Annotated in this window: 99 protein-coding genes, 1 other RNA gene and 4 pseudogenes (2 of these 104 cut by a window edge); 44 read left to right on the forward strand and 60 right to left on the reverse strand. The window is 54.1% G+C overall.

Features of this window, described 5'->3' with window-relative positions; all coding sequences use genetic code 11:
* Positions 1–156: the final stretch of a trans-sulfuration enzyme family protein gene (locus JMJ04_RS02780; protein ID WP_201369041.1), read on the forward strand. It extends 1,065 nt beyond the left edge of the window; the window shows 156 of its 1,221 coding nt (coding positions 1,066–1,221); its start codon lies beyond the left edge, outside the window; it ends in the stop codon at positions 154–156.
* Between the two features lie 70 nt (positions 157–226).
* On the opposite strand, the gene JMJ04_RS02785 is transcribed toward JMJ04_RS02780, so the two are convergent.
* From JMJ04_RS02785 to JMJ04_RS02815, 7 genes are all read right to left on the reverse strand, one after another.
* Positions 227–1,228: a BON domain-containing protein gene (locus JMJ04_RS02785; protein ID WP_201369042.1), complete on the reverse strand. Its 1,002-nt coding sequence runs from the start codon at positions 1,226–1,228 to the stop codon at positions 227–229.
* A gap of 348 nt (positions 1,229–1,576) precedes the next feature.
* Positions 1,577–2,173: a DUF4126 domain-containing protein gene (locus JMJ04_RS02790; RefSeq protein ID WP_201369043.1), complete on the reverse strand. Its 597-nt coding sequence runs from the start codon at positions 2,171–2,173 to the stop codon at positions 1,577–1,579.
* Between the two features lie 119 nt (positions 2,174–2,292).
* Complete coding sequence (locus JMJ04_RS02795; RefSeq protein ID WP_201369044.1) at positions 2,293–3,675, reverse strand: glycoside hydrolase family 1 protein; 1,383 nt, start codon at positions 3,673–3,675, stop codon at positions 2,293–2,295.
* Positions 3,676–3,955: 280 nt separating this feature from the next.
* Complete coding sequence (locus JMJ04_RS02800) at positions 3,956–6,361, reverse strand: FAD-dependent oxidoreductase (RefSeq protein WP_201369045.1); 2,406 nt, start codon at positions 6,359–6,361, stop codon at positions 3,956–3,958.
* Between the two features lie 27 nt (positions 6,362–6,388).
* Complete coding sequence (locus JMJ04_RS02805) at positions 6,389–7,720, reverse strand: complex I 51 kDa subunit family protein (RefSeq protein WP_201369046.1); 1,332 nt, start codon at positions 7,718–7,720, stop codon at positions 6,389–6,391.
* On the reverse strand, positions 7,713–8,453 hold the full coding sequence (locus JMJ04_RS02810; RefSeq protein WP_201369047.1) for a hypothetical protein: 741 nt from the start codon (positions 8,451–8,453) through the stop codon (positions 7,713–7,715). Before JMJ04_RS02810 ends, JMJ04_RS02805 begins: the two co-directional genes overlap by 8 nt.
* 3 nt (positions 8,454–8,456) lie before the next feature.
* Entirely contained in the window at positions 8,457–8,918 is a 462-nt protein-coding gene (locus tag JMJ04_RS02815; protein WP_201372311.1) for an NADH-quinone oxidoreductase subunit B, read from the reverse strand.
* 559 nt (positions 8,919–9,477) lie between these two features.
* Between JMJ04_RS02815 and leuB the strand changes: the two genes are divergently transcribed.
* Positions 9,478–10,617: a 3-isopropylmalate dehydrogenase gene (leuB, locus tag JMJ04_RS02820; RefSeq protein ID WP_201369048.1), complete on the forward strand. Its 1,140-nt coding sequence runs from the start codon at positions 9,478–9,480 to the stop codon at positions 10,615–10,617.
* Here leuB and JMJ04_RS02825 read toward each other — a convergent pair.
* From JMJ04_RS02825 to JMJ04_RS02865, 9 genes and pseudogenes are all read right to left on the reverse strand, one after another.
* Positions 10,614–10,838 (reverse strand): hypothetical protein, encoded by a 225-nt coding sequence (locus JMJ04_RS02825; RefSeq protein WP_201369049.1) that lies wholly within the window; start codon positions 10,836–10,838, stop codon positions 10,614–10,616. The two genes, leuB and JMJ04_RS02825, sit on opposite strands and share 4 nt — an antisense overlap.
* A gap of 215 nt (positions 10,839–11,053) precedes the next feature.
* The gene (locus JMJ04_RS02830; protein WP_201369050.1) at positions 11,054–15,730 is read right to left on the reverse strand and encodes a hybrid sensor histidine kinase/response regulator; all 4,677 of its coding nucleotides are present in this window, start codon (positions 15,728–15,730) and stop codon (positions 11,054–11,056) included.
* A 108-nt stretch (positions 15,731–15,838) separates the two neighbouring features.
* Entirely contained in the window at positions 15,839–17,965 is a 2,127-nt protein-coding gene (locus tag JMJ04_RS02835) for a methyl-accepting chemotaxis protein (RefSeq protein ID WP_201369051.1), read from the reverse strand.
* A 55-nt stretch (positions 17,966–18,020) separates the two neighbouring features.
* Positions 18,021–18,614, reverse strand: coding sequence for a chemotaxis protein CheW (locus tag JMJ04_RS02840; RefSeq protein WP_201369052.1), 594 nt, complete (start codon positions 18,612–18,614; stop codon positions 18,021–18,023).
* Between the two features lie 97 nt (positions 18,615–18,711).
* On the reverse strand, positions 18,712–19,077 hold the full coding sequence (locus JMJ04_RS02845; protein WP_201369053.1) for a response regulator transcription factor: 366 nt from the start codon (positions 19,075–19,077) through the stop codon (positions 18,712–18,714).
* A gap of 208 nt (positions 19,078–19,285) precedes the next feature.
* Positions 19,286–19,654, reverse strand: a pseudogene (locus tag JMJ04_RS02850) (response regulator); the annotation flags it as partial.
* Entirely contained in the window at positions 19,654–21,063 is a 1,410-nt protein-coding gene (locus tag JMJ04_RS02855; protein WP_201369054.1) for a DUF4388 domain-containing protein, read from the reverse strand. The pseudogene JMJ04_RS02850 and the gene JMJ04_RS02855, both read right to left, overlap by 1 nt.
* Positions 21,064–21,568: 505 nt before the next feature.
* Positions 21,569–22,306 (reverse strand): response regulator transcription factor, encoded by a 738-nt coding sequence (locus tag JMJ04_RS02860; protein ID WP_007910455.1) that lies wholly within the window; start codon positions 22,304–22,306, stop codon positions 21,569–21,571.
* An 81-nt stretch (positions 22,307–22,387) separates the two neighbouring features.
* On the reverse strand, positions 22,388–25,129 hold the full coding sequence (locus JMJ04_RS02865; protein WP_201369055.1) for a sensor histidine kinase: 2,742 nt from the start codon (positions 25,127–25,129) through the stop codon (positions 22,388–22,390).
* A gap of 694 nt (positions 25,130–25,823) precedes the next feature.
* On the opposite strand from JMJ04_RS02865, the gene JMJ04_RS02870 reads away from it, so the two are divergent.
* A complete protein-coding gene (locus tag JMJ04_RS02870; protein ID WP_201369056.1) occupies positions 25,824–27,551 on the forward strand; it encodes an alkaline phosphatase D family protein in 1,728 nt (575 codons plus the stop codon).
* Positions 27,552–27,648: 97 nt separating this feature from the next.
* On the opposite strand, the gene JMJ04_RS02875 is transcribed toward JMJ04_RS02870, so the two are convergent.
* Entirely contained in the window at positions 27,649–28,749 is a 1,101-nt protein-coding gene (locus JMJ04_RS02875) for a lipocalin-like domain-containing protein (RefSeq protein WP_201369057.1), read from the reverse strand.
* Entirely contained in the window at positions 28,749–31,082 is a 2,334-nt protein-coding gene (locus JMJ04_RS02880) for an MMPL family transporter (RefSeq protein WP_201369058.1), read from the reverse strand. Before JMJ04_RS02880 ends, JMJ04_RS02875 begins: the two co-directional genes overlap by 1 nt.
* A gap of 808 nt (positions 31,083–31,890) precedes the next feature.
* On the opposite strand from JMJ04_RS02880, the gene JMJ04_RS02885 reads away from it, so the two are divergent.
* Positions 31,891–32,484, forward strand: coding sequence for a hypothetical protein (locus JMJ04_RS02885; RefSeq protein WP_201369059.1), 594 nt, complete (start codon positions 31,891–31,893; stop codon positions 32,482–32,484).
* Positions 32,485–32,629: 145 nt separating this feature from the next.
* On the opposite strand, the pseudogene JMJ04_RS48565 reads toward JMJ04_RS02885, so the two are convergent.
* A pseudogene (locus tag JMJ04_RS48565) lies at positions 32,630–32,824 on the reverse strand (tyrosine-type recombinase/integrase); the annotation flags it as partial.
* Between the two features lie 229 nt (positions 32,825–33,053).
* On the opposite strand from JMJ04_RS48565, the gene smpB reads away from it, so the two are divergent.
* Together smpB and JMJ04_RS02900 are read left to right on the forward strand one after the other, a co-directional pair.
* Complete coding sequence (smpB, locus tag JMJ04_RS02895) at positions 33,054–33,548, forward strand: SsrA-binding protein SmpB (protein WP_201369060.1); 495 nt, start codon at positions 33,054–33,056, stop codon at positions 33,546–33,548.
* Positions 33,549–33,587: 39 nt separating this feature from the next.
* The gene (locus JMJ04_RS02900; RefSeq protein WP_201369061.1) at positions 33,588–33,956 is read left to right on the forward strand and encodes a VOC family protein; all 369 of its coding nucleotides are present in this window, start codon (positions 33,588–33,590) and stop codon (positions 33,954–33,956) included.
* A gap of 76 nt (positions 33,957–34,032) precedes the next feature.
* Here the strand turns inward: JMJ04_RS02900 and JMJ04_RS02905 are convergent, their stop codons facing one another.
* Positions 34,033–34,188, reverse strand: coding sequence for a hypothetical protein (locus tag JMJ04_RS02905; protein WP_201369062.1), 156 nt, complete (start codon positions 34,186–34,188; stop codon positions 34,033–34,035).
* A 712-nt stretch (positions 34,189–34,900) separates the two neighbouring features.
* Between JMJ04_RS02905 and JMJ04_RS02910 the strand changes: the two genes are divergently transcribed.
* Positions 34,901–37,543 carry a protein kinase domain-containing protein gene (locus tag JMJ04_RS02910; RefSeq protein WP_201369063.1) on the forward strand — a complete coding sequence of 881 codons (2,643 nt, stop codon included), beginning with the start codon at positions 34,901–34,903 and terminating at the stop codon, positions 37,541–37,543.
* Between the two features lie 106 nt (positions 37,544–37,649).
* On the opposite strand, the gene JMJ04_RS02915 is transcribed toward JMJ04_RS02910, so the two are convergent.
* From JMJ04_RS02915 to JMJ04_RS02965, 11 genes are all read right to left on the reverse strand, one after another.
* Positions 37,650–38,288 carry a GNAT family N-acetyltransferase gene (locus JMJ04_RS02915; protein WP_201369064.1) on the reverse strand — a complete coding sequence of 213 codons (639 nt, stop codon included), beginning with the start codon at positions 38,286–38,288 and terminating at the stop codon, positions 37,650–37,652.
* A 186-nt stretch (positions 38,289–38,474) separates the two neighbouring features.
* A complete protein-coding gene (locus tag JMJ04_RS02920; protein WP_201369065.1) occupies positions 38,475–39,458 on the reverse strand; it encodes a GNAT family N-acetyltransferase in 984 nt (327 codons plus the stop codon).
* A gap of 73 nt (positions 39,459–39,531) precedes the next feature.
* Complete coding sequence (locus JMJ04_RS02925) at positions 39,532–40,515, reverse strand: GNAT family N-acetyltransferase (RefSeq protein ID WP_201369066.1); 984 nt, start codon at positions 40,513–40,515, stop codon at positions 39,532–39,534.
* 27 nt (positions 40,516–40,542) lie between these two features.
* Positions 40,543–41,556, reverse strand: coding sequence for a GNAT family N-acetyltransferase (locus JMJ04_RS02930; protein WP_201369067.1), 1,014 nt, complete (start codon positions 41,554–41,556; stop codon positions 40,543–40,545).
* Positions 41,557–41,648: 92 nt separating this feature from the next.
* Positions 41,649–42,473 carry an ABC transporter permease gene (locus JMJ04_RS02935; protein WP_201369068.1) on the reverse strand — a complete coding sequence of 275 codons (825 nt, stop codon included), beginning with the start codon at positions 42,471–42,473 and terminating at the stop codon, positions 41,649–41,651.
* A gap of 21 nt (positions 42,474–42,494) precedes the next feature.
* Complete coding sequence (locus JMJ04_RS02940; RefSeq protein WP_201369069.1) at positions 42,495–43,448, reverse strand: ABC transporter ATP-binding protein; 954 nt, start codon at positions 43,446–43,448, stop codon at positions 42,495–42,497.
* Positions 43,449–43,653: 205 nt separating this feature from the next.
* The gene (locus JMJ04_RS02945) at positions 43,654–43,875 is read right to left on the reverse strand and encodes a hypothetical protein (protein ID WP_201369070.1); all 222 of its coding nucleotides are present in this window, start codon (positions 43,873–43,875) and stop codon (positions 43,654–43,656) included.
* A 198-nt stretch (positions 43,876–44,073) separates the two neighbouring features.
* Positions 44,074–44,439, reverse strand: a complete 366-nt coding sequence (locus JMJ04_RS02950) for a hypothetical protein (protein WP_201369071.1) — start codon at positions 44,437–44,439, stop codon at positions 44,074–44,076.
* A gap of 131 nt (positions 44,440–44,570) precedes the next feature.
* Positions 44,571–47,039, reverse strand: coding sequence for a transglutaminase TgpA family protein (locus JMJ04_RS02955; RefSeq protein ID WP_201369072.1), 2,469 nt, complete (start codon positions 47,037–47,039; stop codon positions 44,571–44,573).
* 5 nt (positions 47,040–47,044) lie between these two features.
* Positions 47,045–48,259, reverse strand: coding sequence for a DUF58 domain-containing protein (locus JMJ04_RS02960; protein WP_201369073.1), 1,215 nt, complete (start codon positions 48,257–48,259; stop codon positions 47,045–47,047).
* 3 nt (positions 48,260–48,262) lie between these two features.
* Positions 48,263–49,234: an AAA family ATPase gene (locus JMJ04_RS02965; protein ID WP_201369074.1), complete on the reverse strand. Its 972-nt coding sequence runs from the start codon at positions 49,232–49,234 to the stop codon at positions 48,263–48,265.
* Between the two features lie 539 nt (positions 49,235–49,773).
* Between JMJ04_RS02965 and JMJ04_RS02970 the strand changes: the two genes are divergently transcribed.
* The 7 genes and pseudogenes from JMJ04_RS02970 (at position 49,774) to JMJ04_RS03000 (ending at position 57,024) form a co-directional block, all read left to right on the forward strand.
* On the forward strand, positions 49,774–50,082 hold the full coding sequence (locus JMJ04_RS02970) for an acylphosphatase (protein ID WP_201369075.1): 309 nt from the start codon (positions 49,774–49,776) through the stop codon (positions 50,080–50,082).
* Between the two features lie 113 nt (positions 50,083–50,195).
* A pseudogene (gene gatC / locus JMJ04_RS02975) lies at positions 50,196–50,432 on the forward strand (Asp-tRNA(Asn)/Glu-tRNA(Gln) amidotransferase subunit GatC); the annotation flags it as partial.
* 6 nt (positions 50,433–50,438) lie between these two features.
* Positions 50,439–51,899 carry an Asp-tRNA(Asn)/Glu-tRNA(Gln) amidotransferase subunit GatA gene (gene gatA / locus JMJ04_RS02980; protein ID WP_201369076.1) on the forward strand — a complete coding sequence of 487 codons (1,461 nt, stop codon included), beginning with the start codon at positions 50,439–50,441 and terminating at the stop codon, positions 51,897–51,899.
* Between the two features lie 135 nt (positions 51,900–52,034).
* On the forward strand, positions 52,035–53,006 hold the full coding sequence (locus JMJ04_RS02985) for a D-alanyl-D-alanine carboxypeptidase family protein (RefSeq protein ID WP_201369077.1): 972 nt from the start codon (positions 52,035–52,037) through the stop codon (positions 53,004–53,006).
* 220 nt (positions 53,007–53,226) lie between these two features.
* Positions 53,227–54,492 carry a metallophosphoesterase family protein gene (locus JMJ04_RS02990; protein ID WP_201369078.1) on the forward strand — a complete coding sequence of 422 codons (1,266 nt, stop codon included), beginning with the start codon at positions 53,227–53,229 and terminating at the stop codon, positions 54,490–54,492.
* 83 nt (positions 54,493–54,575) lie between these two features.
* Complete coding sequence (gene pth, locus JMJ04_RS02995) at positions 54,576–55,259, forward strand: aminoacyl-tRNA hydrolase (RefSeq protein ID WP_201369079.1); 684 nt, start codon at positions 54,576–54,578, stop codon at positions 55,257–55,259.
* A 169-nt stretch (positions 55,260–55,428) separates the two neighbouring features.
* Positions 55,429–57,024, forward strand: coding sequence for a S41 family peptidase (locus tag JMJ04_RS03000; protein ID WP_201369080.1), 1,596 nt, complete (start codon positions 55,429–55,431; stop codon positions 57,022–57,024).
* Positions 57,025–57,162: 138 nt separating this feature from the next.
* Here the strand turns inward: JMJ04_RS03000 and JMJ04_RS03005 are convergent, their stop codons facing one another.
* The 3 genes from JMJ04_RS03005 to JMJ04_RS03015 all read right to left on the reverse strand — a co-directional run bounded on the left by JMJ04_RS03005 (position 57,163) and on the right by JMJ04_RS03015 (position 59,222).
* On the reverse strand, positions 57,163–57,882 hold the full coding sequence (locus tag JMJ04_RS03005) for an SdpI family protein (protein ID WP_201369081.1): 720 nt from the start codon (positions 57,880–57,882) through the stop codon (positions 57,163–57,165).
* 40 nt (positions 57,883–57,922) lie between these two features.
* Entirely contained in the window at positions 57,923–58,261 is a 339-nt protein-coding gene (locus JMJ04_RS03010) for a metalloregulator ArsR/SmtB family transcription factor (protein WP_201369082.1), read from the reverse strand.
* Between the two features lie 115 nt (positions 58,262–58,376).
* Positions 58,377–59,222, reverse strand: coding sequence for a YhfC family glutamic-type intramembrane protease (locus JMJ04_RS03015; RefSeq protein ID WP_201369083.1), 846 nt, complete (start codon positions 59,220–59,222; stop codon positions 58,377–58,379).
* A gap of 501 nt (positions 59,223–59,723) precedes the next feature.
* Here JMJ04_RS03015 and mfd point away from each other — a divergent pair.
* Entirely contained in the window at positions 59,724–63,233 is a 3,510-nt protein-coding gene (mfd, locus tag JMJ04_RS03020) for a transcription-repair coupling factor (protein ID WP_201369084.1), read from the forward strand.
* A gap of 87 nt (positions 63,234–63,320) precedes the next feature.
* On the opposite strand, the gene JMJ04_RS03025 is transcribed toward mfd, so the two are convergent.
* From JMJ04_RS03025 to JMJ04_RS03040, 4 genes are all read right to left on the reverse strand, one after another.
* Positions 63,321–64,958 (reverse strand): hypothetical protein, encoded by a 1,638-nt coding sequence (locus tag JMJ04_RS03025; RefSeq protein WP_201369085.1) that lies wholly within the window; start codon positions 64,956–64,958, stop codon positions 63,321–63,323.
* Positions 64,959–65,025: 67 nt separating this feature from the next.
* Positions 65,026–67,260, reverse strand: coding sequence for a DUF2079 domain-containing protein (locus JMJ04_RS03030; RefSeq protein ID WP_201369086.1), 2,235 nt, complete (start codon positions 67,258–67,260; stop codon positions 65,026–65,028).
* A 170-nt stretch (positions 67,261–67,430) separates the two neighbouring features.
* On the reverse strand, positions 67,431–68,435 hold the full coding sequence (locus JMJ04_RS03035) for a glycosyltransferase family 2 protein (RefSeq protein ID WP_201369087.1): 1,005 nt from the start codon (positions 68,433–68,435) through the stop codon (positions 67,431–67,433).
* A gap of 346 nt (positions 68,436–68,781) precedes the next feature.
* Positions 68,782–69,564 (reverse strand): glycerophosphodiester phosphodiesterase, encoded by a 783-nt coding sequence (locus tag JMJ04_RS03040; RefSeq protein WP_201369088.1) that lies wholly within the window; start codon positions 69,562–69,564, stop codon positions 68,782–68,784.
* Positions 69,565–69,880: 316 nt separating this feature from the next.
* Here JMJ04_RS03040 and JMJ04_RS03045 point away from each other — a divergent pair, with 316 nt between their 5' ends.
* From JMJ04_RS03045 to ssrA, 4 genes are all read left to right on the forward strand, one after another.
* The gene (locus JMJ04_RS03045) at positions 69,881–70,276 is read left to right on the forward strand and encodes a Fur family transcriptional regulator (RefSeq protein ID WP_201369089.1); all 396 of its coding nucleotides are present in this window, start codon (positions 69,881–69,883) and stop codon (positions 70,274–70,276) included.
* Positions 70,277–70,337: 61 nt separating this feature from the next.
* Positions 70,338–70,922, forward strand: a complete 585-nt coding sequence (locus JMJ04_RS03050; RefSeq protein ID WP_201369090.1) for a VIT1/CCC1 transporter family protein — start codon at positions 70,338–70,340, stop codon at positions 70,920–70,922.
* Between the two features lie 105 nt (positions 70,923–71,027).
* Complete coding sequence (locus JMJ04_RS03055) at positions 71,028–71,408, forward strand: thioesterase family protein (RefSeq protein ID WP_201369091.1); 381 nt, start codon at positions 71,028–71,030, stop codon at positions 71,406–71,408.
* A 156-nt stretch (positions 71,409–71,564) separates the two neighbouring features.
* Positions 71,565–71,937: a transfer-messenger RNA gene (ssrA, locus tag JMJ04_RS03060) on the forward strand.
* Positions 71,938–72,061: 124 nt separating this feature from the next.
* Here the strand turns inward: ssrA and JMJ04_RS03065 are convergent.
* From JMJ04_RS03065 to JMJ04_RS03075, 3 genes are all read right to left on the reverse strand, one after another.
* Complete coding sequence (locus tag JMJ04_RS03065) at positions 72,062–73,204, reverse strand: tyrosine-type recombinase/integrase (RefSeq protein WP_201369092.1); 1,143 nt, start codon at positions 73,202–73,204, stop codon at positions 72,062–72,064.
* A 68-nt stretch (positions 73,205–73,272) separates the two neighbouring features.
* Positions 73,273–73,473 carry a MerR family transcriptional regulator gene (locus JMJ04_RS03070; RefSeq protein ID WP_201369093.1) on the reverse strand — a complete coding sequence of 67 codons (201 nt, stop codon included), beginning with the start codon at positions 73,471–73,473 and terminating at the stop codon, positions 73,273–73,275.
* The gene (locus tag JMJ04_RS03075; protein WP_201369094.1) at positions 73,451–74,104 is read right to left on the reverse strand and encodes a tyrosine-type recombinase/integrase; all 654 of its coding nucleotides are present in this window, start codon (positions 74,102–74,104) and stop codon (positions 73,451–73,453) included. Before JMJ04_RS03075 ends, JMJ04_RS03070 begins: the two co-directional genes overlap by 23 nt.
* A gap of 161 nt (positions 74,105–74,265) precedes the next feature.
* Between JMJ04_RS03075 and JMJ04_RS03080 the strand changes: the two genes are divergently transcribed.
* Complete coding sequence (locus JMJ04_RS03080; protein WP_201369095.1) at positions 74,266–74,682, forward strand: response regulator; 417 nt, start codon at positions 74,266–74,268, stop codon at positions 74,680–74,682.
* On the opposite strand, the gene JMJ04_RS03085 is transcribed toward JMJ04_RS03080, so the two are convergent.
* From JMJ04_RS03085 to JMJ04_RS03100, 4 genes are all read right to left on the reverse strand, one after another.
* Positions 74,679–75,830, reverse strand: coding sequence for a hypothetical protein (locus tag JMJ04_RS03085; protein ID WP_201369096.1), 1,152 nt, complete (start codon positions 75,828–75,830; stop codon positions 74,679–74,681). The genes JMJ04_RS03080 and JMJ04_RS03085 overlap by 4 nt on opposite strands.
* A 613-nt stretch (positions 75,831–76,443) precedes the next feature.
* Positions 76,444–77,742 (reverse strand): RNA-guided endonuclease InsQ/TnpB family protein, encoded by a 1,299-nt coding sequence (locus tag JMJ04_RS03090; RefSeq protein ID WP_201369097.1) that lies wholly within the window; start codon positions 77,740–77,742, stop codon positions 76,444–76,446.
* Entirely contained in the window at positions 77,729–78,316 is a 588-nt protein-coding gene (locus JMJ04_RS03095) for an IS607 family transposase (protein WP_201369098.1), read from the reverse strand. Before JMJ04_RS03095 ends, JMJ04_RS03090 begins: the two co-directional genes overlap by 14 nt.
* A 90-nt stretch (positions 78,317–78,406) precedes the next feature.
* Complete coding sequence (locus JMJ04_RS03100; RefSeq protein WP_201369099.1) at positions 78,407–79,276, reverse strand: phosphoadenosine phosphosulfate reductase domain-containing protein; 870 nt, start codon at positions 79,274–79,276, stop codon at positions 78,407–78,409.
* 444 nt (positions 79,277–79,720) lie between these two features.
* On the opposite strand from JMJ04_RS03100, the gene JMJ04_RS03105 reads away from it, so the two are divergent.
* Positions 79,721–79,993 (forward strand): CPCC family cysteine-rich protein, encoded by a 273-nt coding sequence (locus JMJ04_RS03105; protein ID WP_201369100.1) that lies wholly within the window; start codon positions 79,721–79,723, stop codon positions 79,991–79,993.
* A gap of 133 nt (positions 79,994–80,126) precedes the next feature.
* Here JMJ04_RS03105 and JMJ04_RS03110 read toward each other — a convergent pair.
* Positions 80,127–80,663 (reverse strand): annotated as a pseudogene (locus tag JMJ04_RS03110) (GrpB family protein).
* Between the two features lie 410 nt (positions 80,664–81,073).
* On the opposite strand from JMJ04_RS03110, the gene JMJ04_RS03120 reads away from it, so the two are divergent.
* On the forward strand, positions 81,074–81,715 hold the full coding sequence (locus JMJ04_RS03120) for a hypothetical protein (protein WP_201369102.1): 642 nt from the start codon (positions 81,074–81,076) through the stop codon (positions 81,713–81,715).
* A 1,089-nt stretch (positions 81,716–82,804) separates the two neighbouring features.
* Here the strand turns inward: JMJ04_RS03120 and JMJ04_RS03125 are convergent.
* Positions 82,805–83,320, reverse strand: a complete 516-nt coding sequence (locus JMJ04_RS03125; RefSeq protein ID WP_201369103.1) for a GtrA family protein — start codon at positions 83,318–83,320, stop codon at positions 82,805–82,807.
* 267 nt (positions 83,321–83,587) lie between these two features.
* Here JMJ04_RS03125 and JMJ04_RS03130 point away from each other — a divergent pair, with 267 nt between their 5' ends.
* Entirely contained in the window at positions 83,588–84,775 is a 1,188-nt protein-coding gene (locus JMJ04_RS03130; RefSeq protein WP_201369104.1) for a lysylphosphatidylglycerol synthase transmembrane domain-containing protein, read from the forward strand.
* 113 nt (positions 84,776–84,888) lie between these two features.
* Here JMJ04_RS03130 and JMJ04_RS03135 read toward each other — a convergent pair whose 3' ends face one another.
* The 4 genes from JMJ04_RS03135 to lexA all read right to left on the reverse strand — a co-directional run bounded on the left by JMJ04_RS03135 (position 84,889) and on the right by lexA (position 87,952).
* Positions 84,889–85,665, reverse strand: a complete 777-nt coding sequence (locus tag JMJ04_RS03135) for a DedA family protein (protein ID WP_236037898.1) — start codon at positions 85,663–85,665, stop codon at positions 84,889–84,891.
* A gap of 113 nt (positions 85,666–85,778) precedes the next feature.
* Positions 85,779–86,315, reverse strand: coding sequence for a hypothetical protein (locus tag JMJ04_RS03140; RefSeq protein ID WP_201369105.1), 537 nt, complete (start codon positions 86,313–86,315; stop codon positions 85,779–85,781).
* 41 nt (positions 86,316–86,356) lie between these two features.
* Complete coding sequence (locus JMJ04_RS03145) at positions 86,357–86,947, reverse strand: hypothetical protein (protein ID WP_201369106.1); 591 nt, start codon at positions 86,945–86,947, stop codon at positions 86,357–86,359.
* Positions 86,948–87,298: 351 nt separating this feature from the next.
* Complete coding sequence (lexA, locus tag JMJ04_RS03150) at positions 87,299–87,952, reverse strand: transcriptional repressor LexA (protein WP_007910586.1); 654 nt, start codon at positions 87,950–87,952, stop codon at positions 87,299–87,301.
* A 472-nt stretch (positions 87,953–88,424) separates the two neighbouring features.
* Between lexA and JMJ04_RS03155 the strand changes: the two genes are divergently transcribed.
* Entirely contained in the window at positions 88,425–88,949 is a 525-nt protein-coding gene (locus JMJ04_RS03155) for a bifunctional nuclease family protein (RefSeq protein WP_201369107.1), read from the forward strand.
* An 81-nt stretch (positions 88,950–89,030) separates the two neighbouring features.
* On the opposite strand, the gene JMJ04_RS03160 is transcribed toward JMJ04_RS03155, so the two are convergent.
* The gene (locus tag JMJ04_RS03160; RefSeq protein WP_201369108.1) at positions 89,031–89,678 is read right to left on the reverse strand and encodes a hypothetical protein; all 648 of its coding nucleotides are present in this window, start codon (positions 89,676–89,678) and stop codon (positions 89,031–89,033) included.
* A 72-nt stretch (positions 89,679–89,750) separates the two neighbouring features.
* The gene (gene lysA, locus JMJ04_RS03165) at positions 89,751–91,094 is read right to left on the reverse strand and encodes a diaminopimelate decarboxylase (protein WP_201369109.1); all 1,344 of its coding nucleotides are present in this window, start codon (positions 91,092–91,094) and stop codon (positions 89,751–89,753) included.
* Between the two features lie 396 nt (positions 91,095–91,490).
* Between lysA and gltX the strand changes: the two genes are divergently transcribed.
* The 3 genes from gltX (at position 91,491) to JMJ04_RS03180 (ending at position 93,779) form a co-directional block, all read left to right on the forward strand.
* A complete protein-coding gene (gltX, locus tag JMJ04_RS03170; protein WP_201369110.1) occupies positions 91,491–92,615 on the forward strand; it encodes a glutamate--tRNA ligase in 1,125 nt (374 codons plus the stop codon).
* A 20-nt stretch (positions 92,616–92,635) separates the two neighbouring features.
* The gene (locus JMJ04_RS03175; protein ID WP_201369111.1) at positions 92,636–93,013 is read left to right on the forward strand and encodes a hypothetical protein; all 378 of its coding nucleotides are present in this window, start codon (positions 92,636–92,638) and stop codon (positions 93,011–93,013) included.
* Positions 93,014–93,119: 106 nt separating this feature from the next.
* Positions 93,120–93,779: a DUF6483 family protein gene (locus tag JMJ04_RS03180; protein ID WP_201369112.1), complete on the forward strand. Its 660-nt coding sequence runs from the start codon at positions 93,120–93,122 to the stop codon at positions 93,777–93,779.
* Positions 93,780–94,113: 334 nt separating this feature from the next.
* Here the strand turns inward: JMJ04_RS03180 and JMJ04_RS03185 are convergent, their stop codons facing one another.
* Positions 94,114–94,902, reverse strand: coding sequence for a helix-turn-helix domain-containing protein (locus JMJ04_RS03185; RefSeq protein WP_201369113.1), 789 nt, complete (start codon positions 94,900–94,902; stop codon positions 94,114–94,116).
* Between the two features lie 203 nt (positions 94,903–95,105).
* Between JMJ04_RS03185 and JMJ04_RS03190 the strand changes: the two genes are divergently transcribed.
* The 17 genes from JMJ04_RS03190 (at position 95,106) to JMJ04_RS03270 (ending at position 110,657) form a co-directional block, all read left to right on the forward strand.
* Positions 95,106–95,255 carry a hypothetical protein gene (locus JMJ04_RS03190; protein ID WP_201369114.1) on the forward strand — a complete coding sequence of 50 codons (150 nt, stop codon included), beginning with the start codon at positions 95,106–95,108 and terminating at the stop codon, positions 95,253–95,255.
* A 284-nt stretch (positions 95,256–95,539) separates the two neighbouring features.
* Positions 95,540–96,142 (forward strand): glucosaminidase domain-containing protein, encoded by a 603-nt coding sequence (locus tag JMJ04_RS03195; protein WP_201369115.1) that lies wholly within the window; start codon positions 95,540–95,542, stop codon positions 96,140–96,142.
* A 190-nt stretch (positions 96,143–96,332) separates the two neighbouring features.
* The gene (locus tag JMJ04_RS03200; RefSeq protein ID WP_201369116.1) at positions 96,333–96,530 is read left to right on the forward strand and encodes a hypothetical protein; all 198 of its coding nucleotides are present in this window, start codon (positions 96,333–96,335) and stop codon (positions 96,528–96,530) included.
* Between the two features lie 21 nt (positions 96,531–96,551).
* Entirely contained in the window at positions 96,552–96,884 is a 333-nt protein-coding gene (locus tag JMJ04_RS03205) for a hypothetical protein (RefSeq protein ID WP_201369117.1), read from the forward strand.
* 70 nt (positions 96,885–96,954) lie between these two features.
* On the forward strand, positions 96,955–97,530 hold the full coding sequence (locus JMJ04_RS03210; protein ID WP_201369118.1) for a hypothetical protein: 576 nt from the start codon (positions 96,955–96,957) through the stop codon (positions 97,528–97,530).
* On the forward strand, positions 97,523–98,590 hold the full coding sequence (locus tag JMJ04_RS03215; protein WP_201369119.1) for a hypothetical protein: 1,068 nt from the start codon (positions 97,523–97,525) through the stop codon (positions 98,588–98,590). Before JMJ04_RS03210 ends, JMJ04_RS03215 begins: the two co-directional genes overlap by 8 nt.
* Before the next feature lie 385 nt (positions 98,591–98,975).
* The gene (locus tag JMJ04_RS03220) at positions 98,976–99,956 is read left to right on the forward strand and encodes a TOTE conflict system archaeo-eukaryotic primase domain-containing protein (protein WP_236037899.1); all 981 of its coding nucleotides are present in this window, start codon (positions 98,976–98,978) and stop codon (positions 99,954–99,956) included.
* A complete protein-coding gene (locus JMJ04_RS03225) occupies positions 99,953–100,651 on the forward strand; it encodes a DUF488 domain-containing protein (protein WP_201369120.1) in 699 nt (232 codons plus the stop codon). Before JMJ04_RS03220 ends, JMJ04_RS03225 begins: the two co-directional genes overlap by 4 nt.
* 94 nt (positions 100,652–100,745) lie before the next feature.
* Complete coding sequence (locus JMJ04_RS03230) at positions 100,746–102,494, forward strand: hypothetical protein (RefSeq protein WP_201369121.1); 1,749 nt, start codon at positions 100,746–100,748, stop codon at positions 102,492–102,494.
* Positions 102,495–102,505: 11 nt separating this feature from the next.
* Entirely contained in the window at positions 102,506–103,615 is a 1,110-nt protein-coding gene (locus JMJ04_RS03235) for a tyrosine-type recombinase/integrase (protein ID WP_201369122.1), read from the forward strand.
* Between the two features lie 246 nt (positions 103,616–103,861).
* Entirely contained in the window at positions 103,862–104,509 is a 648-nt protein-coding gene (locus tag JMJ04_RS03240; protein WP_201369123.1) for a CPBP family intramembrane glutamic endopeptidase, read from the forward strand.
* An 835-nt stretch (positions 104,510–105,344) separates the two neighbouring features.
* On the forward strand, positions 105,345–106,295 hold the full coding sequence (locus tag JMJ04_RS03245; RefSeq protein WP_201369124.1) for a UDP-glucuronic acid decarboxylase family protein: 951 nt from the start codon (positions 105,345–105,347) through the stop codon (positions 106,293–106,295).
* A gap of 55 nt (positions 106,296–106,350) precedes the next feature.
* Positions 106,351–107,955 (forward strand): O-antigen ligase family protein, encoded by a 1,605-nt coding sequence (locus JMJ04_RS03250; RefSeq protein WP_201369125.1) that lies wholly within the window; start codon positions 106,351–106,353, stop codon positions 107,953–107,955.
* Positions 107,956–107,966: 11 nt separating this feature from the next.
* Complete coding sequence (locus JMJ04_RS03255) at positions 107,967–109,154, forward strand: lysylphosphatidylglycerol synthase transmembrane domain-containing protein (protein WP_201369126.1); 1,188 nt, start codon at positions 107,967–107,969, stop codon at positions 109,152–109,154.
* Positions 109,155–109,258: 104 nt separating this feature from the next.
* Entirely contained in the window at positions 109,259–109,441 is a 183-nt protein-coding gene (gene rpsU, locus JMJ04_RS03260) for a 30S ribosomal protein S21 (RefSeq protein WP_007910606.1), read from the forward strand.
* Between the two features lie 214 nt (positions 109,442–109,655).
* Complete coding sequence (gene ybeY / locus JMJ04_RS03265; protein WP_201369127.1) at positions 109,656–110,213, forward strand: rRNA maturation RNase YbeY; 558 nt, start codon at positions 109,656–109,658, stop codon at positions 110,211–110,213.
* A 9-nt stretch (positions 110,214–110,222) separates the two neighbouring features.
* Entirely contained in the window at positions 110,223–110,657 is a 435-nt protein-coding gene (locus tag JMJ04_RS03270) for a diacylglycerol kinase family protein (RefSeq protein WP_201369128.1), read from the forward strand.
* Between the two features lie 102 nt (positions 110,658–110,759).
* Here the strand turns inward: JMJ04_RS03270 and efp are convergent, their stop codons facing one another.
* The 6 genes from efp to JMJ04_RS03300 all read right to left on the reverse strand — a co-directional run.
* Complete coding sequence (gene efp / locus JMJ04_RS03275; RefSeq protein ID WP_201369129.1) at positions 110,760–111,329, reverse strand: elongation factor P; 570 nt, start codon at positions 111,327–111,329, stop codon at positions 110,760–110,762.
* Between the two features lie 63 nt (positions 111,330–111,392).
* On the reverse strand, positions 111,393–112,448 hold the full coding sequence (locus tag JMJ04_RS03280; RefSeq protein WP_201369130.1) for a methyltransferase domain-containing protein: 1,056 nt from the start codon (positions 112,446–112,448) through the stop codon (positions 111,393–111,395).
* Positions 112,449–112,634: 186 nt separating this feature from the next.
* Positions 112,635–113,432 (reverse strand): hypothetical protein, encoded by a 798-nt coding sequence (locus JMJ04_RS03285; protein ID WP_201369131.1) that lies wholly within the window; start codon positions 113,430–113,432, stop codon positions 112,635–112,637.
* Between the two features lie 350 nt (positions 113,433–113,782).
* Positions 113,783–114,511: an MBL fold metallo-hydrolase gene (locus tag JMJ04_RS03290; protein ID WP_201369132.1), complete on the reverse strand. Its 729-nt coding sequence runs from the start codon at positions 114,509–114,511 to the stop codon at positions 113,783–113,785.
* Positions 114,512–114,623: 112 nt separating this feature from the next.
* Positions 114,624–114,842, reverse strand: coding sequence for a hypothetical protein (locus JMJ04_RS03295; RefSeq protein WP_420799456.1), 219 nt, complete (start codon positions 114,840–114,842; stop codon positions 114,624–114,626).
* A gap of 138 nt (positions 114,843–114,980) precedes the next feature.
* Positions 114,981–115,343 carry the 3' end of a winged helix-turn-helix domain-containing protein gene (locus JMJ04_RS03300; RefSeq protein ID WP_201369133.1) on the reverse strand. 2,076 nt of this gene lie beyond the right edge of the window, so the window shows 363 of its 2,439 coding nt (coding positions 2,077–2,439); its start codon lies beyond the right edge, outside the window; it ends in the stop codon at positions 114,981–114,983.

Raw genomic sequence — 115,343 nt, forward strand, 5'->3', positions numbered from 1 at the left:
TCGCTCGTCAGCTACCCGCCCATGTCCTCGCACCGCACGCTCAGCGACAAGGAGCGCCGCAACCTGGGCATCAACCCCGGCTGCATCCGCCTCTCCGTTGGCATCGAGCACATCGACGACATCCTGAGTGATCTAGACCAGGCGTTGAGAGGGTAAAAGTGTACAAAAAGAAGAAAAGGAGCGTAGGGCGTGCCCTACGCTCCTTTTCTTCTTTTTGTACTGATAGTTATTTGGTGTGGCGAATATATTTGCCGGGGATCTGGTCCTGGGTCTCCTGGCTTTCGGTGCTGGAGAGGACATAGAGCATGGAGGTGGCGGGATTGACCCGCAACTCGTTCTCTACGGAGCGCACGCCGGGGAACTTGCTGGCAATCTCTTCAGCGGACTGCTTCTGTGCCTCGTTGTGGACGCTACCGCTCAGGCGGACGTTGCCCAGGCGTGGATAGACGCCAATCGGCAACTCCTGCGTGCGGGGATCATGCGCCATGGCCATCGCAAGCTGGCTGGCCAGCGTATCATCAGCCACCAGGCGATTCTTGATCTCCAGCAGGCCAGGGACACCTAGGGCCTGGTTGGTGACAACATCGGAGCGCAGCGAGCTAGAGATGTTGCCCTCCAGGTAGAGCACGCTATCGAGCACAAGGATATCCATGCCCTTGAAGTCTATATGGAGCGGCCCCAGCTCGAAGAGAATCTCTTCAACCTCGTTCTGAAGCTCGCCATCGGGGCGATAGTTCGGTAGGCTCTGCAAGGTAGCCTCGGGCAGCGAGGCCTCGATGCGACCGCTCTCCAGGCGCGAGAGATAGCGTCTCGCCAGCAGTACGTCCTGCCCCTTCAGGCTCTTGGCGACCACGTAGGCCAGTTCGCCACTGCCAGGATGCACGGCGATCAGGTAGAGTGCGCCCGTCGAACCCGATTCGCTATGATGCACCTGCGAACGGCTATCGAACATAGCGGCGCCGGGGGCCTCTTTGCGCGCCTGCTCCAGCTCATCACGCGAAATAGTCAGGTTGACGCCATTGCTGGAGGCGCTCGCGACCGTGTTGAAGGGCACATAGACGGTGCGGCCCATAAAGCGACCTAAGCGCACACCCAGCACAATGGCCCGCCAATCTCGGGCATCAAAGCCTATATGGGTCAGCGTCCCACTCTCACCATCGGAGCAATAGACCTTGCTGCCAAAAATAAATTTCTGCATCTCAGAGATTGATGTCGTCGTCGTTTCCATAAAACATTATTCCTGCTTTATTATGTAAGATACTCTCAGCGCCTGCGACGCTTCTCAGGGGGTATGGTATGTGGTGAGCAAAGACCAGTGGCCTTTGCTCACCACATACCATACCCCGCGAGCCACATAGTGATGAGAAACCTTGAGGTAGATACACTTTTCTAAAGTATACAACAAACAATGTCAGTGAACATTAGTAATTGCTCACTGACACATTCATCAGATCTACTATCTAGTACACGTTTCTCAGCTACATTTGGGTGAATGATGTGGAGAGCCCCTGGCGGCCTATGACCGCCAGGGGCTCTCCACATCATTTACTCAAGCGAGCGCCGCTGGCGCGAGAAGTCACACCGACGACATGGTTTTGGCCTGCTGGCGACGCTGGCGGCGCGCTCGCAGCCGCTTCACGATCTTCGTGCCTACAAAGATGAAGAGCGCAAGACAGAGCACAACAATCACGACCATCACCGTAGGCGCCAGCAGCGAGAGTATGACCGAGATGACCATCCCTATGTCTTCCAGGATACTGATCCCGATGTTGAGAAAACCCGCCGTTCCCACGGTTGAGGCAGCACGTGTGGTGGCCTTGGTCGCGTGCGTCACGCCCGCGATACTCCCCCCCACGATCAGTGGGATCGCCAGGGCAGCCCCGGAAGTATGACCAGAGGCGGCCGCGGCCACCAGCGCGCCCGCGATGGGACGCACTATGGTATGAATGATATCCCAGACATGATCCACACCAGGGATTTTATCCGCGAAGAGATCGGCCAGAGCCAGGATGGCCAGCGCGATCATAAACCAGTCGCTTGTGATATACGCAAAGTCAGGATTAACTCTGTACAGATGAAAGAAACGCGCCGCGATCGCGTACGACAGGAGTGGCATATAGGCGTTAATGCCCGATGAGAAGGCCAGGCCAATGCCAGACGCTGTAATATCCATGCATTCCTCTTGATGAATCAGTTATGAAAGCTTGATGCAAAAACCACAACACCCGAATAAAGATTCTATGTATAAGGACGCACAAATGTTCCATGGATCAAATCTGACAGCTTAAGCAACTACACATGCAAATGCTGTAGCGCTTCACGAGGGCCAAAAATGCTCTCCAGGGCTTTAGGAGCGTAACGCGCCACAATCTCCTCGGTAATCGCGTTGGCACGACAGATCTCACCAAACATGCTGGCGCTGCGCCGGGGCGTACGCCGCTGCGTTCGAGGGTCCAGGTCGATCAGGCCAAAGCGCACATGCCAGCCATTATTCCACTCAAAATTGTCCACCAGAGACCAGTAGAAGTAGCCCTTCACCGGGATGCCATCCTGAATGGCTCGATGCGCCTGCGCCAGGTGCTCCAGAATCGCGGCTGGTCGCCGATCATCGCGGGCATCGCAGAAGCCATTTTCGCTGATGTACAGCGGCTTATTGCCACGCGTGCGCCGATAGACCTCGTACAGGACGCGATACATCCCCTCGGGATAGATCTCACCGAAATGGCCATCCAGCCCCTCGTCATTGCAGACCGCGCCCGGGCGGATCGAGCGCCTGCCAAAGGCATCGCTCGTCGCGCCTGGATCGAAGCTCACCAGTTCGCGGGTATAGTAGTTGACCCCGTGATAGTCGCGGGCGCCTGTCGCGCGCCGGATACCTGGCGTAAGCAAGTTCCAGGGGAAGGCATAGCGGCCCTCCTCTGCGAGCTTGAGCGCGTTCCAGTTGAAGAAGGAGTCCTGCACGCCTGCCACGGCGTGATCGAGTGGAGAGAGAAAGAAGGCAGGATCGAGGAGGCGGTAATGTAGGCAGTAGCCAATGCGCGCCTGGGGCTGGTGCAGCCGTATGGCGTAGAAGGCCTCTACATGGGCGCGCATGAGGTTATGCAGGACACGCAAGGCGCGCAGCAGATCGCGCTCACCCGGCGGAAACTCGCCCATCTGGTACCCCTGAACCGCGTAGACGTTTGGCTCATTCAGCGTCACCCAGAAGTCGCAGAGGTCTTTCAGCGCTCGGGTCACATAGTTGACATAGCGCAGGAAGTAGCGCACATTCTCACCACGCGTAAAGCCGCCACGCTCCGCGAACCAGAGCGGCTCGGTAAAGTGGTGTAGCGTCACTACGGGCGTCATATTGCGGCGGCGCAGATCCTGAAGCATCTCGCGATAGCGCTCAAGCGCCGAGCTATCCCATACTCCCTCGCGAGGCTCGATACGGCTCCACTCCAGGCTCAAGCGTAGCGCGTTATTCTCCATCTGTTCCGCCAGCTCAAAATCCTGCTCGGCGTTCTCCCACCAGTTGGCAGCCTGCCCACACTCCTCGCCACTGAGGATGTGGCCCTGCTGCTCCCAGCGATACCACTGGTTATTGACATTGCCTCCCTCGCACTGGTGCGACGAGGAGGCGGTCCCCCACAAAAAGCCTTTGGGGAAGCGCAACTCACGTTGTTTCGCCATCATAACCCTCTCCGACTTTGGCGGCCCGCTACTTACGTACGCGGATACTAGCATCTACCACTAACGGGCTGACAGGCAATTCTTCTTTATCCTACCATGATACACGAATGGATGCCTGCTCTTGCCTCACTTCTTCACGACCATTTTCCTCATATGATACCAGATGCACGAAATTCACTCTACAAAATACGTGGGTTGTTTCTTAGGACGCAAAGACGCCAGAGGGCCGATTCCCCCATGGGGGAATCGGCCCTCTGGCGTCTTTGCGTCCTAAGAAACTCTCTTATTCGCGGATGCCGCGGGCGGGCAGCGGGCGAACCAGCGGGCTCATGACGGGCAGGCTCTTCTTGCTGCGGGGTAGACGCTGGCGGACCAGGTAGCTGGGAGCCTGGGCCAGGTCTTGCTTCTCCAGGGTCACGTCCTCACCGAAGCGGTTGAAGAACGAGAGCTCGAAGTTGGGGGTCTCACCCAGCGCACCGTGAGGGCAGACCTCGACGCAGTCACCGCAGAAGATACAGCGGTCCAGCGCGAAGGAGTAGCGTGTCAGGTGGCGCTCGGCCATCATCAGCGAACCAGTTGGGCAGACCTGGACACAGGCGCCACAGGAGACACAGTCGGTGTCATGCAGGCTGACATTGAACGGCGTCGAGACGATGGTATCAAAACCCTTACCAAACATACCGTAGCAGTCGGGGCCGATAACGTCGTGACAGACGCGAACACACTGCGTACAGTTGATGCACTTGTTGGGATCGCGCAAGATGAAGCTGTGCGAGAGATCCGTCTCGTAGTCATGGTAGTCGGTCGGCTCGCCGTCATGGAAACGGTTATCGGCCAGGCCATGCTCGATACTGTAGCGCTGAAGGTCACACTGGCCAGCAGCCGGACAGGCACACTGGAGACAGCGGGCGGCCTCGCGCTGGGCCTGCTCCTGCACATACCCAGACTCAATAATCTTGAAATTGCGCTTGCGCTCCTCATAGGGGAGCATCGGCATCTTGACCTTAGGCTCGACCGGCTTGTAGGGCACGATGTCGAAGAGGTCGGGCTTGCGCTCCTCCAGCTCCAGGCGGCGGGAGACCTCGTCCATGTCCTCACCCATCAGGAAGGCATGCATTGAGCGCGCACCCAGTTTGCCCTGAGCGATACACTCAATGACGGTCTTGGCACCCATCTGACAGTCACCACCGGCAAAGACACCGTGGCGATCTGTCATGAAGTTATGGGGATTGGTCTGGATCGTGCTCCACTTGGTCCACTTCACACCCGACTTGGAGTCAAGCACGCGCTCATCGGGCTTCTGACCGATGGCCGGGACGACCGTGTTACAACCAACGATGAACTCGGAGCCGGGAACGGGAACCGGGCGGCGGCGGCCACTGGCATCTGGTTCGCCCAGCTTGTTACGCTGGAACTCCACGCCCTTGACCTTGCCATTCTCGGTGATGATGCGCGTCTGGCTCACATAGAGCTGCAGATGCGTACCCTCGGCCTCACCATCCTCAACCTCTTCTTCAGTCGCGCCCATCTCACTACGACCGCGGCGGTACATGGTGTGGACCTTCGCGCCCAGGCGCAGCGAGGTACGGGTACAGTCGAAGGCGGTGAAACCACCACCGATGACAACAACCTCGTCGTTCTCGCGTACGGGAACGAACTTACCCTCGACCTTTTCACCCAGGAAGGCGATAGCGTTAACCACGCCCTCGGCATCCTCACCCTCGATCTTCAGCGGATTACTGGTCCAGGCACCGATCGCCAGGTAGATGGCGTCGTAGCCCAGGGCAAAGAGGTCATCTACCGTGAAGTCTTTGCCAAGCTCGACATTAAACTGGATCTCGGCACCCAGGTCGAGTACATGCTGCAGCTCGCGATCCATCATATCCTTCTGCAAGCGATATTCAGGAATGCCATAACGCAACATACCACCAGCCTGTGGCTGCTTGTCGAAGATCTTGACCTGGTGGCCGCGCAGGGCCAGGTAGTAGGCGCAGGCCATACCAGCCGGGCCAGCACCGATGACCGCGACCTTCTTGCCGGTGGCTGGATCCTTCTCGTAGGGCACGGGAGGATCAAGCAGGCAGGTCTCAGCGGCATGACCATGCATGCGACAGATAGCGATCTCTTCCTCGACCAGCGCGCGGCGGCAGCCCTTCTGACAGGGAGCTGGGCAGACCAGGCCCAGGATATAGGGGAAGGGCAGCACCTCTTTAACCAGGCGTGCGGCCTCTTTCATCGAACCCTGCGCGATCAGCTCCAGGTAACCAGGGATATCGATGTGAGTTGGGCACTCGACCTGGCAGGGAGGCTGACAGTAGGCATTGTGGTCGGAGAGCATCATCTCCAGGTTGGTACGGCGAATGTGGAAGAGCTCATCCGAGTTCGTCGTCACCATCATGCCGGGCTGAGCAGGCGTGTTACATGAGGGCAGAGGCCGGTCGACGCCATCAATGTGCACCAGGCACATGCGGCAGGCCGAGGTCGGCTCTAGCTTCTCATCATTACACAGATTAGGGATATCTTCAATCCCATTATCAATCGCCACACTCAGGATGGTCTGGCCTTCGTAAGCCTGCATGACCTTGCCATCAATGGTCAGGGTAAAACTAGGATGGCCGACCTCGTTACGAACGAGAGGTGTCTGCTCCCGAGTGCTGACAGAAAAATTATCTCTAATTGTAATTGCCATGAATACTTATCCTCTTCGCATCGCTGACTACGGCAAAACGTGCTTCGTCACGAAACGATGAGAGCGCACTGGCGCGCATTTTCCGGTCGGACACTGCAACTCCTGCACATGCATGGTGAAGTGTTCCGGCCAGTAACGCTTCGCGGTCTTCAAGGGGTTGGTTGCCTGTACACCAAAGCCACAGAGTGAGCCATTGGGAACATACTGCGCAAACTCATCGAGCACATCCAGGTCGCCATTGACGCCCAGATCGCTTACGACACCCTCAAGAATTCCTGTAATGCGCTTCACACCCAGACGACAGGGAACGCACTTTCCACAAGACTCTTTGCTCAGATAGCGGCTCCGCTCCATTGCCCATGCCACCATGCAGGTGTCGACGGGCAGGACCTCAATCACGCCAGAGCCAACTATCGCACCGGCCTCTTCAATGGGATCGTAATCAAAGATCGTATCCAATAAAGAAGGAGGCAGGGCTCCACCTTCGGCACCACCGACCACCACGCCACGGATATCATCGGCGCTCACATTGATTCCGGCGTGCGTCAGGATATCGCGAATGGTGGTTCCAAAGGGAACCTCGATCACACGTGGCTCGCTCTCGGCACCCGCGCCATAGACCGTCAGGATCTTGCTGCCGCCGGTAATGCTCGTGCCGGTCTGGGCAAATGCGCCCGGGCCTTCACGCACAATTACGGGCACGTTAGCCAGCGTCTCCACGCTATTGATCGCCGTTGGTTTATCCCACAGACCGTACTGGGCTGGGAAGGGTGGGCGCTGCTCAGGCATACCACGGCGTCCCTTGATGGCAGCGATTTGCACCGTCTCCTCGCCACCGATAAAGCCAAGGTCTACCGCGACCACGGAAATGGAGCAGCTAAAGTCGGTCCCCAGGATATCACGTCCGACCAGGTTGGCCTCGACCGCTTCCTGCAACGCGGTCTGCACCGTCTGAATGCCTTCTTTGTACAGGCTGCGCGTAAAGAGATACGCCTCAGACGCACCTACCGCGTAGGCTGCCAGGATGATGCCCTCGATGACCTGGTGTGGATTGTACTCCAGCAAGAGGCGGGCCGCCAGGGAACGGCTATCGGCATCATAGGCATTACAAATAACATACTTCTGGTCGTCGTCGGTTGAACGCACGACGCGCCATTTCTCGCCGGTCAGGCGACCAGCACCACCACGACCACGCAGTTTGGCATCCGTCACCTGCTGGATAATCTGATTGGGCGTGTTCTGGCGTAGCGCACTCTCGAGCGCGCTATAGCCGCCGGCACTACGATAGGCAGCAAGCCCGCGTACATCGCGGTCATCCTGCTGCCTCAAGAGACGATTTATATTTTTCTTCTCAGGCATTTGGCTGCCTCACATGATGGATATTTCCCCACACACCACGCTTATCGGGCGCCCATCCTCGTTCTGGCTGATCGTCGCGCGTAATGCCTTTGACCGCGGGTGCGGGCTTAAACTTCGGACTCATGGTGGCGATACCGAACACGTCGCTCAGGTCAACACCACGCGCCTGGACCACACGCTTGGCCGCCTGCAATGAAAGATAGCCATACATATCCATGATTGCATCTAGCAGGCCAGGGAGCGAGGCCGCATCATAGGGCCACTGTTCGATCAAGGCGTCCACCTGACTCAAGTCGATCTGCGGCTCCAGTTCGTCTTTGACTGGGGTTGTCACGCAGGGGGCGACGGGCTTGTTGAAGTAGTCTACGGCGTACTCGGAGATACGCGTCTTGTAGAATCCGGCTTTGGGCGAGCCGGAGGCGGTCCCCAGTTTGCGCGGGGTGAACTTCTCAGCGCCATCGCGGATGTACGATTTATACCAGGGGCGTTCCCTCCACTCGTACATCGGCTCGTACTCAATGGTGATCGCGCGTGGAGGACAGGCCTTCTCACACAACAGACAGGCTTCACACTTCAGGTTAAACTCTGTCTTGAGGCCCTCTTGCGCAATCAATTGGATCAAGCCACGGCTGCGGGGTGGCAGCTTCGGCTTCTCATATGGATAGAGACGCGTGACCTTTGGGCGAAACATATGACTAAAGGTCAGGCTCATCCCTTCAAGGATACCACGCATACGCTATACCTCAATCTCCTTCTCACCACGCACTTTGAGGCCCTGTTTCGCAATCTTCTCGCGCAACTTCAGCAGACCCTCGATCAGCGCTTCGGGGCGAGGAGGGCAACCAGGAATATACACATCAACTGGCACGATCGTGTCCACACCCTGAACGGTATAGTAGCTATCATAGAACTCGCCGCCAGAGTTGGCACACTGTCCCAGGCTGATCACCCATTTGGGTTCAGGCATCTGCTCGTACAGCAAGCGCAGGCGGGGACCCATTTTAATCGACACCGTACCCGCGACGACCATCAGGTCGGCCTGTCTTGGGCTGGAACGAAAGACCTCAGAACCGAAACGCGAGAGGTCATACTGGGGGGCAGAGGCAGAGGCGATCATCTCAATCGCACAACACGCCAGGCCATATCCCAACGGCCAGACAGACTTTGAGCGTGCCCAGTTTTGCGCCCATTGCAACATATCGGCCAGGCTCGTCAGCTGAACGGGTAACTCCTGGTCACCAGGGGTATATTCATGGGGACCAGAGGCCATTGACAGTGGAATGGGCTTGCGCCGCAGACCACCCTCAGGGCCGTTCCCATTGTCACTAAAATTGCTGCTCATAACGTATAGAACTCCTAATGCAAAGGCTTAGCAGCACCTATTGCTCGGTTTAGATTTGGCAGGGCAAGAGATAATTACGGGGGGTTATCTTGTACAGTTTTGCTTGTTTGTACATTCCACCTTGCCCCCTATTATAGCACGTCCGGTCGAGCGGTGCCACAGCTTCGCGCTGCCTCTTTCCCCCTTTTGTACGCCCTTAATACCTCTTCGCGCCTGCGGCACCCAGGGGTAAAGAGTGTATCAGGCGGCGGTCGGGCGAAGCCCGACCGCCGCCTGATACACCTGACTCGGTGGGATACGACGCGTGCGTTGGGCTATCATCCGCACCCCACGCATACCGGAATGCATACTTGTTACACGCGGGGATCATGGGTTAAGATTACAGGTAACAACGAAAGCATAAAGGAGTTTTATTTTGGGAACTCAAGGAACTTACTCTATCGCGGTCCTGCCCGGTGACGGCATTGGTCCCGAAGTGACTGAGCAGGCTGTTCACGTTTTACAGGCTATCGCCCAGCAATATGGCCATAGCTTTCATTTCCAGTATGGCCTGGTAGGCCTGGCCGCCATTGAGGCCGAGGGCAAGGCCATCTCTGATGAAACTCTGGCCGTCTGCCAGGGTAGCGATGCCATTCTCTTTGGCGCGGTCGGTGGCGCTCAACCCGGCGCGGCGGTCAAACCCGAGGAGGCGCTCTTCCGCCTGCGCAAGGGACTACAGTTCTTCGCCAATCTGCGCCCGGTCCGCCCCTCGCCCGCCATGCTCGATGCCTCATCCATTAAGCCCGAGATTCTCCAGGGCGTTGATCTGATCGTGGTTCGCGAGCTGACCGGGGGCCTCTACTATGGGCACCTGGAGCCAGGCGTTCCTGGCAAGCCCAGCGAGATCCGCGAGACCCCCCAGGGCTACGAGGCCATTGATACCCTGCTTTACACCGAGGCCGAGATCGAACGCATTGTGCGCGTGGCCTTTGACCTGGCGCGCGAGCGGCGCAAGAAGGTCACCTCGGTCGATAAGGCCAACGTTCTCAGCTCGTCTGTCCTCTGGCGGCGCGTGGCTGAGCGGGTGAGCAAGGACTACCCGGACGTCGCCTTTGAGCACCTGCTGGTCGACGCCTGCGCCATGCACCTGATTCGCCGGCCCGCCAGCTTCGACGTGATCGTGACCGAGAACCTCTTTGGCGATATCCTGACGGATGAGGCCTCCATGCTCGCCGGGTCAATGGGTATGCTCCCCTCTGCCAGCCTGGGCACACGCCGGACTGAGCACGGCATCTTTGGCCTCTATGAGCCTATTCACGGCTCCGCGCCTGATATCGCGGGCCAGAACAAGGCCAACCCGATCGCGGCCATCCTCACGGCGGCCATGTTGCTACGCCATTCACTGGGACTAAAAGAAGAAGCCGCGACCATTGAGGCCGCGGTGGAGCAGTGCATTCAGGCGGGGTATCGTACGGAGGATCTACGCGAAGAAGGTAAAGAGATCCTGGGTACGAAAGAGATGGGCCAGCGCATCGCTGAAAGGGTGGTCGCTCTGGCTGGCAGCCATACCGTTTAACCCATCATGGGTTTAGGACAGGGACCCAGGATATGCAGTTTCTGCTGCGCCTGGGAGACCTGCTGCGCGACCTCGTCCGCCTGGGACGGCGTCGCGCTCTCTGTGTTCGCGCTCGCTTCCTTGCTGGTGTTGGGCGTCAGCTTTGCTTCTAGCGCTGAGATCTCGCTCAGCAGTATCTGGCGCTCAACATACCAACGAGTGACGGATCGTTCGACCCCCATCGTAACACTCCTCTCGAACATTGCTTTATCACTTGGAGCACATACCTACCGGTAGGGACCAGCTTTAGCGCGTCCGAACGCCATTTATGGCAGTTCGGCGCAAGCCAAAGCCTCTTGTGAGCAACAGGTAACCCCTAACGCGATATACAGCCACGAAGCGTTTTAGGCTCCGCCTACAGGCGATTAATCGCCTTCGGACGCGCTAAAGCTAGTCCCTACCGTACGGGCGCGCCGTAGACCAGCGTATTGAGCGTATTCAACAAATCTTCGTCCTGGTATGGCTTAATCACGTAGGCGCTCGCACCAAGCTGCATCGCACGCTGCTGGTGCTTTGTGGCGGCGCGGGAGGTCAGCACCACCAGTGGTAGCGTGCGGTATTGCTCCTGCGCGCGTACCGTCGCGATCAACTCATACCCATCCATGCGGGGCATCTCGATATCCAGCAGGACCGCAGCTGGTGTCTCCTGGGAGATCATCTCCAGGGCTTCGACGCCATCGCGGGCCACCTGTATTTCCCAGTTATGCTGCTTCAACATGTTACCGACGACGCGGCGCACGCTGGGACTATCATCCACGACCAGGATATGCTTGCCACGTTCAGCCGACGCGCTACTCACCGGGCCAACTGGTTGCATCATCGATGTCGTGGCACGTCCCGGCTTCGGCAGATCGACATTCTGACGTACTGTTGCCGCCATAGCCTGGGGCTGTTGCGCGGCAGTCTGCCTGTTGGTAACAGGCGATGGATTCGCCGTCCTGACACGGGCTGTGAACAGGTTGTTCATTTCCAGGATCAACACGACCTGGCCGTTACCAAGGACTGTCGCGCCCGCGATACCATGAACCTGGCGCAGGTGCGGCCCCAGGTTCTTCATCACGATATCGTAGCGTCCCTTGATCTCATCGACAATCAAGGCCATGCGATGACCGCCAGCATTGACGATCAGCAACTGTGCGCGATCATCAATCGAGCTGGCTGGCAGCGAGAGATACTGCGAGAGCAGATGCAACGGATAAAGCTCGTTGCGGATCAAGACGGCTGGCTGATTGCCAAGCATGGAGCGCTTAAAGCTATCCAGGCGTCCAATCGACTCCACCACCAGGGTCGGAATCGCGAACTGCTGGCTCGCCACACGCACCATCATCGCGTTCTGAATGGCCAGGCTGGTCGGGAACTTCATGGTAAAAGCTGTGCCCTGCCCCGGCGCCGACTCAACCTCCAGCGTTCCCCGCAGGCGTGACACACTATCGCGTACCACGTCGAGGCCAACGCCACGACCGCTCTCCTCACTCAGGACCTGGGCCGTTGAGAAGCCGGGACGGAAGATCAGGTCAATAACATCACCCTCACTCAGAGGCTGGCTAGGGCGGATCAGACCGCGCTCAATCGCCGTCTGGCGAATGATGTCTGGATCAAGACCCTTACCATCATCGCGCACCGTAATTACAACCTGGTTACCCTCATAGCCCGCAGAGAGCTTGATCATACCCGTGGGGGCTTTGCCTTTCTGCTGGCGTACCTCCGGGCGATCCAGGGCATGGTTGACGGCGTTACGCATCAGGTGCAGCAGGGGACCAGAGATCTCTTCGAACACTGTACGATCTACCTCGGTCTCCTCGCCTTCGAGCAGGAACTGAAAATCTTTCCCCTGTTTGAGGGCGACCGCGCGCGCCGCTCTATAGAGGCGCGGGGCCATCGTCGCCAAAGGGACCAGGCGCACCTTCATCAGTCTATCCTGGAAGGTTGTGCTCAGGCGATTCTCACGCGCGAAGACGCTTTCACACTCACGAATGACACCCTCCATCTCCGTGCTCAGCGTTGCCATATCGGAGATGCCTTCGCTCAGACCACGTGTGAGCTGGTGGAACTCGGTGTAGCGGTCAAGCTCCAGTTCGTCGAACTCTGCCAGGTGCGAAGGTGCATGCTGCATGCCGTTATTCACCAGCACCAGGCCCTGCTCACCCTCGCTGTTGGAAACCTCAAGTTTACGACCGCTGGGTAGAGTTGCAGCCTCAAAGCGCGACTCCAGTTTTTGGCCGACATCTTGCAGGCGATTGCTACTGACACCTACGTCCGCGACCAGGCGCATCAGACGCTGAATGCGTTCTTCCAGCACGCTACGGTTGACCAGCAGCTCGCCGAAGAGATTGACCAGTTCATCCAGTTTTTGCAGGCGTACACGCACATTCAGGTCGCTACGCGCCGTACGCGTCGCGCCAAGCTCGCCAGTGATGGGCTCATCCTCGCCCACCACGCTGGAGGAGAAGGCGACATCGCTCGCCGGCTGATCCTCGTACTCGCTCAGATCTTCCTCTATAGCAGTCGAAGGGGTGTGTCCACCCAGAAGCTCGGAGTAACGCGCCCGTAGTGACTGCGCTCGCGTCTCATCAGAGCTAAGCGATGCATCCAGGTGGGAGACCATGCTATCCAGCGTCTCGGCGGTATCCAGGATCACGCTAACCACTTTCGACGTGATCTGTGTGGTCCCCTCCATAATGCTATCCAGTAGATCCTCAGAGGCATGTGAGAGATCGGCAATGGCGCGGAAGCCCATCATGCCGGCCGCGCCCTTGAGCGTATGCATGGCACGGCGAATACCCTGGATCAATTCGCTGTTATTGGGATCATTCTCCAGGGCTGCCACGTGGACACTGATACTCTGGAGATGCTCTTCAGCCTCCATGCGGAAGATCTCCGCTGCCTCATCGGCGAACTCAGCTCCAAAGGACTGAGCTGGCGCGGGCGCTGGAGGAGCAGGCTTGGGTGCGGGGGCCGAGCGCGAGGGCTGTGGCTGTGGTGGCACCGCTGGCTGGGACCTTGAGGGCATCGTGACTTCGCCTCCCAGCGATTGACGTGCCCGATCCTGAAAGTTTGCCGGAGACGAGGCATGAGCCTCGCGGGCGGAAGCTTCAGGAGCGCCACCCAGGGCGGATGGTTCCATGGTTGAAATCTGGCTCAGGAACTCCTGGCGCACCTGGATCTCGATCTCGTTGCGTAGGCGATGCTCAAGGTCTGGAATGGACTCGTTTGTTCGTGGGAATGCGGTCGCCTGAGAGCCACTCACGGAAGGCTGGGACGCCTTGCTCTCATACTCGCGACGCATCTCCTCGCGGATCTCGTGTTCAAGCTCCTCACGCACCTGGGCCGCGATCTCAGCTCGCAAGGATTGCATATCGCCCTGGCGTTCGAAGACAACGCGCTCGCGTACCGTCTCCGGCTGAGCATTGTTCTGCATCTCCCAGGGAGTCCAGCCGGCATCTTGCTTGAAGACAGGCACATTCTGGGCCTGCTGGAAGCGCACCTGCAACTGTTGGAAGGCCAACCCACAGGACTCTATCGAGGCTTGCAGTTGTGAAATGGTACCCTGAACCTGCTCATCGGTGGTCTCAACGCCACCCGAGATATGTTTCAGACGCTCCAGTACCTTCTTCAGCTTGCTATTAGAGACCCACATTACTGACAGTGGGAGATAGCGCCGCACCTGCTCAGGACTATTGCGCAGGTTCAGGCCCATGGCGCGTCCGGCCCAATCCTCCATGCGATCAAGCGCATCCTTAGAGCCATCCAGGAAGCCACGGAACTCCTTGCGCTGCTCCTCGATAATCTCAATGGAGTCGCGTAGCTGGGCGATGACCTCCTGTAGCGAAGCAACCTGGGAAAGGAGATTCTGTGCCTCGCGTTGCGCTTGCTCATAGCTCTGTGGCAGCGAACCAGCATGAGCCAGGGACAGGGAAGCAGGCTGCGGTATCTGTGATTCAGGAACGAAAGGCGGGTATTGTTGAGTATATTGTGGTTCAAGCTGCGCGGGCGCCGGCTCAGGCGTGGGTGATACATAATGGATGGGCAACTCTTCAGCCTGGAACGTTGGCGTGGCCGAGTTGGCGGGCGTCGACTGCTCTGGTACCAGGGGCCACTGCTCAACCTCGACCTGCGCAAAGTTTGCCAGATCCGAGAGATTGGGCTGTACCACATCCTCATTGCTTGCCACACCGCTCATGTCTGACTGCCACGAAGTATAAGCCTCTGGCGTCTCCTCCTCCACAAACTGAGGCTGTTGTGACTCTTCATAGGAGGGGGGAGAGACCGCAAAGGGTGTCTGCGGCGGTGCAGACGGCATTGAGCGCATCGAGGCCATCAGCTCTTCCAGCGCACTGGATGAAGACGACGACGAGGTAGGCTGCCCCTGCGCTGGCGGTGTAAAGAGCGGGGCAGGCGGTTGAGGAGCCTGGGCAGGCTCTACAGGTTGTGCGGGCGAGGAGAACGCCTCTGGCCACGCAAGATCATCATTGGACGAAGTACTGGGAGTGCGGAACGACTCCAACACTTCATCAAAAGATGGCATGGGGGCCGCACTTGGAGTTGTCGGCGGCACAGGAATACCAAACGCTTGGTATCCCGGATCGTAGCTCTGGGATGTCGTCGTAAACGGCGCCATCTCCTCTAGCGAGAACTTATGAGCGCCCGTCGCCTGTGGTGTGGGAACCTCGCTTGAGGCGTCCACCATGGCTCGATAGCGCGCATAGTCCGCATCATCCTCCGCAATAATCGCATCCTCATCAATCCCGTTACGGATACCCTCTAAGAGTTGATGCAACCGACCTAACGAACGATGCAGTAGACCTAGCGTAGGCTCATCGAGTGTCGTTAAACCATCTAAAGCATCACCTAAGATATCTTCCATTCCATGAGCGACGTGAGCCAGACCCGGGAAGTCCATCATGGAAGCGGAGCCACCGATTGTGTGCGTTCGCCGGTATGTTTCTTCAAGGGCATCCATGTCGTTTGGTGAAAGGGCTAGTTTCTCCAGGTTCTTCTCGATTTCTGGCAGATAGCTATTCACCTCTTCGATAAACGAATCAAGGACGGATAGTTTATCAAATGTATTCGACATGTTGCGCTTACCCACTTAACTATCGCAGCGTTAGGTGAACTCCCCATGTGGAGAGGCCACCTAACACTGATCTGCTATATATTGCTTTTCACTACAAGCACGTAGCCGTTATCGCTGGAAGGGCGGTTGATCCTGACCGAAGCGATACTGGTCGGGATTCTGCTCGCTTGATGACCAGCGCGGCTGTTGTGGCTGCCGCTGTTGCCCATTAGGCTGGTCTTGCGGATAGCCGGGTAGTGAGGCAGGACCCTGGAAACCAGGCTGAGAGAAGGACCCGGGAGGGGTATTGGGTGGCATTGGGAAGGCACCCGAATTCGGGGCGCCAATGCCTGGCAGTGAGGTCTGAGGACGCCCAAAGCCATTATTCAATCCTCCTGAGTTCTCCATACCACCACCGAAGTCGCCAAAGCCTTGCTGTCCGTTAAAACCCTGCTGTCCGTTGAAGCCTTGCTGGCTATTAAAGCCTTGCTGTCCGTTAAAACCCTGCTGTCCGTTGAAGCCTTGCTGGCTATTAAAGCCTTGCTGTCCGTTAAAACCCTGCTGGCTATTAAAGCCTTGCTGTCCATTATAGCCGAACTGGTCGGGCTGACCAAAGCCACCCATAGGATCGCCGAAGTCAGGCTGACTATTAAAGCCGTTGGCACCGGAGCGCGAGCCCAGCGCAATCAGTGAGTCGTTGTCCGGCTCAGGCAGAGGCGGGAAGGCATTAGGGAAGCCCTGGTTGTCGCCCCAACCCATATCACCACCAGGACCGGCGATGCCGGGCACACCGAAGCCATCGTTGCCCGAGGGCAATTCAGCGAGCGAAGGCATGCTGGGGAAGGAGCCACCCGCGGCCTCATTAGCGTGCTCAGGCAAGCGGAAGGTCGACACCGATGCGCGCAGTTGTTCCGCCAGTTCCGCCAGGTAGCTCACGCTGACCGCGGCCTCCTGGGTACCAGCGTCCGTCTGACGCGTGATTTCAGAGATGCGACCCATGGCCACCGCCACCGCCTCAGAGACAGTTGTCTGCTCGTTCGCGGCGTGGGCGATGTTCTCAATCATCTGCGCCTGGCGCTCAACGTCAGCGTAGATAGAGTTCAATGAACGTTCGACATTATCCGCGAGCTGTGAGCCTTTGACAACCTCTTGTGTGCTGTCTTCCATAGCGACAACCGCTTCGTAGGTATCGCCCTGAATACTCTTGACCAGAGTCGCGATACGCTTGGTTGACTCGGTCGAACGCTCAGCCAGGAGGCGGATCTCATCGGCAACGACCGCGAAACCGCGACCATGCTCACCAGCCATCGCAGACTGAATAGCGGCGTTCAGCGCCAGCAAGTTTGTCTGATCAGCGATATCTTCGATGATACGCACAATTTCGCCGATCTCGTTGGAGCGCTCACCCTGGCGTTTAATTTTCTTCGCGGTATCCTGCACGTTCTCACGAATGAGCATCATACCTTCAATCGTCTGACGCACGGCCTGTTGGCCGGCTGTAGCGTTACGCAGCGCCTGCTGCGATACCTCCACGCTCTGCTGAGCGTTTTTGGCGACGTTTTGAATGAAGACGGCCAGGGCCTCAACGGCCTCGGTTGTCTGCGAGATCTGCGCCACCTGGGCCTCGGAGGCCTGGGTCAGTTCATTGGAGCGATCCAGAATACGGCGGGTCGCATTCGTGACCTGCACCGCCGTTGACTGCACGCGTCCGACGACCTTCGCAAGCTCTTCGATCATATAGTTAAATGAGTCCGCCAACACACCCAGTGTATCTGGAGTTACCTCAGCTTGTACGCGAAGATCGCCATCACCAACTGCGCTTACCTCTTGCAGCAGCTTCTCAATCTGCGCCTGTAGGGCCGCGGCATCGCTACCGGCGCTTCCCAGGCTGGCATTGCCGCCCGCGCCTGGCTGCTCAAGCAAGGAATTAATGGACATGGCCAGGACAGCAAAGTCGTCATCTCCGCTGACCGCCACGCGCGCGCTGCGATCTCCATTCGCATATTCGCGACAGACTTCTACCAGGGATTGCACACGATCTTTAATACGCCTCTGCATTAAATAATTAATAACGCCGATAGTGAGCAACACAACAATGGCAACCCCAATAATCCAGCCAAACAGAGAGCCGCCGTTTGCTTGTTGTAGAGATACTATGATTAAGACCACGAAGGCCAGCAACGTGACAAGCAGTGAACTAACTATACTCCACTGCATGATACCGTCGACAGACCCCTTGTTGCGATCAGGATTCATCCGCCAGACCTCCTAGAAATTTACGATCGACCTCAAGCTGGACACCATGGACCCGTTAGCCTATGGCTTCATAGCGCTGCATTTTTTCGGAGAAGAGTAGGCGTGCCACATCCAGTAAAACCAGCACGCGATTCGACAACAACGCACACCCAGCAGCATAGGGGGCTGCCCAATGGGGAAGAGTAGCCTGGCGCATATTTCCATTGAGAATAGCCGTATCAGGGATGGGAAGCATCTCGCTCACGCTATCAACAATGAAACTAATTACCATGTCATTTTCCTGCAACGACAACAGACGCGTGCGCGCGGTAGGCGATGATACCCCTAGCTCTAGAAACTGGCGTAAATCAACTACAGAAATAATTGAGCCACGCAAGTTCATCACGCCCTTTACCCACGCCGCGACATTGGGCACAGGAGTAAGTTCGCCGAGGCGCTCCACACCTTGTACCTGACCAGCCTTCACAGCGAACTCAAAGTTCTCGATAGAGAAGACCAGATATTGCTCACCAACAACCGTGGGGGCACTTTCCGTTCCGGGCATACCAGTTGCGGCCTGCATGGAGGTCGCTGAAACCATGCGCTCACGTAATTGTTGAATGGCAGCAAGCCTATCGCGTTGTAACAAATTTTGCTTATCGCTGGACACTAAACCACTCCCCGTGTGACAAAAAGCACAGAGTAGCGCTCATGTCATCTTTTCGTTTCAAGCTCTTCCGATTTTGCTCTTCTCAATGCACCCGTCTCTAGACGAGACGGCGCACGCTCGCAACCAGCTCTTCTTCCTTGAATGGTTTCGTGAGGTACATATCTGCGCCTTGCCGCAAGCCCCACGACCGATCTAACGGCGTATTCTTGCTCGTTAGCAGGATGATCGGAATGTGTCGGCTTACCTCCATACTTTTGAGCTTTCGGCAAACCTGGAACCCATTCTGCTTTGGGAGCACTACATCCAGAACGATGCATTGCGGGCGCTCTTTGAATACCTTCTCGAAGGCCTCGTCACCATCTACCGCCGTCACTACTTCAAAGCCGCTATTGCGCAATGGTGCCACAATCATCGTCAACTCTGTCCAACTATCATCCACAACGAGTACTTTCTGCCCAGGCATCCTATTATAACCTTTCCTAAACATACCATACCAGTGTGATGGGAGTTTAAGGCTATAATACCGTGTTTGCCTTTACCTGATGAGTTCAAGATGAGCAAAGATCGGTAAAACTAAACACAGATATCTACTGGTATTATCAGCCTCGACGGTATCTCGTGCGTGGGCGCATCTGCTCCTGGCGGGCTGGCATACGTTCCTCCCAGTTCACCAGGTGCTTTTTAACTGTCTGCACCAGTTCGGCGGAGTCGAAAGGCTTAGTCAGGTATTCAGTCGAACCTGCCAGGCGGCCTCGCATTTTGTCGAACAAACCGTCTTTCCCACTGAGCATAATAATTGGAATTTGGCGAAACTGCAAGCTTTTACGTATAATCTGGCAAATATGGTACCCATCCATACGAGGAAGCTGGATATCGAGCAGAATTACGGCTGGCATCTCGTCTGCAACCGAGGTCAGAGCACTCAGGCCATCACTCGCGGTAATCACGCGAATGTTCTCCCTCTGCAATGTCATCTGCACAATCTTGCGCACGGTTGGACTGTCATCCACCACCAGTACTGTAGGTTGATCCGCTGCCATCAAATGGTCCTCCTTTGCGTTTCTGGTGACCAGAACTCTCCCTCGTTCTGCGCCACACGGTTATCCTGGATAATACCAAACGGAGCACCCGGCTGCATCTGCTGTACCTGCTGGCCCCTGGTCCGTTGAACATTCTTTTGCGCGCGATAGAACTGGTACTTTTGGATTTCGGCGTCGATCTCGGAGAGAAGGACACGCCAGGCCATGGCGATCTGCCGTCCCATATGGGAGTTGCCTACCTCATCTTTGACCAGCGCATCAAAGACCATGCGCAGGAAGGCTGAGAGGCCCAGGACCGCCTCGCCATAAAACTCTTCCAGTTGCTCGCCCTTGACGACTTTATTGAGGGTAAGTATATCACTACAATCAAGCTGTCCACTGACAAAGGTCGCGGTCTCAAGGATGGGGAACTGGTGCCTGGCCAGATCATGGAGCAGTGGCACAAAGCGGCGCTCGATAAAGCGCATGATCTCGACCTGTTGCAACTGTCCTCGCCCACGCAGGCTACGCGCGAAGCTGCCATGATGCACAAATAATTCGTTCACGCAGTCACAGAGCGCTTTAATGAGGCTTAACAGGAGCTGTTCGACGTTCGTTACCTCGCGGTAACGCTGGAGCGTTGTCTGACAGCGAATAATGATGTTCGAGAGGTCGCGTTGGAGGTCGTTTTCCAGGGCTGTGTCGACGACTTCGATCAGGTGCAGTTCCAGGAGCTGCATCATGCTCTGCACTACTCTGGCCTCCGGCATCATCTCGACAAAAGCGATAGCCTGTAAAGGAATTTCGCCATTGCAGAGACAGAGAATCTCAATCGACTCCTGGCCCAGGCCCAGGCTGCGCAGGTCACGCTTGACCTCGGGCGACCAGCGAGCAACCGTGGTACGGGTAAGTTGAGTCACACTCTCAGAGACAATCGTCTCCCACTCATCGGCCTGGCGCAGTGCCTCCAGTAAGATGGAATCGACATCCAGAGGCTGCATGGCTGTATCCATTGGCAGGAGTTGACGATGAAACGAGAAACGCCCATTGACCCAGCGCATCGCGTGGCTAATCGACTGCGTCACGGCAAATTCCAACCGACGCTGCATCTCGCTGGCGGGCATCCATCCACGCTCGACGAGCAGTTGCAACGACATTTGCACATTGCCACGAGCTATCTCATGTACTGCCTGGGCGCGAGGAGGATCAAGTTTATTGATCAGGCAAAGCATGCCTAGTAGATCTGGTTGTGGTACCCCTTCCTCGTGTAGCCCGACGATCTTTCCCTTTCGCAGGCTGATCGAGAGCGTATCCGAGCCAGATGATACGAATAACTTGCCCGTCTTTTCACTCAGCGCAAGCATTTTGAGTATGGATTGGAGTCCTAGCGTTTGCAGGTCTCCGTCCATGATGCGGTCTTGCTGCTCCATGTGTCCCTAGTTTCCTTTGCCGACTAGCTTGTAAGGCCCCATTCTTGATCCTTACAAGCAGTTGCGTCTGTAATTGTTGCGTTTTGCAATAGCATTCAATAATAGATTATTAGCGTCTTTTTGCCTTTTTGTCTTTTTGCCTTTTTGTATAATGCGTCAGGTCTGGAGCATCATTACTCCCACCTTCCCCTGCATCCCCGGTACGCCTTCAAGCCGAAAGCCTGGCCTTACATATATCCCTGTTGATCGAGGTACGCTCCCTGTGCATTGGTCAAGGCACTGTAGCACATTATCCGCTTTCGGCCAACTCTCCCCTTTATACCATTCCCAATACCCTACAGTGTATACTAAACGCGCTCAGCTTGCTACAGGTTTTTGGGCCGAAATCGTTAAGATTGCATTAAGGATTTTAACCGATTACTTCTTATCTGGAAACCAACGTCACTCACGCGACGAGCGCTTCTCCCATTCGGGGACAAGCGCGCTCAGGTTTCCGAATAAGCACTTAGGCGTTGCGGACCTCGACCTGCCCCCGAAAGACATAGCCAATCCCAGGCTCGGTAATGATGTAGCGCGGATGAGAGGGCTTCGCCTCTACTTTTAAGCGCAACTGCCGTACATAGACGCGCAGGTAATCGGCTTCTTCGCCATATTCAGGTCCCCAGACTGCGCGCAGGAGCGCGCGATGCGTCAAGACCTTACCCGCACAGAGCATCAATTGTTTCAAGAGTTCAAACTCGGTCGGAGTCAGACGAACTTCGTTGTTGCCAGCCTTCACCAGGCGCCGCGCCAGGTCCATGTAGAGATAGCCATCCTCGCTGATGAGCAACTCAGGCACCTGCTGTATCTCCTCGCCTTCGTTCGATTGCGAGCGACGCAGGCAGGCTCGTACACGCGCCATTAACTCTTCGCTACCAAAGGGCTTGGTCAGGTAATCATCGGCTCCCAGGTCGAGCGCCCGCACCTTTTGCCGCTCTTCGCTCATCGCGGAGAGGACAATAATGGGCGGCTTCTGCCCGCGATGACGGACCTCGACACATACGTCCAGGCCATCTAACTCGCCAGGCATGCACAAGTCGAGAAGAATAAGGTCTGGCTGGTGCAGTTTGACCATCTCAAGCGCCTCTCGTCCGTCTCCAGCCACGAATACGTCATACCCACCGGCCAGCAAGTTCTTCCGAAGCACCCTTTGTATAGGCTCTTCGTCATCTACAACGAGTATGCGCTTCCCTTTCGCTCTCATGTTGCCTCTCCCTGAGATACTTTTTAGTGGCCTGTTTCCTCAACAGAGTTAGAGAATTTGGTGGGAATGTATCTGCCCCGGCTATGGATGCAGGGGCAAGGTAAAAACGAAACTCAGGCCCGTGCCTTCGTGTGCCCCATCTTCAGGAAGCCTCCCCTGCTCACCTGAAGACTCTTCCTGGACAGTTTCGACCCAGATCTTCCCCTGGTGTGCCTCCACAATCCCTTTACAAATCGCGAGGCTTAAACCATTGCCGTAAGTGCGCGAGCTATAAAAGGCAGTGAAGACACGTTCGCTCTCTTCTTCAGGAATACCACTCTTGCTGTAGCCGATAACCGCGCCGCGCAAAAAATCCCCAGCATTGTCTGCCTGCACAGTAATGACACTTTGCCTGGGACTATGACGCGCGGCGTTCTCTATAAGATTATAAAATACGCGTTCCAGTTGCACATGATCAACGTAGGCCATAAGCATACCTTCAGGCATCACCACATTGACCCGGTGCGCCTCCACAATCCGTGTCAGCTTGTTTAAGGCCCCATAAATGACTTCAACGACATCACACCAGGTCCGCTGTAAGACCAGGGCACCCATTTCGATGCGTGAAAGCTCGACCAGGGCGTTGACCTGGACGGTCAGGTGATCCGTTTCGTTCTCGATATCTTGCAGCAAGATACGCCGATCCGTTTCGTCCCACTCTAGATCCTCCTGGAGCAGGCCGGTCACCGCCGCTTTGATCGTTGTGAGCGGCGTGCGCAGGTCATGTGAGACCGAGGAGAGCAGGGCCGAGCGGTTATGCTCATCACGGGCCTGCTCCGTCACATCCCGCACCTGCAAGACATAGGCAATCAAGTGACCATCGCGATTACGCAGTTCGTGGCGTGTCAGGTGATAGTGGTGATCGTTGGAGTTACCTTCCAGCTCACGCCTGGCCCGCCCCCAGTTCCCACCACCCTTCTCACCACCCTCCTGGGGCAGCGGACGGGCAGCCAGGATACAGCGCAGTTCCTGGGTCTCACTCGTGCCCTGGGTAAAGTCATGCAGGTAGTGACGCACCTCGTCCACGTTGCGCATGCGAGGCATGAGCTTGGCGAAGGCACTCTCCAGCGTGGTGACCTCTGGTTGCTGGCGACGCGAGAGCCAGAGTCGCTGCTCGTAGGAGTTGTAGGCGTTATAGACGGCATTGAGCGCGGTCATGCTTCCTGATAATTGCATATCACACAAGGCCTGCGCGGCAGGATTCATAAAAATACAATGACCATCCAGGTCCACCGCCAGCCAGGCATCGTCTTTGCCATTCTCACGCACTATGAGGGGGCTTAGCTCGCCGAGCATCCCCGTGCCGCGCAGGGCATCCTCGGCCGCCTGGGTGAGCCAATGCATGGCGTCCGACTCCTCCCCCTGTCCCTCATGCTCGACGGAGAATTTGAGCCGCTCCGCCGAATGCATCTCTTCATCGAGAGCGATTGATGTCTCAGATACTGTCACGGCTTCGGAAAGCGCTCTACTCTCCATACCCAGGCCCTGTTCGGCATGGATCATGGCCTGTAAATTCAGTTCGCTATTGGTCAATAGAAACTCGCCCACAAAGCGTAGCACGCTATCCAGGCTTACCCCATAGGAGCGCTCGGTCTCCTCGCGCAGGCGCTCAAAGAGGGCCATCTCCTCAGCACCTTGGACCTCTCCATGCCCATTATTGATATATGCATCCTGCTGGCGCTGGCGATAAGCAAACTCAAACTGCTCAAGCGCCTGCCGGAAGCGGCTGCGTTGATGAGCTGATTCGAGCATCATTCCATTATGGATTGCGAAGGTCGCCTGATTGGCGAAGAGCGAGAGGATTTCGACCTTGAGCGGGGTAAAACCGCCAGCTTCAGGCGAGCAGAGCAAGAGCGCACCAAGCACCGTTGTGCCTGTGATAAGGGGATAACATAAAATAGAATGCATGCCAAGTTCTTCGGCGAAGAAACAGCTAGCGGGGAAGCGCTCATCACGCGAAATATCATCCGAGACATGCGGGGTCCGCTGGCGAAGGGTCTGACTGAGGATACAGGCATCGCTTAGCTTTTTCTGCCGCACATTCTCCTCAAACTGGGTCGCATCAAGTCCCACCTGCGCCTCCAGGCGTAGCGCTGCGTCGCGCTGCTCCAGCATAATGATGGCAGACGAGACGTTTAAGGCTTTGGCAATGCCTTCGACAATCTGGTTCAGGATCGTTGGCAGGTCGATACGCAGCGTCAGGGCACGGGTCACGTCTTTAAGCGCCTGGCGTTGACGATCAAAGATGGCCGCGCTCCCACCCAGTTGCGCCCGCTCAATCGCCGCCGCCAGCACACGTGCCACGGCACCAATCAGGCGTTGCAGGGTTTCATCGACATAGGTATTAGGGATCGAGCTACCCAGTTCGAGCGTACCCAGGACACGCTGATCCTCCAGAACCAGTGGAGCGATCACGGTTGAGCGCAGTTGAGGATGCCCGCTGAGCGCGTCTCCCGTTTCTCCCGGTGGCCCCTCCTGCCCTTCAGGATAGTCGTTTACCATGAGCATGGGCGAGGCCAGCACGCGCTCTAACATGGAGTCCTTTACCGGGTGCTGATGGGGAAAAACGCGCCACTCGCCCTCCTCACGACGACACACCGCTACACGCACCGCTTCGCGATCATGCCGCAACAACACTACGCCAAACACATCAAAGGGAATAGCCGGCTCTAGCTCTGCCGCCAGCAGAGCATAGTTGGGTTTCGCGTCCCGTACGCTCATCACAATACGCACAACACGCTCAATGATCGCCGATTCTTCGACCGCTGATGTATTTGTTCTCACATCCATAGTTATCCTGGTGACTCCACACAATCTATTCTCAGGAACAAGAGGGATTGTCTTCCCCGTCCTCACCTATCAATCTATAAGGCCTGCTTGCTTTGCCTGCTCGCTCGTCAATCCTCTTATGCAAATCTTATACTACAAGTGCGGGATATTACAAGCTTTCCGTACAAAAGGATGTAATATCTGTTTTACATTGTTAGTACATATGGAAAATGAAATACAAATAGCTCTAGAACATCGCCTCAAAGTATACCATACTATCGCGCTTTGCCGTCAATAAAGAACCAGCGTACGCAGGCATACTCCTCATGCCTGCGTATATGGCGCTTATGGGCGATTCCCCTTGTAAAGCCATTCCAGCCTTCATCCAAGTATAGCAGGACCGGCTTCTTTTCCCTTCCCTGACAGAGATCTTTTTATGAAAGAGTCTTCATTCTATCCAGCTTTAGCGCGATTTTCCGCGAAGTCGCTGAATACTTTGTCAGAAAGAACGGCTCAAAGGGGCCAAAACTACCAGTTATATACCAGATTGCACCACAGTACACCATATACGTCCAAGATATTTCACCACTGTCTTATGTAAGAGTATGACCCTGCTTGCGCCAATAACGTAGCCAGGCGTAATATAAGCTGAAGCACATTCGAGCGCTATTTGAACATATGCTATCGATGAGAGGATGGATTACATTCTATGGCCCTTCCGCTGATTGGTCCAATCGTACGCGCCATAACGGCGAGCGAGGTCGTTATCTGGGCGGAGTTCGCGCGCCCCTGCGAGGTTATCGTTAGCGCCGCCCCCTTACATAACCTGGAGGCAGAAACGGTCCAGGTCACCGCTAGCACACTCCTGGCAGGCGGACATGCCTATCTCTCCGCGCGCCTGAGCGGCCTGCAACCCTCAACCTGGTATACCTACGCCTTACATGTAGAGGATGAGGCTGATGACGGTAATGCTACGCAGCCCGCTCTCTGGCAAGGATTTCGTACCTTTGCGGCGCCTGGAGAGGCAAACAAACAGCCGCTACGGGTGGCATATGGCTCCTGTCGCAAGCTTGACCAACCCGAGAAGGATACGCTCGCCGCCTTTGGCCGCTGGCTTAGAGAACATAGCGAGCAGCGCGAGCAGGAATGGCCCCACCTGCTGCTAATGATCGGCGACCAGATCTATGCGGATCAGCCATCACCCAGCCTGGTGGCGCGTCAGCCCGAACTGGCCCAGGGAGCCTCGCGCTTCGAGGAGTTCGCCCTGCTCTATCAGCATGCCTGGTCCTCGCACGAGGATGTACGCCAGGCCCTGGCGGCACTGCCAACATTCATGCTTTTCGATGACCACGAGATTACCAACAACTGGAACGCGGAGCCTAACTGGCAAGAAGAGGCCCTACGCCAGGGGCAAGAGCAGACGATTGTGGATGGGCTGGTCGCCTACTGGCTCTACCAGGGCTGGGGCAATCTGCTACCCGGCGCTAAGCTGACACACCCACTCCTGGATGTGACACAGGCCGCGCTTCAGAGTGGCAGTGATTGCCTGGATGATCTACGAGCCTGCGTACGTACCGCGCTCACCAGCGCCACAACTCTGCCCTGGCACTACACCGTTGCCACGCAGCCCGCGATCTTTGTCACCAACACGCGCACGGAGCGGACCGCGCAGCTCACCTCGTCTGATGAAGCACTCTACGCGCCCACCGCCATCATGGGCGAACAACAGATGGGCGAGCTTCAACAGTGGTTGGCGAGCAATCCCTCACCAGTAACGCTCCTGGTCTCCTCAGTTCCCCTGCTCCTTCCCCCGCTCATTGGTATGATTGAATATCTCTCCGGCCTACGTCCCTGGCATACTCAATCAGGCTTGCTCAAACGCATAGGAAATTGGTTCGCACATCGGCAACTGACAGTAGCGCGCAAGGCCAGCTTCGATCACTGGCCGCTCTACGCCCGCAGTTGGCAACGTCTGCTCCAACTCCTTGAGCAAGATCCAGGCACCGCCCTGGTGCTTTCAGGAGATGTGCATTTCTCATACGGGGTCTCAGCGCAGGCCAACTCGGCGAGAACACCACGCATCTACCAGTTTGTGTGTACGCCCTTGCAGAACGCGCTTGCACCCTCGGACCGGCGCAAGATCGAATGGCAGTCAATGATCAGCGGCATGCACTATGGTGGGCTACGCACGCGTATGCTGCCCCTGCGGAACGAGGGCACATCGGGAGCAATCAAGCGCGACATCCTCTACCAGGATGCCCTGGCCATCCTGACCCTCCAGCCAGAGACCAGCGGCGGCTACAAACTGACCCACGACTATCTCGGCCTCAGTGAGGATGGATTGACAAGAATCGCCTCCCTGGAGCTACCCATGATCAAAACAAACCTGTCTCCTGCCACAAACCAGGAAGAGACGCCAGCAAGTCTCAAACTGTAGGATCCATGCTGGCATGAACTGCGAGCGAAGCGACCTCTCTGCACCTTGGTGTCGGACTGCGGGCCAGGCGAGTCCATGCCAGCATGGACCCTACAGCTTATTTTGTGTAGCCGGTTAGTTCGACGTAGCCTTGACCAGAGAGGGATTGGCCGTTCTGCTGGCCCTGGATATCGACGGCGCCCTCCCAGTAAACGTTGCCGGTCGACTTGGTAACGACAAGTTCCTGGTCCTTGAGCTGAGGCGTGAGCGTCAGGTCAACCTTGAGGCGAGGGTCGTTGATGGAGACGCGCCAGCCAGAGGGATAGTTGATCCCCGTGTGCGGGCTGAGCCAGTGGTCCAGCACCTTGTTCTGTACGGCATTCTGGGGAATGACGATGCTCTGCCCCTTGTCGTCAGTATAGCCCACATAGGTCGAGATGGCCTTCCCCGTGGCATCGCGAATAAAGTAGATCATGATGTCCCCACCGTTGCTGAGCTGGATACTATACCAATCCCAGCCGCCGCTACCGAGGGTCAGGAAGTTGCCCCACTGGTGATCCATCCAGGCCTGACCATTGACCTGTACTGGCTGGCCGTGGTCAAGCAGCGTGCCGCTGACCTGCATACGCGTGCGCGAGTAGTAGTATGAGTAGCCCGCCAGGCCATAGGTGATCAGGCCCTTGCCATCGTGCAGAGTGGGTGCCTTGACGCCGTTGAGATCCAGCTTGATAGCATAGTCCTTCATCGAGGCCTCCAGGTGATCGTGCCCATTAAGGCCCTGGATACGCCAGTCGCCAATCCCCACGTTAATGCCCGCTTGCTTTGAGTTGTCCAACGGCAGCATGACATTGCGCTGATCATAAGCGAACTGACCTCGCGTGATATCACTAATGGCGAAATGCGAGGCGAAGAGCGGAGGCAAATCGCTGCGCGTGACCTGGAAGATCACGAACTCAAAGCCATAGCTATGACCATCCTGCCCATTGAAGTGGCCGGTATAGTACCACCACTCGGTCAGATTGTTATGCGATCCCTCGTCCTGGGGAAACTGCACCGGCGGCAAGGGCTTCTGCTCCCCAACCGGCACATAGGCCGGCAACTGGGCATTGGTCGAAACCATGCCGGGAAAGGTACAGGAGGAGAGCGCCAGCATCAGTCCCAGCAACCCGGAGAGCAGAACAAGCTTCCAGGCACGGCGTCCTTGAATAATCCTCTGCATTAGAGCTTCCCTCCTACGTTGATATCCTGCGCGTCCTTACTCTCGCTATGCCCATTGAGCGAGAGCGCCGCCGCGTCCTCGTCCAGCATATATTTATCGAGGGTGGGAGGCTTGCGCTGCACCCCCTTGAAGGGGAGCCACCAGTTCCAATCGCCCAGCAGGCGCATGGTCGAGGGGACGAGCAGGCCGCGTACGAAGGTCGCGTCCAGGAAGACCGCCAGGGCCATACCCACACCCAGGGCCTTGACCAGGATCACATCGGCCGTGGCAAAGCAGGCGCTCACCACGATCACGATTACCGCTGCGCTGGTAATGATACCTCCGCTGCGCTGTAAGCCCAGGGCCACCGAGCGTGTGTTATCGCCCGTCTGCCAGAAGGTCTCCTGGATGCGCGAGAGCAGGAAAACCTCGTAGTCCATCGAGAGGCCAAAGAGCGTACAGAAGAGCAGAATGGGGCTCGATGCCTCCACAAAGCCCAGGGGCGAGAAATTTAAGAACTGGTGCAAAAAGCCATCCTGGAAGATGATCACCAGCGCGCCGTAGCTAGCCAGGATCGAGAGCGTATTCATCAGAGTGGCCTTGAGCGGCAGCACCAGCGAGCGGAAGAGCAAGAAGAGCACCAGGTAAGTAATAGCGAAGATAATCAATACGGCCTTGGGGAAGTCAGTATAGAGCGTCGTGACATAGTCGTAGTCCGCAGCCGAGCCGCCATCCACCAGGACATGGATGCCATTCCCTGGATTAGTATTGCGAATCGTGACCACCAGTTCCTGCGAGCGCACATCGTTCATCTCATACTTGCTCACTACCTGCATCAGCATCGTATTCCCCGAGACGGTCGACTTGAGCAACGTGCCCAGGTAGGGGTCGGTCACCAGTTTGGGATTATGATACAGCAATTCATACTGATCCAGGGTAAAGCGCGGATCGGCGCTCACAATGCTATCCACGCGCTGTACACGTGGATCGGCCTCAATGCGCTTGGTATACGCGTAGAGGTTGCGAATATTCTGGTCACTCAGCACATCGCCCTTCGTCTGCACCGCCAGGATAATCGGCGTCGTCTCGCGCAGGTTGAAGCGCTGCTGCAACATATCATACGCCTCGCGCGAGGGGACATAAGGAGGCAGGATCGAGGCATCGGGGGCTGAGAAGCGCACTCCCAGGAAAGGGAGACCAAACGCCACCAGCAGACACAGCACACTCACAAAAATACGCACCGGGTAGCGCATCACAAACTGCGACAGGCGATACCAGAAGCCATGATGGTCAGCCATAGATTCCTGTACTACCTGCCTGCGTCGCCACAGGCGTGGAACACGTACCGGGAAGGCATTGATGCGCGTGCCGAGAATTGAGAGCAGCGCCGGGAGCAACGTCAGGGCCGCCGCGACTGCCAGCAGCACCACGAGCATGCCACCCAGACCCACCGAGCGCAACATGTTGATGCGGAAGAAGGTCAGGCCAAAGAGGCCAATGGAGACTGTCAGGCCAGAGAAGGCCACGGCGCGGCCTGCGGTCGCAATCGTGAGAACCGTAGCTTCATTCACACCTCGTCCACGCGCCAGCTCCTCGCGGAAGCGGCTGACGATAAAGAGCGAGTAATCGACGCCCAGGCCCAGGCCGAAGAGAGTGGTAATATTAAGTACAAAGATGGAGAGATCGGTCACCTGCCCCAGACCAAAGAGCATGGCTAGAGTCACAACCACGGCGAAGCCACCGACCAGGCCAGGGAGAATCGCCGCCACCACGGAACGGAAAACGAGCAGCAGAGCAATGATCGCGAAGGGAAAGGCCAGCAACTCGGCGCGCCGTAGATCGTTCTCGCTCACCTGCTGAATATCTTCATAGAAGACCGCGCCGCCACCAACGCGATACGTCATGCCATCCACATGACGCAGGCGCTGCTCTAATTGCGGCAGAATCTTGGGCGCGGTATCGGCATCGGTCTTCAGTTCCACATTGACATAGGCCGCATGGCGATCCTGCGAGATCTGGCGCGGATTATCCGTATAGCTGACCACGCCCCCCACCATCGACCAGTTCCGCACCTGGGCCAGCGATTGCTCAACTTTCTGTGTAAAAATGGGATCTTCGACGCGATACTGTTTACTATCATAAATAACCTGGACGGTCGTCAGGTTCAGATGCAGCTTACTCGTTAAAAGATCAATCGCCTTTTGCGACTCCGCATTGGGATCAAAGAAGCCGCCGGAGCGCAGAACCGAACTGGCGCGCGGAGCGAACGGCAAGGCCAGCAGCCCAGCCAGCAGCCACATCCCGACGATCCACCAGCGATAGCGGGTCGCCAGCTTACCAATAGCATAGAACATACCAAGTACCTCTTGTACCTCAAGATCTTATGTGGAAACCAATGTCAGGTCGCCATGCCCTCGAATGGGGGTGACTAGCGCTTGTCCCCGAATGGGAGCGAAGCGCTCAGGTTTCCTAATAGGAAGACTCATGTAAACGCGAAAGAGAAACCCTCCTACCAGCCCATCGCCACCCTCGGCTTTTTGACGCCTATCCCCCAATAAAAGGGTAGCAAAAACTAATCTAAAATAGTATACCGCCTATGCGTATCCCTGAGACAAGTGGTAAAGATCAGCAATTCCCATCCATATAAGTCCTACTAAGACCAGGAAAATATATTGTATAAGGTGTCAATCAAAATCAGAGCTCTATAAAAAGCCTATAGCGTTGCATAGCAAGCCATTTAAAGGCCTTATCTCATAGCGTTAAATTGCATAAAATAACCGATATCGGACCATGCCAAATATCAGTTAAGGTATCAATTTTCCACAAAGATCCGGACGAAGAACAAAGGGGGGACTGACAACAGCTCTGGCACAACATTGGTGAAGGATGAGCTTACAACCATGGCTATGCTAGAGCATATGAGGATGCGCTGGCGAAGGGTCGTAATGTTCTGATGAGATTCCAATAGTTGAAGCATTTTTATGGAACAGTAAGATTATTTAAGAGACATCTTCGTCTGTCAAAGTAAGCTTCTCCCATGAGGCAATGCGCCGAAATGAAGGCGCAAACGGCTCCCAAAAAATGTGCCAATGGCAATCACAAGCTGCATTTTAACTGATTTATCTAAGCGTCAAGTAGGACTGGGAAGAGAAGGAAAGTGCAATGGTTTCTGCATCCAAGAAAAAAAGCATATTTCTCATTATTTTAAGCCCCATCATCTCAATGTTGTTTTTGTTAAGTACGACATCTACTGTGTTCGCCTTTTCGAGGCAGGCGATAGTCTCCATGACCCCCAAAGAAGCAAATTCGCCCATAATAGAGCCCAGCAATGGAATAGGTAGTGACGATGGGTACTATGGAGGAGGCAATCAGCAGTACAGTGGGAATCAGGGATATAACAAGGGGCACATTCAAGACAATCTGAGCAACAGCGGAGACAATTACGGAAATGAGTTGCGCAACCAGGGGCGTACGAGTGGCACCCAGGTGAATACACAAGGGAGCAATCTGTCTAATCAAGGAAACGGCAATGGGTACTATGGAGGAGACAATCAGCAGTACAGCGAGAATCAGGGGCATAACTGGGGATACATTCAAGACAACTCCAGCAACAGCGGAAACAACTATGGAAATGGAATGAAAAATCAGGGGGATACGATTGGAACTCAGGTTAATACACAAGTGAGCACCCAGGTAGAAGTGCAAGTATATGCGCCAGTAAATGTACAAGTAAATAATAGCTTTCATGATCGATAGCGCATCGTACAATTTTTTATCGAGAGGCCCTAAAAATAACCGATACCGAACCAAGCCAGGTATCGGTTTAGGGGTCTATTCGACTTTGCTATTTCTCTTCTCCAAAGAGATGGTCGATTTCTTCAGCCGCTTCTTTATGCATGTCTCATGTTGCATGTCCATACGTACCATCCGTCATATCGAGACTTGCATGACCCGACATTTCCATCCTCACCACTGGATCAATCTTCAATTGTCGCAGGATACGGGAAGCATTATGACGCAATGCATGAAACTTCATATGTTCCAGTCCAGCAGACTCAAGCAGCCTATCAAAGAATACACGAACACTAGCAGGAGTGGAAGTATAATGGCGCCTATGATATCATAACCCTATCCTATTTTCAGGTCTTTGCACGCGCCAGGGGCGGGAACGCGGCAGGGAGAAGCTTTTGCCATTTCCCCGTTCGGCGTATCGCAGAGACCTCCTGTGGCCTACTCACACGTGTAAAAGAGTGGAGAAACCACAGTGTTCCTGCTTGCTTGTTAGCAGGCAGTGTGACGACCTGTGTTGAGGAGGAAGAAGACGCATGGCGAAAGCAAGCACAACCAAACAAAAAGAAGAGGCTCAGCAGGAGAACTCCAAGGTCGTATCGGTCAACCGGCAGGCATACCATGACTATACCGTTGAGAGCACGATTGAGGCGGGCATCTCGCTGGTGGGAACCGAGATCAAGTCGATTCGCGATGGCAAGGTCAACCTACGCGGCTCCTACGCCATCATCCGCAATGGCGAGGTCTGGCTAGAGAACGCCCATATCGCAGTCTACGAGCATGGTAACCGCTACAACCATGAGCCGCTACGCAAGCGCAAGCTTCTGCTGCATAAACGCGAGATCGAGCAGTTGGGTCAGCGCGTGGCGACAAAGGGCCTGACCCTGGTCCCGCTCAAGCTCTATATGAAACGTGGGCGCGCCAAGCTCGAGCTGGGACTCTGTAAAGGTAAGAAATTGTTCGACAAGCGCCAGAGCATCGCTGAGCGCGACGTCAGGCGTGATATTGAGCGTATCGTCCGGGGTCGCTAACGCTTTTCCAGCATCCCTTAGAAAAAAAGGATAACCTGTATGCGTATTGAAGGATTGCATCATGCTCAGATAACAATTCCCAAGGGAGCCGAGGAGGAGGCACGCAAGTTCTACTGCGATATACTGGGCCTGCCCGAGATTGGGAAGCCAGAGTCGCTTCAGGGGCGCGGCGGCTTCTGGCTCCAGGTGGGAGATCGACAGGTTCACGTCGGCACCGAGGATGGCGTGGACCGCAAAGCCAGCAAGGCACACCTGGCCTACCAGGTCGAAGATGTCGCGGCCTGGCAAGCTCACCTGCAAGAGTGTGGAATTAAAGTGCTGGAATCCGTGCCCATCCCTGGCTTCGCGCGCTTTGAGGCCCGCGACCCCTTCGGCAACCGCTTCGAGATGATTGAGCCTCAAGGGTAATAAAGATGTGTCGATGGCGCGGCTCCCCCGCGCCATCGACACATCTTTATTACCCTTGAGGCAATGGGTGCCAGGTCTAACGGGCTTTGCGGTAGGTGTAGAGAGTGAAAAGGGCAATCGCGCACCCCACTACGATAAAGAGCACACCTACGATAAGCATCACCATAAGCCAGGCGCGCTCGCCACCAGTATTGCTTGTGGCCATCAGGGCCGGCGTCGCGGAAACCAGCATAGTATCAAAACCTCTCCAGGAAGAAACAGCCTTCACATTATCATATTACTACTCTTTATGACGCAGACGCAAACGAGAGCCTTATTAGTATATGCAAAACAAGGGACGGCTACCTCACTTAGTCAGACTGTAAGATCAGCCGCGTATTGTCAAAATGGCGCACACGCAAATCGCTAGCAGGCACAGAGTACAGGTCTTCATCCCTCCAACAAAAGTGGCTGCTCTCCAGGTTGGAGAGCAGTCAATTCACCGAGAAGCGCTGCACTCCATTGCATCCCCGTTATACCACAAGCCAAAAAACAGCCTTACAAGAGAAAGCATTTTCCCTCTTTAACAGTGGATCCGCATTTTATGCAATTTTATCTCTAAAAATTAAGAACAGTTTAAGCCGCTTAGTGCACACTCAAGACACCAATAACCCTATGGTCTATAAAAAATACGTATTTTTACATAGGTATTTTTTCTCTTAGATAGACATTTCTGTATCTTTTATGCATACTTTTATCAATTAAACGTTTTTTTCGCTAACAAGCCATAGCCACCACCTATTTTATGCGCAGGCTTATAGGGAGGGTAACAAAAGGAAAGCTAGGAGCCTTCTGTGTACTGGTACCTGCAACTCTATGCACCTCCTTTTCCTATGAGATCTTTCGGCTTTATATGATTGGCCTACACGCTTTCTTCATACAGAGAGCGGATTTAGGAGGAAGTTATGCGTTGTCCACGCTGCACCTTTACTGGAAATGACCAGAATGGCACCTGTCCACGTTGTGGATATCATCAGGAATCAACCTCTTCAGGTAATAGGCAACTTCGATCTATCCATATGAAACCGGCACCCCCGATAGAATCGGGTGAATTTACTTTGATGCGTGGTGATGTACTGCACAAAGGACGTTATCGCTTGATAGAAGAGGTCGTCCTCCCCAAGAATCAACAAGGGGTCGCGTGGTCTGCAACTGATACGCATTCCGCACGAAACCGTGTCCTCCTCTATCGAATGGCATTCCCCGATAAAACAGAGGCAGAGGCGTGGCAAGCCATCAAGGCCATTGTGCTCCGTTTGACACAGTTATCTCAATATCCAGGTTTCCCAACTATTGTTGAGGTATTCAATGAATACAAATCCTATTATATCGTTCTACCCTATCCCACAGGAGAAAGCCTTGCGTCTCTGATGCAACGGCAGGGTGGAGCACTACCGGAACGCGATGTTGCGGAATATGGACTACAAGTGTGCCAAATGTTAGAGATTTTCGCCAGCCAGCGGCCGCCAGTAGTACATGGTGCCATCAGTCCAGAGACGGTTATTGTCAACCCATCGACACATCAGGTATCCCTTATTTTTATCCCCTTGTTTCCACTAAAACCGCTTACTAAGGACAGTATCTCATCAGGTTACACAGCTCCAGAGCAGGTACGAGGCGATATCAAGCCATCATCAGACCTTTACTCACTTGCCGCGACATTACACCATGCGGTTACAGGTTTTGATCCCAGGGAACGCTTGATCCATTTTTATCCTCCCGCCCGCCGCCTGAACCCTGTAGTCACCTTGGGGATGGAAGCTGCGCTTTCCAAAGGATTGCGCCTCTCAGTCCCTCAACGCTACGCAACCCCCTCTGAAATGTTACAGGATCTTAAAAACCTGATTGCATCCTACCCCCCCGTTTCAGAGCTTCCTCAGTTTAACAGGCCTTTTCCACTTGAGGGCAAACCTTCGCCACGAGTAAGTCGACGCAATATCGTGTTCGCCGTATTAGGGATATGCGCTGTTCTTACCCTTCTCCTTACACTTCTGCTACCCATCCTTAATAGCGCCAACCAAACAGCACAAATGAAAAGCGCCCAGCAGGCAGCCTGGCGCGATGAGATGGCATTAGAGCAGCAAACGTTCACAAAGCAAGGAATCGGCATCAGTGATGGTCGCTTCGTCTTTGACACATATCCAGGTCGCAGTGATGTTGCGTTAAAACAGCAAGCAGCCCAGGCGCTACAGCACAATGACCTGGCGAACGCAATTAACTTCTTCTCTCAGGCGGTTTCAGCAGATCCAACCGATGGGGAGGCCCAGATCTATAACGAAAATCTACACGTACTCCAGAGTAATTCGCCCTATGTCACAATTGTGCTCGGCATCGCGTTTGATGAGAGCGCTGACGACTTACTACGGGCCAGGCCCGACACGCAAGGTGCCTTTATTGCCCAGTACGAGATCAACAAACAGGGATTGCTTGGTCATGGACTGAAATTGCGCATTCTGCTTGATAGTTGTGGAGCACACCGGGCGGATGTAGCGACGGTGGCACAATTTGTTGCGAACCGCGTTAGTAAGGCTGGGAATCCAGACCACATCGTTAGTGTAGAAGGCTGGCCCTTTAGCTCCCAGACCATCAACGCGCTTGACATTATTACTTCCGCACATTTACCGATAATATCGCCTGCCTCCAGTGTAAAACTGAGTGGTAGCAGTCCCTATTTCTTCCGCGTGGATCCTCCTGATGACATAGAAGGGAACCTACTGGCTAAAACGGCAGCACAACAATTGCATGCCAAAACAATCCTCGTTTCACGCGACTCTACCGACCCCTATAGTGTGTCATTAGCCGATGCATTTAGTGCCAGCGCAACAAAACTTGGCATACAGGTAATTAACAGCTCAGGCGACTATTTCAAGGAATCGACATCAACTGTCACTGATTTTCAGAAGGTAATCACCGATGCTCAGACTCATGAAGCCAATCTTATTTTCATTGCGGGATACAGCATTGATGGGATACGCCTGGCACATGCCCTCGGTAATGCGATAAGAATTGCCCCAAACAACACAGCCCTTGCCAATCTCAATATTCTAGGTGGTGATGGAGTCGATACGAACCTCGTTCTAGGACAAGGAAATGGGCCGGATGCCCAGATCGCCACAGAGTTTCCACAAGACATGCGGCACCTGATCTTTACGGCTTATTGCGCTCCAGACGAATGGGATCTTCAGGGTATTCCCAAGAAAGAGCAACCAGCCTTCTTCAGCGATTGGAACAATTTCTATAGCAGTTCGGGAGTCGCAAACAATAACGCTCCCCCACCTGGAAATGATTCGATGCTCGCGACTGATGCTATTCAGGTTATTGCCAGAGCCATCTCGCTGATCCATGGAGAGGTAACAGGCCAGGCCACCCGTGATGCTCTAGCCTCCCTGGGAAAGGGTACAACTCCGGCATTTCAGGGCGTAAGTGGACGCATTCTGTTCGATAATCGAGGGAACCCAATTGATAAAGCAATGGTTGTCTTACAAGTCGCTTCAAGCAACAATCGTAATGCCATCCAATTGCAGCATGTCATCGGTACATTCCGCTAATAACGCAACACGACATAAGCGCATAGCGTAGCCCGACCAGCGTGACAGCGCTCTAGCCAGTACATATGAAATTGGTACTGGCTAGAGCGCTAGACTATCTATAGCGTTAGCAGACGACCTCTTCCCGCAACATGGCATTAGTCATTGCTGGACGAAGTACCCGCTGGTAGACCTCATACTGCTGCGCGACATGAGAATCTGCGCGCCCAGCAACGACGCGGCTCGCCAGGGCTTGCGAGGCATCTACGTAGAGATCCATCGTCAGCGGCCCCTCCTGCTCTGGCTCTTGCAAGGACTGGAGCAGGGTATCATCGCGCTCCAGCGAGACGCGCCAGAAGTGCTCAGACGCTGTATAGCCCTCACGTTCTAGAAGCTGTTTCGCCAGCCTGTTCTGGCTATGTACTGTAGCACACAACGCCACCTGCTCTCCGGTCGAGAAGCTATAAGTCAATTCACGCGCACGCTGCTCAACCATGCGCAGCAGCAAGGTTCCAATACCGCGCCCCCTGTACGCGGGATGCACCACCAGGGCGAACATGAGTCCCGCCTGCTCCTCCTCACGCTGCACATCGGCATACGCGACCACACACCCCTGGGTAGTAACAATCACCCAGGCATCCTGCGCCAGGTAAAAACCTTCTCGCTGCCATCTACGTTGTACGTCTTCCTCAGTCATCACTACTAAGTTCATATCCTTACGTTTACTTATGCTCCACAACTCGGCTACCGCCTGTATATCTGTCATCCTGGGACATCTTGCCGCCAGTTTATGTAGACGTACAATCATTGTTTTCTCCATCCGTCAGCGAGGATGCGTTTGGCTTCCACCAAACCTATGCGCTACCATATATTATTTTCGAGAGCTGCAATGGAGAAAGAGTCAGGCAGAGAGCGGCTGACATGCGGGCCTCTAATAATAAGACCAGTTGCCTTAGACCGCCAGTGTCTGTGTTCTTAGCTCCTTCCCTGCCCGTAGTTCCTTCTCGTACTGCGCGGATTGCCGTGTGACATGCATGCCCGCGCGTGCATATAATTTTGTGGCCCCCGTCAGGCTCTGCCCATCGACGTAGAGGCTGGCATGCTGAATGCCTCGGCGGTAAAACTCGCCAAAGGCCTGCTGCAAGAGCGCCAAGGCCAATCCCTTGCGCCGCCAGGAGCGCCGCACCCCCAGGGTATTCACCCAGCCCTCACCGTGCTCGTGGCGACAGAGAGCCATAGCGACAATATCCCCACCAGCCTTCACCAGGAAATAGAGTGATGGATCAAGTTCGTCAAACGCGATATTGAAGTGCCGCCACTCCTCGTAGTCGCGCGGCATAAAGCCCCAGTGATCCTGGAAAAACTCCATCTCCGCGTTGAAGATGGCGCGCTCCATCCCCGGCTCAAACGTCTCCAGGCGCACATCCTCGGGCCAGATTGCCACACCGGGTTGCGCATCCAGCGTGATCCCCATGCGCAACATATTACGAATGACCTGGAAGCCGTGGCGCTCAAACACCTGGCAGATGGCTGTTCGCTTCACGCTGGTGCCAACACCTAGCATCACACGCAGACCTGGTTCAGCATGCGCCATCAAGGCAAGGCTGCGCTCTTCGGCCCAGGTCAGCAGATAGTCAGCGATACCTGACGTATATAGTGCCGGATCGATAAAGAGATTTGGCTCGAACTGTATATGCAAGACATGATAGAGCACAACAGCGCCAATCATGCGCCCCTGGTCATCTAACAGCGCCAGGCTATTCTGCTCCAGGTCCAGTCCTGGCATGGTCATAAAGCGAATGGCGTCGCCCTCAGTGAGCTCCGCCTTCCCTTCGGTGGCAAGCTCCTCTAAATTACAGAGCCGTGTCACCTCGGCCGCATCCTCCACCCTCAGAGGGCGCGCACGGTATTCGTGCGGCAATTGCTGTATACTCATCTATCTATATAGTTCCTTTCTAATGTCATGCCCATCCACACCTCCTACCCAGCAAAGCCCCGTTGTAGAGCCATCAGGCCAGTTCTTCGGTACCGGGTTCGATGCCGGGGCGTAGTTCCTTCCGATAGGTCAGGAACTCACGTACAGCATGCATACCGGCGCGCTCATAGACGCGTAGCGCTCCAGTCAGGCTGCTAGCATCCACGCCGAGGAGGACATTGTGAATGCCCCGCTGATAGAAGGCGTTGAAGGCCTCATGCAAGAGCGCCTGGGCAATGCCCTTACGCCGCCAGGGACGCCGCACTCCAAGCACATGCACCCAGCCCTCGTTCTCGTCCTCTTTGGCACAGAAAACGAAACCGGCGATCTCCTCGCCATCCATAGCCAGGAACCAGAGCGTAGGATCATACCTACGTGGATTAAAGGCATGGTGGGACCACTCCTCGAAAGTGTCCTGGACAAAACCCCAGTGGTCACGAAAAGCCTCGTTGTCCGCCTCAAAGACGGCGCGCTCCATGCCTGGCTGCATGTTCTGCACACGAATATCCGCAGGCCAGATTGGTTGCTGAAGTGGCTCAGCAAGTTCAATCTTCATGTTATAAAAACGCCGGACAGCCTGGTACCCATGCCGCTCCAGTAGGCGCTGGCGCGAGGTGGAACGCACATCACAGCCGTTGCGTAATGTAACGCGCAGGCCCTCGGGCGCCTGGGCAATATACTCCCTGGCTCGCGTCTCAGCCCACTCTAGCATGGCGTCCGCGAGGCCGCTCTCACGATAGTCGGCACGCGTCTCCAGGTTCATAAAGATATGCACATACTGCTGTTGATCCACCAGGGCATAACTTACGAGTTCACCCGTTGTAGTAAGAGCAACGCGCGTATCTCTCTGCAAATCAATACCAGGCGCCTCAAAATCATGTGTAAAGTCTTCTTCTGTCCGCTCAGGATCGATACCCAGCTCTCTATCGCGTGCCGCAAACAGGGCCACTAGAGCCTTGACATCATCCAGGCTCGCGGGCCGCACAGTTACGCTTGCTGGCAATGTAGATACATCCATGCTTCCCTCTTTTCCTCATCACTAAAACTATGCCTGGTCGAGCGAGAGGGTGCGCATGTCGCGACCGGGACGCAGCACCTTCTCGAAGTTTGCGAAGCGACGTTCAACGTGCATACCCGCACGTTCATAGAGCTGGGTCGCGCCAGTAAGGCTCTGCGCGTCCACGCCCAGGCGAATGATTCGAGTGCCACGCTGGTAGAACTCGCCAAAGGCGTGATGCAAGAGCGCCAGGCCCAATCCCTTGCGCCTCCAGGCTCGCCGCACTCCCAGGGTATGTACCCAGCCCCCTTGTTGGCCTTCGTTGACACAGCGGGCGTAAGCAGCGACCTGATCGCCGTCCATAGCCAGGAAGAAGAGCGAGAAGTCGAAGTCTTCACTCAGATAGTGCTCCCGCCATTCTTCGTAAATGCCTGGGATAGATCCCCAATGATCGCTAAAAGCCTCTTCATGAGCTTCGAAGAATGCGCGTGTCAGGGTCTCATCTCCCGGAAGTGCTACATCCTGTAGCTCTTTGAAGGTGTACAGACGAATGCCTGGCGCCCACCGTGGCTGCTCTGGAGCCTGCGTGAGTTCACGCTTCATGTTCCAGAAATAGCGCACCAGTTCAAAGCCCTGGCTTTTCCAGAGTTGCTGGCGCTGCATATCCCTTTGATGCGCCCAGGTGCCAAGCAGGACCTGCGCATCCTCAGGTGCCAGCGCGATATGCTCCTGCGCGCGCTCCTCCACCCAACGCATCAGTGTCAGTTCCACCTGGCCGCGATAGGCGGGATATACATCCAGTTCCAGATCAATCTTCATATGCCGTTTGTGGCGTGTATCCACACGAGCAATGATCTCATCATCCTCCGTGACAACCACCCGGGCACTCTCCTCAGGCTTATGCGACGAGAGGCTCCAGACATGGCGCAGAAAATCTACTGAGGTATCAGGCTCTCCCAGGTACTCAATCTCGTTACTGTTCGCCAGGCGCACCACCTGCTCCACGTCGGCGAGGGTTGCGGGGCGCATGTGTAGGCCCTCTGGTAAGCTCGCGTCAGACATTATGTCTCTCCTTCATCCATGTAGAGTCCATGCAAGCATGGACCCTACAGGCTGGGCAGAGTCCATGCTTGCATGGACTCTGCATCTCGTGTTTAGCCGTTACGTTTCAGGCGACCGGTGCGCTTGGCGTAGCGCTCGGCCATGCGGAAGATAGTCATCCCCAGAGGGATGCTGACCACGCTCATGATGATCAAGGGCCAGGTATAGCTCCAGATCTCAGGCGACCAGATAGGCTTGTTGGTTAACAGGGCCGCGCGCAGGCCATTGAGCACGTAGGTCGCGGGCGAGAGCCAGGAGAAGGGCTGCATCCAGGCTGGTAGAACGCTGACCGGGTAGTAGACGCCCGATACCAATAGGATGATGGCGCGCACGATGAAGGACATCTGCATGCCTTTCTCGGTGTACAGGAGCGGCAGGACTGAGGTCGCGATACCGAAGCCAATGAACGAGACGCTACCCAGCAGGAGCATGAAGATCGCCGTCAGGTAGTTCGCCTGGCTGAGATCCAGGTGGAAAAACAGAACCACCACAAACAACTGCAGGCCTGTGAAGAGCAGGCCGTGCACGATGGCGTACCAACAGCTCCCAATCATGTGCGTGAAACGCGAGATAGGTGCCATAAAGGTATGCTCGATGGTGCCTTCCCAGCGCTCGATGTTGATGACGTCTGTTACGCCATCAAAGGTCACGCTCAAATAGGTCCACACCGAGGTACCGATCAGCAGGTACAAGATCATATAGTTGACCTGGGCGGGTTTCAGGTCTGGCGTAGCGCGGGCGATAAACGTAATGCTCAAGGCATTGACCACGTTATAACAGAGCCAGACTATCTCCCAGGCCCAATAGCGCTTGGTCAGGTTCCAGTTGCGCTCAAAGAAGGCATAGGCGGCACGCCCCTGATGTATCAAAGAAGCCATGTATATTTTTCCCTTTTTTAACTACTCTTCTTCTTCGCGCTCGGCTTCGAGGGCCTCGAAGGCCTTCTCCCAGCTGCCATAGCGCTTGATATCTTCTGCTGTGATTGGGCGCGTCGCCGTGTAGTGCATGAAGACTTCGTTCATCGTGGCGGGCTCCTCGCGACCCATCAGACGTCCAACCTCGCGCTTGAGGTCCTCGGTCTTGCCCAGGGCCATCATGCGCCCCTGGTCGATGATCGCCACGCGGTCACAGAGGGCCTCGGCCTCATCCATGTCGTGCGTCGTGATCAGGATTGTCGCGTCATGCTTGTCGCGCAACTCGTTAACAAAGTTCTGCACGTCGATCTTTGAGCGCGGGTCCAGGCCCGTTGTAGGCTCGTCCAGCAGCAGGACGATGGGCGAGGTCAAAAAGGCGCGTGCGATGGCAACCTTCTGCTGCATGCCACGTGACATATTCTCCAGGGGCGCATCAATACGATCCGGCTTGATACCCAGGCGCGTCAGGATGCTCTTGATTTTGCTCCGCGCCTCGTCGCCAGGCATGTTGTAGAGGCGTGCTGCGTACAGGAGATTCTCCATTGGCGAGAGCTTCTTGAAGAACGATGCCTCCACGCTCACCCGGTTGATCAGACGCTGGATCATGCGCTCGTCCTTAATGACGTCGTAGCCAAAGACACGGATCTGTCCCTCGTCCGGCAGCAGGAGCGTCGAGATCATACGGATGAGTGTCGACTTACCCGAGCCATTGGCTCCCAGAATGCCGACGATCTCACGCCGCTTTATAACCAGGCTGACATTATCTACAGCTCGCACCTCGGTGCTTTTCTCTGGCTTCTCTTCGCTCTTCTTCAAAAATTTGCCTAAGAATGGGCGCGGCTTTGTGAATATCTTTGAAACTCCGTCGATCACGACTGCATCCTGGGTAAAATCCAGTTCAATGTCGTCGAACAGAGAATTTTTCATAGTAACGGTCAAGTAAGTACTCCTTCCAGATAGCATATTCAGGCAATAACATGTATAAAACCTACAAGAGAGACATCCACCACAAGACAACATCCACGCGTCACTTGCGCATAAGGCCTCCTCCATTGGCAAATAAGAAAGGAAAATACAACAAAAAACCGTGGGAACTGGATTTGCGTCTTAGCCAGTTGCCCACGGTTGAGGTTTTTTTACGTACTCACCTGTCTCTCTCGACAGGTGGTCCTCCACCCGAAATGGGCACACCGCTCCCCTGGGCCACCAGGAAAATGTCTGCCTGGAATGCGCCGATTCCAACACCCGGAGCGCAGAAGGCGAAGCAAGCAGCAGGCAACGCATAGCCATCAGAGCGCACAAAGCCACGAGGGCGCACAAGCGCAGCATGGCCTGTGAAACGCAGAAGCGTATGCTCTGTCATCATTGCCTACTCCTTTCCAAGAGTGTTTTTTACTAAAGCGATAGAGATAGAAGGTAAGTGCGCGTCTATCGCGCTCCCCACCGTTGGTAAGTATACGAGACCTTCCTGAGCTTTGTCAAGGGCAAAAAAGCGAAAAAATATGGACGTGTGTGGCGCGAGCAGAATGCCCGCGCCACACACGTCCATAGCTTATATCCCTGTTTATTTAGCCAGGGAGGCAAGCAGTTCTTGCAATTTTCCCTGCTGGATCATCTGAATAAAGCGGGTGTGCTTCTGAATGGCCTCCTCAATCGTCTCGCTGCTGGACTCAGCAGTCACGAGGCGGATGAGGGTCAGATAGCCCCCCTGCTGGGGATAGATGGCCGTGACATAATCTCGTTTCAGGCGCTGATCATTAAACGTGGCCACAACATAGCGTTTGCCGTTGGGCGCTATCGCGACGTGACGCGCCACATCTAGCGTCTGGAAACGCACCGGGGCCGCGCCAGCAATCTCTAACGTCTGCTGCTCATTTCCCGCGATAGGAATAAGCATCTGCTCACTATTTTCCATTGTCTCCAAGGTCATTCAAACCCTCCTGCATCAAAACCCATGAGAAGATGCAGTCTGCGAGCCATATGAAACCTCTTCAATCAACAGACTGCATCTTATAGTGTATGCAAACAGCTCTACCAGGTCAAGCTAAATTGACCTATGTCTCATAGGTTGTCGTACAGCATCTTGTGTTGCTTGCGACGCTCCCGGGCCTCGCGCCAGAGGACGAGCAGGCGGCGTGGTCCCCAACGCAGGAAGTAGGGATGGCAGGCCAGGTAGAGGAAGAGCCTGGGCTGGAGCCTCTGCCAGAGCCTCCCGATCTCATTGAGGTCGCCATTGTGATTTGGATGGTCGGGACTTTCGGGCGGCGCCCAGCGCTCGCGGGTATAGATATCGCCCAGGCGATGCAACATCTCGGCCTCGTCGGGAGACGCCTGCGCCAGCTTATCCATGTACTCCGTTGGCGTGTTTGAGGGTTGCAGGCGGATACCAGCCCAGTCGGCAAGCATACAGACACGCCCATAGACCTGACTGGTCACGCTCAAATTGCGGAAGAGCTTACGCCACCAGACGCTAAAGAGGATACAGCCAAAGAGCAGTAGCAGGATCAAGCTTCCCGCGGCCACGCTCACCGAGCGCCCTACATCTGGACCGATGACAGATGCATTCGTCCCAGAACCATCAAGGGAATCGTTTGCGCCAATTTTGTGGCGTGGATCCTGGTTCTGCGGATTGTTTGGCCCATTGGGGCCACCCGGCAAGTTACCAGTTGATCCTGATCCGTTCCCGCTTGTATCCGGCAAGGGGCGGCTAAAGGTCGCGAACGACTGCGAGGGTTCAAAATTGATCCAGCCATAACCAGCGAAGTACACCTGTGTCCAGGCATGGGCATCGACGCCACGGATCACGCGCTGGTGTGTCTTCGTGTCATAGTTGCCATTGGTATATCCCACCACGACACGCGTCGGAATCCCCAAGGAACGAGCCATAACTGCCATAGCCGAGGAGAAGTAGTTACAGAAGCCCCGGTTATTGCTGCGGAACAGGAACCAGGAAACGCCCTCCTCGCGCGGTGGCTTGTTGATGTTAAGGTCATAGGCATAGTGAGCACGCAGGTATGCCTCAAGCGCCAACACCTTGTCATACATCGTCTTTTTATCCCTGGTGATATTCTGTGCCAGGATGGCAATCTGGGGATCGAGGTCCTGGGGCAACTGGGTGTACACCCTCACTATATCGGGATCATAGGCATCGGCTGAGACCTGCCCAGAAGGACTATAGGTACTTGTCGCGTCCTTTGGTATTGGAATTGTCCGTAGCGAGGCCTCGTCAGCCGAAGAGACATCGGAAGTGACGGTATAGGTATTCCCCCCGGTTATAAAACCATTCTGGTTGAGCCAGGCCGTCGTCTCGCCGGTTGTACGGCTCTGCATAAGACTCGCGGGCAAGCTCGTCGAAACAATCTGGGGCGCGCCAAAGAGGTAGGGATACTGGAGCGCGGGCTGATTGACAACCGTGATACTCTGCGTCACAGGCTTGGTCTTCAACACTGGCAGAGGATTGGTCTCTTTGGCCTTTAAGCTATGATTGGAGGTGGGGCTGATCGTCCATCCACGATCAGTATAGGTATCAAAGACCGTTGATTGCAGGTACTGCGATCCATCATCGCTTTGGACGGTAAACACAATCTCGTTGTTGAGATTAGGATTGCCACCCAGGGTAAGGGTATCACGAAAACTTCCGCGATTGGCGGCGTTCACGCCTCCATTGACGGACATAATACGGTCCCAGGTGTTTTGCAACTGCACCCAGGGGTTGGAATCAACCGTCCAGATCTGTGAGACATTCGGATCGGTATAGCCATAAGGCAATATCCAGGAGAAGATCAGGATACCAATAGAGATCAGGGCGCCAGCCTGCATAATGTCCCAGCTAAGATCTTCGGAGTAGCGCAACCCCTGGCGATTCCAGCGTTTAATGGACTCGTACAGGTTAAAGCGCAACACCAGGAGCAAGGCCGCCAGCAGAAAGATGACCAGGAAGATAATATAGCCACTCGTCGTATTACTCAGGTTGATCAGGAGGACGACAGCGTTAGCGATAATCATCAGCCAGGGGCTACGGGTCCGGTAGACCAACCACGCGCTGGTGTATGCCAGGACAAAGCCCAGCGTCACAATAAAGAAGAGGAAGATGCTATCATCATTGCCAAAGCCACCATGCAGCACTGTATTAAACCAGTCACCCAGGCTACCAGCAAAGGCGGCGAAGCTCCCATTGTGGAAGGCGCCTGCGGTCTGCCAGAAGGCCACAAAGAGACCGAAAAGCATTGCGACAACGTGTACTACGATACTGGGGAAACGATATTGCTTGGAGGCCAGTATGCCCGCGACCAGGCCAAGCAAGGTTGTCAGGGTAAGCACATTCAGGTTATCAACCCAGCCCACAGCCTGCACGCACCAGATAGTGCTATAGACGACAGCCGCCAACAAGAAGAGCGAGAGCCACCCCTCCTCCATGCTCAAGTGGAAACTGCCGGACTCGCGCGGTTTCCCTTTCTTTCTTCTGCCACGTCCATCATTGGGTGAGCGGGAGAGCACTCTAAGCATTTGGTTAACCGCAGCATCTTGCATGGTCACTACCTCCGTTGTGCGTAGCGGGCTTCCGGGCCACTTTCCAGAATAGGCTCCAGGGAGTCTTGCCTATGTACACGTAAAACAGGAATGCCAGCGCCTTCTAACAAGGCTAAACTATCTTCGTCAGCAGGTCCCTCCTCGAAGGAGGCCGCGTCCAGACCAATCACGGCGACCTGTACGCCACGCCGTTGTAACTGCTGAGCACCCGTATGCCAATCGCGCGCATTCGAGGGCGTAATGATAATGGCAGCGGTGTTGCGCCCCAGGTGAAATGCATCGAGCGCCAGGGCTTCTTTTAAGTCCGGGCCAGAGCCTGAGCGCACTACCGCGAGGAGTTCCAGCACGCGCTCTATCTGTCGGTCTCCACGGTCCATAGACAGCGTCTCACGCTTTTCGCCATTGACGATCAGGCCAAGCGAGAGATCCTGGCGTAGGAGGTACACTGAGATGGTCGCGGCAATGGTAACCGCGTATTCTTCGGTTGAGATCTCGTCCTCGCCGGTCTGTACAGCTTCATTCAGATCCAGGAAGATCCAGACATCTACCGCGGGATCTAGATCAAACTCCTTAACCATCAACTTATTGTAGTGCGCGCTTGAGCGCCAGTGGATACGGCTCAGAGCATCGCCCGCGACATACTCGCGAATCGTCGTCGCGTTGGTTGTCGTTTGCAGAGCGCGCCGGGAACTCTTCCCACGACCCGGAAGACCACCCGAGAAGAGCGCGAAGCTCGTAATAGGCAGGACACGCGGCAGCACCAGGAGTTCATGCGAGGGCGCCAGGGAGACATGTCTGCGAAAAAGGCCAAAGGGATCGCCACTAATCGCGTTCACCGGTCCCAACTGGAAACGCCCGCGTTGCCAACACGATGTACGCACACGCCACATCGCGCGCTTGCGTCCCCCCATACTGGCGACATAGCCAGCGCGATGTCCAGGTAGATCGGAGCCATCAACAATTTGCACCCAGAGTTTAGGCAAGACGCTCAAATTATCAAGCATCAGGCGCTCCTCAAAGGCTTCACCTACCTGTACGCGTCCACTGGTACTTGAACGGCGGAAGATGAGCTTACGCACACTATAGCGCGCCCACAACCACGAGAGCACAAAAAGTACCAGTAAGACATAGGTTAACACATAGAGATCATGCCAACCGCTGCTAACAGCGAAGAAGGCTAACAACACAATGAGAAGGAGAGCTTGCCAGGGACGTAGCATACACTAGCGCCCCCTTCCACCACCGACCCAGGCATTGGGAACCGGTACACTCTGCAAGATCTCATCAAGTACAACAGAAGAGGTAACTGAACGCACACGAGCCGCCGGAGTCACGATAATACGATGCGCCAGTGTGGGTTTGGCAAGCAACTTGATATCATCTGGAATGACGTAGCCGCGACCGCGCATGGCTGCGAGGGCCTGCGAGGCACGGAAGAGGGCCAGCGAACCACGGGGACTGACGCCCAGGTAGATATTGGGATGGCTACGCGTCGCGCCCGCCAGGCTCACAATATATTCACGAATAGACTGATCAACATGTATGGTTCTTACCTGTTGCTGAATAGTCACCAACTCCTCGGCAGTCATGATCTGTGTCAGGTCATCCAGGGGATGATGATGCTGGTGAGTATCAAGGATATTGACTTCATCGGCAGGCTGTGGATAGCCCAGTTTGATATTCATCATAAAGCGATCCAACTGGGCCTCTGGCAAAGGAAAGGTACCTTCATACTCAATAGGGTTCTGCGTCGCCATCACCATAAAGGGTCTGGGGAGCTGGTACGAGACGCCATCCATCGTAACCTGGGTCTCCTCCATCGCCTCCAGCAGAGCGGACTGGGTCTTGGGCGTCGCACGGTTAACCTCATCTGCGAGCACGATCTGAGCCATAATTGGTCCCGGGCGAAACTCAAAATTCCCCGTTTTCTGATTGTAGATCGAGACACCCGTCACATCACTGGGAAGCAGATCAGGCGTAAACTGAATACGCTTAAATGAACATCCAATAGAACGCGCAATAGCCTTCGTCAGCACCGTTTTTCCCACGCCCGGCACGTCTTCAATCAACACATGCCCCTGGCAGATGACCGCGATCAGGCTAAACCCTACAGACTCAGCTTTACCAACAATGACACGCTCAACGTTAGCAACCACGCGCTGGACCGCCGTTGCCAGATCCTGTACAGACTGCATATTTTTTACCTCAGTGAGGGAACTAAGAGAGGTCAGTATATAGAACAGATTTTACCATGATTCTTACCGCAATGTCCTCTTCTTATACCAATGCCTGAACACAAAAACATGTTTCTAAGCATTTTGAAAGATTTGAAATAAAATTAAACGCGCCAATGCTCCTTGCACTTCTTACCAACTGACCTCTTTTGATCCCAGAATAACGTACAATTGCCATGACTATCTTTTGTACAACTTTGTACTACAATATACGGCCTTTGCCTGCTTTTCCTCACACACAGCTCTATGTATGTGAATCCTCGCGCCTGCGGCGCTCGCCCTGGGTAGTGGTGTGATACGCCATGGCGTATCACACCACTACCCAAGGACAAATTCTTGCACTTATAACTACGTCAATAAAATGCAATTGTTACAAAAACGCTTAGAATCGTGTTAAGGGGTAGGACCTTTTGTTGGGTTTATCACCCGCGCTACTGAGAAATGAGGCCCGGGCAAAAGCGGGACTATGCGCATAGATAAGAGTATGCTAGAATGATGCCATGAGCCAGAGCGAAAACAAGCACAGTCCCACGCAGGTAGAAGAACTCTATGCCATCGTACAAGGGTGGGTACAGGGAGTTGGTTTTCGTCAATTTGTCGTGCAGCAAGCCCGCGCCCTGCATCTGCGTGGCTATACACGCAATAAAAGCAACGGCGATGTCGAAGTCGTCGCTCAGGGACCACGCCTGGCGCTGGAACAATTACTTGAGCACCTGCGCCAGGGGCCTTCCACAGCCGATGTGCGCCATGTCGAGGCTGAGTGGCGCACGCCAGGCGAAGCCATGAGCAACTTCACTATTCGCTGGTAAGTATATGTACCAATCCGACATCAACCACATTAGAAAAGTAGCACGAAGAGGATTTGTTTTATGATTGATCGCGAGACAGTAACGAACGTGGCCAACCTCGCCGGCTAGCACTCAGCGAGGAAGAGGTTACGCTGTTTGGAAGCCAGCTTTCCGCCATTCTTGAGCATATTCAGATTCTCCAGGAAGCCGACGTGAGTGGCGTCTCACCAACGGCGCACGCCTCACGCCTCACCAATGTTATGCGCCTGGATGCTCCCCAGCCTTCATACTCACCCGAGGAGCTTCTGGCCAACGCCCCCGATCAGGAAGAAAACAGCCTGAAAGTCAACGCGGTGCTGGAGGGAGAATAGTTCGAGATGACAGATCTACATACACTCACCATACACGAGGCAGCCGAGTTGCTTCGGCAGCGCAAGCTCTCATCCGTGGAGCTGACTAAAGCGCACCTGGAGCGCATTCGCGCCGTAGACGACAAGGTTAAAGCCTTCACCCTGGTAACGGATGACCTGGCACTTAGGCAGGCCGAAGAAGCAGATAAGCGAATCGCCAGCGGCGAGAACCTATCGCCACTCACCGGCATTCCCCTGGCCATTAAAGACGTTATCTGCACCAAGGGTATCACCACCACCTGCGGCTCCCGCATGCTGGAGAACTTCAAGCCGCCATTTGACGCCACGGTTATGGAGAAGCTGAACGCGGCTGGCGCGGTGATGCTGGGCAAGACCAATATGGACGAGTTCGCCATGGGTTCTTCAACCGAGCACTCGGCCTTCTTCCCCACGCATAATCCCTGGGACCTGGATCGCGCCCCCGGTGGCAGTAGCGGTGGCTCGGCAGCAGTCGTTGCCGCGGGTATGGCCATGGGTTCCTATGGCAGCGATACTGGCGGCTCCATTCGCCAGCCAGGCGCGCTCTGCAACATCCTGGGCCTCAAGCCCACCTATGGGCGCGTCTCACGTTATGGCCTCGTGGCCTTCGCCTCCTCGCTTGACCAGATCGGCCCCTTCGCACGTGACGCGCAAGATGCCGCGACGCTCTTGCAGGCGGTCGCGGGCTATGACCAGCGCGACTCCACCAGTTCAACCCAGGAGGTTGCCAATTATAGCCAGGCCCTGACAGGAAATATCAAAGGTATGCGCATCGGTGTGCCAAAGGAATACTGGGTTGAGGGCATGGATCTGGGCGTCGAAAAGGTGGTCCACTCGGCCATTGAGGCCTTGCGCGACCTGGGCGCCGAGATCGTTGATGTCTCACTGCCTCACACGAAGTATGGCCTGGCCGCGTACTACATTGTCGCGCCCGCCGAGGCCAGCGCCAACCTGGCCCGCTATGATGGTGTCAAGTACGGCTACTCCTACCGCGACACCGATGACATGTGGGAAGCGATGGAGAAGACACGCCAGAATGGCTTTGGCGCCGAGGTCAAGCGCCGCATCATGCTGGGTACCTACGCGCTCTCCGCGGGTTACTACGATGCCTACTATAAACAGGCCGAAAAGGTTCGCGCCCTGATCAAGCGCGACTTCGATGAAGCCTTCGCCCAGGTCGATGCCCTGGTCAGCCCGGCTAGCCCAACGGTGGCCTTTAAGCTGGGCGAGATCTCAGATCCCTACCAGATGTATCTACAGGACATGTTTACCATTCCCGCGAACCTGGCTGGCATCTGTGGCATCTCCATCCCTGGCGGCTTCAGCGAGAATCTGCCCGTCGGCGTCCAACTGCTAGGCAATACCTTCCAGGAAGCAGCCATTCTGCGCATCGCCGACGCCTTTGAGCGCGTCACCGATTACCATAAGCAGTGGCCCAAGAATCTCTAAGACATGGCTCGACGCTACTAAAGTACGCGTCTACTTCCGGAAGTAGACGCGTACTTTAGTAGCGTCGTACACGCTCCTAATATTAATAAACATCAATATAAAAAGCTATTACTATTTCTTTGAAAGAGGGTGGCCATGAATCGCCGTTTCATCATGGGCGTCATCCTGGTTATTATTGCCTGTTGCCTGCTCCTGACATCACTGACGCTGTACGCCACAAGTATCGCGGGCGTCACCCTACCTGGAATGAGTAGTGTCGAACCTACGCCGACGCCTATACCCGAGACACCAACGCCTATCCCTACGCCCAAACCTGAACTCACGGCCCAGGGTCCGCTACCCGTTCTCCAGGCCAAAGTCGCCTATCTTGTTGATATGCAAAATGGGCATGTGCTCTACGACATCCATGGCGAGCAGGCCGCCCCCATGGCCAGTACCACCAAGATCATGACGGCCCTTATCGCGATTCAGACCGGCAACCTGGACCAGGAGATTACCGTCAAACGTGACGCCTATTTACACGTCATTGAGTTAGGCAGCAGTAACGCGGGACTGGTCCCCGGCGAGCAATTTACCCTGCGCGAGCTGCTCTATGGCCTGATGCTTCCCTCGGGCGGCGATGCCGCAATAGCCATCTCTGACGCGCTGGCTGGCTCGCCTGAGAACTTCGTGGTACGCATGAATCTCTTCGCGAGCAGGTTGCATCTCTTTCAAACGCACTATACCAATGTGGACGGCCTGACCAGCGAGGATACCCACTACTCCTCGGCGGCTGACCTGACCAGGCTCGCACGCTACGCGCTTACTAATCCTGTCTTTCGCCAGATCGTTGATACGCCGACCTATACCCTGCCCACAACCAAACAGCATGGGCCGCATACCTGGACCAATACAAACACCCTTTTAAATACATACAAGGGCATGCTAGGCGTCAAGACCGGGCATACCGACCTGGCTGGCTACTGCCTGGTCTTCGAGGCCCAGCGCAATGGACACTCGCTTATAGGCGTCGTACTCAATAGTCCCGACCAGGCCATTCGCGATCAGGACGTCTCAAAGTTACTCAATTGGGGGTTTGGCTTGCCCATGAAAGTGCCGGCATTGTAAGAGTTTGTAGGGTCCATGCTGGCATGGACTTTCCTCGGGGGAGAAGAGTCCATGCCAGCATGGACCCTACAGGCAGTTTCGTGCATGAGCTTGATGAATTCACCATTTAGCAGCGTCGGACAGATCTCTGCAAGGACTGGCAAGGACCAGGCAAACATGATAGAATAGTTTCACCAACTTCTGCCATATAACGAGCATAGTAAAAAAAGAGTGTTGTCGAATGCGTTACGCTATTTTTACCGATATCCACGCCAATCTAGAGGCTCTCGAGGCCGTACTCGCCAGAATTGACGAGCTCGCCAAAGAACAGCCCATCGATCAGATCTGGTTTTTGGGCGACCTGGTTGGCTATGGACCAAATCCGAATGAGTGTATCAAGACGCTGCGCAAGCGAACAGACGTGATCATTGCCGGCAACCATGATTGGGCCGCCGTGGGCAAGATCGATCTGGAAGAGTTTAGCGAGGCTGCACGCATCTCTGCGGAGTGGACGCGCGACCAACTGACCGATGAGCACTTCGAGTTCCTCGCGGAACTCCCTGAGCGTCTACAAATGGGCGCCTGCACGCTGGTCCATGGGAGTCCCTATGGTCCACTGTGGGAGTATCTGACCTCAGAAGTCCTGGCGGAACGCAGTTTCCAACACTTCGACACACGCTACTGTATTGTCGGGCATACGCATGTCCCGATAATCTTCCAGCAGCCTGATACCTATGCGACAACGCCAACCGTTCCCCTCACCGGTGAGCAGGAGGTACAGGCGCTTGTTGAGAATATTGCCGCTGAGGCAGAGGTACAGGCGGCGGACTCGCTAACCGAAGAGGAGGATGATGACGACACCGCCGAGATGGTTGCCGTGCGCCCCACCCAGCAGCAAAGCGCGCAGGCAGCACCCTCCGAAGACGTGGCCCATGTCGCGCCCCACCTGGAGCAAGAGCCTGGCCTGCTAGAGTCAGATGCGGAGCAAGCACCGGAGCCAGGAGACGAGGATATCTCCCTGGAAGAGGACGCAGAGGGCGACGAAGAGCAGGAGCGTGACCTGGCAGAGGACGCTCTTGCGGACGAAGAAACGCAGGAGTTGGAGAAAGAGGCGGACACGTTGGAAGAGACGGACGAAGAGGAGAATCATGGCGAGCGCGTCACCTCTGAGGCCGATATCCTGAGCGCGGAAGATAGCCTGAATCAGGAGATTGAAGAGCTGCTGGCTCTGCTGGGTCTGAGCCAGAGCATGGTCGAGGTCACCAACGACATGATTGTCCCGCCCGAGGGCAACTGGCAAGCCCCGACTGGCTATCGCGCCATCGTCAATCCTGGCGGCGTTGGTCAGCCTCGTGATGGCGATCCACGCGCAGCCTTTATGATCTACGACACTGAGCGCGGCTTCACATTCTACCGCGTTGACTATGATTTCAAGAAAACGCAGGAGAAGATCGAGAAGGCAGGCCTGCCTCCCTACCTGGCAACACGCCTGGCCTACGGTCGCTAGGTTCTTATTCCGAAACCCAACGTCGCTCACTCGACTAGCGCTTCGCGCTCAGGGTTTCGGATAGGTAGTAAGAAAAACATCTTATGAAACTACTTGTTGGCCTGGGCAACCCTGGCGCCCAGTACGAGCGGACCCGGCATAATGTGGGCTTCCGCGTCATAGACGCATTGGCGGAGAAGCTGGGCGTGCGCTGGGAGCGTCGTGGACGGGCGATGATTGCCAACGCCACCCTCGAGCATGAGAAAGTTGTCCTGGTAAAACCCATTACCTTCATGAACAATAGTGGCGAGGCTGTAGGCGAGCTACAGCGCTGGTTTAAGCTTGAACCCGAGGATATCCTGGTGGTCTATGATGAACTCGACCTGCCCGTGGGACAACTCAGAGTACGCGCCAGAGGCAGCGCCGGTGGGCATAATGGCATGAAGAGCCTGATCCAATACCTGCATACCGACCAGTTTCCTCGCCTGCGCGTCGGCATCGGGCGCCCCGCCAACCGCCGTCCAGACACCATCAACTATGTGCTGGGCATCCCTCCCAAAGACGAGTATATTACCCTGCTTCAGGTAGAGGATAAGGCCCTGGAAGCCTTCTCGCTCATCCTACGCGAAGGGCTTGATCAGGCCATGAATACCCTCAATGTTGATCCCGAGGCCCAGCGCAAGGCAGAAGAGAAGCGCCGCCTCAAGCAAGAGCGCGAAGCCGCCCGCCAGCAGCAAGCCACAATCGGTGAGAAGCAGACAGAAGACTCCTCCAGCCCCAGAGCTTAACATTCGCTCCTGGAACTTCGCCTTTTTTGGCTTGACCCTCGCCGCAGGCGCCAACTTCCCTCAAGGGGCGGTAGGAGGTGTAGTAGACTATGGTACCTCAAGGCGAGAAGTATAGGTAAAGTGGCTTCTCGCTTTGAGGTACCATGGGGAGAGAGGAGAGAATGGTAACATGCAGCGCATTTCCCGGCAAGCGCTTCAGGAAGACCTCTACCAACTTACGCGTCTCTTGAGCAAATCCCATCCTGATCCCTATACTGCAGGCGGAGGTTCCCTCGCCTTTCACCGTCGTGTTAACACGCTCCTGAGCAACATCCCAGCAGATGGACTGACTCAGACCCAGTTTCTCTGCCACATACGCCCGCTCGTCGCCTCGCTGGGGGATGGACATACATGCCTGTTTACGCCAGAGGAGGAGTGCGAGGCCAAGACGCGCCGCCACCCCTGGCTGACCTGGTCGGTAATCGAGCAGGATCTCTACCTCGCCCGGGTCTACCAGCCTGAGCAGGAGGCATTACTGGGAGCGCGCCTACTCGCCCTGAACAGCCTACCACTACCAACCCTCCTCACACGTATGGGCAAGATCCAGGGCTACGATAACATCTACCAGAACCTCGTTCACCTGTCCCTGGCCCTAAAAGACCCTTTGCTCCTCAGCGCCCTCCTGCACCAGGACGAGCTACCCAATACTATCAAGGTGACGCTCACGCTGCGCAATGGCGATCAGCAAACGATCCAGATTCCGCTTCTTGAGGAGCGCCCCGGTATTCCCCTGGAACCAGATAGCGCCTTTATCCTGCCCCCGCTCAATTCAGCACGCATGTGCCGCGCCTTCCTCGATGCCGGACACCAGGTAGCATATATGCGAGCCGACTCACTCCTGCACTATCGCGAGAGCTTTGAGCAGTTCCACGCCCTAGGTGACATCGGGCACATGGAACAACTGCTTGAGGAGGCGCAACGTTACCCGCCCCTTGACACAAACCTGCCTGGGAAGTTGGAAGAACGCATCGCCCTTGTCCCAGCGGCAACGGACCTGCTTCGCGACCTCTTCTCCGCAATGCGCCTGGCACATACCTCGGTACTCATCATTGATCTACGCTTCTGCCCTGGCGGCAACTCGTTCTTTGCCACCATTCTGAGCTATTTCCTTTATGGCATCGATGCTATGCTCGCGAGCTCCTGGAACGAAGGCTATCACATCAAACGCTACTCAACGCTTTACTTCGAAAACTATATCAAAGACACACCAGAAGAACACAGTGAAGCGTTGCGCAATGGTGGCTATGACTACACCGACGAAGCAAGCTGGTTGCAGCGTCAGGAGAGCGGCTTTACGCCACGCGTACGCCTGCAAGCTCTGGCGGATCTGCGCCAGCAGGTTAAGGCATCCCCAACCTTCGCCAGCGAGTTTCAGAAGCGCGCCTACGAGGCCTCATGGGCACCAAAAGTCTACGTGCTCATCTCAGCGCAAACATATAGTGCGGGCTTTGATACGGCTGTGACCCTCCAACGCCATGGCGCGTGCGTCATAGGTACCCCTTCGGCTCAGTCTGGCAACTGCTTCATTGATGCGCTCAGCTTCACCCTACAGTATTCGCGCCTCAAGGGACATATCGCCTTCAAACGCCGGATCCTCTTCCCCAACAATGAAGAGCAAGGCAACATACTCAAAGCAGACCATGAACTCACCTATGACTATCTCGCCACGCACAGCTATGATCCCCACGCAGCCATTCGGCTAGCTCTGGACCTGGCCCTGGCCTGAAGATTGGGAAGCGCTTGTACACGGCGCACCTATCCTCACTAACGTTATAGAGGGTAAAAGGATGTATGGTCCCGGTTGCCTCTAGCAACCGGGACCATACATCCTTTTATCCGGAGAGCACATCGTGGCGAGAGGTCTTTAGAAAGGATCGCTATGCTGCGAATCATGGGCCGTCACACGCTGATACACAATATAGGAGTAGACATAAGAGATCACCGCCACCCCAATAGCCGGCACAATAATTCCCACGAAGCGCAACTGGGGAACAAAGCTAGCGATCAGGCCAAAGAGGCCACCAACGACAAAGAGCCAGCCCCCCAGGCGATGTGTTCTTTCCCATGTCGTGTCGTTTGTCAACGTCCATGGTGTGCGGATGCCAGCCCAGAAGTTGCGGCGCAGCTTGCCCATATAATTACCAAGCACGATAAAGAAGAGCGAGACCACAAAGCAGATCACAAAGGGCAGGTCCAGCTTCACCCCGAGCGAGATGGCCACGACCGTCAGTTGCAGGACCAGCATCAACAACATGACACCAGATAGGGTGATATCGATAAAAAAGCGATTGCTACTCTCGCCATCTCTAGTCAGGCGCGGACCCATCTTGACGAGGCCGCGCAGGACCACCAGTAGCATAAAGCTAATAAGCGGGAAGAGGCCAATAGCAATCAGTTTTGGCGCATAAGAATTGACCTGCCCCGCGGCATTCCAGTGTGAGGGGACCTGGTCGGGAAGAAAGGGATAGGTCACGATAGCGATTATGAGCTGTAGCGCCAGAATGGTTGTCATCAGGACCACTGGCATCGTCCAGGTTTTCGGTTGTGGCGCGATCTTCTCGCGCTCGTTATCAGAAGCGCTCATGGTTCTCTCCTCTATGCTTCATCGCGTATTACATGGATACTTAATCATGCTCAGCACGAGCCTCCGGCTCTGATTCGTCGGAGGGCTCTTCACCTGACAGTATTTCGTCTTTCTCCTCATCCATTCCCCCCAACCAATCCATGATCTCAGCCATCAGGTCTTGAAAGACAGTTGTGTTTAGCGAATAGACTTGAAACTGACCGCGTCGCTCGACGCGCACCAGGTCAGCCAGTTTCAGCACCATCAAGTGATGCGAGAGCGCGTTGGGTTTCGCCCCTGTATGCTCCGCTAGTTCGCCCGCGGTGCGCTCTCCTCCCCGCAAGTATTTAAGAATACGCCGCCTGGTCGGATCGGCGATTGCCTTATAGGCCTCTTGCATATGTTCCCCTGTCTCTACTCGTCTCAGCACATCCGCCACATGAGAAAAGGGGGGAAATTTGTGGGGAACACCCCACACCCCGGCAGGAGGGAGCCCCCCCTGCACCTCCCCTCTTTTATCCACGGGCCTCTGAAATGTTTGGTACGGCGTCTGGAAGCATTTCGCTAGCCGCGTCCTCCTCGCGCATCCTCCGGCGCAGGCAGCGCAGGAGCCAGAGGGCAAATAGGCCAGCGATAGCGACCAGCCCCTCCGTTGTGATGGCTCCCGCCACGTGCCCCAGGTAGTGTGGTAGCAGCGCGGTGAGCGTATCCAGAAGAGTATGAGCCAGGACCGCCAGCCAGACAAAGCGCGGCGTGTGCAGCCTGATGCTTTGTAGCACCAGCACCGACATAGCTACATGGAAGCACATAGCCCAGACCCGCTCCCAGAGTGCCAGCAACTCCCACCAGTCAGGCTGAGCACCATAGACGCTCACGATCTGTGTCACCGCCAACTTCTGGCTGGCAGTCGTCGCCGGAGTATAGGAGAGCGCAACAATTTCGATAATCAGCACAAGCAGTCCCACACCTACCAGTAAAATTGCCTCCAGGCTGGCATGTCCCAGGCCATAGGCGACGCCCAGGTTCCATGTCTTTGGCTCACGCTTGAGGAACCAGCGATAGCCCAGGTAACGGCCCCACTCCTCGCACAGGCCAGCCGTCAAGCCCAGGAAGAGCGCCCAGAGCACAAAGAGCAGCACTGAGCTATTCACCGTGCGCCCAACCGCGAGCGTCAGCACTTCAATGATCGGCACCCGACTAATTACCTGAAACAGGAAGAAGATGAGCGCGCCAAAGCCAAAGTAGCGCCAGGGCACATGCAGTTTCCGCTTTACCACGATCATCGCGATCACCGGTCCCACTAAGATACCCAGGGCGGCAATAGTAGTACACACCAGCCAGCTAACATGTACAAGCAACATCTCTTTTTCGCTTTCCCTCCGGCTCATGCCGGTCGCAAGATACATTCCGCTTTACCACTTCAATGATTCAGCACTTCAATGATTATTGAAATAATAACCGAGAAAAATCCCACTGTCAAGAGAGAGAAGACTGCATTTTCACTTTCTGCCTCAAAGGGTGTGTGCGTGGAAAAGACATTGCCATGACCTCTATCAATATAGTTCAAAACACAACAAAAAGGTCCATTGCTATGCATTAGGGCATTGCGAAAATGTGTCTTGTACGCTATGATAGCGACTAGTAGAGAAGAAGCTGTCGACACGACCCCTACCCCCACGTGGTTGTAGGGGCATTTCCCATTATCTATAACTTGACATGCTAAATTTTCTTTTGATATACTCCTCGTGCGGATGTAGATTGGAAGCGATGCGTGGCTATCTGGCCTGCAAAATGTCTCTCGATCCGTTTGAGGATCTTGCAAGGCATGGCATGATACGACACCGCATTAGCTGGAGGGTGATGTGACTTTACAGGGATTACTTTCAGTACTGGCTCAGCGACCCGAGTTTCGCCGTCTTCTGGATCAGGTTCGCCAGCCCGAAGGCGTTCCCCTGCTCACGGGTATTACGGAGGCTGCGCGCCCATATGTTATCGCGACCCTCTCCGTCTCGCTCAAGCAACCTTTGCTGATCGTCGTACAGGACGAGAATCAGGCTACGCAGCTGGCGGAGACACTCAAACAATTTCTTATCAATCCTAGCGATGTCTTCTGCCTGCCAGACCGGGATGCCATGCCCTTCGAGCGCCTCATAGGCGACGCCGAAACCACGCAACACCGCCTGCAAACCTTTATAGCTCTGGTCGAGCGTGAGCGTACCCCGATTGTTGTCTGCTCGGCACGGGCCCTGACTCAGCCAGTCATTCCGCCACAGGAGCTTGCCACCGCCCTCTTTCAGTTGCGTGAGGGACAGGAGACCGACCTGACCTCGATGCTTGAACAGCTCTATGACCTGGGGTATGAGCCGGTCGCCGAGGTTGAGCAACCGGGGCAATTCAGCCATCGCGGCGGTATTATCGACCTCTTTCCGCCAACGCTGCCACGCCCGGTACGCATCGAATTTTTCGGCGATGAGATTGAGTCTATTCGTACCTTTGACCAGGCCACACAGCGCTCCCTGAACCCGATTCAGGATTGTGTAGTGGGGCCTGCCCGTGAGGCGCTACCAGTACGTGGTCCCCAGGCCGCGCAGGAACTTGCCACGCTTGACAGCAAAATCCTGCATCGCGATGCCGAGGAGCGCTGGAACAATGACCTCGACGTGCTCAAGCAGCGGCGCTCCTTCGACGACATCGCCTTCTATCTCCCCTACCTGCATCAGACTGCTACTGTGCTGGACTACCTGCCACGTACAGGCCTGCTCATTCTGGATAACCCTGGTCTCATTCAAAATCGTATTCTGGAGCTCGACGCCCAGGTCCAGGAGATCAAAGAGCGCCTGGAGCGTGAGCGCGAGAACCCGGCCCATCTGAAAGAGGCCCATATAGCCTGGCCAGAGCTAGAGCTTGCGCTCCAGCAGCGGCGCCAGGTACGCTTCGCAGATATCCTCTCCGCCGCCGAGGGCGAGTTTGAGATGCGCCAGCATGGTGGCTCAGAACATCTGATGCCCCCCTTCAGCAGCGCCAACTCTTACGGTGGACGCCTGCGCGCCTTCGTCCTGGACTGCCACAAGGCCATGGAGAACCGGGACCGCATCGTCATCGTCACGGCGCAGGCGCGGCGTATGGCCGAGGTGCTCAGTGACGAGAGTATTCTTCAGGACAAGGCCATTCACGTTAGCCCTGGCACCAATATTAATCAGTTGCCTGAAGCGGGCACGCTCACCCTCATCCAGGGCCAGATGAGCGAGGGCTGGCAGTGCCGCTCGCTCGCGCTCTATATCTACACCGATACCGAGATCTTTGGCTGGTCCAAGCGACGTAGCCAGCAACGGCGCAAGCCCGTCACTCCCGCCTCATTCCTGGCAGAGGTCAACCCTGGCGACTATGTCGTACACCAGGAACATGGCATCGGGCGCTTCGAGGGCCTGACAAAAATGAACCTGGCCGGCGTGGAGCGCGAATACTTGCTTATTCACTACGCCGGAACCGATAAGCTCTATATACCAACCGACCAGCTTGACCGCGTCACACGCTTTATCGGCATGGGCGATTCCGTCCCCGCGCTAAGTAAGCTGGGTACAACCGAGTGGACGCGGGCCAAGTCGCGCGTGAAGGAGAGCGTTCAGGACGTTGCCAGAGAGTTGCTCAAGCTCTATAGCGCGCGCGAAGCGGCCCCTGGACACGCCTTTTCCCCTGACTCCGAGCAGCCCTGGTTGCAGGAACTGGAGGACGCCTTCCCCTACGAGGAGACGCCCGACCAGGCCCGCGCCATCGAAGAGGTCAAGGCGGACATGGAGCGTCCTAAGGCCATGGATCGCCTCGTCTGCGGCGACGTTGGCTATGGCAAGACCGAGGTGGCTCTGCGTGCCGCCTTCAAATCCGTCCTGGACCAGCGCCAGGTCGCCGTGCTCGTACCCACCACCGTCCTGGCCCTGCAACACTATAACACCTTTAAAGAGCGCCTCAAGGCCTATCCCGTACGCGTCGAGCTACTCAGCCGCTTCCGCTCGGAGAAGGAGCAGAAGCAGGTACTGGAAGACCTGGCGATGGGCAAGGTCGATATCATCATCGGCACGCATCGCCTGCTCCAAAAGGACGTGGTCTTCTTCCACCTGGGCCTGCTCATCGTCGACGAAGAGCAGCGCTTCGGCGTCATGCATAAAGAACGCCTGAAACAACTACGCAACGAGGTCGACGTACTCACCATGACCGCGACCCCCATTCCGCGTACCCTGCACATGTCCCTGGTCAACCTGCGCGACATGAGCGTCATCGAGACGCCACCGCAGGAGCGCCTCCCTATCCGCACTACCATCCGTGAATATGATGATGAGTTGGTACGCGAGGCCATTCTACGCGAGATAGACCGGGGAGGGCAGGTCTTCTTCGTGCATAACCGCGTGCAGGGTATTCAGATGATCGCACAGAAGCTCCAGAAACTAGTCCCCGAGGCGCGTATCACCGTTGGTCATGGTCAGATGAACGAAGACATGCTGGAGAAGGTCATGCTCAGCTTTACCAACGGTGAGTATGACGTCCTCATCTCGACGACCATTATCGAAAACGGCCTGGACATTCCAAACGCCAACACCATCATCGTCAATAACGCCGCCTATTTCGGCCTCTCGCAACTCTACCAGCTTCGCGGGCGCGTGGGACGCGGCACACACCAGGCATACGCCTACTTCTTCTACGGCAAGAACGCGCGCCTGACGCCTATTCAGGAGAAACGCCTGCGCGCCATCTTTGAGGCCACCGAGTTGGGAGCAGGCTTCAGAATCGCCATGAAAGACCTGGAGATTCGTGGCGCGGGTAACCTGCTAGGCGGTGAGCAGTCTGGCTTTATGAACACCATTGGCTTCGACCTGTACTGCAAACTGCTGGCAGAAGCCATTCAGGAGATACAGGGCAAGCCAGTCGAGGTCGCGGGCATCGCCACCAGCGTCGATCTTCCCCTGGACTCCTATCTGCCCGACGACTTCATTGGTGACCGCACGCTCAAGGTCAACTTCTACCAGCGCCTGGCCAACCTGAGCCAGCCCGAGCAGGTCGAGGCCATGGAGGCAGAGCTGACTGATCGCTTCGGGCCTCTGCCTGCCCCGGTCCAGAACCTTCTCTCCCTGGTACGGCTGAAGGTACAGGCCGCTCAGCTTGGCTATGAGTCGATTGCCCTCAAGGATAACGCCTTTATCTTGAGTGTCAAGCGCAATATCATTCCCAACCGCATCAACCTATATAAGCGCTTCCGCAATGATGCCCAGGTGCAACAGGGCGTGGTCCGTATCCCGCGTCGCCTCCTCGGCCCCGACTGGATGGAAAAGCTACAGGAACTACTACCCTCAATTACCGCAGCAGTAACCCATAGCGCATAAAAGGGTAATAATGAAGCATGATGAAGCGCGCCCTGGTAGCCTGTGGCTACCAGGGCGCGCTTCATCATGCTTCATTAGCTTAAATCTTTAGCGCCGTGTATGCATAAGATGGAACATCAGGGCCTGCTTATAATCCATCAGGGAGACCTGGCCGGTCTTGATCACCTGGTTCGCGAGGTTGAGCAGGGTTGAGACGACTTGCAGGCGTGTCTCATCGATGCGTCCCTGCTGCCTGAGCAGCTCAATAAGCTGTACGGGTCCCTGACTATCGATCTCCTGGCCAGAGGTAATCACCTCAATGCGCAACCACACGACCAGCTGCTGACGCATCTGCTCAAAAATCGCGATATCGTCATCGCCCACGGCCAGCGCGTTGGATTCGCGGGACTCAGCTGGAAGATTGGACGCGATAGGGGCGGGAGCCGTGGAGCGGGTAGGAGAAGGCTGTGCGGGCTTAACGGCAACCGGAGCGACATAATCATTCTCGCGCTCCTCTAAAGTCGACGGATTGCGAAAAGCGGTAAAATCCTCTGGGCGTACAGGAGACATAGAGGATGTCTGCATCGACTCAATAGCCCCATAGGCAGGGGCAGTACTCCCGCCACGATTATGGCGCGCTCCATTGGAGGCTTGTGGCTGATAAGGCTCGACGGGTTCAAAGACCTGCGCGGCCTCAGGCTGCACTGATTGTGATACCTCGACGCGTGCGCGTGGATCGGGCAAACTGGTGCTTGGGCGCCGTGCCTGTGTTCCAGAAGAGGCTGGTGGAACGTCACCTCTTATATTATTATTATTACGCCATGTGTCGGATGGCGGGATTGTGGGTGATGCGAGAGGCCCGGAGCGGCGTGAAGTCTCAGGCCTGGTAGCAGCCGGAGCGTCGGCGCGAGCAACGGGTTGAGACAAAGGCTCGGAGGGACGTCTTCCCTGCTGAGGAGCCTGTGTAGGCTGAGCCGGAACTACAGCAGCCGCCGGGCGCCCCGGTGCATTCGCCGCCGGGCGCGGACGCACATGAGGCGTGGGAGGCAAGGCCTCCGCCAACGTCGAAGCCGCTTGCCCATACTCCTGTTCGGCTGGCCCTTTGTTCTTGAACTCAGCGTATATCCCCGCGGCAGCAGAGGCATTCTCGGCACGCAATGCACCGCTTCTGGTGCCACGCGCTGACGTTTGGGCTGGCGGAGCACTCCTGGAGGGTTCGCCACGTAGCTCCTGCAACTGCTGCTGAAGCTGCATTGTAGAGGCTGCAATCTGCTCCCAGCCTGGCTCGACCTTCCCACTTAAACTGGGTGCCGACCAGGAGACCACTGGGCGAGGGCTGCCAAAGGGAGGATTGAGCTGTTTCTGCCCCGAGATATGCAAGCGCAAATTCTGTACGACAGATGATGCACATGTATTGATAAGCATGCGAATATCCGCCATGCGTCGCCGGCCCTGCTCCCCGAAGAAGCTCCGGTTGCGCTGCACAAACTGAATAAAGAGGCGCTCTACCTGGTGCTGAAGATCCACCGACATCAGATCGAGCCGGCCCCAGGTCGTAAAGTCGAATGAGCTTAAGTATAACCAGACTTCCTGGCGCTTGGCACGGTCGACTGGCCGCGTACATAATGCCTGTTTCCGGTGGTCAAAAAACCGTGGGTAACAGAAATTCGCGATTAAAGTTTCGGCAAGCTCAGCCTTCAACCTCGCAATCTCAGCAGGCGGTAGTTGACCTATATAGACGCCCATCGCAACATCCTCTTTCGTTCAATCGGTCTGCATGCCAACGCATTCAGCATCAGGTGGGTGAATTTTTTTAGATCAGGTTCAATGCGAACAAACGCAAGAGCCGCACGTTTTGATTGACCTCAGCACCATCCTGGCTCTTCTCCATGTCGACATGAAGGCGTGCTTGCACATCCATTATTGTACTAGAAGGCTGTGCTAGAGGTAAAAGGGCCATGGAAAGATGGGCTAGCCCTTTTGGGAGCACAGTGGTATTCTGAGGCGCCAGGGAGAAGTCGTTAGACTGCATCTTGATCACATCACCCGGCTTCCAGGTACTACTTTGACACCAGTTTAGCAGCGGCACATCAGTGCTGGCCAGGTGTTCTTGCCCATCACTTGTCTCCATAATAAAAGCGATTTGTTGGGAGACGCGAATGGGTTGCACGACTTTCCAGTAGGTCGAAATCGTCGCATGTACATCGGTACGATCATACTGGTGTGTCTTCGCGTTCTCATATTTGCTATTCAAGGTTGCATCATAGCCCAGCAATTGTAGACTGCCAGTCCCGGCACTGAATGTGGCCTGGAGTGGATGCTGAATTTGCTGCATCTCTTGAGCAGACACAAGTGTGTCAGCACAGAACGAGGCTGGGAGATTTGGAAGCGCATGTACCAGGTCGGCCCCCGGACCTGCCTGTACAGGAGAGAGCGGGGAAAGGCCAGGGGCTGGCCCCCCCTTCTTTAGCAAGAGCATCCCATCCTCAGCTTTTGCAATCCCATATTTACCACTTAGCAAAACGCTCTTCGCCGACTGGCTATAGACATCCGACCCACCGAAGGGATACACATCTCCCTGTAGATCCAGCAGCACATAGTCCGCCTGCTCGTTCGCGTAAGGGAACATGTAGATCTTCTGGCGTTGACTCAAGTGGGGCACCAGGCGTGTCTGAGCCGAGATCGAGGCACCGGGTGGAACCATATCCACAAACTTCTGGAGCAATTGTGTACGCACAGAGGTCTGAGGCCAATGGAAATCAACAGAGAAGGGTAGGGCACCATGGAAATAATAGTCCGTGCGCAATGTGCTAAAGAGGATCAAAGAGAGCAGCCCGGTCATCACGCCCAGTTGTAGCAGACGACCAGTCAAGCGAGGTTTACTACTCTTCAGCAAAGGTCTTGAGATCTCTGAGGTGTCAGACGCAAGCTGGATCTGACGTTTAGTCAGCCAATGCGAGCCAAGCTGTACCAACCAGAGCACCAACACAACAGCCTCAATCGTCGCAAAGATTAGTACCGGAACAATCTCGGCACTATACTGGAAGAGGCCGCTATACTGTCCCTCATGCGACGAGAGCAGGTTCAAGGCCAGAGTTGGCGCGGCTAGAATCAGCACCCATGGCGCTAACACAGGTAAGTAAATCGCTGGCCGCAACAGGATGTCAAGGTAAGCGCGATGCTTGCTATCAAGCAGATACTTATGCAAGAAATACCCGGTCGTCCCCTGACTCACGCCATCATAGCGCCCTGAGAGCAGAGGCTTTCCCGTTGGGCTAAAGTGTGGGAAAACATAATAATAAGTGATTCCAAACCAGACCAGGGCAATGACCAGCAGAATAGCGCTACTGCGCCAGCGGCGCTGGAACACCATCGACCAGAGACAGAACATGGCAATAACGAATGGAATCTCCTCTTTACAGGCCATCGAGAGCAGCGCAAACACGAACATAGGTGCCGTACGCTGGGTATACATAAAATAGAGCGTAAAGAGCAACAGGCTCGTGGTCAAGGTTACGGCGTGGAAGTCATAGATCGTCGCTTGCTGCTGAGCGGGATAAAGCAAATAGAGCAGGGCAATCGCCACAGCGGCCAATTCGTTGCGTAGACGGAGCCTGGCCAGCAAGAAGGCCGGATAGGCCCCCAGAGCCACAACAACGGTCTGAAAAATCAGCAGCATGCGTGGATCAGCCCAGAGGTAGTAGAGCCACGAAATGGGCCATAAAATCGGCTCAAAATGAATCGCGAAGCGGTTGATGCCTTCAGGTGAGTAACAATTTGTATCAGAAATAATATTGCAGATTGTTTGATGAAGCTCGCCGTGATAGGCCAGGTTCCAGATTGCCTGGTCCATGATCCCCAGGTCTTCGGCGTTAGTCCCAAACGCGCTATGACCAGTGGTCAGCAACAAGATAAAATAGGCAGAAAACACCACTACAGCTGTCGTCACCAGGCCAAGCGCGACCCAGAAGAGACGCGTGCGTTCTAGCGGCTCAGGGCGTGGATAGAGATAGAGCCGATTTTGCCAGATAGAAACACGCTTCGACAAACGTTTTCTCCAGGACATACTTACCATACGATACCACCTTGTCACCTAGCATACGATTTCTAGTTACAGGTATAGAGTGTACTGGCAACCTGCGGCAGCCAGCACACTCTATACCAACCCAGGTGAGCATCCCAGGCGCGAGCCATCACACCCACACATCGTGCATCGAGTTAATTCAGTTCCTGTTTGATGCTATACTCTTCATCAGGCCGGAACGCGTAGTAGCGAATCATTTCGCTCTGTAGGCCGGTCAAGATAAACTGCACGCCAAAGATCATCAGGAGAATACCCACAAACAGCAGGGGCTGATCATGAATAGGCTGATTGAGCGTAAATTTGCGGATCACCACAAAGATATCGATAATGATGCCCAGGAAGAGCGTAAAGAAACCAAGTGGGCCAAACAGGCGCAGTGGGGTGCGCACAAATGAGGTCAGGAAGAGCACGTTTAAGAGGTCAATCAAGCCACGAGCAAAGCGTCGGAAACCATACTTGGATGCGCCAAATTTGCGTGGATGGTGGCGGACCTTGATCTCCGCAACCTTGAAACCACGCCAATGGGCCATAACAGGCACAAAACGATGGAACTCGCCATACAGCTTGAGATGCGGATCCTCAACTAACTCACGACGGTAGGCTTTGAAACCATTGTTGATATCATGCAAATGGACGCCAGTCATCGTGCTCACCAACCAGTTAAAGATGCGTGAGGGGAAGGTCTTGGAGATTGGATCGAGGCGTGGAAACTTCCAACCCGTTACCAGGTCATAGCCCTCATCCAACTTCGCCAGGTAACGGGGAATTTCCTCGGGATCATCCTGCAAGTCGCCATCCATGGTAAAGATAACCTGGCCACGACTCCGGCTAAAACCAGCCACTAGGGCAGGCGTCTTGCTAAAATTGCGCCTGAACTGGACGATGCGCACGACACCAGGATGCTCCAGGCGTAACTTTTTCAGCTCCTCAAAAGTGTTATCAACGCTACCATCGTCAATAAAAATGACTTCGAAGCTCTTGCCTAGCTGGCCAATCTGTTCCGCGAGCTTATCAAATAGGATTCTAACGCTCTTTTGTTCATCTTTTACTGGCACAACTATTGTTAAATCAATAGCGGGAGTCGCTTCTTCAGGTGCAGCTTCAGCTGGCACATTCATAGGTACTTGTGTCTGTTGCATGCCTCGTGTACTCCACTAATAACCATCATTACTCAAACAGAAAAATTGCATGTATTTACCTGCGGCTCATGCTCGTCAGTCTCTCCAATCGGGACTTATTATAGCATACGCACCTGTAAGCATCATAAAGCTATGGTACCTTTGCCCTCATGGCTTCTTTCAGCAGTGACCAACCACCCATTCAGAGGCGAGGTGCTTGTGACGAGTGCTTCGCACTCAGGTTAGGCAATAAGTTAAAACGCGCTACCTGGAAAACGAGACACATCTATAGTACGATTCATAATAACTTTTAGCCTATGCATCCTTTTTTTGAGGGCACGTAACAATGGATAAGCGCGATAACATACTATACATGCATTGAAGACCGTAGCATCAGATCTGGGCGATCCGTGGCAAGCGCCTCCACACCCACCTCCTGACAATGCTGGATATCTTCAGGCGTATTCGCGGTCCAGGCGGCCAGGTGGAGGCCCTCCTGCCGTATGATCTGAGCAACCCCTGGTGTCAACAGGTGATGATCAATATCAATCCACGCGCTCCCCAGTTCACGCGCTCGCATACAGGCAGCCGCTACCCAGCCCTCTGCCTGCACATCCCATACCTCGCTTGAAAGGATCAGGCCTGTTTCGACCTCTGGCTGTCGCTGTTTCGCCTCGGCCAACAGCTCCCAGTCAAAGGCGATCAGCAAGACCTGGTCAAGCATCTCCATAACCTGGAGATCTTCGAGCACGGCAGGTACCATCCGTGGATAACGGCCATACGCGCCATCACGCTGGCTGGACTTCAACTCAAGCAACACATGTGCGCGCCCCTTCACCAATTCTAGGACCTCGCGCAGCGTTGGAATCTGCTCATGCTCCGACCAGCCACTCGGGAAGTGGGCCGCGGCATTGAGTGAACGCAGATAAGCAAAATCCTGGTCTAGCAAGTTTCCATGCCCCTCAGTCAAACGCTCAAGCGTATTATCATGAAAGACAACCAGCTGACCATCACGACTCATCTGCACATCTAATTCAACGGCATCGACCTCTAAAGCCAGGGCATTGCGAAATGCCCTTAAGGTATTTTCAGGTGCCAGTCGCGCTCCCCCACGGTGCGCGACACAGGCCATTCGCCCGGCAATCTGCATACAAGAACTCCTATTTCTATTTCACATTCACAGCCCTCCGGCCGGATATGCCCAGGTAAGACACACGCCCTCTGCCATACTACCTTCAGGTTATCTCCTCCTCAAACATTATATAAGTTTTCCTCGCCCCCTGGTCTATTATTGCAACCAAAAGGGCCATTTGGCGCCTGGCCTGGCGTGTGAAGCCTTGTACTGGTTATAGCACCCATCTTGACAAGCCACACTCCAGGTTGTATCATTTCTTTATGAAAATGAGAATGATTCTCATTTTTAGGTGAGCCTAACAGATGGGATTAGGGCAAGCTAAGGAGCAATCATGCGAGAGAAACTGAACGCGAACGCGCAAGCCGTGCTTGATATTGTGCGGGGAGCTGATCACCCGACCGCGCTTGACATTTATGATGCAGTGAAGAGCCTGCGTCCGCGCATCGGGTTAGCCAGTGTCTATCGCATCCTTCACCAGCTCGCGGAACGTGGATATATTAAGGAGCTGGGGCGAACCGAGGAGGGATGCCGTTATGACGCGCATATTGAGCGCCATGATCACGCCATCTGCACCATGTGTGGAGCGCTCTTCGATGTACCCGTTGAGATCCAGCTTCCACAGGAGATGCTCCTGGCGGCAGCGCGTGCGACCGGGCTTACGCTCCGCTCACATGAGCTACGCCTCTATGGGACCTGTCCGCAATGCACGGGAAAGACACACGACTAAAAAGCGCTCTAGCTTGTATCAGCCAGAGCGTTATCCATAGATAGACAACAAGGAAGAAGCGATGACAGAAGAGACCAAAGTGCCGATGCTCGAACAGAAAGAGCCACAACTTCCCGCGAAGATGACCGTAAAAGAGGAGATTCTCGACATTGTCGAGGCCATACGCAGGAACGATGATTCCTCGCACAACTTTCTCCTGCGTGTCGTCCAACCCGGCCTGGCCGGACTGATGGATGGCTCGGTCTCCACCCTGGCCCCCATCTTTACCGCGGCCTTCACCACGCATAATCCCTTTATAGCCTTCCTGATTGGTATGGCGACCGCCACAGGCGCGGGCATCAGCATGGCCCTCTCCGAGGGGCTCTCAGACGATGGCGAGCTAACAGGGCGTGGCAGCCCCATTGTGCGCGGCAGTATCACCGGCATCATGACCTTCTTCGGCGGCGCGCTCCACACGCTTCCTTTCTTGATTGGTAACCTCAGCGTGGCCCTGGTCACGGCCTACATCGTCGTCGCCTTTGAGCTCGTGCTTATCGCCGCCATCCGCCATCGCTACTTTGGCACCAGCTGGCTGCTCTCGACCCTCCAGGTCGTTGGTGGTGGTGTCCTGGTCTTTATCGCAGCCCTCATCTTCGGCAATGTCTAGCCTCTTGCCCGGCTCACGCGCTTGAACGAGGCAGAGCTACACAGGTAGGAGCATATGCGGCATATGTTATAGTATAGGCATCACTTCAGAAAGGATGGCTTGCATATGCCACTTGCACCTGGTATGACCGCTGAAATCAGCACCCTCGTCACGCCGGAGAATACCGCAGCCGCCGTGGGAGCGGGAGGAGTCGAAGTCTTCGCCACCCCGATGATGATCGCGCTAATGGAGAATGCCTCCTGGCAAGCCGCCGCGCCAGGACTGGACAAAGGGCATGTCACCGTAGGCACCCTGGTCAACGTGAAGCACCTGGCCGCGACCCCGGTGGGCCAGAGCGTGCGTGCAGTCGCCACCTTGCACGAGATAGACGGGCGCAGACTCGTCTTTCAGGTTGAAGCCTACGACGAACGCCAGAAGATTGGCGAAGGCACGCACGAGCGCTTCATCGTCAAGCTCGACCAGTTCCTCAAAAACCTGGAGGACTAGGCGAACCAGCTGGTCGTCGAGGGTCCCGAGGGGATAAGCGGCGCCTCCCAGAGCGGAATAAGACGCCAAAATAGCTTGTTATTTAGTAGTGAGTATGATATACTATCCTCCTACGAAGAAGCTCCTTCGAGCTGAAGCGTAAGGGATGCTTCATCTGGGGATGTCGGGTTTCGACAGGCGGTCAGATTGAAGATTTGCAGGCCGAGGTGCCGGTATGCACATCTCGTTAAACAACCGGCAAAAAAATAGTTGCCAAACCAGCAACTTCTTCCTACGCTCTCGCTGCTTAATAACCAGTGATGCGTCGTCCTCCTAACTTTCGTCCACGGGGTTAGTAAAGGGCGCCAAATTACATGGGCTGCTGTGGTCGCCACCGTCTTCTAACGACCACTTAAGACCAGAGGGCCACCGTAGAGGAATCCGGTCGATGGGAGCCCGCTACGGAAAGCAAAAACATCGGCTAAGCCTGTAGCATATTCTCCAGTAGGACTGGTTGGACGGGGAGTTCAACTCTCCCCCATCTCCACCAACACAAAGGCTAGAAGTAGGTAAGGTTAACCCGCTTCTAGCCTTTCTTTATGCCTTATAACAATTCTCTTCGTTAACCTCCACAAGTAACCAAATGTAGCAACGCTGTAGCAACCACTAAAATTTTAGCTTTTTGGCGCTGGCGACGCCCCAAACTCATCGTCCCATCGACCTGTTACTTCATCCTGCATTGAAGGTAGGGCATGTGAATAGGTATCTAAGGTCATTGTGATTTGGCTATGCCCTAAAATCTCCTGCACAATCTTTGGATGAATACGCATACCAAGAAGAAGTGTAGCTGCTGAGTGCCTCAAGTCATGAAAACGAACATGTGGCAAACCAGCTTCAGCGAGAACCCTACCAAAGACTTTAAGCAAGGTATTCGGGCTAAAGTAGTCGCCCCAGGCATTGGTAAACACTAAGTCTTTGTCTATCCAGGCTGCGCCCACCTTGGCCCGTTGCTCCTCTTGTTGCAGTTGGTGATTGATTAAGACTTCAACGACAAAGACAGCGAGCATGATCTTTCTTCTACCCTTATTTGTCTTTGGCTCAGTCTCTACAAACCCGTGTTTGGGAATGTAGTCTACTGTCCGTTTGACCTGCACACTACGCTCTTCAAAATTAATGTCAGCCCACCTAAGCGCTAAAATCTCACCACGCCGCATACCAGTTGTGATAGCCAGGGTAAGCAACGCTTCTAGACGATGCTCTTTTACATGCTCAAGTAACGCCTGCGCCTGCTCTTTGGTCAATATCTGCTTTTCCTTTTTAGGTATGCGTGGAGGCGAGACAGCATCACAAACATTGCGCGTAACCAGATTCCACTTTACAGCATTATCTAGTGCCTTATGCAAAACCCCATGGATAGAATTAACCATCTTTGGAGAAAGGCCCTTTTTAAGCTTACTAGAGTAAAACACCTGGACCTGTTGGGGCATCAGTTTCTGCAAAGGAATATGCCCTAACCCAGGCAGGATATGATTATTTAACAACTTGCGATACTTCACGTAGCTACTAAGACGAATGGTAGGCTTATGTACTTCCTCTAGCCAGTTTTCAAGGTACTCTTTTAAAGGCTGCGTTTTAGCGTTCACAAAGGTGCCTTGTTGTAGCTGATTCAAGGCTGCATTTACCTTTTGAGAGACCTCAGAACGCTTTTTCCCATAAAAGACCTTACGTTTACCATCAGGCTGCACTATGCTACCGACCCATTTACCATCTGACTTGCGCTGGTAAATTGACCCTTCACCATTAGCACGCTTGGACATAACTACCTCTCTAACATAAGAAAACCCGCCTCGCAGTATGTGAGGCGGGTTACTATAAGAACTAAGAATTAGTAGACACATTGTTTGGCATATTCCTTGAGCCACTGCTTTACAGCATCAGGATCGAAGCGGATAGAACGCCCAAATCTAAGCACTGGTAAACCTTCGTTCATCAAGGTGTAGGCCATATTGCGCCCTATCTGTAGTTGGGCAGTCAAATCATGCATTGTCCAAAGCAAAGCTTGTTTAGGCTCGACCGATTTCTGCATGTCTATCACCTCCCTTTTCTTCGCTCAAGTAGTTTATCAATCGTTGTATTGCATCTTCACCCATTGAAAGTGAAGGGGAAACCAGGTTAACCGTAGCACTGTCAGCCAGTTTGAAACCAACGAGAGTATGGATCACCAGTGGATCAATGCCCAGGGCGTAGAACAGTGCAATGGTGCTATTGCGTATCACATGCACACTACAGGGTGAAAGATCTACTTCCGAGAGAAGTCGATGAAGGCGACGCCGCAGGAGCGCAAGCGAAACATACCCGCCTGCACTGGTCGCAAAGATCACACCATGCTCTGCCCAAAGGTCGCCAGCCATGGTACGTATGTCCTGCTGTTTAGCTCGATGGGTACGCAATCGTTCGAGAAGCGCTGGTGGGAGTTGAATCACCCGTGCCCGGTCAAGTGGCCTGTCTGTGTTAGGCCCCATAGCGTGTATCGTTCGCTGAATGATCAGCGTTCGCGCCTGCATGTCCAGGTCTTGCCAATGAAGGGCCAGTAGTTCACCCACTCGCATACCAGTACAGATCATAAGCAAGAATATTTCACCATCTGGTGATGTGTTGGCCCGCTGGTAGAAAAGGCGCAACTGTTCACCTGTTAGTACAGCGTGTTTTTGTTTCATATGTCACCTTTCACAACCAAAAACCTCGTGTGCTGGTGTCACACGAGGTTACTGTGAGTTAAAAACTGCATCCGATACGGATGCACATCCGTATACTTGAGTATAAAGTTTGTCAGAGCAAGTCTGACGCCATTGGAGAACGCAAAAAGGAGTTTTACGTCATGCCTGCCCATCTTTTGATTATTGATGACGACCCGTCAATTCTCGAAATGATGCGCCTTGTCTTAGAAGAAGAAGGCGGATATCAAGTAACGATTGCAGAGATGTTCTTTGAGGATGTCATAGATGTTGAGCGCCTTCAACCTGATCTCATTCTTCTTGATTTCAGATTTGGTGGGCACGAAGATGGATGGAACTTTTTGCAGAAGCTCAAGTTGCATCGTCCAACTATGCATATCCCCATTATCCTTTGCACCGCAGGTCTTGCTGATGTTTCGCAACAAGAGCCAATCCTTGAACAAAAAGGTATCCCTATTCTGTACAAGCCCTTTCATCTCGATGAATTGCTTGATCTGGTTGAGAAATGCCTTGCACATAGATCTCCCACTTCTACTAAGAAAGTGCTGGATGAAGTCTAAGCCTTTTCGCTATAAAGAAAACGCTTTTCGCGGATCAGTTCACCAGGAACAATACCGCGTTGGTTCCAGCGTTCAATCACCTTGTCATACACGGTTGCAAAGATGGTGGCCGGGTCGATGTCCTCTGCCATCTCCTGATCCCAGGCGGCATAGGTAGTCATGTACCCGGCTATGGCTGCCTCTGCCCGTTCCTTGTTCTTCACTCGTCGTGGCTCTCGCACTAATGGCCCCAGCTGGTCTAGCGCTCTATCGCCATAGAGATCAAAAGCACGCTGTATTTTTTCCCAGGTGGGATGAGTCGGCCAACGCGTTCTATTTTTCGTCTGGCCTGGTCGAACCATGCGCAACCATTCTTCTGTACAGTAGGCCCATAGCCGCTTGACGTTGCGTAGCGTGTCATACACATCATCCAGGCCCATCTCTCTGAGTACTTCGCGTTCCAGGGAGAACTCGACGCGCCAGACCTCCTCACCAGGTTCCCAGCTGCGCTTCTCCCAGACCAGTTCAAACCATTTTTTGTCTGAGTGCTTAATCTCTTTGGACTTGTTGTAGACTTTGCAGCTGACGGGGCAACCGTGGCCGCTAAAGTTGACCGTCTCCAACTTGCGGCCCCTGTAGACTGCCTGATCTTTCTGGAATTCGCCTATAGGGCGTTTCCTGAGTGCGTGGGAAATGAAGACGCGTTCCCACTCTGTTGGAAGCTTCAGGCCCACTAAGTCGACACAAGCATCAATCTGAGCTACCTGCATCGCCACTTGCCCAAAGACCTGGCAGAGAAAGGTATCTGCACGCTGAACAGCACGCACAGGACCAAAGCCCCATAGGTAGGGACTCTGAAAGGTCACACTGGCTATCATAGGCAGCTGGAGCCGAGGCCCGATTTTGATTTCCAGACAGTCATTGCGCATGATGTACTTCCAGGCTGAAGCCCCATTGGGATACATGCTCAGGCGCGCATCCTCAAAACTGTACTCAGGTGGGAGAGGAAGAGGCTTGCCCTCATTGCGCGCCTCTTCTTGCCATTCTTTCAAGCGTGATTCCAGATCGCCCGGCAGTTCTTGCACAGGATCAGGGATACCGCCCTCAGTGAGCCTCTTCAAGTTCACTTTGAGCGTATCGACACCAACACCGACAATCTTGGCTTGCACCTACATGACCTCTTTTATACACGTACTAAACCGACTGTTTCAAACCTACGTTCTTCACGCTTCAGAAGCGAAACGACACCACAGGAAGATGTAAAAAGAGGGGCGCGTGTTACTAGACCGCACCCTAAAGCTTTTATTGTGGCAAAGCGATAAACAGGTTGGTACAAAGCCCAAGAAGTACTGCAATTGCTCAAAGAGTATTCTCATAGTTTCTCCTTTCCAATAAAAAAGCAGGAAAGCCGCTTGAGAAGCTATCCTGCTCACTCTACTGTTTGACCTTTACAAGCCTGGTACGTTCAGTAGTATAGAACCGCAAAAAGGAGTGCAATAATCTATGATCAAGTCTAGGATCAAGCCATGTCCTGAGTGTGGAGGTCAACGGGTCTATGTCGAAGCTATAGTATCTGTTAAGATACCCGACACCTCCGTGATGCTTAAACAACCCAAGAGATCAACACCTCTTTTCAGTGGAAAAAGCAGGTACTCTGATACAGTTGCATTAACCTGTCTCATGTGTGGATATACAGCCTTGTATGCTACAGAACCAGCCAACCTTGTGCCCAATAAGGAGTAACTACTTTATTTAAAGGGGCACAATATAGTTCCGTCGTGACTAGCGAATCCTGACAGAGGCCAGGATTTTCTCGCGAGCGGGTTTGTGAGGGAATGACAGCCTCACGGGATGGACTACCGGCAGATGAACCCTGCGCTCCCCATCCTCTACTCCCTCCGACCCGAAGGCATCAGGAGCTGCTTTTCTGATGATGTTATAGGACCCGTTGCAATCGGCGTGAATGAGTTGGCCATTGGATGCCCGATAGAGCCTCCGTGTGATCCGTTTGCCGCTGAAAACAGGCGCATGCTCCTGGCTTTGCTGGTAGATCGGCAAAGGATCGCGATCCAGGAAACTGGCCTTGCTGGTGTAGCTTTCTTCGGTGAGGATCACCTGGATGCCTTTTTGCTCAGCTTTGTAGGTGAGCATCTGGATGAACTGGGCATGAGGCACCTGAACAAAGTTCTGATTTGTCCGTTTCCCCAGGTTGATCTCCTGTTTCCAGCCCACGTTGCGACCAATCACGAGCGTTCCGATCCCCTCAGCCACCAGCACATCAATCACAAAACGCGAGATGGTGTGCAGATCATGCTCAATCCGCCGATTGCGCCAGAGAGTCAAGCGCTCCATGCGCCGCGTGTTTCCAGGACGACCAAGAGCTTGTTGGAGTTCTGCTCGCCGCTTGTTGTAGAACTGATTCGTACTTTTCAGACCGCGCCCGTTAACGACGACCGGGACAAAACCCGGTTTATTTGAAGTTAGTGCGATCAGATTTTCCAGACCAGGATCGATGCCAGCGATGAGCGCGGGATCGACGGCGGAGCGGCTCGGCTCCTGTTCATAAATGATCTCAACGACGACAAAACCGTGTTTGGGAACCACACGGACCTGAGTGATCGCCTTGGGATCTTGTTGGGTTTTGATCTGAATGCCCAGTCCCGAAGGCTGAATGAGGTGTCGTCCAAGGGTCCGTTTGCTGCGGCTTACGGCCTGCATCGTGTAGATGAGTACGTTGCGGCCTGTCGTTTTGTGCTTGTATTTGGGGAATTGGGGGCGTCGGCGAAATTTTGAGGGATCGCGCTTGTAGGCATCGAGCGCTTCAAAGAAGGATTTCCAGTTGCGTTCGAGCAGCAGCAATACCTGTTGGGCCACTTTCGCAGGCAGTGCTTTGTACGCTTCATGCGACTGCATCCGCCGATCCATTTCATTGTAGTTGAGGTGTTTTCCCTCAAAGATGAAGGCCTGACGGATCTCATACAGCGCCGTATTGTAGAGATTTTTGGAAGCAAAACAGGCCGCGTCAAGCGTGGCATAGCGTGGATCACTCCGAAGAATGATGTGCTTTTCAACCAGGTGCACGGTCGGCCTCCAATTCCTGCACAAGACGCTCTGTTTTGCGTTTGGCACGCCGTTGCCCATAGAGCCGGGCGCAGAACGAGTACACGATGCTGGTGAGGTCTGAGAGCAGGTCTTCTGTGCCATTGTCGGCCTGATTGACGACCTCGATCTCACGCCCATAGGTTTGAAGCAGGGTCTCGATGTAACGGAACCCGAAGCGGGTCCCCCGGTCCTTGTGTTCAATGACGATACGGCCCACACTTGGATCGGCCAAGAGAGCCAGAAACTTCGGCCGATTGTCATTGACGCCAGAGCCAATTTCCTTGACAACTTTGCCCACTTGATAGCCACGGGCAGCGCAGTAGGCAACCAACCGCTCAGCTTGACTGTCCAGGTTGGTCTTGTTTTCTGCGGAAGACACCCGCGTGTAGACCACGGTTTGAGGCTTCGATGAGGGGACTGACACCCTGATTGGCTCGTCGATGAGAATCGTGTGAGCCCCTACGCGCCGCCCCTGGATTTTCCCGTCCCGGAACCAACGCCAGGCTGTCTCATAGCGGACCCCTTGTTGTTTCGCGTAATCACTGAGTTTCATGCTCAAATCATACTATGCTACTCAATGATTGTCAAGAATTCGCTATACTTTCAAAGATCGGTTTCAATACTTACTCCGTGCCCCTCGTCTTTATACCAGCATCTCAGCAAGAGCATGTCCATACTGGATCGTATGCCCCATCTTGGTTTCTATAGCTAACGCTCGTTCCATCACTGCCCGGCCTTCCTGGGTATAGTAGCCAGTACGCAGCTGCTCGGGACTCTTGAGGAAGCACATCACACACGACATCCGGGGGCCGCCCTCCACGTCCGTTTCGTACATGTCCTGCTGGGTCATGCCTTGAAGCTCATAGCAGTAGTGAGGCTCAACCTGGTAGTCTCGCATCTTCTGAAAGACCTCAATCTGTCGCCAGGAAAGCACTGACCGCCATTCATGCATCCAGCCTTGTTTCAGACCAGAACGCTCACGCCACATAGGGAGCTTTGCACGTCCACGCGATTCTAAGGCCCGTTCACCCAGGCAAATCACGGGATGATCGCCCAACAGTTGTGAATGAGCCCTAGCCCATGAGTTGAAGTTATCGCGCTTAAAGTAGGATGTGCAGAAGCGAACCGACAATGAGGGCCATGCTTGCCGCCACTCCACCAGGTCAAGCACACTTTCTACTTGGCGCAGGTACTTCGCTTGACGCGAGCCACAGGCCCGACACCAGGGGATAGAAAGTGTGGCACACGAGACAAGGTAGCGATGGTGACACTCCAGGCATTCATAGCCGCTATAGCTTGCCTGGGTACAGTAGAGTGGAACGTTTAGCCGTCGGCAAATGGTTTCACAATACTCCACCGTTCCAGGCCAGTCCTCCAGTACAATTTGATGGTGTGCTATCACCAGTTCACGAGGAACGGTTTCTAGCACCTCAAGCAACATAGCGATGCTGTCCTTCCCGCCACTTACGGAGACCACAACCCGTGTTGCCTGGTGAAGGTCAGAAAAGCTCATAGCTTTACCTCAAAGAGAAAGCCCTTACAGCAAGTGCTATAAGGGCTGATGAGAATTCTATTGCTAAAAAAACGTATACCCAACACAAGAAGAATGAAACATCTTTGAGAAGGGATTTTGTGCTCATGTCTGAGATTCAACCACTCCTTGCCCCAAATGTGAGGGACGCCGAACGACTGTAGACACAGACGGAAGGATGTCTTTCATCCAACCGAAAAAGGACTCGGGTTTCCTTGGAACTGGAATGAAAAATGCGTCACGTATCCGAGCTACTGTTTGTCTCAATTGTGGGTATGCTGAACTTTATGCTGTTGAACTGAATAAGCTTATTCCAGACTGAAGAAACAGCTTGACAGTAGGACCAGCCCTTATAACAGGTGCTATAAGGGCTGGTTAAGCTACATGAGTGATAAAATGAAGAAACAAGAAACAGGAGACACTTACATGACGAACACAAAGAAATTTGCTTGCGACTGTTGTGGATTCCTTACCTTAGAAGAAGACCCTTGGGGTTCTTACGAAATCTGTGATGTTTGCTTTTGGGAGCAAAATCATGGCCAAGTCGATGAACCTGATAACCCCTTCGGTCCCAATAGGATAACGCTACGAGAAGCGCGTGAAAACTTTAAACGGTTTGGGGCAATAGATGAAAGATCAAAGCCTTTTGTAAGACCTCCCTTTCCTGAAGAATATCCTTCTCAGACTGACAAACCGTAATTCGTTGGGATTTGTCAAGAGTTTTGTGTAAATAGCCATGATTTACGTATGAGTGCTTAGAGAGAAAGCTGGAGAACGTCTCATCTCTCTCTAAGCGGATGGAACTCAAGAGTCTGATGGACCTAGCTGCCAGTCAATAGATTGTGCCCATACATCGGTCTAAGCAATTACTTGCCAGATAAAATGGGTGCTTAGCGTCGGCATAGGCATTACGATCAGTGCGGTATCTCTGGGCCAGTTCGGTTTTCAACGCCGCATATTGCGCGGCTACATCCGCTTGAACACGCAGGAAGTCTCGGAAGAGCAGAGCAATCTGCTGATCGACGCTACCGGCACGACGAACGTTGATATGCTTGCGAGGCTGTCCTGGAGACTCGCGGAAGTAGCGCTTCGACATCTCCAGATTTTCGGGACGAAACGCGTACCTCAGGCGCTCAAGCGGTACACGGAAGGCATCGAGCGGCTCAAAATCAACGACTGAAATCTAGATATCAATCACAGGCTTAGCCGCCAGAGAAGGAATCGATGTTGATCCGATATGATCAATGCGCAGGGCCACATCTCCAAGGGCCGTTCGTAAATCCTTCGCCAGCTGCGCAAATTGCTCGGGCCAGTGGGCATCATAGAGGACAATCACGATAGGATCCAGCCCTCTGTTCTCTATCTGCATGCTCTAATCTCCTTCTCTTTTCTCTCACAGACTTCATTATGTTCCGCCTCTATTCTACCATGCACTTAATACATGAATAAGCAGGATAACCAGCAATTATCAGATAAGAGGCATGAATGAGTGGAAGAGGAGATTACCGTTGCGCTCCTTCTCCCCCTCTTAAATTGACATCCTTCTGCCTGAGTTTGTCTGTTCTCAAGGCTTTCCACTCAAAGAAGGTCTGTTCCGATGGAGCACGAGCACTTAAAAGCCCATCTACCAAAAAAATTCCCATCTGCGTTTAAACTATCAGAGAAGAGAGAGGAGGTTCTCGATCTCTTTATTCTTGTTCTAACCCACTTGACCATGTTCAATAACCATTGATCAGCAGATGGCTTTCAAAATCTTCGTCCACTTCAAAGGAGCTTTCCATGCAAATTTTCAACGGCGGTACACTTGGACAAGTGAAGCTTTCCACTAATGGGCTGTATCTGATTCAGGAAAACAATCACAAACGACTCTATGTAGCTCAAAACGCTGACGCGCCATTCTTCTGTGCGCAAACGAACGGGACCATTTCCTTTCAGGGAACTACCTACGAGGCCTTTGAGCCGAAGCAGTTATTTCTGCATGACTGTTTGCACACTGCCGAGGAGATCATGTATCAGAAAATACTGCCATTTGGGGAGGATGTAAGTAGCAAGATAGCAGGCAAACCAACGAATTTCGGCAGGAGCAGGACGAATAACCAGCAAGTAGCGAAGCCCAACCGCAAAGGGGTAAATGCAGCTCCGAATCGAGGTCAGGCCTTTGTTATCGTCTCGATGGATATGAAGAGCGAATATCCCTATCATGCTGCTGCCGTAGTGGCTGAGGACAAGGATGATCGGGTGACTATAGAGGTCTTTGCCACAGACCAAGACGCGCAAAATACTAATCGTACGACAACAGGTGATTTCCAAATGTATGAGATTGGAAGCGCAACTCATTCCTTTCATGGGGTGTGGAACGGAAACGTCGTGTTTGGGGACACGGAGCCGTGTACCATAGTTATTGAGCCAAACAAATTGTAAAATCTGCTAGAATCTCTCCATCAGCATCAATGGCAAAACTATTCTTGTAAAACCACGGGGACAAGGCAAATAGGCTTGAACGAGAAAACCGACAAAGCCGCTTGTGAAGTCTCTTCACAGGCGGCTTTCTTTTGCTATATAAACAGTCAGTGTAGCAAGTGAGAGCAAAATCCTTAGAACAGCATCAATGGAGAGGTCTTAGCTAAGAAGCCTCCTCTCTGTTTTTGATCTCCCGATCAACGCTCCCTGCCATCCTGCCCCGAAACCCAGGACGAGGGCCAGAATCAGGTCAATCATCAAGGAGAAGCCATAGTACAATATCGAAGGGATTATAGTATCTGTTCCTCGTATGGGAGGAAATTTGGTGAATGCGCTGACAACGGATACACAGATGTCAATGAAAAGAAAACAGAGAAGTGCCCACAGGCAAGCAAACATAGCAGTTCCCATTTTGCCTGTATTTCTAGTGGCAAATAGGCCAGTGCAAAAGTAGACAACCATATTGAGGAGAGCTACTAACAGGTTTATGATAATGGGGAATAGACCGAGGCCTGGGAAAATCAGAGGATACATATAATAGGGCATCATTGTATTGGCTGGGATGAGAAAAATGATGAACACCACAATAGTGATGGCACAGAGAATAGCACCTGCAATAAGCCCATACCTGGGCGCAACGCTGCCCCTTGAGTGTGATATTTGCTGAGGCGGATACTGGGAACCGGGAGAGGATGGAGAATATGCTTGCGGCCTATACTCCGGCTGAGGTGGCGTGCCATGCATTTGGTTAAATCTCCTCATAAAATTAGTCATGGTTCAGAGCAAGCTTAATTTAATGTGGCACTTTGAACGATTCCAACAACGAAATTTAAAGCCGAGATAGCAAGCTATCTCGGCTTGAGAATTTATTTGAGGAAGTCCCAATCATTCGAGATTGCCACATTGATTTGAACCAGGTCTTAGGATAATATATGCTTATTTAGCATATATGAATTATACACCAAATAAAAGCGAGGGGAGCCGCAGTATTATATGATATGCGGCTCCCCTCGCTTTTGCGTCGTTTTGGCTATCTATGAAGCAATATGTTTAGCTATTGGTGGGGGTTGCCTGGCAATGGGAGGGTATCTCCTCGCTGGGAACCACGGCGGTGGCGTCCTCGATGGCTTCGACGGGCTTGACGCGGAAAACGAAGCGATCAGAGACCAGGAACTTGTAGACAAAGTTGATGATGATGCCCAGGGTGTTGGCCACATAAGGATCGATATGGACGACGATAGAGAAGAAAAGGCTGATCAGGTTCGCCACCAGGAAGGCAGACATGTTGGCAGCCTGGGCTTTGATGCTCTTCACAATCCAGGCATTAAACGTTGTAGGCATCTGGTCGCGGTAGGTAATAAATTGATTGAGCACAAAATTGATAATGGTGCCTACTTCGAAAGAACATACCTGGGCAGCTATAGTGAGCCAGCTGCCACGCAAGCCGGTCAGGGCAAAGACCGTGAAAAAGAATTTCAGCGCTATCAGGTTGATAGGAATACCAATAAAGCCGATCAGAGCGAACTTTACAACGCGCTTTTCCCAGATTTTTTTGATGAGCGTCAAGATTTTTATAACCCTTCCTTAGCTGTTTTCTCTGAGTACTTATTCTAACGATTGGCAATCAGCTTGGCCACGCTGGGTACCTATAGTCCTAGTCTTCAATATAAGCCCTTAGATTCAGCGGGCACCACACCACTAACCCAAATGACGTGCATGTGAGGATTACTAGACTATCCTTTTGCCCTATACGTTTGACCTGTGTCTCAAGAACGTGTTACGTTTGCAGTAATTAAACTGATATATGTGGAAGTGTTGTTTTTGAGGTGGTCTATGACAGAGGTAAAATCTACGTCTCCCTTTACCAGTAATATCTCCCCCTTGTATCCCGCAGCGATTCCGCGCACGGAGGATTGTCTGCCCCAGTTGCCTGAGGTTGAGCAGGCGCTTTCTGCACTGGCAGGCTCGCAGAATGAAGCCAAAGAACAAATCACGCCAGAACGTGTTTCCTCAAGGAGGACGTTTCTGCTTCAGGTAGGACTGGGCCTTTGCGCTGGGGCGATGCTGCTGGTGCTTATTACTCGTGTCGTTGATCTCCCGATGACGCTGGCGGTCCTGCGAGAGAACCTGGAGACCTGGCAGGGGTTGCTCTGCGCGTCAGGGGCAGCGCTGGCCTTTATCGTAGCCTTTAGCGTGCGGAGCTTACGCTGGCGACTCTTCTTGCGTCATAGTGAGAATATTCCCTATCTAACCATATTGCGGATTTACTGGATTGGCGTGATGCTCAATTTTCTGCTTCCCATCCAGGGCGGCGAGATAAGCAAGAGTCTGTTACTGAAGCGGGTGACCAGCATGCCGGTAAGCAGGTCTTTGCCGACGGTGGGGATGGATAAGGCGTGCGACCTGCTGCCCGCCCTGGTCATCATTGTCATGACACCTTTTCTACCAGGTTTGCATATGAGCATGCCGTTATGGGGCATCCTGGGGCTGGTAAGTGGGCTTCTGCTAGGACTGATTGGCCTGGTGCTCTTCACTGCCTGGAAGCGCCAGCTTGCGCGGGCTACCCTGCAAAAGGTCTGCGGTATATTTCCAGGCCCTTTGCGCTCGAAACTAGAGGGATTCACGCTGGGGTGCATGGATACAGGGTTGGAGTGTATGCGCTATCCAGGAGACTTTCTGCGGGCGCTTCTACTGACTGGCATCGCGCTGACCTGCGATGGCATCTTCGCGATGCTGGCCTTCTGGACGATTGGCATACCTATCCCCCTGGGCATAGCGTTATTCGGATATACCATCTATAACATGTTCTGCATTCTGCCTACGCCACCGGGACAGCTGGGCAGCAATGAGGTGATTGGTGTGCTGGTCTTCTCGGGCTTGCTTCACTATAATCAGACACATGTCCTGGCGATGTTTGTCTTCTCACATCCCCTGGCGGCTCTCATTATGCTTCTCCTTGGCCTGTTGAGCCTCAGCCAGCTTGGTTTATCGCTCACCCAGGCGCTACGCACACGCCGTTAGTCAGCTTCATGTGCAAGTTTTAGCTTGACTGCTCGCGCCTGATAGGTAATGTGAGAAGTCCCTGGCAGCCTGCGGTTGCCAGGGACTTCTCACATTACCTATCAGAATATTTATTACCAGCTTTGAGGAGGCTGCTGAGGGCGCTGGAACTGCTGTGGCTGCTGAGCCTGGTTCCAGGGGCCAGCGGAAGGGGCCACGGGCTGAGCGGGCTGCTGTGCTGCCATTGCCTCGGCGGCGTGTTCGGCGCGGGCCTTGCGATCATTCTTCACATGGCGCCAGACATACAGGGCAACCAGGGCCACGAGTAGCACCAGGATGACCACGTCAAAGGCATGGAAGAGTGGGCTCAATTGGTCGATATGGGCGCCAAGGACCAGGCCCAGGTACGCCAACAGGATACACCAGGGGAAAGAACCTAGAAAGGAGTAGATGCAGAAGCGGGCGAAAGGCATCTTCGCGATACCAGCGGGTAGCGAGATGTAGGTGCGCACGACGGGAAGGAGGCGTGAGAAGAACGCCGTGGCGCTACCCCAACGCTGGAAGAAGGCATCGGCCTTGTCCGCATCATGCTGCGAGATCAGGACATAGCGGCCATACTTGAGCATGAGGGGGCGACCGCCTTTATAGCCGATATAATAGGCCACCATAGAACCAAGTAAGCAGCCAATGGCTCCGGATAACGCGACCAGCACAATTGCCAGGGGAGTATTTACTCCACCAAGCAGTACGCCACGAGAAATCAAAATACCGGCTACGGGCATGACGATTTCGCTGGGGAGAGGGATACAGCAACTCTCGATGGCCATGGCTAGGACAATGCCCAGTACGCCCGTTGACACATAGAGGTTAGTAATTAACGTCAGTAATAAGTCGGTAATATTGCCTAACAAGAGAAAGGCCTCCTTCGCATAGCTAGGTACATTTTCGACCAATACTAGCATATTTTGTAAAAAGAGGCCAGGATATGTGGGACTTATAGCGTGTTCTGCCACCACCAAAAGGACTAGAACTCATCCTCTTCGTCGTCGATATCCTCTGGCTCATAGAGTGAGGAGCGCCGTTTGGTGGGCTGCTCAAGCTGACGCGTCAGCTCCTCGCGTAAGGGATCGTCCTCATACATATAGGGTGCGCGCCGTACCAGGGGACGGTTAAAGTTTTCGCTACGGGGAAGTTCGCGTGTGGGTTTGCCTGCGGGTTTGCCGCCCTCCAGGCGTATCTGACGCGTCTGTCGCTCGTTTGTCGTTTCCATCTCCTCTCCCTGCTCAAGAAAATCGGTCCGGCGACGACGTAACTGGGCAGAGGTGCGACGCGTTGAGGCCGAGGACTCCCCAGCCGCAGGGAGTGCCCTCTGGTTTGTGCCGCGTGAGGGATAGGGGTCACCGACCTGGTGATTGTTCCGCGTCTGCCGTTGGTTGGTTAGTTGTTGCGAGCTACGACGCATCGGTTCAACGTTACGCTCTTGCTGAGATGAGAGAGCCTGACTTGCGCGCAGCGAGGATGTGGTAGAGCGGCGCGGCGACTGTGTAGGCGAGAAATCCAACTCATCATCCTCTTCATCCTCATCTACCTGCTGAAATGCCTCTATGCGGGCTGCTCGCAGAGCTTGCGAACGATGACGACTCTGTGGAGAGCCTGGCTCATAGCCAGGAAAACCAGGGTAGAGGGGCGCCGCATGGAAGTGGCTCGCCCTTCGGCTGGTGGGTTGGAAGGTACATTGCGCGTCGCCTCCTGAGGTGGAACGCGCTGTAAGGAGGTCGAAGTAGCACGCGTATTTTTTGCTACGGGTAGACGCTGCGAAGTAGGGGCTGGAAGCTGGCGCGTGGAACGCTGACGCCGCATCACCTCAGCCTCATTCATGGCGGAAGGCGCCGGAAGCGTATAGCTCTCAACCTCGTATACCCTCTTCATCTGGCGAGAGGCAAGACGCGGACGCGCATAACCATCATCCTCAAAGAATGTATCTTCTTCATAGACTTCGGCATGCAGATGTTCTTGCTCTTCATGACGACGCGAGAGGTACGAGAATATGATGAGGGAGATGGGAATACTTAACAGGAGCGCGGCTAATCCGCCAATCAGCCCACCTAGCACCCAGGAATTGAGCGTATTACCAAACCAGAGAATAACCGCGGCACCTGCGATTAGTACCAACGCTGCGGCAACCGCCTTCATAAATTAGCGAGTCCTTTCCGAGCCGTCGCTAGTGGTGTCGGCTCCAGAATATCTGAGAACAGCGACACTCCAGGGAAGTACATAGACCAGTATAGCAAATTTATGAGCAGAGAACAAGGGGAAATCCAAGCATAGACAAAGCGAACAGGGAATAGACGCAAGTCGTGTCAGGGCCAGGCAAGCGTCCCAGTCACACTGAACACGGGCTTGAATGTTCCGTAAAGAGACAGGTTATTTTGCATACATCACAAAAAAAGCGCCGCAATCGATGCACTGAAGATACACATTCTGGCTTCAGTACCTATTGCGACGCGCCTGCCACAGGGTCAGGGGCAAGAGATCAAAAGAGATCTAAGCAGCGGGTTTGCACTGGCGGAAGATGGCGACAACCTTGCCTTGAATCTCCCACTCGCGATCCCAGATACTCTTAGGAATGAGGATGGGATCGAGTTCTGAGTTGGCAGGTTGCAAACGAACTCGGTCATGATCCTTTTCCTGGAAGAAGCGTTTGAGGGTCGCGCTACCGCTCTCGCCTTCAAATTTGTGTACGGCAACCACAATATCGCCATTCTGGCAGATATGCTGCGGTTGAATCACCACATAATCGCCATCACAAATATGATCTTCGATCATTGAGCGCCCTTTGACGATGAGTGCATAGCAGTTCTCGCTATCGATAAAGTCGCGCCCCATATCGATGCGCTGCGAACCATCAGCATAGATGTCTAGAGGCTCGCCAGCGGCAATCGTACCTACGAGCGGAATGCCAGCTGGGACCGACTCATCTTGCTTGACCAGCTTGATACCGCGACTCTTCTTGGGCTGGCGGATAATCAGGCTCTTCTTCTCCAACATGGTCAGATGGTAGTCTACATGCCCGGTGCTGGCTATGCCCAGCTCCCGCCCGATCTCGCGGTTGGTCGGTGGCATCCCTTCACGCTTCATATAATTGACGATAAACTCGTACATTTTCCGCTGTATCTCGCTGGTTTGTTCTATCGACATAGAACGATCTCCTGCCTTTCTGAAAAGACGATTGTCTACGATCTCATCCGCCCCCTGATACTAGAACGGCCATTCAAAACCATGATACCATAACCTTATAGGCAAAACAAGACTTTTTGAACGAAATTTTCGAATATTTTTTCGTACTCAGCTGTATGCTTAGGGGGAGTGTGTGGATGGCAGATGGGCCTACGGCCCATCTGCCATCCACACACTCTTTACTCTAAAAGCTTTTGGCGTGAGGCAAGGCTGGAAGCCAAAGTGAATGAAGAATCCTGCCCTTATAAAGATGAGTTTGGAGGTACATGCCGGGTTTGCTATACTGCTCTCAAGAGTGCCGGGAAGAGGCACGATAGCAAGGAAAGACACAAATAGACTGCGTTCTGATTTGCGTCAGTGATCTGGATAGGTGTACAATAGAGGCGTAAGGTATGCGACGGACTTCGCGACGAAAGAGAGAGTCATAAATACTATGGTAGAGATGACAGTTGAGAGCGTGCGAATCAACCTGGCTACGCAACAGCGAGTGGTCATCTTGAAAGCAACACAGCAAGAGCGCTATCTCTTCATCTGGATAGCTCATGCCGAAGCATACGCTATTGCCGTCGAACTTCAAGGAGCCACCTCCCAGCGTCCACTTACGCATGACCTGCTCAAAAACGTCATTGGAGAACTTGGCGCTCACCTGGAAAGCATTGTGATCTCTGACCTGGTTGATGAGATCTTCTACGCGCGCCTGGTCCTCGATGTCGCGGGCAGACATGTTGAGATCGACTCTCGCCCGAGCGATGCTATCGCCCTGGCTGTACGTACCAAGACCCCCATTTATATCGATGAGAGCGTCCTTGAGCGCGCTGGGGTAACGCTTGAAACGAGCGAAGAGTCCCCCACTGAAAAAGAGAACGATGTCCAGAATATGAAGGAAGATGAAAACCTTGATGCCTATCGCGACTTCATTAATAGTCTGGATGTCTTAGACGAGTTCGGCAAGGATTAACGCCTCTCGGGATATAAGTTGATAAGACCACCTTCAGCCGTTCAATGAGGAACATATCCAGGTGGTCGCCCTCACGTTAGCTCAAAACGCACGCACAATAAACCGGAGAAGCTTCACCAGGATACGCGAGAGGACGCCATAGATTATAATGGCGGGTAACGCGTATAGCTCAGGATCCACCGTGAATGGGAGATGCACCTGTGCCCCCAGCAACTGGACCGGGACGAGAAAAACGGTGCTAAACGTATACAGCGCTGCCACCCACGACTGATCAGCAGGTATATGCAGGAGAAACCTCATCACGAAGCGGGCGAACAGCGATAGCTGTACTATGACCAGAAAAATGGCAAGAAATCCGGGCAGTAACCTCCATCCTTCTGGTCCCCTTCTTCTTGCAGGCGGAGTATATGCTGGCTGCGGGTGCGCATAGCGATCAGGCTGGGGCTGTGGTGCATAGCCTGGGTAGGTCGGTGGTTGCCACTGCATATGCGGGGGCGGTGGCACAATTTGACGTCTCCCACGAGCATGGGGAGCATGGCTGGCTGGTGGTGGCGGAGACGCGATGGTGCGATCATCATAGAGATCCGGATCAACGCCTGGCTCCTGATATCCCTGGCCGTAATAGCCTGGCTCAGGCACAACTTCAGGGTAGGGCACCGGCTCTGTGGGCATATCATGGTCATCAACTTGTTGTTCGGGCTTCCGTGTTAACTTCTGCCAGTAGTTCATAATAATGCCTCCAGCGTTCTTCTTACGCGACTCCTGATGCCGCCAACCACCAACATCCATAATCGAAACTAGCTAGCTCTCCTGATAACGGACAAGAATATCGTCGTATGTTTCACGCCGCTCCATGACCTGCACACGTCCTTTCTCTACTAAAAGTACGCCCGGTCGTGGCACCAGGTTGTAGTTACTTGCCATTGGGAGACAATACGCGCCCGCCAGCGGCAAGAGGAGCAGCTCACCTTCGCGCATAGCAGGCAGACGTACATTATCAATGAGCATATCGCCTGATTCACAATACCGTCCCGAGACGCAATAGTCAACACTTCCTGGTACGGAGATATGTTCAACGGGGAGAGCGGTATAAAGTGCATGGTAGAGGGCTGGGCGAATATTGTCTGCCATACCACCATCCACAAACAGATAGGTCGTGCCAGCAGGCGTCGCCTTCAGGGCACCTATGCGATAGAGTGCCACGCCCGCGCGCGCTACAATTGAGCGCCCAGGCTCCAGAATGAGCGTGGGAGCAGGCAGCGTGCCATTCGAAATGCTCGCCAACATGACTTGCATCTGGTGCTGCAAGGCCTGGGCAAGCTGGTCAAGTCCAGGCGTCCCAAGTTGATCAGGAGTATCAATGCCCCAGCCACCGCCTGGGCTGACCTCCTCTGGCCACCACTGCGTCTCGTCATAGATGGCCTTCGCCAGCGAGAGCAAATGCACGAGGCACTCTTCATAGGGACGTGTTTCGCGCAGCATGGTTCCCGAGTGCGCGTGCAGTCCCACCAGATGAAGCTTACCCTCACCAAGGATGCGCAGGATCGCCGTTTTCGCCTCACCATTCTGCAAAGGGAAACCGAATTTAGAGGCGGCATGGCCCGTCTGCAAATAGCGATGGGTATCGGTCTCCACACCAGGAGCAACGCGCAACAGAACCGCCGGGCGCTGTCCCAATTCATCCGCCAGGTGCGTGAGGCGCTCCAATTCACTCCAGTTATCCAGAATAATGCGCCCAACGCCCAGTTGCAGGGCCAACTTCAGTTCTGCGGTCGATTTATTATTGCCATGAAAGGAGATACGTTCCATCGGGAAGCCCGCGCGTTGTGCGACGGTCAATTCACCACCTGAGACGATGTCCAGCCCCATACCCTGCTCGGCAATGATACGCGCCACGAGGGGTGAGAGATAGGCTTTGGAGGCATAGAGGATGCGCACAGCAGATGCCCGGTAGTAGCGCTCAAAGGCTTGAAAGTAGCGCTGGCAGGCGTGCACAATCGTTGCGCGATCAAAAATATAGAGTGGTGTACCGTATTGCTCAGCCAGCGCGGGCAGCGCGTGCCCCGCGATATGCAAAACATCGTCGGTCGAGACCGCCGCGGTATCAGGGAGCAACGTCGTTAAAGATACCAGGGATGAGGACATCGTGTGTATTCCCCTCTTCTATGATAGCTGTCGATAACTATACCTATATAACGATTGACAAAAGAAGAATGCATGCCGAGTAAGCCGTCCGTCCTACTGTTCTGTTAAAGCTCTCTTGAAAAGGAAAAGTGGGGAGTGCAGAGGGGCTGACGCCCCTCTGCGTCCCTTTCCCCTACCGCCTGCGGCGGTAGGGATCCCTTTCAAACGAATTTGAACAGAGTGCTACTCCAAAGAAAATATGCTTAGTGATTAGACTGTACTATAGCAGGAGTGTGATGAGGCAAGCAAGCACGGAAAAATTGCACGATACGAAATATGTGCAGATGCTACACAGCAACAGGCTAACTATGCTACAATAACGCGGTAAGTAGACAGTTGAATAGGAGTTTTTTTCCCATGACACAAATCGACAACCGGACGCAGGAGCAGGCAAAGCTACCAGCCAATCGCCCGCCGCGCTTGCGCTTTGCTCCCAGTCCCACTGGCTTTCAGCACATCGGCGGCTATCGGACAGCACTCTTTAGCTGGCTATTCGCGCGCCACGGCGGCGGGCAGTTTATTCTGCGTATCGAAGACACCGATCAAGCACGCACAGTGGAGGGTTCGGTTGAAGATATTATCAAAGGGCTGCAATGGTTTGGCATGGATTATGATGAGGGTCCGGTTGTAGGTGGCCCCTATGGTCCCTACTTCCAGGTACAGCGCAAGGCTCTCTACCAGCACTATGCCAATCAGCTTATCGAGGCAGGGCATGCCTACAAGTGTTACTGCACACCCGAACGCATCGACCGGGTGCGCCAGGAGCGCGCGGCCAAAAAGCTGCCACCGCGCTATGATCGTCACTGCCGCAACTTGAGCGCGGAAGAGCGCGCGGCTAACGACGCCGCGGGTCTCTCCTATACTGTGCGCCTGGCGATGCCTGAGGAGGGCGAGACAATCGTTCCCGACCAGTTGCACGGGAACATGAACTTTAAGAACGCCGACCTGGATGATATCATCATTCTCAAAACCAATGGTCTGGCGCCCTACCACCTGGCCCACCTGGTCGACGACCACTTGATGGAGATTACGCATGTCTTGCGTGGTGAAGACTGGATCTCGACATCGCCGTATCATGTCTATCTCTACAAGGTCCTGGGCTGGGAGATGCCCCTGCTCTATCATGTGCCCAACGTTCTGGGCAATGACAAGAAGAAGCTGAGCAAGCGACGTAACGCGCCCTCCTGGTCGGATTACCAGCGCGATGGCTACCTACCCGAGGCCGTCTTTAACTTCATGGCACTGCTGGGCTGGGCGTATGATGATAAGACGGAGATCTTCACCAAAGAGGAGCTGATCAAGGCCTTTACGCTTGACCGCGTCAGCGTCTCCTCCGGCATCTATGACCCGGATAAGATGCTCTGGATGAATGGTCTCTATATCCGCAAGCTCTCGCTCGATGAGCTGGTGGAACGCACGCTACCCTATATGGAGCGCCCCGAGGTAGAGGGGGACTCCCCGACAGCATTCAGCGTCCCCTGAACCGTGCCTACACAAAACAGGTGCTTGAGCTTGAGCAAGAGCGCCTCAAGACCCTGGGTGATGCCGCCCATGCCATAGCCTTCTTCTATCTGAAGGACCTGGAATACGACGCCAACATGCTGATTCAGAAGAAGATGGACACGGCAGGCACGCGCAATGCTCTCCAGCACGCCCATGACCTGCTCGCCAGCATCGAGCACTGGGATCATGAGACCCTGGAGCTGCCAATGCGTGAGCTAGCGCAGAAGCTTGAACTCAAGCCGGGGCAGCTCTTTGGCGCGGTACGTGTCGCGGTCAGCGCGAGCAACGCTACTCCGCCCCTGTTCCATATGCTCGCGGTACTGGGTCGCGAAGTCAGTCTCAAGCGCCTGCAAGAGGCTATCGCGAAACTGGCATAAGAAGAAGAGGAGGGTGAGTGTGTAGGGGGAGCTGGCTGAAGCCAGCTCCCCCTACACACTCTTCCAGAAACCAATAGAGGAAGCCTGGGGAAGCCTGGAGGGAAACATGGTTAATAGAGACTACATCTTGCGGTTGGCCGAGAAATTGGGGCGCACCCTGGCGATTGTCCTGCGCTTACGTGAGTACAACCAGCAGGAAGAGGCATTGCTACGCGTTGACGAAGAACTGCTCAGAGCCACCGGTCTTACCTCTAGCTTTCTCAACTCGCTCAGCGAGGAGACCCTGATCCAGGTACTTTCCCCCCTTGGACGCCCCAACGTTGATGCGGCTCTCTGGGCGGCAGTGCTTCTCAAGGCTGAAGGCGAGATTTACCAGGATATAGGAAACACCACGGAGAGCTACTACCGCGCGGTCAAGGCTCTACATCTCCTGCTCTATGTTCATCAGTATGAGCCTATTGAAGAAGTGGAGATTCTACGCGAAGACATCCAGATGCTTATCCACACCCTGGATGAATATACCTTACCCGTGTCCACCAGGCAGTTACTCTTTCGCTACCAGGAACACCTGGGCTTCTATGCTCAGGCTGAAGATACCCTGTTTGAATTGCTGGAAGACACCCCCGGAGACAAAGCGCTGCTTCAGCAGGGGCGGGATTTTTACCAGCGTCTCAGCATCAGGAGCGCTCCAGACCTGGCAGCAGGCAACTTTTCGCCTGAGGAAATCCAGGAAGGTTTGGAGCAACTTACACGCTTCTCAAATTAAAGTCAGGCACGACCAGCGAGTTACCTGACACAGAAACGCATCTTACAGTCTATTTCTTTAATCCCTAGACAGATAGCCCAAGTTTGATTACACTTGCTTAAATATAAATTATTGCTGAGACTTTTTGCCTGGACATTTGGTTAGTTTGGCTCCTAGAGCGGCTTGATTTTCAGGTTTTTTTGAGAGGTTTTCAATAATTAAGCTGGTGCAATATGAGGTATTTTCGGGCCAAAGGATGGCGAAAATAGCGCTTTCTCAAGGTCTCCTTGTATGACAAGCATTCCTTGAGAAAGCAATGACAATCGTCACTTGGCAATTGCCAATTGTCAATCTACTACTGTTGTTGTTCGTTGCGCTTCCCTCCTGGTAACGCCTTCTGCTTCTCAACAAGCCTAGTGATTAGTTTCACATGTTCCGCAGTGTTTTCTAAGATGTAGCCTTTACGTTTTCCTTCATCCTGGCTGATAAGAAGTGTAAAACCTAATGCATCTAGTATGGCTTGTCCTTCTGGTGTTGTTCCCACTGCGTACCAATTTTTAATGTCGTACTGAATCATTAACGTGATTGCCCATTTGATGGTTCTTGTTAATAGGTAAGCTCCTATTATTTTGTCCTGCTTGATGTTGCCAGATGGCACAACTTCTATAACTGGTATGTAAACTGATAGCTGAGGCTGGCTCCACCTTTTCACGGCCTGAGGTGGAATATCTTTTTCTCGTATTCTGCTATAAACTAGATCCATGGCTATTTCTTCATCTAGAGGCAAGAAGGTAGTCCAGCCTATTACCTTTTTGCCTCTTCTTGCGTTCATCGTTATATCATTGTTCCTCTTCCTCCACTCTAAAACCGTTTTAAAGGGCACCGTATCTTCTGTTTCGTAAGGTCTGTTGAGTTCTTTTTTTGCCCACGATTCTGCAATGGTTGAAACAGAAAAATTTAGGCCTGGCTCCTCATCTTCTAGCTCTACCTCGGCTAAAGCATCTATTGCCTCTTTGGGGAAACGCATATTCGGGCGCTTTCCTACTGAAGGTATTTTTCCCTCTCTAACATCTCGGTAAAACGAGCCGCTAGGCTTCTTTAGGATTTCCATTGCTTCTTTCGCATTGTAGTATTCTTGTTCCATTTCTCTCCTCTCATTTTATAAGTTGTCAATCTGATAAAAGTATACTTTGATTTTTGATATTAGTAAAGATGTCAATTGTCAATTGACAATTGACGGGCAAAAAAGGTTGACAATGCGGTGATTTCCAGGGTATTATTCCCTTGACAGTTGTCACTTGTCACTTGTCAAAACAAAACTAGTCACAAGACACAAGGAGGTATCTAGTGAAGTTTGATCGGGAGAATGTTTTGCTGATGGTGGCCGGGGCTGCATTGATGGGCCTGGTTCTCGCGTTTCAAGGGCCGTTGGTCCTGGCCGGGCATTGGTTCTTTCATGTGGCTCTTAGCGTTCATCTCCCTCTGCTCCCTTTCTAGTCTGGAGGTGTTATGGGCAAGAAGATGAACACGGACGTACAGTTTATCCGGCGGGTTACTTGTAGCAAGTGTGGGCAGACTGCGCTTGAGGTTGGGAAGTCGCCTTTAGGTCGAACACTGTATCGTTGCTCTCGTGGGCATGTCTCTGTACGGTAGTGAGGTGTTGAGCTAAGGTCTGGTACACCTTAGCCCAACGGTTTGAGCGTTTGCGGTCAAGCTAGGCTCGATTTCATTTAGACATATCGGGCCTGGCCTGTCAACTTGTGCATCAAGGAAGGTGCGGTATGTCACGATTCATAAACCTGTTCGGGTTGTTGCTTATCATTGGCGCTTTTACTGTTGGCCTGGCCTGGTACTCTTCTGCTCCTCTGGTCAAGCGCGTTAAGGCGAGTGTGAATGCCTCGTCTGATAGCGTTGTTCGTACGTCGTCCGATACTGCTAGTATCCTTGGTACTCCTACCATCTCAGCGGCTTTCATTGATCAGGTGCTTGCTCACTATGGCTCTCCTGCGGCTGGCACGGGTAAGGCGCTCTATGAAGATGGCGGCATGTACGGTATTGACCCGGCCTTCGCTCTGGCCTTCTTCTGGCATGAAAGCAAGTTCGGCCTCTATGGGGCTGCTCATGATACAAAGTCCCTTGGAAATATTATCTGCACGTCTGGCTATCCCTCTTGCATCGGTCGTTTCCGCGCGTACTCCTCTTGGGCGGCGGGCTACCTGGATTGGTTCCGCTTGCTCAAGTCGGAGTACATCCCTCGTGGTCTGACCACGGTTGACACGATTATCCCCGTCTATGCTCCTGGCTCGGAGAACAATGTTCCGGCGTATGTCTCTGCGGTCAAACAGATGGTGGTCGCGCTGCGGTCTGGTCACCTGGAGGTGTAGCGATGGGACCATGCATTCATTCCTGGGTCAACTACATGCGGGGCTGGTTCCGGTGTTCATCCTGTCGGCTGTGCGCTGCCTGTCCGGTGTGTGCTGGTCGCTCTGATGGGAAAGCGCCTGGCGGTGCTCTGGTTCACTACTGCCAGGAACACAAGGCATATGCCAGGACTGGCGGAAAGCGGGTGACACTATGACGGTTCGTTCTCAGCGTGCAGGTGTGGGAGCTGGTGCCCATCGTCACCAGTGGATCAAGGTTGTCGGCTCTGTAGGTTGGTTTCAGTGTCGTGCATGTTCTTGTAGTGCGGTCTGTCCTGGGTGCCTGGGTGGTGTGCCTGCTGGTCGGGTGCTGTTGACCTGGTGCGCTCGTCATCAAAAACAGTTTCGTTAGTTGCGAAAAGGAGTAAACACTATGGCTGCGATTTTAACAGGTATTCTCATGAACAAGCGTGTCGTCTCTGGCGTGACGGAGAGTGGCCCTCGCAAGGGTGATGAGTGGCATTTCCTCTCAATGGAAATCAACGATATGCGCTTTGGGCATGTCTGGTCCTGCCAGATGCGCGGGGATGATCCGCAGTATGATCAGGTGCTTAATGGTGACCTGGTTGGGCATAAGGTCAAGGTGACTGTGGCCGCGCAGACGGCGGGTGAGCGCAAGCTCAAGGACGGGCGTACCGTGATGCAGATTCGCTCGCAGGTGACCAACCTTAAGGATCTGGGTGTCCCTGAGGATGACGACGAGTAGCGCGTGGATGGTGGGCCTAGCTCCGGCTGGCTCACCTTTCTTCATTGGCCTATGCAGCAAGGAGGTTGTCATGTTTGATGCTCGGCTCTACCCTGCTGAATGGCGGGCGCTCCGTCGTCAGAAGCTTGAGGCTGCCGGGTATCGCTGTGAAGAATGCGGCGTGCTGGATCGCTCGGTTCTGAAGAGTGCGCGAACAGGTGAGGACTACATGGTCTACCTCTCCATTGCGCACAAGAAGCAGTATCAAACGTGGTTACGTGAGGCTGAGACGATGGTGCTCTGTCAACGCTGCCACCGTCGCTATGATCGCCAATTTCGACGGAAAGGTGGTGCGCGAACGTATACGCCGATTAGCCGGATTGATGTGTATGTGCAAGAGGGTGGGCGCTCGGTTCTGGCGGGTGAGGCTCGTACCTATGATGATCTGCGGGACCTGGTGGCGGCTATGCCAGAACACACGAGTTTTGAGGTGCATATGGTGATGCACATGGCAATTGTAGGTAATGGATTGTATGTCAAGGAAGAACACGGCGGGATCGTCAAGGTGCTGGCTGAGTACGGCGCATGTGTGGGCCTGGCTCCCCAGCTCCCGCCACTCTCAACGTTCAAGATCAAACATGCTCGCAAGGAGGGCAAACATGAGTGAACAGCGACAGTCTCAAGGCTTCATGAGCAAGCTTGGTAAGGCGTTCGGCTTTGGGCGCTCTAATGATGAGGACGGCATGACCGGTGTACCGGCTCAGCGTGGGCCTTCTGCCCCTCGGTCCCCTGCTCGCTTCGTCAATGCAGAAACGTATGAGGATGACTCAGACGCCTTCCAGGGCGAAAAGCTTTCGTATGAAGACATGATGAAACGGCGGCGGATAGAGCGCGTTGAAAAGGCTCGCGTGGGGCGTCCGTTTCATGAGCGTGTCATGCTCTTCTTCCTCAAAATCTGGCTCCTGGTTGGCCCGATTGCCTTTGTGTTGTTGACGGCTGCGGAGGTGGCCTACATTCTCACGCACCTGGTTGCACCTGGCGATAAGAACGGACAAACCATCATTTGGGGGGGCGCGCTCTTCATCGAGTTTGCCATGATGTTCACCACCTTTGGCGTGGGCATTAAACGGCATGAGGTGGCCGAACAGCGTGAGATTTATGGCCGTGTGGATGGGGCGCAAGAACGTGCGGTCTGGATCGGGACTGGCCTCTGGTTGGTCTTCGCTGCTATTAACATCATTGGTCAAACAGCTTTCCTCCTGAGTATCGTGCAGGCTGGTCATGACTCCAACATGAACATCATGTACCTCTTCGTGGCCTCGCGTGTGATTGGCTTCATCCTGGGTGATGCCGGGACGGCCTTTTTCCTTGGCCAGGTCGATAGCAATGATGTGCGTCTCATGGCTCGCGCTGAACATGAGCGGGGCAAGCTTTACACGGAACTGGCTGAGGCAGAGGGCAAGCGCAAGCTACTGGAGGCTGAGGCGGATAGTAAGGTCAAGCTCCTGGGGATCAAAGTGGAGCAAGAACAGGCTGACGCTGAGTTCCTCGCCCGACTCAAGGAACAGACGTTCACGCGCCTGTTACAGATGCCGACCGGTGCGCCTGGTGGCTCTCTCCCATCGCCCAGCGCCGATCTGCCGATCACTGGTGAGTTTCAGACGTTGAACGCCGAAGGGCAAGCGCCTGAACAGGAACGGGTGCGGATTCGCCGCATAGACAAGTAACGGTCTTCTCTTTGAGCGCCACGCGCCACGCGCTTTGCTTGGTGGGCGGCGCTCATCTCCCTTCTAGAGCGCCTTATGGTAGAGCTTTTAATACATAACGAAAAGGTTATTACTGATGCTCCTCTCTCAATGGTTTATAGCAAATAACGTGGCTTGTGGTGCGGTGGGAACACGTGTCTCTGAGACGGGCAAGAGAGTTTGTAAACAAAATGAGCAAGGTGATTTTACGTCTGAATGGCCGGGCGTCCGTATGAACGTCTCAGCGCGATTAAAGGGCATATTTGGAGCTCAAAAAGGGTGTTCTAAGGCATTTTTACCTATTTTCTCACCTATAACCTATTACTTTTGCTTATAGTTAGTTCTGCCTGAGAAAGGAGGTGAACCGGTGTCATTCTCGCGTGAAGAACTGGGCGTTCTGGTCAATACCTGCATCGGGCGGCGCAATGACTATGCTGTCCAGCGGGATGACGGCGGGTATCTGCGGGCGGGTCGTGTGTTGACCTATGACCTGGTGCAGGCACATCTAGCCGGGCAGGTGACCCTCGGGACCTATGTCATTGATGAGCAAGGGGGCTGCCGGTTTGCGGTCTTCGACTGCGATAAACGGGGCGGCCTGGTTGACCTGGTTGATGTGCAAGAACGGCTCGCGGCTGATGGCATTGTCTCTTACCTGGAGGCCTCCCGGCGTGGTGGTCACCTGTGGGTGTTCCTGGCCTCGCTGCTCTCTCCTGCCCAACTCCGGCGCTGGCTCTTGCCGTACTGTCCTGAAGGGATGGAGTTCTTCCCCAAACAAGATAGTACACTGGCCGGGCCTGGCTCTCTGGTGCGGGTGCCTCTGGGTGTACATCGGCTGACGAGTGAGCGTTACCCCTTTGTCCATCTGGATCGCTCGGAGTGGTTCCGTCGCCTGGTGCCAGTGGCCTCTGAGGTTGGGGCCTCTCTGGCCTGGCTCTCCACTGTCCAACGGGTAACGCCGCTCGCGGCGGTATCCTCGCCTGAACGCGAACACGCTCAAGAAGCGACCAAGAAAAATACTCTTCAAAAAAACGTTGCGGCCCTGACCCGTCCCACGGAACGCATGACGATTCAAGAGTGGTGCGCCCAACAGGATGCGGTAGGCGTGATTGGGCGCTATGTGGCCCTGGATCGGAGCGGGTTGGGATGTTGCCCGTTTGGCTGGCATCACTCGGACGGGAAGGACACACATCCGTCGCTGTGGGTGCATGAGCCAAGTAGGTTGGGTGGTGCCTGCTGGTATTGCCACACCTGGAAACAGGGCGGCTCGGTGTTTGATTTTCTGCGCCTGTACTACGGCCTAGAGGCGCGTGAATTGTGGCAACGCATACAGAAAGGAGGACAACTATGAGCGAGCAGGGAACGCTCTATACGCTCGGGTATGCACATCCTGAGACAGAGCGCCAGGTGCATCAGGTGATGCGTGATGAGCGGGCGCTGCTGGTCGATATTCGTCTGTCTCCCTATTCAAAGTGGGCCTCGGCCTGGAATAAGGGGGCGCTGTGCTCGGCGTATGGTTCGCGCTATGTGTGGGATCGGCGGCTTGGCAATGTCAACTATGCGCACAAGGAACAGGGCATCCAGCTCGCGCCAGGTCATGAGGATGCGGTGCGTGAGGTGGCGTCCTGGTTGCGTGAAGGTCGCCCGGTGGTCTTGCTCTGTGCCTGTCGGGATGCTCGCACCTGTCATCGGAGTTTGATTGCCAAATTGGTGCAGGTGGCTCTCCTTGAGAGGGAAGATCATTACCCTGGCCTCTTAGCTCGCTATCGAGGGGATGAGGTGCCGCCTGTGATTCTGCCTGAGGCGCTGCCAGGGATGCAGTGGTTCTCGGTGGCATTGTGGACTCGGTGGCCTGATCTGCTGGCGGAACATCATGGTTATATTCTTGGGACCTCGGCTTTCAATGCTATTGAAAACATGATGCGCTACTATCGCCTGTCGTCGGTGGCGCGTGCGGCTGCGCATACCCTGGATTTCTCGATATTCTATCGCTGTGCTCGGCCCTGGATATTGTTGGATCGGAATGAGGAAGAGGGTGAAGCATGATGACATGCGGCGGGCGCGGTACCGTAAGTAAACCGTACCGCGCAAAATACGGGGATGTTTCTCTTTGTGTTCTTTTGGCTTAGGAGGTGGGTTTATGCATGAGAAGTATACGCAACGCTTGCTGAATAGGTTGGCTGCGGCCTGGCCGGTGTCTCGTCTTCGTCCGGTGCATGTTGAGGAGCTGGACGCGAAAACATGGATAGTCACGTACCGAGATGCGCAAACTGGGGAGATGTCCCGCGCTGGCCTCTCTAAGGCTGAGTTGAGGCGACAGGAACAGTATGTGCGTGGATGGTCGGTGCTTGCTGGTGCTCGCTCGGCACCTCCTCCTGCGCAAGAGGTGCCAGTGGTCGAGTTGCCTGGTGATGCCTCTGAGCCTGATGCGCTCCTGGCTGCGGAGAAGATAGAAAGCATGGTGCGCGTGCTTGGGGCCTTTGTCGATACACTGGTGCTCAATGTCTACCAGACACGTGCTGATTTTGAGGTTATCAAGGGCCGTCTGGAGAGTGACCTGGTTGATGAGCTGACGCTCTTGAAAGAACAGGCACAGAATGATGAGGAGCCGGTTCCCTCGCGCTTTGCCTTTGGTGGTACGCCTTTACTCATGACGGCCAAAGGGGGTGAAGGCTTTCAGTGGATTCTCAAGAATAAGCTGCTGACGCTGGCGGTCAATAAGGGGGCTAAGATGCGCTTGGTCGCGCAAGTGCGGTGCTCATCTGAATACCTGTGGAGTGTGCGGGACCTGGGCAAGGTGGTACATGAGGTCTTCGGTTTCCTGGTGAGCATCTTTGGCAACCGGCTCAAGTTGCAAGTCTCGGCCTGTGACCTGGCGGTTGATGTTGTGGGTCTGCACTTGGGAACACTCTCGGACGTAAAGCGGCATTTTGTCTCGCGTGCGCAACTGACAGAAGAGCGGCCACTTTCTGAGGATGGTATGGTTGACGGCCCTGACGGTATCAAGCAGCGCTGGGGGCGTCTTACTGGCTTGCCGTTTGGCGCTCGCAATGGGCGGGTATCGGCCTTGCTCTACAACAAGAAACACGAGATTCAATACAAGTCCAAGGAAAAGGAATGGTTCTACGACCTGTGGCGCGTCGCACGAGATGCGGAAACAGGTGAGCCATTGTGGGATGGTGAAGAGGAGGTGTGGCGCATAGAAATACGCTTTAAGCGGCCTGCACTCAATGAAATGAAGGGTGAAGACTTCCACGGCATAGATGATGCTTTTGACTTGGAGGATCACCTGGCGGGCCTGTGGAGGTATGCCGTTGGTTGTCCTGCTGGTGGTGAAGACGGCCTTCCTGATGGCTGGCTGCGCTATATCATCCCAACTGACGATACAAACCGTTCGCGCTGGCCGGTGCATCCTGATTGGCAGGTCATCCAGGGCGCATTTCAGGAACGGGAGGAGTTGGAGGAGACGGACTATCAACGTGAGGAACGGGAACGGGAAGAGCTGCTTCAACTGGTGGATGAGGAACTGGCGGCTCGGCCTTTCTCCACTGACAAGAAAAAAGGGCGTCGGCCTGGTCGTCGTATTATCTCGGCTGCGCGTCCTGTGGTGCCTGAGTCCTTCACACTCAAGCCGTACATTCGTGAGCGCAAGCACCAGGTCAATACACGTCAGATGGCAGCACAAATTGGGGGATGTATGGAAACAATAGAGGCGTGGCGTCCGGTAGGTGATGATCCTGATGTTGTGCATGATCTTTCCTCAACCTTTTCTTATGTGTTCTGCCTGGTAGAGGACTACTTTGAGGAAAAAGGTCGTGATTATGGTCAACGTGTCAGTAAAAAGCGAGTTGTGTATGGGACTGGTGACCGTTCTTCTGATGCTGCATAAGGAGGTGTTTTATGAAATATTCAAAGCGCCGCAAACAAGAGGATGATGCTACTGATTTACAAGAAAATGGGCAAGAAGCAAAAGAGGTTTCGAGGGCAACCCTCACATTAGATGATGCTCTCAAGATTTTTCTAAGTGCTCAACATGCCTCTGGGAATTCTGGGGAGACACATAAAGATTATAAAATCGCAATAGGGAATGTGTTCATTCGCTATATGAAAGACACTCTAGGCCGTGTTTATCTTGAGGAAGTAGAGGAAGTAGATATTATTCTCTGGCTCTCACATCTGCGGGAAGCGCCAAATAAGCTAGGTCGCCCTTATAGTAGTCGCACAATACAAACGTACTACCGTGATGTAGTTGCTTTCTTTAACTGGCTAGTAGCTCACAAACATCTTAAAGATAATCCTACTGAGAACCTAAAATCAATAAAGACAGAAAAAGTGCTTATTCGTGTCTTTACAGAAGATGAGTTGATGAGGTTAGATGCTGCCTGTGATCGCGCTCCTAAAGGTAAGTCTTTAACTCCTGATGAGCGTAAAGCGTTGTCATCTCGTGATAGAGCCTTCCTTTGGTTGCTTCTTTCCACAGGTATTAGAGTTTCTGAGGCGTGCGGGTTGCTGTTTGGTGATGTCGACTGGGACATGGGGATGATTTACGTAAGAGGGAAGGGAGCCAAGGAACGCAAGATTCCCTTTGGTAAAGTGGCACGTCAGCATCTAGATACGTATCTTCGTTACTGGCGAGGGGGTTCAACTAACCATGATGAGCATGTGTTCCTCAATGCCTGGGGTGCTCCGCTCAGAAAGCCTTCTGCTGAGTACATTTTTAACAGATTGCAAAAGGTAGCTGGTATTGATGATAAGAGGGTAAGTCCACATACATGCAGGCATTGGTTCGCGGTGAATGCTATCAAAAACGGTGTGCCTAGTACGGTTCTACAAGGCTGGCTTGGACATGAAACACTGGAAATGATCAATACGTACGTACGCCTGGCGGAACAAGATAACAGAGATTTGTACATACGCTTTTCTCCTGTAGATGCTCTGAAGATGCACCACACAAGCAAGGGCAAGCGAGAGCAATTGAGAGACTGGCGTAACTCTAGAAAAGGCAAGTAGGACGATTTAAGTTAGGACAATATGCTGATTTGAGCTCGGCTGGGGTATTAGTAGTACTAATGTTCTCAGTCGACTTTTGCTTTTGATCGGCTTTATAATTAGCTTGAAGGGGTGAGGTTATTTGTGATATAACGCTTACTTAAATATAAATTAACACTTCGTTAACACAAGTATAGAAAGTAAGTGTATTACATGGCTACTGTCACCCAGAAAAAAGAGATCTTCTTACCAAGGAGAGGTTCACGCGTGTCGAATGCCAAATCAACGCAACTCGTGCGCTCCACCGTTGCCACTAGCTGGCGTTGGATGTGGCCCGACCTGCTTATGCGAATTATCCCCATGAGCCTCGTTCCGCTCCTCTATATCGCCTTTTTTCATCTGCCGCTCTCATTTCTGGGGCTCACCCTGACACACGTGCCACTACACCTCCTCGTTGGCCTGCTGGTAGGAATTGGCATGGCGATCTTTGCCATTTTCTACCGGATGTACGTTGTTGGCCCCTGGTTTCGCTGGCCAACTGCAAGCGACCAGTGTTTCCAGAGCTTCTTCTACCTGTGTATTAACGCGCCAGTGGAAGAGCTTTTCTTTCGTGGCTTCCTCCTGACGATCGTCACCCAGTGGACTGGATGGCTGGGCTGGGGCTGGCTGGTAAGTACGGCGGTCTATACCCTCTATCATCGCCTGGGCAAATGGAACTGGCGTAGCGTGGGGGGAGTCGGCCTGGCGGGTATCGTTTTCAGCCTGGTCTACTTACTGCTTCCGGGACCCCATTCGCTTCTGGCGGTCACGCTCGTCCACGGCTTTACAACCAGTGGCTTCTTGAGTTGGGGAGATGAGGCGCTCTATCGCACCTGGAAACGCCGCCTTGCCCGCGCAGAAGCGGTACAAAAATAGGCATGCTGCTTTTTTCCACATACTGACCTCAGGGTACTATAACAATATATCATTGCAAAAATACATCTTTTAGCGTGCTTTGATGACCTGAATGGCTAGTGCTAGAGCTAACACTTGAGTCACACCCCAAAAAGCGTTAAGATAAGAGAGCCTGGTGCGGCACACATAACGACACCGTTTATTTGTATTTCTTGTGCAAATAGAGGTAACATAACATGATAGAGAGTAAATGCCACACCAGAAAAACTCATGCATCGAAATATAGCCATGAGGCGTTCTTAAGCGTGTTACCGTTACCTAAACATACACAATTCGTCTCCCCATTAAGGTACAGTGAACTCCCACTGAGCGGAAGACTCCGTGGCTTCTTCGGGAGCCACTGGAGACCACATTCAGTCGCTTCTTCGGAAGCTCAAGTTCACCAGACTCAGCCCCAGAAATGGGAGCTACGTTCGATAAGGTCATGACACCTGCGGTTGACGCATCAGACCGCTGCTCTGTCGCCTGGGTTTAAGTAGGCTTGAGGGAAGGGCCGGTGATCCAAGCGCAAAAAGCCTTTTGAACATTGTCGAGATGAAGCCGGATTCTTTTCGTGGATACCATGCTACCAGCTGACCCCCATCAAGGGTAAACTGTGGTATGGCAGCGAAAAGATACGCATCACCTGCCTTCGGGTAGAGTTTTTTGAGTCAATGGATCGTCTCTTGCTCACAAGGACAAGGGGCGATCCGGCGATTCATCTACGAGGGTAAAGACCTCGTCGTTTTCTCGCCACGCCTATATTAAAGATATGTCACTGGCAAAAACGTTATCCCAACCGTGGAGGTTTACTTCTTTGAAAATCGTAGTTACTGGTGGAGCGGGCTTTGTTGGCTCCCATCTTTGTAAACGTTTGCTCGACGAAGGGCACACCGTGTTATGCGCCGATAACTGTATTACAGGATCGACACGCAACATCGATGCTTTACGCACTCATCCAAATTTTCAATTCATCCAGCACGATGTAACCGAGCCTTTTGACTATGAGGCAGACGCCATCTTCCATATGGCCAGTCCAGCAAGCCCAATTGGATATATGGAGCATCCCATCGAGACCATCCTGGTCAATACCCAGGGCACACATCGTATGCTCGAAGCCGCGCGCAAAAACAACGCCCGCTTCCTGGTCTCATCCACCTCCGAAATCTATGGTGATCCCCTGGTTCATCCGCAGACTGAGAGCTACTGGGGCAACGTTAACCCTATTGGGCCACGCGCATGTTATGATGAGAGCAAACGCCTGGGCGAGACATTGACCATGGAGTTCGTGCGCCAGTATAACGTTAACGCGCGCATTGTGCGTATCTTCAACACCTATGGACCAAATAGCCAGATTCATGATGGCCGCATGATTCCAAACTTCATTACGCAGGCGCTCAAAAATGAGCCACTCGTCATCTATGGAGATGGCAGTAGGACGCGCAGCATCTGTTATGTTAGCGATCTCATCGATGGCTTGATGCGTGCCATGTTTAGCGAGAATACGCAGGGTGAGGTTTTCAACTTGGGCAATCCCAACGAGCATACCGTGCTTGACTATGCGCATGAGATCATTAAGCTTTGCAACTCGCGCTCAAACATCCTCTTTGAGCCAGTGCGTGTTGATGATCCAGAACGTCGCCGACCGGATATCACCAAGGCACGCCGGGTACTGGGCTGGGAACCCAGGATCGAGAAGGAAGAGGGGCTACGCCAGACCATCGCCTGGTTTAAAACGCAGATTCCTAACCTTTCAAGCGTCTTGTAAGCACATTCGGCACTTTTCGTTGTTATTGAGAAACATAGAGTAGAAACGGATTCGTATGAACAGTATCTCTGCCCAGAGCATGGACCGCCTGGATAATGCGCCACGTCATTCAGGATTCCAGCGTTTCCTGGAGATGTTCCACGAGCAAGGGGCAGTAGCCAATGTTGTGGGAGTTCTTGGTGCAATATGTGTTCTGGCATGTTTGATCGCGCTTCCGCCTGCCATAAGCATACGCGTTCTACTCTATGCGACCGCTAGCATCTGGGTCCTGCTCCGCCCACGCATGGCCCTCTACCTGCTTCCTTTCGCCGTCCCCTGGGGTTCACTCGATGCACTCAACCTGGGCGGAATAAACCTGACCAGCGGAGATATCCTGGTCTTCCTGCTAGCCGCAAGCTGGTTACTGGGATACGTCGTTCGTAACCAGCTAGGGGCACAACGTATTCATACAGGAACCTTTGATCGCGAAAGCTACAACTTACCACGCATCTTGACGATAGGGACAATCGTCCTACTTGTAGCGATGTGCCTCTCAATTCCAACTGCATTCAGCATGAAAGCGAGCTTAAAAGAGATTGCGAAATGGGTGGAGGTCGCGCTCATTCTTTGCCTGGGGACGCAGTATATCCGCACACGTCGCCAGGTCTGGACGCTTGTGATTCTATGCAGCCTGGCTGCCCTCTCGCAGGCCTTTATGGGCTATGCGCAATATGCCTTCAACCTGGGACCACAGTCGTTTATCCGCGATCAGGGACTACGCGTCTATGGGACCTTTGACCAGCCCAACCCCTACGCTGGCTATATCGATATGACGCTGCTTGTCACAGGAACGCTTATGCTCCTGGGACGCAACTGGTTGACACGGCTTGCCGCGGGCCTGGTAACACTGTTGCTGGGCATTGCCTTCGCGCTGGCTCAGTCGCGTGGAGGGCAGATTGCTCTGGCCCTGGCCCTCCTCTTCGTGTTTATCGCGGGTTTTCCTCGCCTCAACCTGCTCGTGCGCATAGGCGTTATCGCGCTCCTCCTCGGTATTGCGGGCTACTTCGCGGGCCTTATTCCAGAGCACTATGTCAATCCTATTTTGAATAAACTCGGCCTGACAGGCATCTCTTTTGCAAATCCCAGCAGCGATGATTTTTCTACGGCTGAGCGTCTGGCACATTGGATCGCCGGCCTCAACATGTTTCTGGATCACCCCTTCTTTGGCGTCGGTATCGGCAATTACCCCGTGGCTTACCCCAAATATTTCATTACGATCTTCAACAATTCGCTTGGGCACGCGCATAACTATTACATCAATATCGCAGCTGAGGCCGGTATCTTCGGCTTGATCGGGCTGCTTACTTTTTTGAGTGGCATTTTCCTGGTCGGCAGGCGCACGCTACAGTCTATGCACTTGCGTTTTCAGCAGTTGAAAACCCAGACCCTCTCAGCTCAAATCAAAGCGGGAGCCGAGGGCTGGCAACAGAGGCGCACCCTCCGACAGATGCGCTTGTTACAGAATGATTACGCCTTGACGATTGGGCTGATCGCCTCACTACTCGCTATCTGTATCCACAACTTCTTCGATAACCTCTATGTACACAGTATGACCAATCTTTTCGCGTTACTCATCGTTTTGCTGGTTCGCCTGCCTTACGTAACGCGACAGGAGGAATAAGGGAGGTAGACTTGATCTCAGATAACGCAGATCACACTGGTGATGGAAACACGTCTTCAGAGAGCCTGGCTGAAGATGCACAACAGCAAGCAAGCGTATCCGCGATCCCTCAACCTGATAGTGTTCCCATCAGCGTGCCAGAAATCACGCGTGACCAGCTCTCACTCTCGAAGCGCCTGTTGAACTGGCGTACCCTTATCCCCTTGATTATCGTCATTGTAGCCCTGGTCTACTTCGCGCAGAAGGCCAATATCAATCCCGCCAGGACTTGGGAGGCCATGAAAAGCGCGAATCTCTTTTTCTTCCTGGCAGCCTTCGCCATCTATTATCTCTCCTTTGGCATTCGGGCCTGGCGCTGGCGCCTGCTGCTCGAAAATGTGGGCTATCGCCGGGAGCAAGGGGTGCTCCTGCCGGGCTTCTGGAAGTTCGTTGAGATTATATTCATCTCCTTCTTCGCCAATGTAGTCGTGCCCGCCAAGCTTGGCGACCTCTACCGGGCGTACCTCTTGCGCCAGCAGGTCAACGTCTCAGGGACGCGCAGCTTTGGCACGGTGCTCTCAGAGCGTTTGCTCGACTTGATCATCCTGCTGCTGCTCTTTATTCCGGCGATTATCGTGAGTCTCCACGAGCATCTGCCTCCCCAACTCCAGCTTAGCCTGGAGCTGCTACTGGGCGCGGTTGTGCTGGGTATCCTGGGTCTATTCGTGCTCCGCCAGGCGCGTGAACCGATTGCACGTCTCATCCCAACACGTTTTCGTGGCCAGTACTATCATTTCCAGGAGGGAACGCTTGGCTCATTTCGACGCCTCCCCATCCTGATCCTGCTCACGGTTGGTGTCTGGCTCTGTGAGTCGCTACGCTTCTTCTTTGTCGCCGTCTCGCTGCACCTGATCGGTGGCAGCATCTTGCACATTACGGCGGCGGCGGTAGTCATTGGCCTGGCTGAGGCCCTGCTCACGATTGTACCCGCAACAGGTGGGGGCCTGGGCGTGGTTGAGATTGGGATGATCCCGATCATCGGCCTGTTTTACACTGGTCCCAACGCGGTCAATCTCTCAACCGCAGCAATCCTACTGGATCGTACCATCAGTCTTTTCAGCGTCCTGGTCTTTGGAGGGATCGTTTTCCTCATTGCCTTTGGGCGCCAAACGACTACGAAACCAAAGAAAATATACCTTGACAACATGGATAGGGCTTGACTATAATTTTCAGCGCAGGTCGGTGAGGATAAAGACCGTGAGCAGGTAGACATATACGCTACGGTTTTGCCCTTGCAAACAGGCCATGAGAGGGGGGATTCCTGGTGTCTGAAATTAGAATCAGCGAGAATGAGTCGTTTGAGACCGCTCTGAAACGCTTTAACCGCAAAATTCAACAGGACGGCATCCTTGCGGAAGCACGCCGAAGGGAACACTTCGAAAAGCCCAGCATGAAACGCAAACGTAAAGAGGCCACACGTCGCCGCAAAATGCAGCGCAGGGGTTAAACTGGAACGCGTCTGATGCCTACCTCCATTTCTGTTGAACATTGCCACTAAGAAATGGAGGTCTCTTATTTTTTGCGAATATACCCGATGTGTAAGTTGTTTTTGCCAGATTCGGTTTATGGTGTGGTGGGTCCTGGTAGCCTTCGGCTACCAGGACCCACCACACCATAAACCCGGGCGAGCGCCTCAGGCGCGACAGGAAAAAAGAAACATTATGCATGAGCATCCACTAATAGAGCTCTACATCACTATCGAAGATGCACAGCAGAGCGCCACAATTGAAAAGGCTCTGGAAAACGTTAACCTGGATGAGGTAGTCTCGCAGACGCTATCCGCCGTGAATATTCATGAGCCGATTATGGTAACGCTGCTTATTACCGATGACGAGGGCATTCGCGATATGAATAAACAGTATCGCGAGATCGACAAGGCAACCGATGTCCTCTCTTTCCCGCTGCTCAATGAGCCGCTGGTACAGGCGCCCGCCGAGCAGCTCTGGCCCGTCAGGGAGAGCGAGCCAGGGGCGCAGGAAAGTGTGCCCGATTTTATTACCCCACCTGAGACGGTCCAGAATCTAGGTGATATCGTGATGTCCTGGTCCACGCTGGAGCGCCAGGCTCAGGAGGCCAGACATAGCACAATCTACGAGCTACTCTATCTCCTCTCACATGGGGTGCTGCACCTGGTTGGCTATGACGACCATACCGAGGCGGGCTACCAGGCTATGATAGGCATTCAGCAGCGCGTCATGAACACACTTCAGCAAGCCTGAGAGCCATATATGAGAGATCTCATGAATAACCAGCCATCGGCGCCACCACCCTATCAGCCTGTGCCCCACAAGAGTAAGTGGGGCAAGTTTATTGCTGGATTCGGATTCGCCTTTAGTGGCATCCGCCATACCATCACGACTCAGCGCAATATGCGCGTGCACATCCTCATCGGGTTATGCGCGGTGCTCATGGGGCTGATCCTGCATATTTCAGCGTTGGAATTTGCAGTGCTCTTTGTCACCATGATCTGCGTCTTCACGGCAGAGATGTTTAACACCGTCTTTGAAATTTGTGTGGATCTGGTCTCTCCCCAATACCATCCCCTGGCCAAAATCGCTAAGGATGTTGCGGCAGGGGCAGTGCTCGTCAGCGCAATTCTGGCTGTGATGGTTGGCCTGTGTCTCTTTGGGGCTCCCCTCTGGCACCTGATCTTCCATTCTTGAGCAACTGGCCTCGGCTCATTGAGCGAGCCTTCAATAAAAGAGGATAGGCATAAAAAAATGAGGGCATTGCCCTCATTTTTTTATGCCTATCCTCTTTTATGATTAAGCCTTGACGCGCTCAACGTATTGACCGGAGCGTGTATCGATGCGAATTTTATCGCCAGGATTGATAAAGAGGGGAACGTTGATGGTCGCGCCAGTCTCCAGGGTTGCAGGCTTGGTTACGTTGGTCGCGGTATCACCACGTACGCCAGGCTCGGCGCTCTCTACGGTAAGCTCAAGGAAATTGGGAAGTTCAACTGCAATAATGTTCTCGCTCTCGACCAGCAGTTCAACCTCGTCCTGCTCTTTAAGAAACTTTATCGCGTCGCCCAGCATGCTTTTAGGTACTGGCTGCTGATCGAAGGTCTCGGTGTTCATAAAGATGTAGTCGTCGCCATCCACGTAGAGGAACTGCCAGTTCTGGTGCTCGACACGGACCTCATCAACCTCTTCGCCCGCACGGAAACGCTGCTCAATCACGCGGCCAGACTTGATATTCTTCAGGCGCGTGCGCACGAAGGCGCGCCAGTTGCCGGGGCTGACATGGTGGAACTCGGTGATGATATAGAGGTCGTTGTTAAAACGTATGACCATGCCGTTACGAAAATCGGCAGTCGTTGCGTTAGCCAATGGAGTAACTCCTTCTCGATTACAGTGTTTGTGCTTGCAAAGCAACCTATATGATATCATTGCTCATGCGCGAGCGGCAACAAAAATGCTCGCGGGCTGTCCCAGGACGACCAGGACAACTTTCTTTGTGATGCGCCAGTTCTGTTCGCGTAGCGCGGCCTCCCACAGGCGATTTTCGCTTGTCAGGGCTACCAGCAAGCCATCTGGACTCAACACGCGCCGAAACTCGTGCGCGAGGGCCTTATAGAGCTTGACATTCTTCTCGGGTGTTCCAATCTGCTTGCCAAAGGGCAGGTTGGTAATGATGCGCGTTATGGAGCCTTCCTCCAGGGGAAGGGAGCGCGCATCCCAGGTCTTAAGCGTCATCTCGACACGGGCATGCCGCGCATTACGTTGCGCAACTGTCACAGCCTCCTCACGTAAGTCTCCACCCAGCAGGGCCTCATATGGCTCCTCGGCAAGCCCACGCTCAATGAGAATGGTGCCCGCGCCACAGAGAGGATCAAGCACAATATCTTGCGCCGTTGGACGCGAGAGAACGCACATTGCGGCCGCAATGGTGGGCCGCAGCGAAGCGGGCAGGTGCTCCTGTTTATAATGGCGATGTCGCATGATCGCGTCACTGAGCCGGACACCTATCAGGACCTCGCTCCCATTGATCCAGACCCAGAATTCTATATCGGCATCATCTTTCACGAGGCGCATCCCCCGAGGCAGGTTTCGCTGGAGGGCCGCGCCCACCGATTCGCCGGCATCAATACGCCGGAACTCATGATAACCCGATTTCTGGCTCACGACGCGCCACGTTTTGGGTAGAGAGCCATGGTGCGCGCGGCGCCAGAGCGTCATCGCCTCGCTAACATTGGCATTGAGGGTCGCGCCATGCACCACACGCAGGGCATCACGCCCGGGACCTAAGCTCTTGATATGTGCCAGGGTGACAAATACATCTTCGACTGTGCGCAGCTCCAGTAACTCGGCTGGAGAGGCCGCTGTACGAAACAGCGCGATGCCGCGAGAGAACTTCACAAGCTCAGCATCAGCGAATCTGGCATGAATCTCACTAAAGGCAATCGTCTCCAACCCCGGCATCGTCATGACATAATACAGATACGACATCCACGTACTTTTTCTAATGAATAACAGTCACACTACATTACACGCTGAGAAAGGGCAGCAGAGAATGAGGAAGCCCAGCGTGCAATGTTATCACAAACCACTCTCTGAAGCAACGTAGAGAGATGTTTAGTGGCTGGTGAGCTTGCAATGTAAGCTCACCAGCCACTAAACATACCTTATTTTTCTCTACGCAAGCAGTCTGGCAACCTGCTCTGTATCGCGCACAAACCTGGCCAGGCGTTTCTTTTTGAGGTTTTCCCGCAAGATCCAGGCAATATCAGTGTCGTTCCACGAGGCACACTCACGCATCAGGGCAAACCCCTCGTTGGGGGAAGCAGCTGTTGCCACGCTCAAGGTATAGGCCAGGGTCCGTCGCAGGATACGAAAATCCTCATGCTTACGCTCAGCCAGGGGTACCGCCCTGGCCCGCTCCAGAACGATCCGCTGTAGATCCAGTGCCGCGTTCATCAGCTCCGGTGCATTGAACAGAGGGGCTTCCGCCAGCGTTGCGATGGCCGCGCGCTGTTGCAAGAAGCTCCCCTTCGTCGCCAGGGCGCGCAGGTGCGCCAGTATGGGAGAGGAGTTGGCCTGTAGCAGATGTTGAAACGCGATGGCCACTCCTTCGCGAATACGCCAATAGGGGCTACAGGAATAGCGATCCAACAACTCCAGCGTCTCCTCCTGCCAGCTCGGCTCAGCGGCTGCACACATCCCCGCGGAGATGACACCGCAGAGGATCACGAACTCAGAAGGTGTATTGCCCGACATCCATTTTCGATCACCACTGACAAAGTACTGTACCAGGGAATACACTTTATCGAGGTACCTGGGTATAGCCGCCGCCAGCAGGCCTCCGACATCATTTGCCAGCTCTAAGTTAGCGCGAGGTCCAGGTAGGCGGCTATTCTCGCGCAAATAAAACTCCAATGGTCGAGGATTACCCGTTAACGCCCTCTCTACCAGGGAAGACAAAGTATCATGCATGGCAACCCGTCCTTGTCATCCACAACTAGGATCAACTATGCTTCGCACTTCGCGTCTCCAGCCACGCCTCCTCCCGCCCTCGCCCGAGGTATCAGAGAGTAATCGTGAAACACCTCACGCTCTCCCTTTATTACCCCTTGCTTCCTCTTTTTCGCCAAAGATATAGAAGCTCGTATAACCTATTTTATCACAAGTTTGTTGTGGCTTTGCATATGAAAGGGTTATGATATTTGTTCAACGCTCTTCTCATCGGCTCGCTGCGCGAGCCGATGAGTAAAGGGGGGGTGTGGAAAATGGCTTTGTCATTTTCCACACCCCCCTTTACCCTGGAAGGTACAGGAACGCCTATACTACTGTGCGGCAGCTACAACACTGCTCTGCCCATATTTGCGGGCGTGATCCTCAATGGCACGATCCATAGCCGCCAGGGGATTCTTGACGACGGGGCCATGACCCGCAGAGAGACGCGTAGGCTCAAGGGCGCGAAGCTTGCGTGCACTCTCCAGGGCCAACCCCTTGTGCCAGGTCGCCTGGGCAACCAGGGGGAAGAGCGGCACAAAGGTGCCAGTTACAGCAACTTTTGCCATAGTCTGGAAGGCATCGCCAGCTATCAGGGTACGATCACGCGTATCCAGGAATGAGAGGTGCCCTGGCGTGTGCCCTGGCGTGGCAATGACCTCCAATGAACCCACGCGCTCGCCTTCGTGAATCAGGCGGGTGGGACGCGTTTTGCGCGCCGGCCAGCCCCCACGCAACTGATCCTGCGGCTCATCCTTATCCAGGCTCATATCTCCGGCAAGGAAACGAGACTCGCGCGCTCCAACCAACACTTCAGCATCTGGCAAGAGGTCATGCAGGGTGTCCAGCGCCCCCACGTGATCGACATGTGCATGGGTTAGCAACAAGCGTACAATTGGGAGATTATACCCCTGCGCGATTTTGAGGATCTGCGGCGCAATACCTTCAGTTGTACCGGCATCTACAAGCGTAAATCCATCCTCTTCGCGCACCAGATAAAAGTTGACAAAACCCATCTGGGTTATCTGGATAAAGTTCTCTCCATGTTGACGGACTTTCATTGGTTTCCCTCTTTCGTTTTTTGTCCATTTCGATGATGCCATACACTACTTCTGTGTTCAGATGTATGCTAGAGGCAGACTCCACACAAAAAAATAAACACAAACAAATGTATTAATCCAGATGTATTGTGGATTCATTGACCTCTAGCATGGACAGGAGCAGGCCCAGATTGTTGAGTTTGAGCAACACCCCATAGAGTGCCGCTTGATCTGGCAGAACTCCCTTAAGCAAAGTTGTTCCCTGATCCTCCTGGATAATCTCCAAGTCATCAAACCAGGACTGCCAGGATGGGTCCAGGTGGCCAGCAATGCGAATGCGGCATTTCATCATTCCCAGGTGCTCCTCTGTATATCTTCGTTCTGAGACAAAGATACCATGAGCATCGGGGTCACAATGATAGCCAAAAGGCTACCTAATGGCCACCTTTTGGCTATCATCGCAAAAAGAAACGGCAAGCACAGAAGAGAACTAGAGCAGAGAGCGCTCACGGGCACAAGCCACAGCTTGCAGACGATTCTCTGCTCCCAGTTTACTCAAAATACCAGCGACATGCTTTTTGGCGGTGCCCAGCGATACCACGAGCTGGCGTGCAATATCCTGGTTGGTCGCGCCCTGGGCTAACAAACGCAATACTTCCTCTTCACGCCGAGTCAGTGGCTCGTTTGGTAGTAACTGAGACTGCTTCTGACCCTCCGAACCTTGTTTTAGTGGCTGAGACGAAGGGCTGATATCTGGCGCAACTTCTGCCTTTGCGTGAGCGTGGTCGGCTGGGAAAGCCGCAAGCAGTTTGCTGATATAGGGGAGCGCAATCATGGAGTTTGTTGGATTGGT

Source organism: Ktedonobacter robiniae, from assembly GCF_016587375.1.
Classification (GTDB): domain Bacteria; phylum Chloroflexota; class Ktedonobacteria; order Ktedonobacterales; family Ktedonobacteraceae; genus Ktedonobacter; species Ktedonobacter robiniae.

Excerpts from the sequence above, each read along its gene's own strand:
- JMJ04_RS02905 (WP_201369062.1), bottom strand. The coding sequence starts at position 34,188 with ATGCTGGTTTCCGCGACGCCGGCCCTGATGGCCACAAGCAATACTGGT.
- JMJ04_RS03295 (WP_420799456.1), bottom strand. The coding sequence starts at position 114,842 with ATGATGAAATGCCGCATTCGCATTGCTGGCCACCTGGACCCATCCTGG.
- JMJ04_RS03100 (WP_201369099.1), bottom strand. The coding sequence starts at position 79,276 with ATGAGCTTTTCTGACCTTCACCAGGCAACACGGGTTGTGGTCTCCGTA.
- JMJ04_RS02815 (WP_201372311.1), bottom strand. The coding sequence starts at position 8,918 with ATGTTGCAATGGGCGCAAAACTGGGCACGCTCAAAGTCTGTCTGGCCG.
- JMJ04_RS03250 (WP_201369125.1), top strand. The coding sequence starts at position 106,351 with ATGAACAGTATCTCTGCCCAGAGCATGGACCGCCTGGATAATGCGCCA.
- JMJ04_RS02885 (WP_201369059.1), top strand. The coding sequence starts at position 31,891 with ATGGTTTCTGCATCCAAGAAAAAAAGCATATTTCTCATTATTTTAAGC.
- JMJ04_RS03065 (WP_201369092.1), bottom strand. The coding sequence starts at position 73,204 with ATGTCCAAGCGTGCTAATGGTGAAGGGTCAATTTACCAGCGCAAGTCA.
- JMJ04_RS03145 (WP_201369106.1), bottom strand. The coding sequence starts at position 86,947 with ATGAAGGCGGTTGCCGCAGCGTTGGTACTAATCGCAGGTGCCGCGGTT.
- JMJ04_RS03230 (WP_201369121.1), top strand. The coding sequence starts at position 100,746 with ATGCATGAGAAGTATACGCAACGCTTGCTGAATAGGTTGGCTGCGGCC.
- JMJ04_RS03215 (WP_201369119.1), top strand. The coding sequence starts at position 97,523 with ATGAGTGAACAGCGACAGTCTCAAGGCTTCATGAGCAAGCTTGGTAAG.
- JMJ04_RS02925 (WP_201369066.1), bottom strand. The coding sequence starts at position 40,515 with ATGGATGTATCTACATTGCCAGCAAGCGTAACTGTGCGGCCCGCGAGC.
- JMJ04_RS02805 (WP_201369046.1), bottom strand. The coding sequence starts at position 7,720 with ATGCCTGAGAAGAAAAATATAAATCGTCTCTTGAGGCAGCAGGATGAC.
- smpB (WP_201369060.1), top strand. The coding sequence starts at position 33,054 with ATGGCGAAAGCAAGCACAACCAAACAAAAAGAAGAGGCTCAGCAGGAG.
- pth (WP_201369079.1), top strand. The coding sequence starts at position 54,576 with ATGAAACTACTTGTTGGCCTGGGCAACCCTGGCGCCCAGTACGAGCGG.
- JMJ04_RS02970 (WP_201369075.1), top strand. The coding sequence starts at position 49,774 with ATGAGCCAGAGCGAAAACAAGCACAGTCCCACGCAGGTAGAAGAACTC.
- JMJ04_RS03055 (WP_201369091.1), top strand. The coding sequence starts at position 71,028 with ATGCCACTTGCACCTGGTATGACCGCTGAAATCAGCACCCTCGTCACG.
- JMJ04_RS03120 (WP_201369102.1), top strand. The coding sequence starts at position 81,074 with ATGCAAATTTTCAACGGCGGTACACTTGGACAAGTGAAGCTTTCCACT.
- JMJ04_RS02800 (WP_201369045.1), bottom strand. The coding sequence starts at position 6,361 with ATGGCAATTACAATTAGAGATAATTTTTCTGTCAGCACTCGGGAGCAG.
- JMJ04_RS03035 (WP_201369087.1), bottom strand. The coding sequence starts at position 68,435 with ATGCAACAGACACAAGTACCTATGAATGTGCCAGCTGAAGCTGCACCT.
- JMJ04_RS03080 (WP_201369095.1), top strand. The coding sequence starts at position 74,266 with ATGCCTGCCCATCTTTTGATTATTGATGACGACCCGTCAATTCTCGAA.
- JMJ04_RS03050 (WP_201369090.1), top strand. The coding sequence starts at position 70,338 with ATGACAGAAGAGACCAAAGTGCCGATGCTCGAACAGAAAGAGCCACAA.
- lexA (WP_007910586.1), bottom strand. The coding sequence starts at position 87,952 with ATGTCGATAGAACAAACCAGCGAGATACAGCGGAAAATGTACGAGTTT.
- JMJ04_RS03155 (WP_201369107.1), top strand. The coding sequence starts at position 88,425 with ATGGTAGAGATGACAGTTGAGAGCGTGCGAATCAACCTGGCTACGCAA.
- JMJ04_RS02960 (WP_201369073.1), bottom strand. The coding sequence starts at position 48,259 with ATGCTACGTCCCTGGCAAGCTCTCCTTCTCATTGTGTTGTTAGCCTTC.
- JMJ04_RS02870 (WP_201369056.1), top strand. The coding sequence starts at position 25,824 with ATGGCCCTTCCGCTGATTGGTCCAATCGTACGCGCCATAACGGCGAGC.
- JMJ04_RS02825 (WP_201369049.1), bottom strand. The coding sequence starts at position 10,838 with ATGGGGGTCGAACGATCCGTCACTCGTTGGTATGTTGAGCGCCAGATA.
- JMJ04_RS03285 (WP_201369131.1), bottom strand. The coding sequence starts at position 113,432 with ATGCATGATACTTTGTCTTCCCTGGTAGAGAGGGCGTTAACGGGTAAT.
- JMJ04_RS02900 (WP_201369061.1), top strand. The coding sequence starts at position 33,588 with ATGCGTATTGAAGGATTGCATCATGCTCAGATAACAATTCCCAAGGGA.
- ybeY (WP_201369127.1), top strand. The coding sequence starts at position 109,656 with ATGCATGAGCATCCACTAATAGAGCTCTACATCACTATCGAAGATGCA.
- JMJ04_RS02920 (WP_201369065.1), bottom strand. The coding sequence starts at position 39,458 with ATGAGTATACAGCAATTGCCGCACGAATACCGTGCGCGCCCTCTGAGG.
- JMJ04_RS03200 (WP_201369116.1), top strand. The coding sequence starts at position 96,333 with ATGACGGTTCGTTCTCAGCGTGCAGGTGTGGGAGCTGGTGCCCATCGT.
- JMJ04_RS02795 (WP_201369044.1), bottom strand. The coding sequence starts at position 3,675 with ATGATGGCGAAACAACGTGAGTTGCGCTTCCCCAAAGGCTTTTTGTGG.
- JMJ04_RS03070 (WP_201369093.1), bottom strand. The coding sequence starts at position 73,473 with ATGCAGAAATCGGTCGAGCCTAAACAAGCTTTGCTTTGGACAATGCAT.
- JMJ04_RS02855 (WP_201369054.1), bottom strand. The coding sequence starts at position 21,063 with ATGGAGCAGCAAGACCGCATCATGGACGGAGACCTGCAAACGCTAGGA.
- JMJ04_RS03290 (WP_201369132.1), bottom strand. The coding sequence starts at position 114,511 with ATGAAAGTCCGTCAACATGGAGAGAACTTTATCCAGATAACCCAGATG.
- JMJ04_RS03005 (WP_201369081.1), bottom strand. The coding sequence starts at position 57,882 with ATGAGCGCTTCTGATAACGAGCGCGAGAAGATCGCGCCACAACCGAAA.
- gatA (WP_201369076.1), top strand. The coding sequence starts at position 50,439 with ATGACAGATCTACATACACTCACCATACACGAGGCAGCCGAGTTGCTT.
- JMJ04_RS02785 (WP_201369042.1), bottom strand. The coding sequence starts at position 1,228 with ATGGAAACGACGACGACATCAATCTCTGAGATGCAGAAATTTATTTTT.
- JMJ04_RS03185 (WP_201369113.1), bottom strand. The coding sequence starts at position 94,902 with ATGGAACAAGAATACTACAATGCGAAAGAAGCAATGGAAATCCTAAAG.
- JMJ04_RS03045 (WP_201369089.1), top strand. The coding sequence starts at position 69,881 with ATGCGAGAGAAACTGAACGCGAACGCGCAAGCCGTGCTTGATATTGTG.
- JMJ04_RS02945 (WP_201369070.1), bottom strand. The coding sequence starts at position 43,875 with ATGATGACAGAGCATACGCTTCTGCGTTTCACAGGCCATGCTGCGCTT.
- JMJ04_RS03180 (WP_201369112.1), top strand. The coding sequence starts at position 93,120 with ATGGTTAATAGAGACTACATCTTGCGGTTGGCCGAGAAATTGGGGCGC.
- JMJ04_RS03225 (WP_201369120.1), top strand. The coding sequence starts at position 99,953 with ATGAGCGAGCAGGGAACGCTCTATACGCTCGGGTATGCACATCCTGAG.
- JMJ04_RS03270 (WP_201369128.1), top strand. The coding sequence starts at position 110,223 with ATGAGAGATCTCATGAATAACCAGCCATCGGCGCCACCACCCTATCAG.
- JMJ04_RS03105 (WP_201369100.1), top strand. The coding sequence starts at position 79,721 with ATGACGAACACAAAGAAATTTGCTTGCGACTGTTGTGGATTCCTTACC.
- JMJ04_RS03160 (WP_201369108.1), bottom strand. The coding sequence starts at position 89,678 with ATGAACTACTGGCAGAAGTTAACACGGAAGCCCGAACAACAAGTTGAT.
- JMJ04_RS03130 (WP_201369104.1), top strand. The coding sequence starts at position 83,588 with ATGACAGAGGTAAAATCTACGTCTCCCTTTACCAGTAATATCTCCCCC.
- lysA (WP_201369109.1), bottom strand. The coding sequence starts at position 91,094 with ATGTCCTCATCCCTGGTATCTTTAACGACGTTGCTCCCTGATACCGCG.
- JMJ04_RS02935 (WP_201369068.1), bottom strand. The coding sequence starts at position 42,473 with ATGGCTTCTTTGATACATCAGGGGCGTGCCGCCTATGCCTTCTTTGAG.
- JMJ04_RS02965 (WP_201369074.1), bottom strand. The coding sequence starts at position 49,234 with ATGCAGTCTGTACAGGATCTGGCAACGGCGGTCCAGCGCGTGGTTGCT.
- JMJ04_RS02810 (WP_201369047.1), bottom strand. The coding sequence starts at position 8,453 with ATGCGTGGTATCCTTGAAGGGATGAGCCTGACCTTTAGTCATATGTTT.
- JMJ04_RS03025 (WP_201369085.1), bottom strand. The coding sequence starts at position 64,958 with ATGGGCGTCTATATAGGTCAACTACCGCCTGCTGAGATTGCGAGGTTG.
- JMJ04_RS02835 (WP_201369051.1), bottom strand. The coding sequence starts at position 17,965 with ATGAATCCTGATCGCAACAAGGGGTCTGTCGACGGTATCATGCAGTGG.
- JMJ04_RS03205 (WP_201369117.1), top strand. The coding sequence starts at position 96,552 with ATGGCTGCGATTTTAACAGGTATTCTCATGAACAAGCGTGTCGTCTCT.
- JMJ04_RS02860 (WP_007910455.1), bottom strand. The coding sequence starts at position 22,306 with ATGAGAGCGAAAGGGAAGCGCATACTCGTTGTAGATGACGAAGAGCCT.
- JMJ04_RS03010 (WP_201369082.1), bottom strand. The coding sequence starts at position 58,261 with ATGCAAGAGGCCTATAAGGCAATCGCCGATCCGACCAGGCGGCGTATT.
- JMJ04_RS03040 (WP_201369088.1), bottom strand. The coding sequence starts at position 69,564 with ATGCAGATTGCCGGGCGAATGGCCTGTGTCGCGCACCGTGGGGGAGCG.
- JMJ04_RS03015 (WP_201369083.1), bottom strand. The coding sequence starts at position 59,222 with ATGTTGCTTGTACATGTTAGCTGGCTGGTGTGTACTACTATTGCCGCC.
- JMJ04_RS02915 (WP_201369064.1), bottom strand. The coding sequence starts at position 38,288 with ATGACAGATATACAGGCGGTAGCCGAGTTGTGGAGCATAAGTAAACGT.
- JMJ04_RS02880 (WP_201369058.1), bottom strand. The coding sequence starts at position 31,082 with ATGTTCTATGCTATTGGTAAGCTGGCGACCCGCTATCGCTGGTGGATC.
- JMJ04_RS03235 (WP_201369122.1), top strand. The coding sequence starts at position 102,506 with ATGAAATATTCAAAGCGCCGCAAACAAGAGGATGATGCTACTGATTTA.
- JMJ04_RS03195 (WP_201369115.1), top strand. The coding sequence starts at position 95,540 with ATGTCACGATTCATAAACCTGTTCGGGTTGTTGCTTATCATTGGCGCT.
- JMJ04_RS02955 (WP_201369072.1), bottom strand. The coding sequence starts at position 47,039 with ATGCAAGATGCTGCGGTTAACCAAATGCTTAGAGTGCTCTCCCGCTCA.
- JMJ04_RS02830 (WP_201369050.1), bottom strand. The coding sequence starts at position 15,730 with ATGTCGAATACATTTGATAAACTATCCGTCCTTGATTCGTTTATCGAA.
- JMJ04_RS03000 (WP_201369080.1), top strand. The coding sequence starts at position 55,429 with ATGCAGCGCATTTCCCGGCAAGCGCTTCAGGAAGACCTCTACCAACTT.
- JMJ04_RS03210 (WP_201369118.1), top strand. The coding sequence starts at position 96,955 with ATGTTTGATGCTCGGCTCTACCCTGCTGAATGGCGGGCGCTCCGTCGT.
- JMJ04_RS02985 (WP_201369077.1), top strand. The coding sequence starts at position 52,035 with ATGAATCGCCGTTTCATCATGGGCGTCATCCTGGTTATTATTGCCTGT.
- JMJ04_RS02930 (WP_201369067.1), bottom strand. The coding sequence starts at position 41,556 with ATGTCTGACGCGAGCTTACCAGAGGGCCTACACATGCGCCCCGCAACC.
- JMJ04_RS03280 (WP_201369130.1), bottom strand. The coding sequence starts at position 112,448 with ATGTCGTATCTGTATTATGTCATGACGATGCCGGGGTTGGAGACGATT.
- JMJ04_RS02950 (WP_201369071.1), bottom strand. The coding sequence starts at position 44,439 with ATGACCTTGGAGACAATGGAAAATAGTGAGCAGATGCTTATTCCTATC.
- JMJ04_RS02845 (WP_201369053.1), bottom strand. The coding sequence starts at position 19,077 with ATGCCTGGGCAGAAAGTACTCGTTGTGGATGATAGTTGGACAGAGTTG.
- gltX (WP_201369110.1), top strand. The coding sequence starts at position 91,491 with ATGACACAAATCGACAACCGGACGCAGGAGCAGGCAAAGCTACCAGCC.
- JMJ04_RS02910 (WP_201369063.1), top strand. The coding sequence starts at position 34,901 with ATGCGTTGTCCACGCTGCACCTTTACTGGAAATGACCAGAATGGCACC.
- JMJ04_RS02790 (WP_201369043.1), bottom strand. The coding sequence starts at position 2,173 with ATGGATATTACAGCGTCTGGCATTGGCCTGGCCTTCTCATCGGGCATT.
- JMJ04_RS03075 (WP_201369094.1), bottom strand. The coding sequence starts at position 74,104 with ATGAAACAAAAACACGCTGTACTAACAGGTGAACAGTTGCGCCTTTTC.
- JMJ04_RS02875 (WP_201369057.1), bottom strand. The coding sequence starts at position 28,749 with ATGCAGAGGATTATTCAAGGACGCCGTGCCTGGAAGCTTGTTCTGCTC.
- JMJ04_RS03095 (WP_201369098.1), bottom strand. The coding sequence starts at position 78,316 with ATGAAACTCAGTGATTACGCGAAACAACAAGGGGTCCGCTATGAGACA.
- JMJ04_RS02990 (WP_201369078.1), top strand. The coding sequence starts at position 53,227 with ATGCGTTACGCTATTTTTACCGATATCCACGCCAATCTAGAGGCTCTC.